Source organism: Photorhabdus stackebrandtii (assembly GCF_011189495.1).
GTDB lineage: Bacteria > Pseudomonadota > Gammaproteobacteria > Enterobacterales > Enterobacteriaceae > Photorhabdus > Photorhabdus khanii.
This window is the reverse complement of record NZ_PUJV01000015.1, coordinates 1-102,579: the sequence shown is the minus strand read 5'-3', so window position 1 is coordinate 102,579 and position 102,579 is coordinate 1. Positions and strand designations below refer to the sequence as shown.

80 protein-coding genes, 2 rRNA genes and 7 pseudogenes are annotated in these 102,579 nt (G+C 41.2%); 64 read left to right on the top strand and 25 right to left on the bottom strand.

Annotated elements, in window-relative coordinates:
- From C5470_RS13890 to C5470_RS13860, 7 genes are all read left to right on the top strand, one after another.
- Positions 1-91 (top strand): 23S ribosomal RNA (locus tag C5470_RS13890); the annotation flags it as partial.
- Between the two features lie 115 nt (positions 92-206).
- A 5S ribosomal RNA gene (gene rrf, locus C5470_RS13885) occupies positions 207-322 on the top strand.
- 1,744 nt (positions 323-2,066) lie between these two features.
- Complete coding sequence (gene metA / locus C5470_RS13880) at positions 2,067-2,996, top strand: homoserine O-acetyltransferase MetA (RefSeq protein ID WP_166290067.1); 930 nt, start codon at positions 2,067-2,069, stop codon at positions 2,994-2,996.
- Between the two features lie 292 nt (positions 2,997-3,288).
- A complete protein-coding gene (gene aceB, locus C5470_RS13875; protein WP_166290064.1) occupies positions 3,289-4,887 on the top strand; it encodes a malate synthase A in 1,599 nt (532 codons plus the stop codon).
- 62 nt (positions 4,888-4,949) lie between these two features.
- Positions 4,950-6,257, top strand: coding sequence for an isocitrate lyase (gene aceA / locus C5470_RS13870; RefSeq protein WP_166290061.1), 1,308 nt, complete (start codon positions 4,950-4,952; stop codon positions 6,255-6,257).
- 62 nt (positions 6,258-6,319) lie between these two features.
- Positions 6,320-8,092, top strand: coding sequence for a bifunctional isocitrate dehydrogenase kinase/phosphatase (gene aceK / locus C5470_RS13865; RefSeq protein ID WP_166290058.1), 1,773 nt, complete (start codon positions 6,320-6,322; stop codon positions 8,090-8,092).
- 420 nt (positions 8,093-8,512) lie between these two features.
- Positions 8,513-9,076, top strand: a complete 564-nt coding sequence (locus tag C5470_RS13860; RefSeq protein WP_166290055.1) for a hypothetical protein — start codon at positions 8,513-8,515, stop codon at positions 9,074-9,076.
- Positions 9,077-9,341: 265 nt separating this feature from the next.
- Here the strand turns inward: C5470_RS13860 and iclR are convergent, their stop codons facing one another.
- A complete protein-coding gene (iclR, locus tag C5470_RS13855; protein ID WP_166290052.1) occupies positions 9,342-10,172 on the bottom strand; it encodes a glyoxylate bypass operon transcriptional repressor IclR in 831 nt (276 codons plus the stop codon).
- 819 nt (positions 10,173-10,991) lie between these two features.
- Between iclR and C5470_RS13850 the strand changes: the two genes are divergently transcribed.
- The 6 genes from C5470_RS13850 to C5470_RS13825 all read left to right on the top strand — a co-directional run bounded on the left by C5470_RS13850 (position 10,992) and on the right by C5470_RS13825 (position 17,927).
- Complete coding sequence (locus tag C5470_RS13850; RefSeq protein WP_166290049.1) at positions 10,992-11,828, top strand: alpha/beta fold hydrolase; 837 nt, start codon at positions 10,992-10,994, stop codon at positions 11,826-11,828.
- The gene (locus tag C5470_RS13845; protein ID WP_166290046.1) at positions 11,821-12,204 is read left to right on the top strand and encodes a DUF4260 domain-containing protein; all 384 of its coding nucleotides are present in this window, start codon (positions 11,821-11,823) and stop codon (positions 12,202-12,204) included. Before C5470_RS13850 ends, C5470_RS13845 begins: the two co-directional genes overlap by 8 nt.
- Before the next feature lie 48 nt (positions 12,205-12,252).
- Entirely contained in the window at positions 12,253-13,149 is an 897-nt protein-coding gene (locus tag C5470_RS13840) for a hypothetical protein (RefSeq protein WP_166290042.1), read from the top strand.
- Between the two features lie 51 nt (positions 13,150-13,200).
- Positions 13,201-14,247: an acyl-CoA/acyl-ACP dehydrogenase gene (locus C5470_RS13835; protein ID WP_166290037.1), complete on the top strand. Its 1,047-nt coding sequence runs from the start codon at positions 13,201-13,203 to the stop codon at positions 14,245-14,247.
- Between the two features lie 91 nt (positions 14,248-14,338).
- Complete coding sequence (locus tag C5470_RS13830; protein ID WP_166290034.1) at positions 14,339-16,906, top strand: aminotransferase class III-fold pyridoxal phosphate-dependent enzyme; 2,568 nt, start codon at positions 14,339-14,341, stop codon at positions 16,904-16,906.
- A complete protein-coding gene (locus tag C5470_RS13825) occupies positions 16,890-17,927 on the top strand; it encodes a DUF2156 domain-containing protein (protein WP_166290031.1) in 1,038 nt (345 codons plus the stop codon). Before C5470_RS13830 ends, C5470_RS13825 begins: the two co-directional genes overlap by 17 nt.
- Positions 17,928-18,039: 112 nt before the next feature.
- On the opposite strand, the gene C5470_RS13820 is transcribed toward C5470_RS13825, so the two are convergent.
- Both C5470_RS13820 and lysC read right to left on the bottom strand, forming a co-directional pair.
- Positions 18,040-18,339 carry a hypothetical protein gene (locus C5470_RS13820; protein WP_023044494.1) on the bottom strand — a complete coding sequence of 100 codons (300 nt, stop codon included), beginning with the start codon at positions 18,337-18,339 and terminating at the stop codon, positions 18,040-18,042.
- A gap of 369 nt (positions 18,340-18,708) precedes the next feature.
- Positions 18,709-20,088, bottom strand: coding sequence for a lysine-sensitive aspartokinase 3 (gene lysC, locus C5470_RS13815; protein WP_166290028.1), 1,380 nt, complete (start codon positions 20,086-20,088; stop codon positions 18,709-18,711).
- Positions 20,089-20,385: 297 nt separating this feature from the next.
- On the opposite strand from lysC, the gene pgi reads away from it, so the two are divergent.
- From pgi to ubiA, 3 genes are all read left to right on the top strand, one after another.
- Entirely contained in the window at positions 20,386-22,032 is a 1,647-nt protein-coding gene (pgi, locus tag C5470_RS13810) for a glucose-6-phosphate isomerase (RefSeq protein WP_166290025.1), read from the top strand.
- A 188-nt stretch (positions 22,033-22,220) separates the two neighbouring features.
- Positions 22,221-22,727, top strand: coding sequence for a chorismate lyase (ubiC, locus tag C5470_RS13805; protein ID WP_166290022.1), 507 nt, complete (start codon positions 22,221-22,223; stop codon positions 22,725-22,727).
- A 36-nt stretch (positions 22,728-22,763) separates the two neighbouring features.
- Positions 22,764-23,618 (top strand): 4-hydroxybenzoate octaprenyltransferase, encoded by an 855-nt coding sequence (gene ubiA / locus C5470_RS13800; RefSeq protein WP_166290019.1) that lies wholly within the window; start codon positions 22,764-22,766, stop codon positions 23,616-23,618.
- A gap of 49 nt (positions 23,619-23,667) precedes the next feature.
- On the opposite strand, the gene plsB is transcribed toward ubiA, so the two are convergent.
- Complete coding sequence (plsB, locus tag C5470_RS13795) at positions 23,668-26,124, bottom strand: glycerol-3-phosphate 1-O-acyltransferase PlsB (RefSeq protein WP_166290016.1); 2,457 nt, start codon at positions 26,122-26,124, stop codon at positions 23,668-23,670.
- A gap of 129 nt (positions 26,125-26,253) precedes the next feature.
- Between plsB and C5470_RS13790 the strand changes: the two genes are divergently transcribed.
- Entirely contained in the window at positions 26,254-26,625 is a 372-nt protein-coding gene (locus C5470_RS13790; protein WP_166290013.1) for a diacylglycerol kinase, read from the top strand.
- Between the two features lie 119 nt (positions 26,626-26,744).
- Positions 26,745-27,350: a transcriptional repressor LexA gene (gene lexA / locus C5470_RS13785; protein ID WP_166290010.1), complete on the top strand. Its 606-nt coding sequence runs from the start codon at positions 26,745-26,747 to the stop codon at positions 27,348-27,350.
- A gap of 135 nt (positions 27,351-27,485) precedes the next feature.
- Here the strand turns inward: lexA and zur are convergent, their stop codons facing one another.
- On the bottom strand, positions 27,486-27,995 hold the full coding sequence (gene zur / locus C5470_RS13780; protein ID WP_166290007.1) for a zinc uptake transcriptional repressor Zur: 510 nt from the start codon (positions 27,993-27,995) through the stop codon (positions 27,486-27,488).
- Positions 27,996-28,211: 216 nt separating this feature from the next.
- On the opposite strand from zur, the gene C5470_RS13775 reads away from it, so the two are divergent.
- Positions 28,212-29,357: a DUF1266 domain-containing protein gene (locus tag C5470_RS13775; protein WP_242687994.1), complete on the top strand. Its 1,146-nt coding sequence runs from the start codon at positions 28,212-28,214 to the stop codon at positions 29,355-29,357.
- 169 nt (positions 29,358-29,526) lie between these two features.
- Here the strand turns inward: C5470_RS13775 and C5470_RS13770 are convergent, their stop codons facing one another.
- Positions 29,527-30,717, bottom strand: coding sequence for a lactate oxidase (locus C5470_RS13770; RefSeq protein ID WP_166290004.1), 1,191 nt, complete (start codon positions 30,715-30,717; stop codon positions 29,527-29,529).
- 402 nt (positions 30,718-31,119) lie between these two features.
- On the opposite strand from C5470_RS13770, the gene C5470_RS13765 reads away from it, so the two are divergent.
- Positions 31,120-32,028: a gp53-like domain-containing protein gene (locus tag C5470_RS13765; protein ID WP_166290001.1), complete on the top strand. Its 909-nt coding sequence runs from the start codon at positions 31,120-31,122 to the stop codon at positions 32,026-32,028.
- A gap of 2 nt (positions 32,029-32,030) precedes the next feature.
- Entirely contained in the window at positions 32,031-32,453 is a 423-nt protein-coding gene (locus tag C5470_RS13760) for a tail fiber assembly protein (RefSeq protein WP_152963982.1), read from the top strand.
- 100 nt (positions 32,454-32,553) lie between these two features.
- On the opposite strand, the gene C5470_RS13755 is transcribed toward C5470_RS13760, so the two are convergent.
- Positions 32,554-32,874, bottom strand: coding sequence for a helix-turn-helix domain-containing protein (locus C5470_RS13755; protein WP_422631077.1), 321 nt, complete (start codon positions 32,872-32,874; stop codon positions 32,554-32,556).
- A gap of 444 nt (positions 32,875-33,318) precedes the next feature.
- Between C5470_RS13755 and C5470_RS13750 the strand changes: the two genes are divergently transcribed.
- Genes C5470_RS13750 through C5470_RS13735 form a run of 4 tightly spaced genes read left to right on the top strand, consistent with a single transcriptional unit; the run spans position 33,319 to position 35,390 of the window.
- Complete coding sequence (locus tag C5470_RS13750) at positions 33,319-33,855, top strand: helix-turn-helix domain-containing protein (protein WP_166289998.1); 537 nt, start codon at positions 33,319-33,321, stop codon at positions 33,853-33,855.
- The gene (locus C5470_RS13745) at positions 33,830-34,162 is read left to right on the top strand and encodes a hypothetical protein (protein ID WP_166289995.1); all 333 of its coding nucleotides are present in this window, start codon (positions 33,830-33,832) and stop codon (positions 34,160-34,162) included. Before C5470_RS13750 ends, C5470_RS13745 begins: the two co-directional genes overlap by 26 nt.
- Positions 34,152-34,793: a VUT family protein gene (locus C5470_RS23720; protein WP_166289992.1), complete on the top strand. Its 642-nt coding sequence runs from the start codon at positions 34,152-34,154 to the stop codon at positions 34,791-34,793. The genes C5470_RS13745 and C5470_RS23720 overlap by 11 nt, the downstream gene beginning before the upstream one ends.
- A gap of 18 nt (positions 34,794-34,811) precedes the next feature.
- On the top strand, positions 34,812-35,390 hold the full coding sequence (locus C5470_RS13735) for a VOC family protein (protein WP_166289989.1): 579 nt from the start codon (positions 34,812-34,814) through the stop codon (positions 35,388-35,390).
- A 113-nt stretch (positions 35,391-35,503) separates the two neighbouring features.
- Here the strand turns inward: C5470_RS13735 and C5470_RS23715 are convergent.
- A pseudogene (locus C5470_RS23715) lies at positions 35,504-35,725 on the bottom strand (transposase); the annotation flags it as partial.
- A gap of 47 nt (positions 35,726-35,772) precedes the next feature.
- Between C5470_RS23715 and C5470_RS22865 the strand changes: the two are divergent.
- The 4 genes and pseudogenes from C5470_RS22865 to C5470_RS13715 all read left to right on the top strand — a co-directional run.
- A pseudogene (locus tag C5470_RS22865) lies at positions 35,773-35,859 on the top strand (NadS family protein); the annotation flags it as partial.
- 104 nt (positions 35,860-35,963) lie between these two features.
- A complete protein-coding gene (gene dusA, locus C5470_RS13725; protein ID WP_166289986.1) occupies positions 35,964-37,001 on the top strand; it encodes a tRNA dihydrouridine(20/20a) synthase DusA in 1,038 nt (345 codons plus the stop codon).
- 595 nt (positions 37,002-37,596) lie between these two features.
- On the top strand, positions 37,597-38,652 hold the full coding sequence (locus C5470_RS13720; protein WP_166289983.1) for an N-acetyltransferase: 1,056 nt from the start codon (positions 37,597-37,599) through the stop codon (positions 38,650-38,652).
- Positions 38,630-39,007, top strand: coding sequence for an ASCH domain-containing protein (locus C5470_RS13715; protein WP_036846734.1), 378 nt, complete (start codon positions 38,630-38,632; stop codon positions 39,005-39,007). Before C5470_RS13720 ends, C5470_RS13715 begins: the two co-directional genes overlap by 23 nt.
- 135 nt (positions 39,008-39,142) lie before the next feature.
- Here the strand turns inward: C5470_RS13715 and C5470_RS13710 are convergent, their stop codons facing one another.
- The gene (locus C5470_RS13710; protein ID WP_166289979.1) at positions 39,143-40,126 is read right to left on the bottom strand and encodes a quinone oxidoreductase; all 984 of its coding nucleotides are present in this window, start codon (positions 40,124-40,126) and stop codon (positions 39,143-39,145) included.
- 170 nt (positions 40,127-40,296) lie between these two features.
- On the opposite strand from C5470_RS13710, the gene dnaB reads away from it, so the two are divergent.
- From dnaB to C5470_RS13695, 3 genes are read left to right on the top strand one after another with little or no spacing between them, the layout of a single operon-like run.
- Positions 40,297-41,706, top strand: coding sequence for a replicative DNA helicase (gene dnaB / locus C5470_RS13705; protein ID WP_036838957.1), 1,410 nt, complete (start codon positions 40,297-40,299; stop codon positions 41,704-41,706).
- A gap of 38 nt (positions 41,707-41,744) precedes the next feature.
- Positions 41,745-42,824 (top strand): alanine racemase, encoded by a 1,080-nt coding sequence (gene alr / locus C5470_RS13700; RefSeq protein WP_166289976.1) that lies wholly within the window; start codon positions 41,745-41,747, stop codon positions 42,822-42,824.
- A gap of 53 nt (positions 42,825-42,877) precedes the next feature.
- Positions 42,878-44,074, top strand: coding sequence for an amino acid aminotransferase (locus C5470_RS13695; protein ID WP_166289973.1), 1,197 nt, complete (start codon positions 42,878-42,880; stop codon positions 44,072-44,074).
- A 486-nt stretch (positions 44,075-44,560) separates the two neighbouring features.
- Here C5470_RS13695 and C5470_RS13690 read toward each other — a convergent pair whose 3' ends face one another.
- Positions 44,561-45,007, bottom strand: a complete 447-nt coding sequence (locus C5470_RS13690) for a Tn3 family transposase (RefSeq protein WP_166289970.1) — start codon at positions 45,005-45,007, stop codon at positions 44,561-44,563.
- 7 nt (positions 45,008-45,014) lie between these two features.
- On the opposite strand from C5470_RS13690, the pseudogene C5470_RS13685 reads away from it, so the two are divergent.
- Positions 45,015-45,645, top strand: a pseudogene (locus tag C5470_RS13685) (IS5 family transposase).
- Positions 45,646-45,694: 49 nt separating this feature from the next.
- Here the strand turns inward: C5470_RS13685 and C5470_RS13680 are convergent.
- A pseudogene (locus C5470_RS13680) lies at positions 45,695-46,104 on the bottom strand (type II toxin-antitoxin system HicB family antitoxin).
- A 155-nt stretch (positions 46,105-46,259) separates the two neighbouring features.
- Here C5470_RS13680 and C5470_RS22860 point away from each other — a divergent pair.
- From C5470_RS22860 to C5470_RS13665, 4 genes are all read left to right on the top strand, one after another.
- Entirely contained in the window at positions 46,260-46,514 is a 255-nt protein-coding gene (locus C5470_RS22860) for a hypothetical protein (protein ID WP_242687992.1), read from the top strand.
- On the top strand, positions 46,511-47,503 hold the full coding sequence (locus C5470_RS13675) for a flagellar biosynthesis protein FlhF (protein WP_242687990.1): 993 nt from the start codon (positions 46,511-46,513) through the stop codon (positions 47,501-47,503). The genes C5470_RS22860 and C5470_RS13675 overlap by 4 nt, the downstream gene beginning before the upstream one ends.
- A gap of 674 nt (positions 47,504-48,177) precedes the next feature.
- Entirely contained in the window at positions 48,178-49,269 is a 1,092-nt protein-coding gene (locus C5470_RS13670) for a PfkB family carbohydrate kinase (protein WP_166289967.1), read from the top strand.
- On the top strand, positions 49,266-50,204 hold the full coding sequence (locus C5470_RS13665; protein WP_166289964.1) for a pseudouridine-5'-phosphate glycosidase: 939 nt from the start codon (positions 49,266-49,268) through the stop codon (positions 50,202-50,204). Before C5470_RS13670 ends, C5470_RS13665 begins: the two co-directional genes overlap by 4 nt.
- Before the next feature lie 63 nt (positions 50,205-50,267).
- Here C5470_RS13665 and uvrA read toward each other — a convergent pair whose 3' ends face one another.
- Positions 50,268-53,102 carry an excinuclease ABC subunit UvrA gene (uvrA, locus tag C5470_RS13660; RefSeq protein ID WP_166289961.1) on the bottom strand — a complete coding sequence of 945 codons (2,835 nt, stop codon included), beginning with the start codon at positions 53,100-53,102 and terminating at the stop codon, positions 50,268-50,270.
- Between the two features lie 234 nt (positions 53,103-53,336).
- Between uvrA and C5470_RS13655 the strand changes: the two genes are divergently transcribed.
- Together C5470_RS13655 and C5470_RS13650 are read left to right on the top strand one after the other, a co-directional pair.
- A complete protein-coding gene (locus C5470_RS13655) occupies positions 53,337-53,873 on the top strand; it encodes a single-stranded DNA-binding protein (RefSeq protein ID WP_166289958.1) in 537 nt (178 codons plus the stop codon).
- 673 nt (positions 53,874-54,546) lie between these two features.
- Complete coding sequence (locus tag C5470_RS13650; RefSeq protein WP_166289955.1) at positions 54,547-57,540, top strand: Eco57I restriction-modification methylase domain-containing protein; 2,994 nt, start codon at positions 54,547-54,549, stop codon at positions 57,538-57,540.
- A gap of 51 nt (positions 57,541-57,591) precedes the next feature.
- On the opposite strand, the gene C5470_RS13645 is transcribed toward C5470_RS13650, so the two are convergent.
- The 8 genes and pseudogenes from C5470_RS13645 to eptB all read right to left on the bottom strand — a co-directional run bounded on the left by C5470_RS13645 (position 57,592) and on the right by eptB (position 69,107).
- On the bottom strand, positions 57,592-59,220 hold the full coding sequence (locus tag C5470_RS13645; RefSeq protein WP_242687988.1) for an N-6 DNA methylase: 1,629 nt from the start codon (positions 59,218-59,220) through the stop codon (positions 57,592-57,594).
- On the bottom strand, positions 59,207-59,395 hold the full coding sequence (locus C5470_RS13640; protein ID WP_166289952.1) for a hypothetical protein: 189 nt from the start codon (positions 59,393-59,395) through the stop codon (positions 59,207-59,209). Before C5470_RS13640 ends, C5470_RS13645 begins: the two co-directional genes overlap by 14 nt.
- A 246-nt stretch (positions 59,396-59,641) precedes the next feature.
- Positions 59,642-60,488, bottom strand: a pseudogene (fghA, locus tag C5470_RS13635) (S-formylglutathione hydrolase).
- 118 nt (positions 60,489-60,606) lie between these two features.
- Positions 60,607-61,716, bottom strand: a complete 1,110-nt coding sequence (locus tag C5470_RS13630) for an S-(hydroxymethyl)glutathione dehydrogenase/class III alcohol dehydrogenase (RefSeq protein ID WP_166289949.1) — start codon at positions 61,714-61,716, stop codon at positions 60,607-60,609.
- A 97-nt stretch (positions 61,717-61,813) separates the two neighbouring features.
- Positions 61,814-62,146: a hypothetical protein gene (locus tag C5470_RS13625; RefSeq protein ID WP_166289946.1), complete on the bottom strand. Its 333-nt coding sequence runs from the start codon at positions 62,144-62,146 to the stop codon at positions 61,814-61,816.
- Positions 62,147-62,862: 716 nt separating this feature from the next.
- Positions 62,863-64,680, bottom strand: coding sequence for a nuclease domain-containing protein (locus tag C5470_RS13620; protein ID WP_166289943.1), 1,818 nt, complete (start codon positions 64,678-64,680; stop codon positions 62,863-62,865).
- Positions 64,677-67,202 carry a hypothetical protein gene (locus C5470_RS13615; RefSeq protein WP_166289940.1) on the bottom strand — a complete coding sequence of 842 codons (2,526 nt, stop codon included), beginning with the start codon at positions 67,200-67,202 and terminating at the stop codon, positions 64,677-64,679. Before C5470_RS13615 ends, C5470_RS13620 begins: the two co-directional genes overlap by 4 nt.
- Positions 67,203-67,442: 240 nt before the next feature.
- Positions 67,443-69,107: a kdo(2)-lipid A phosphoethanolamine 7''-transferase gene (gene eptB, locus C5470_RS13610; RefSeq protein ID WP_166289937.1), complete on the bottom strand. Its 1,665-nt coding sequence runs from the start codon at positions 69,105-69,107 to the stop codon at positions 67,443-67,445.
- Positions 69,108-69,368: 261 nt separating this feature from the next.
- On the opposite strand from eptB, the gene C5470_RS13605 reads away from it, so the two are divergent.
- From C5470_RS13605 to C5470_RS13595, 3 genes and pseudogenes are all read left to right on the top strand, one after another.
- Positions 69,369-70,121, top strand: coding sequence for a sulfite exporter TauE/SafE family protein (locus tag C5470_RS13605; RefSeq protein WP_166289934.1), 753 nt, complete (start codon positions 69,369-69,371; stop codon positions 70,119-70,121).
- A gap of 279 nt (positions 70,122-70,400) precedes the next feature.
- Positions 70,401-71,279 (top strand): PhzF family phenazine biosynthesis protein, encoded by an 879-nt coding sequence (locus C5470_RS13600; protein ID WP_166289931.1) that lies wholly within the window; start codon positions 70,401-70,403, stop codon positions 71,277-71,279.
- A gap of 117 nt (positions 71,280-71,396) precedes the next feature.
- Positions 71,397-71,700, top strand: a pseudogene (locus C5470_RS13595) (efflux transporter periplasmic adaptor subunit); the annotation flags it as partial.
- Between the two features lies 1 nt (position 71,701).
- Here the strand turns inward: C5470_RS13595 and tnpA are convergent.
- A pseudogene (gene tnpA / locus C5470_RS23710) lies at positions 71,702-71,940 on the bottom strand (IS200/IS605 family transposase); the annotation flags it as partial.
- Between the two features lie 322 nt (positions 71,941-72,262).
- On the opposite strand from tnpA, the gene C5470_RS13585 reads away from it, so the two are divergent.
- Both C5470_RS13585 and C5470_RS13580 read left to right on the top strand, forming a co-directional pair.
- Entirely contained in the window at positions 72,263-73,609 is a 1,347-nt protein-coding gene (locus tag C5470_RS13585; protein WP_166290070.1) for an NCS2 family permease, read from the top strand.
- A 271-nt stretch (positions 73,610-73,880) separates the two neighbouring features.
- A complete protein-coding gene (locus C5470_RS13580) occupies positions 73,881-75,530 on the top strand; it encodes a Na+/H+ antiporter (RefSeq protein WP_166289928.1) in 1,650 nt (549 codons plus the stop codon).
- A gap of 193 nt (positions 75,531-75,723) precedes the next feature.
- On the opposite strand, the gene metR is transcribed toward C5470_RS13580, so the two are convergent.
- Entirely contained in the window at positions 75,724-76,680 is a 957-nt protein-coding gene (metR, locus tag C5470_RS13575) for an HTH-type transcriptional regulator MetR (RefSeq protein ID WP_166289925.1), read from the bottom strand.
- 108 nt (positions 76,681-76,788) lie between these two features.
- On the opposite strand from metR, the gene metE reads away from it, so the two are divergent.
- The 13 genes from metE to hemB all read left to right on the top strand — a co-directional run bounded on the left by metE (position 76,789) and on the right by hemB (position 90,603).
- Positions 76,789-79,065 (top strand): 5-methyltetrahydropteroyltriglutamate--homocysteine S-methyltransferase, encoded by a 2,277-nt coding sequence (gene metE, locus C5470_RS13570; protein ID WP_166289922.1) that lies wholly within the window; start codon positions 76,789-76,791, stop codon positions 79,063-79,065.
- 241 nt (positions 79,066-79,306) lie between these two features.
- Positions 79,307-80,140 carry an intradiol ring-cleavage dioxygenase gene (locus tag C5470_RS13565; RefSeq protein ID WP_166289919.1) on the top strand — a complete coding sequence of 278 codons (834 nt, stop codon included), beginning with the start codon at positions 79,307-79,309 and terminating at the stop codon, positions 80,138-80,140.
- A 944-nt stretch (positions 80,141-81,084) separates the two neighbouring features.
- Positions 81,085-81,840, top strand: a complete 756-nt coding sequence (udp, locus tag C5470_RS13560) for a uridine phosphorylase (RefSeq protein WP_166289916.1) — start codon at positions 81,085-81,087, stop codon at positions 81,838-81,840.
- A 94-nt stretch (positions 81,841-81,934) separates the two neighbouring features.
- A complete protein-coding gene (locus C5470_RS13555) occupies positions 81,935-82,717 on the top strand; it encodes a tyrosine-protein phosphatase (RefSeq protein ID WP_166289913.1) in 783 nt (260 codons plus the stop codon).
- A gap of 74 nt (positions 82,718-82,791) precedes the next feature.
- Positions 82,792-83,322 carry a DedA family protein gene (locus tag C5470_RS13550; RefSeq protein WP_166289909.1) on the top strand — a complete coding sequence of 177 codons (531 nt, stop codon included), beginning with the start codon at positions 82,792-82,794 and terminating at the stop codon, positions 83,320-83,322.
- 150 nt (positions 83,323-83,472) lie between these two features.
- Positions 83,473-84,783 (top strand): DNA recombination protein RmuC, encoded by a 1,311-nt coding sequence (rmuC, locus tag C5470_RS13545; protein WP_422631078.1) that lies wholly within the window; start codon positions 83,473-83,475, stop codon positions 84,781-84,783.
- Positions 84,784-84,856: 73 nt separating this feature from the next.
- Positions 84,857-85,612: a bifunctional demethylmenaquinone methyltransferase/2-methoxy-6-polyprenyl-1,4-benzoquinol methylase UbiE gene (gene ubiE / locus C5470_RS13540; protein ID WP_166289903.1), complete on the top strand. Its 756-nt coding sequence runs from the start codon at positions 84,857-84,859 to the stop codon at positions 85,610-85,612.
- A gap of 1 nt (position 85,613) precedes the next feature.
- Positions 85,614-86,264, top strand: coding sequence for a ubiquinone biosynthesis protein UbiJ (ubiJ, locus tag C5470_RS13535; RefSeq protein ID WP_166289900.1), 651 nt, complete (start codon positions 85,614-85,616; stop codon positions 86,262-86,264).
- Positions 86,251-87,891 carry a ubiquinone biosynthesis regulatory protein kinase UbiB gene (gene ubiB, locus C5470_RS13530; RefSeq protein WP_166289897.1) on the top strand — a complete coding sequence of 547 codons (1,641 nt, stop codon included), beginning with the start codon at positions 86,251-86,253 and terminating at the stop codon, positions 87,889-87,891. Before ubiJ ends, ubiB begins: the two co-directional genes overlap by 14 nt.
- 83 nt (positions 87,892-87,974) lie before the next feature.
- Positions 87,975-88,235 carry a Sec-independent protein translocase subunit TatA gene (gene tatA, locus C5470_RS13525; RefSeq protein WP_166289895.1) on the top strand — a complete coding sequence of 87 codons (261 nt, stop codon included), beginning with the start codon at positions 87,975-87,977 and terminating at the stop codon, positions 88,233-88,235.
- A 3-nt stretch (positions 88,236-88,238) separates the two neighbouring features.
- The gene (gene tatB / locus C5470_RS13520) at positions 88,239-88,682 is read left to right on the top strand and encodes a Sec-independent protein translocase protein TatB (protein ID WP_023044656.1); all 444 of its coding nucleotides are present in this window, start codon (positions 88,239-88,241) and stop codon (positions 88,680-88,682) included.
- A gap of 21 nt (positions 88,683-88,703) precedes the next feature.
- Entirely contained in the window at positions 88,704-89,480 is a 777-nt protein-coding gene (tatC, locus tag C5470_RS13515) for a Sec-independent protein translocase subunit TatC (RefSeq protein ID WP_036846657.1), read from the top strand.
- Between the two features lie 109 nt (positions 89,481-89,589).
- On the top strand, positions 89,590-90,603 hold the full coding sequence (hemB, locus tag C5470_RS13510) for a porphobilinogen synthase (RefSeq protein ID WP_166289892.1): 1,014 nt from the start codon (positions 89,590-89,592) through the stop codon (positions 90,601-90,603).
- A gap of 49 nt (positions 90,604-90,652) precedes the next feature.
- Here hemB and rfaH read toward each other — a convergent pair whose 3' ends face one another.
- A complete protein-coding gene (gene rfaH, locus C5470_RS13505) occupies positions 90,653-91,141 on the bottom strand; it encodes a transcription/translation regulatory transformer protein RfaH (RefSeq protein ID WP_036846652.1) in 489 nt (162 codons plus the stop codon).
- A 223-nt stretch (positions 91,142-91,364) separates the two neighbouring features.
- Here rfaH and pepE point away from each other — a divergent pair, with 223 nt between their 5' ends.
- The 3 genes from pepE to fre all read left to right on the top strand — a co-directional run bounded on the left by pepE (position 91,365) and on the right by fre (position 94,419).
- A complete protein-coding gene (gene pepE / locus C5470_RS13500) occupies positions 91,365-92,090 on the top strand; it encodes a dipeptidase PepE (protein WP_166289889.1) in 726 nt (241 codons plus the stop codon).
- A 144-nt stretch (positions 92,091-92,234) separates the two neighbouring features.
- Positions 92,235-93,707 (top strand): 4-hydroxy-3-polyprenylbenzoate decarboxylase, encoded by a 1,473-nt coding sequence (gene ubiD, locus C5470_RS13495; protein WP_166289885.1) that lies wholly within the window; start codon positions 92,235-92,237, stop codon positions 93,705-93,707.
- A 10-nt stretch (positions 93,708-93,717) separates the two neighbouring features.
- Positions 93,718-94,419 carry an NAD(P)H-flavin reductase gene (gene fre / locus C5470_RS13490; protein ID WP_166289882.1) on the top strand — a complete coding sequence of 234 codons (702 nt, stop codon included), beginning with the start codon at positions 93,718-93,720 and terminating at the stop codon, positions 94,417-94,419.
- Between the two features lie 85 nt (positions 94,420-94,504).
- Here the strand turns inward: fre and fadA are convergent, their stop codons facing one another.
- The gene (gene fadA / locus C5470_RS13485) at positions 94,505-95,671 is read right to left on the bottom strand and encodes an acetyl-CoA C-acyltransferase FadA (RefSeq protein ID WP_166289879.1); all 1,167 of its coding nucleotides are present in this window, start codon (positions 95,669-95,671) and stop codon (positions 94,505-94,507) included.
- Between the two features lie 11 nt (positions 95,672-95,682).
- Entirely contained in the window at positions 95,683-97,869 is a 2,187-nt protein-coding gene (fadB, locus tag C5470_RS13480; protein ID WP_166289876.1) for a fatty acid oxidation complex subunit alpha FadB, read from the bottom strand.
- 274 nt (positions 97,870-98,143) lie between these two features.
- Between fadB and pepQ the strand changes: the two genes are divergently transcribed.
- From pepQ to hemG, 4 genes are read left to right on the top strand one after another with little or no spacing between them, the layout of a single operon-like run.
- Positions 98,144-99,478 (top strand): Xaa-Pro dipeptidase, encoded by a 1,335-nt coding sequence (pepQ, locus tag C5470_RS13475; RefSeq protein ID WP_166289873.1) that lies wholly within the window; start codon positions 98,144-98,146, stop codon positions 99,476-99,478.
- On the top strand, positions 99,478-100,089 hold the full coding sequence (locus tag C5470_RS13470; protein WP_036846631.1) for an IMPACT family protein: 612 nt from the start codon (positions 99,478-99,480) through the stop codon (positions 100,087-100,089). The genes pepQ and C5470_RS13470 overlap by 1 nt, the downstream gene beginning before the upstream one ends.
- A gap of 47 nt (positions 100,090-100,136) precedes the next feature.
- The gene (gene trkH / locus C5470_RS13465; protein WP_036846628.1) at positions 100,137-101,588 is read left to right on the top strand and encodes a Trk system potassium transporter TrkH; all 1,452 of its coding nucleotides are present in this window, start codon (positions 100,137-100,139) and stop codon (positions 101,586-101,588) included.
- A gap of 23 nt (positions 101,589-101,611) precedes the next feature.
- Positions 101,612-102,148 (top strand): menaquinone-dependent protoporphyrinogen IX dehydrogenase, encoded by a 537-nt coding sequence (hemG, locus tag C5470_RS13460; protein ID WP_036846625.1) that lies wholly within the window; start codon positions 101,612-101,614, stop codon positions 102,146-102,148.
- The last annotated feature ends 431 nt before the right edge of the window (positions 102,149-102,579 follow it).

Below are 102,579 nucleotides of genomic sequence, written 5' to 3'. Positions count from 1 at the left end.
ACGTTTAAGACGAAGACGTGGATAGGCTGGGTGTGTAAGTGCAGCGATGCATTGAGCTGACCAGTACTAATGAACCGAGCGGCTTAACCTTACAACACCGAAGGGGTTTTGGTGTGAGAGATGAGAGTATTTCAGCTTGTTTGCCAGATTGGTTCGGATGGTGGTGTGTTGAGCAGGCACATCACGGTCGGAATGAACTGAATTTGCCTGGCGGCGATAGCGCGGTGGACCCACCTGACCCCATGCCGAACTCAGCAGTGAAACGCCGTAGCGCCGATGGTAGTGTGGGGTCTCCCCATGTGAGAGTAGGGAACTGCCAGGCTTTAATTGAAGTAGAAACCCTCAGCGCCTGCTGGGGGTTTTTGCGTTTCAGGGGGATGATTTTATTAACTGATTAACTGATTAACTGATTTCATCCGATATTCATTTCCTTTTAGAAACCAAGGCGAGTCTCATATTTTTAGAATGGGTATTTTTATTTAAAAATAAATCACATTTAATTAAAAAAACATCCTGAATGACAATTTAAAGACTATTGATAAAGCTGTATTGAATGGGAAAGATTATCAGTACCTATTTATTGGTTGCTTTTTCATAAAATAGAATCCCGGCCCATCGATAAGGTTTACCAGTGATCCTGAACGGGTTTTAGGTCATCATCCTTTATTCAATCTTCATAAATCAGCAATTAAATAATCTGATAATATAAAAATACCTCTTTCTGTTTTTTCGGATAATCCCCCCCTTTTTTTCAGGGTTTAAATCCTGCTAGATTAACCGTTTTATCCATTTTTTATTGTGTTATTTTTATGGTTTTCTTCATAAATAACCATCTAGAAAGTACTTGAAAATCCACCCGTTCAGAAAATATTCTTTTGCGTACGAATTTCTTTTCAACTTGCTATTAATGGTTAATGATTTTCGATTAAAGATAATTAATGCTCCTGTTGAAAAGTTGTATTTATTGAGTTAAATCCGCCATAGATATAAAAACTTTAATGCCTCTGTATTTACGCTTTTAAATTACAGGTTCATTTCGCGGGCATCAAGACTGTAATTTAAACTGTTATTAAAAATCATTGTTTTAACTTATGGTTTTAATAGGTATAAAGTTTTAGCCGCTGTTTTTACCACTTTTAATGTCTGCTTTTTGTTAACTTTAATCATTATCGAATATCGTGTTTTACGCTTAATGAACACTAGTCATACCCGTTTTTTATCTTTATTGATCGGATAATCACCTCCTTTATTTTCAGGGCTTAAATCCTACCAAATTAACTATTTTATCCCTTTTATTATTGCGTTATTTTTAGGTTTTCTTCGTAAAATAGCCGGCGAAAAAGCACTTGAACACCTCTCTATTTGGAAAATATTCTTTTGCGTGCAGATTTCTTTTCAACTTTCTATTAATGATTTTCGATTAAACGTTATTAACTCTCCTGTTGAAAAGTTGCATTTATTGAGTTAAATCCTCCCTGGATATAAGAGTTTTAATGCCTCTGTATTCGCACTTTTAAATGCTTATGACAGAATTGGATAAATGTAAAATAAGCAAAGTATAGAATCGCTGATAAATGAATTAAACGGTTTTTAATCTGATAGAAAGAAAATGAATCAGGATATTCTCAGTTCAGCTCGTTATGATGGGAATCTTCTCATATTCATAAAGCTACCTTATCGAGCTGGTTGTTGACAGATTATAATTAGTTCGAATATCTGTTTCAGAGGAAGCTACATGTATTTCGGCACTGGAGGCAGATCTGATAGCTTAACAATAAGAATAATTTATTAATAGATCTTGTCTTTTTGTATTGATTTCTAGCGTATTTCATTCCATTTTTAAGTAAATTTGCCTTATTATCTTTTTATATAAAAATGAAATTCAAATTATTTTTTGTTTAAAATATTAAAAATTTATTAACTATTTTCATGTTAGATATCGTGGTATGAACAAAATGAAATAATTTCAGTTTACTTGTAAAGCCTCGACATTTAGCTAATATTTAGTTAGATTTAGCTATCTAGAAGTCTAAGTGTATAAATGGATAAAAAATCGAGGTTATAGCATGCCAATTTGTATACCGGATGAATTACCGGCAGTGAATTTCTTACGAGACGAAAATGTGTTCGTGATGACATCTACCCGTGCAAATATTCAAAATATACGTCCGCTAAAGGTATTGCTGCTTAACCTGATGCCAAAGAAAATTGAGACTGAAAATCAATTCTTACGGTTGCTATCTAATACGCCTTTACAGGTAGATATCCAGCTACTCAGGGTGGATAACCGGAAATGTAGGAATACGCCTGTTGAGCATTTGAATAACTTTTATTGTGATTTTGAGCAAATAAAACACCAAAATTTTGATGGCTTAATTGTCACTGGTGCTCCATTGGGGTTAGTTGAATTTGGAGATGTGGCATATTGGGGGCAGATCGAAAGAATAATTAGTTGGGCAAAGGAGCATGTAACTTCTACTCTATTTATCTGTTGGGCGGTACAAGCGGCTTTGAATATTTTGTATGGTTTGCCGAAGCTTACCAGAGAAGTAAAATTATCAGGTGTTTATTATCATACGACGCTGGAGCCTCTGGCACTATTGACTAGAGGGTTTGATGAATCTTTTTTTGCTCCTCATTCCCGCTATGCGGATTTTCCTGAGCCGGTTATTCGTGAACATACCGATCTGGATATTCTTTCCAGCTCTGAAGATGCAGGCGTGTATTTACTGGCGAGCAAAGATAAACGCATGGTGTTTGTAACGGGTCATCCTGAATATGATGCCGGAACACTGGCCGGTGAGTATTTACGTGATTTAGCGGCAGGTCTGGATCCAAAGATCCCAATAAATTATTTCCCAGATAATAATCCAGAAAGAAAACCATTGGCATCATGGCGTAGCCATGGGCATTTATTATTTTCCAACTGGCTGAATTACTATGTATATCAGATTACGCCATATGATCTTACTTACATGAATCCAACTCTGGATTAACTTTATGAATGGCTGAATCTCAGCCATTCCATCATCCTACCACCCAGATTTTTTTCTGATCTTCTGTCAAAACACCGCACTTTTTGTAGTTTATCTTATATAACAAAAGCTTAACAAAATGATTTTATAATTTATGGAATCAATTTCTCTAATTATACATGGGTAATTTGTCATTTAATTCATTGTTTTTACTTGGATAAAAATAAATTTATTTAAAAATGGAAATCGTTTTTGATTTATTTTAAATATCGATTACTCTTATTCAGGTGTGCTTTAAAATGAGGATGAGTGAATGATGCAGCAAACTTTAGCGACTGAATTATCGTTTATTAAGCAATTTGGCGCGGCAGAACAGGAGGTTTTGACGCCTGAAACGGTAAATTTTCTGGCAAATCTGGTTGTTCAGTTTACTGATACACGGAAAAAACTATTAGTGGATCGGGATATTTGGCAGCAGAAAATTGATGGTGGCGAATCGCCTGATTTCATTTCGGAAACCAGTTCCATTCGAGAAAGTAAATGGAAAATTCAAAACATTCCAGCCGATCTCCGTGATCGCAGAGTAGAAATCACTGGACCAGTAGAACGGAAAATGGTTATCAATGCCTTGAATGCGAATGTAAAAGTTTTCATGGCTGATTTCGAAGATTCCTTAGCACCGGCCTGGGATAAGGTTATTGAAGGACAAATCAATTTACGTGATGCTGTTAATGGCACAATTTCTTACGTTAATGAGCAGGGTAAGCAGTATCAGTTACGATCAGATCCGGCTGTTTTGATCGCACGGGTAAGGGGGCTTCATTTACCGGAAAAACATGTTCTCTATCAGAATGAACCCATTGCCGGCGGATTGTTTGATTTCGCGCTCTATTTTTACCATAACTATCAGCAATTGCTGGCAAAAGGGAGTGGTCCTTATTTTTATTTACCAAAAATTCAGTCTTACCACGAAGCGCAGTGGTGGAATGATGTGTTCAGTTTTACAGAGGATCGCTTTGATTTACCGAGAGGCACCATCAAAGCAACGGTATTGATTGAAACCCTGCCTGCTGTATTCCAGATGGATGAGATTCTTTACCATCTTCGTCATCATATCGTTGGTCTTAACTGTGGTCGCTGGGATTATATTTTCAGCTATATCAAGACACTGAAAAATCATGGTGATCGGGTTTTGCCTGATCGTCAATCTGTCACGATGGATCAACCTTTCCTGAGTGCTTATTCCCGTTTACTGATCAAAACCTGCCATAAACGCGGAGCATTTGCGATGGGGGGAATGGCGGCCTTTATTCCAAGTAAAGATTCTGAACACAACAAATGGGTGTTAGATAAAGTTCGGGCGGATAAAGAGTTGGAAGTGCGAAATGGTCATGATGGTACATGGGTTGCTCATCCAGGTCTTGCCGATACGGTAATGGAGATTTTCGATAAAGCATTGGGAGAACGGCAAAACCAGTTAGCTATTTCCCGCGGAGAAGATGCACCTATTACGGCTGTGCAATTGCTGGAACCTTGTCCTGGAGAGCGTACTGAGGAAGGGATGCGCGCCAATATCCGCGTAGCAGTTCAATACATTGAAGCCTGGATTTCAGGAAATGGGTGCGTGCCTATCTATGGCTTGATGGAGGATGCTGCGACAGCAGAAATTTCCCGGACATCCATTTGGCAATGGATTCATCATGAAAAATTATTATCCAATGGTAAAAAAGTGACAAAAAATTTGTTCAGGCAAATGCTGGAAGAGGAAATGGAGGTCATTAAGCAAGAAGTTGGAGAAACACGTTTCAGCCAAGGGCGATTTAACAATGCGGCCAAGTTGATGGAGCGTATTACGACTCAGAATGAGCTGATAGATTTCCTGACCTTGCCGGGATATCAATTGCTCGACTAAGCAACGAATAATAATAAATCACCATTATCCGATTAATTTAATAAAGATAGGAAGTAGACGTCATGACAATCTCCAGAACTCAACAAATCGCTCAACTGGAACAGGAATGGAAAAGCACTCGCTGGAATGGAATTATCCGCCCGTACAGTGCGGAAGATGTGGTCAAATTGCGTGGTTCGGTTAATCCCGAACATACATTGGCACAGCTTGGCGCCAAAAAATTGTGGGAACTGCTGCATGGCAAAGCAAAGAAGGGTTATGTGAACTCATTGGGTGCATTAACTGGCGGACAGGCATTACAGCAGGCAAAAGCGGGTATTGAGGCGATTTATCTTTCTGGCTGGCAGGTTGCGGCTGATGCTAACACCGCATCCAGTATGTATCCTGATCAATCCCTCTATCCTGTGGATTCGGTTCCGGCGGTAGTCAAACGTATTAACAACAGTTTCCGCCGCGCAGATCAGATTCAGTGGGCAAATAGCATTGGTACTGATAGCCAGGAATATACCGATTATTTTCTGCCAATTGTGGCAGATGCGGAAGCAGGATTTGGTGGTGTCCTGAATGCCTTTGAATTGATGAAAGCCATGATTGAGGCTGGCGCTGCGGCTGTTCACTTTGAAGATCAACTTGCCGCGGTGAAAAAATGTGGTCATATGGGCGGTAAAGTTCTGGTTCCGACACAAGAGGCGATTCAAAAATTGGTTGCTGCGCGTCTGGCAGCGGATGTTTCCGGCGTGCCGACATTGCTCATTGCCCGTACAGATGCCGATGCAGCTGATCTGCTGACTTCTGATTGTGACGCTTATGACAGTGAGTTTATTACTGGCGAACGGACTTATGAAGGATTTTTCCGTACCAGAGCAGGTATCGATCAGGCGATTAGTCGCGGTTTGGCTTATGCTCCATATGCTGATGTGGTGTGGTGTGAGACATCAACACCGGATATCGAAATGGCCCGCAGTTTTGCCGAGGCGATTCACGCCAAATATCCCGGTAAGTTATTGGCCTACAATTGTTCTCCATCGTTCAATTGGAAAAAGAATTTGGATGATAAGACTATTGCGCGTTTCCAGGCTGAATTGTCAGCAATGGGCTATAAATTCCAATTTATTACTCTGGCGGGTATCCACAGTATGTGGTTCAACATGTTCGACCTGGCGCATGCTTATGCGCAGGGCGAGGGCATGAAACATTATGTGGAGAAAGTTCAGGAAAGAGAGTTTGCATCTATTGAGCGTGGTTATACCTTCTCTTCCCATCAGCAGGAAGTGGGTACAGGCTATTTCGACAAAGTGACCACGATTATTCAGGGTGGTACATCGTCAGTGACTGCATTGACTGGTTCTACGGAAGAGCAGCAGTTCTGAGTATTGTGTTTCTTATGTTATTCAGCCTGCTTATTGCAGGCTGAATATATTGAGGGGTTGCGATGGGGATAGATTCAGCACATCTGATAGCACAAACGATTTTACAAGGATTCGATGCACAGTATGGTCGCTTTTTGGAGGTGACTTCAGGTGCACAGCAACGCTTCGAACAGGCTGACTGGCGCGCCGTTCAGCAAGCGATGAAAAAGCGTATCAATCTTTATGATCATCATGTTGGGCTGGTTGTTGAGCAGCTTAAATGTATACATGGTGCTTTCGGATATGATGAAGAGTACATTGCCGAAGTGAAGGTGGTTTATACTAGTTTATTACCGGATTATCCCCGGTTTGAAATTGCCGAAAGTTTTTTTAATTCTGTTTATTGTCGTCTGTTTGAGCATCGTAACCTGACACCGGATAAGTTATTTATTTTTACCTCCCAGCCTGCCCGCAGATTCCGGGATATTCCCCGGCCGTTATCCCGTGACTTTTTTCCTGATGGCAGTCTTGCTTCAATGTTACGGACAATGCTTAATGATCTGCCGCTTCGTTTACATTGGGAAGATCTGAAAAGGGATATTCGTTACATCACGGATTATCTGCAACGAACATTTCCAGCCGCAGAATTATTACAGGCGACGTTTCAGATAGCGAATGAACTGTTTTATCGTAACAAAGCCGCCTGGCTAGTGGGTAAAATCCGCATTGAAAATCAGGTTTATCCTTTCTTATTGCCGATCCATCATAACGAATCTGGTGGGATTTTTATTGATACCTGTCTGACCGATCAGGCTGATGCCAGCATTGTGTTCGGTTTCGCCCGCTCTTATTTTATGGTTTATGCGCCTTTGCCTGCGGCTTTGGTCGAGTGGTTGAGGGAAATTCTGCCGGCCAAATCAACCTCTGAACTTTATATGGCCATTGGCTGTCAGAAGCACGGTAAGACAGAATATTACCGGGAATATCTAGCATTTATTACCTTCTCTAAAGAGCAATTTATGATTGCTCCCGGTGTTAAAGGTATGGTGATGTTGGTGTTTACTTCCCCTTCACTTGATAGAGTATTCAAGGTTATTAAAGATAAATTTGCGCCGCAGAAAGAGGTGACGCAGGAGCGGGTGCAGGAGTGCTACCGTCTGGTCAAAGAGCATGACCGTGTGGGAAGAATGGCTGACACACAGGAATTCGAAAATTTTGTTATTGATAAGGCCCGTATCAGTCCTGAACTAATGGCAGAGTTGCAGAAAGAAATACCGGAAAAACTGGAAGATTTGGGGAATAAGATCCTTATCAAGCATCTGTATATGGAACGCCGGATGACACCGTTGAATATCTATATGGAACAGGTGAATGAACAGAAACTGAAAGATGCGATTGAAGAATACGGTAATGCGATTAAACAACTTGCTGCGGCGAACATTTTCCCTGGGGATATGTTGTTTAAAAATTTTGGTGTGACACGGCATGGGCGTGTGGTGTTCTACGATTATGATGAAATCTGTTATATGACGGAAGTTAACTTCCGCGATATACCGCTGCCGCGTTATCCAGAAGATGAATTTGCCAGTGAACCTTGGTACAGCGTAGCGCCAAATGATGTTTTTCCTGAGGAATTCCGACATTTTCTTTGTACTGACAGTCGTATTCGCCGTTATTTTGAAGAGATGCATAGTGATTTGTTCAAAGCAGATTATTGGCGAGCGCTACAGGAACGGATTAAAGGTGGTCATGTGGAAGATGTGTTTGCATATCGCCGTAAACAGCGGTTTAGCCAGCGAATTGAGAGTAATGATGCAGAAACCCGTTATGCTGTTGCCTCCAAAGATTCAGTGTGATGTTTACTCATGGCAGTTGCTATTGGCAACTGCTGTTTTCATCCGCTATTAGCCGAATCTGTGGCTCATCAGTAGTTAATATTATTATCTTCATTAAATTATTTACTTAAGTTAAATATAAATTAATTCCGATTTATTTTTCTTATTCCGGATATGAATATCCCTAAAAATAATAAATCTGAAGTTTAATGTAAAATATATTTTTTCTTAAGAAGGTATAATCGTAATGTAAATTAAAACCATATATTTTGCGATTTCTTTAAGAAATAAAAATGGACTGTTTATTTTTTGGTGTTCTATAATTTCATTGAGTTCAGAAAAAAATATTTTTGTCACAGCTAATGACTAAAAAATAATGAATATTTTTAAATCTTAATTAAAATTTTATATAATTGAATGAAATCATTTAAGGAGTTAATAATGGCTAGTGTAATTTTATATGGCGATAAAATTCATATCAAAAATAACTATAATAATGGAAATGGTGGTTATCTGGATACTAATGGTCATGCAAATATGTCGGAAGCAAAATATAACGTACTTACGGCTTCTTCACCGACACGTGGTCCGGGTACAGGTACATGGCAAATCTTATCTGCGAGCGGAAAGAACATAGGGGCAGCGGTTTATAGTGATGATACGGTGTTTCTTGTGAACCTTTACCAAAATAATGGAGGATATCTTGGCACTAATGGTTTCGCACCGTCGCCTGAGCTCTATAATGTTTACACGGCTGATAAAACAGCACGTCCGGTTGAGACCCTGACATGGTACATTTTTTCAGATACAACCAATGGATATGATGGTAAAGTTCGTGAAGGCGATATTATCCGTTTTCTGAATGGTTATTATAGTGTACGCGGGGGATTTCTCGATACTTGTTTCAATGCTACTGCTCCTGGTGCAGTATATAATGTATATACTTCACGTCTTTCTAATCGAGGCAACGGAACAGGCACTTGGAATCTATCAAAAGTGATTTAATAAGGATGGCACTCATCGATTAGTGCTTTATTAACTCATCCCCCTATATCTGTAAGGGTCTGGAAATATAATTGTCTTCGGACCCTTTATCTCATTTGTTACTGATATTATTTCTAAACTGGTTAAATAATTTCGTTATTATTCTGTTGTATTACCGATAATATTTTCAGGAATATTATAAAGTAAGTTGAATTTATTGGGCTGAAAAGACAGGGCATGAAAAAATCAATGCCCTGAGAAGGAGATGATAATTTAATAAAAAGAATTAACGAATCCCACCATATTCTTTACTGATCTCTTTTGCTGCACGGATAACTGAGGCACCAAGTTCAGTGACGCGATCATCGGTGATCCGAGATACAGGTCCGGAAATGGAAATAGCAGCGAAGGCTTGGTGATGCTCATCATAAATACAGGCGGCAATACAGCGCAGACCTAAAGCATGCTCTTCATCATCGAACGAATACCCTTGTTTACGTGCTTGTTCCAGATTTTCTTTTAAACTCGAAGGGGTTGTCTTGGTATGTTGTGTGTAAGCATGAAGCCCTTTCTTATGCAGTAATTGAACCAGTTGGTTATCTGATAGTGTTGAAAGGAATGCTTTTCCCGCCCCGGAAGCATGCATAGGCAATTTGCCACCAATAGGTGCGGACATTCTCATCAGGGCATTACACTGCACCTGATCGACAATAACCGCCTCATATTCACTGTGATCAAGAATAGCCAGATTGACGGTTTCACCGGAATCTTCCATCAGGCGGCGAAGGATAGGGTGAATAAGTGCCAATAGATTGCGGCTTTGCAAGAAACTGCTGCCGACAATAAACGTGTGTGAACCGATAACCCACAATCCTAAATCGCCAATTTGGCGGGCAAAACCGTGCTGTTGCAAAGTGGTTAGAAGGCGGTGAGTGGTGGAGTTTGGTAATCCGGCTTGCTGTGCTAAATCAGTCAGCGCGATACCACCAGGTGACTCGGAAATAGATTCCAAAAGGTTAAGTCCGCGACTTAATGACTGTACCTGCCCGTTAGCAGCAGCATTATTCGTCGTAATCTTGGTCCTTTTTGTTTTTTTACTGGTAACGGCAGTGCTCATTGAAATACCCTCTGAATGATAAGATGGAATTCATTTTCATTTCTCATTATGGACGATAAACCTAAAAAACACTCATCCGATGTGTGGAGAATGCTACCTGTCATTGAGATCTTAAAAAAACTTATCATGGAGGCTAACGTGGCTGGCTCAGTGCGACTCAAGTTATATACACTTGAACCCACTATCGTGTTCTGAATTCATCTTATTCAGGTAACAGGATGAAAGGGTAATAATAGACACTTGTAGGCGTTGGCGAACAATGTTAATAATATTTCTATGAAATTAATGTATAAATAATATATATGCATTAGCATAATAAGTGAAAATGATTTCTGAATGTATTGTTTAACTGGAACATGAATAAAGTTAATTTTTTTATGTGTTTTCTTAATTAAGATCATCTATCTTTATTATCAACTGTGTGTTTTTCTATATAGTTATATCTATCTGTAAACATTACCCATATATATTTAATATATTCAGGATCGATATTATTATTGATTGGTAATTAATTGTTATTAATATCTGCATGGTATAATTTATTTTCGAAATTAAGTTATGTGTGAGGTGTAAAATAATTCTTACAGAAAATAATTTGTAAAATAATATATGTTTCTTGATTTATCGATAGCCTGTTACTAAGAAAGTATAAGGGACTTTTTTATTGGTTAATAATAATTTGAAAACCACCAATAGCCCGGAGGGCCAGAGATAAACAAATATTTGACATTTATCGTATTAAAAACACGAATTTTTTTTCAGCTCTAATTACCGATGACAGTCACTGGAGCATGATGTAGCCAATGGGAATATGCAGATATGAAAAATAATATTGCAGGTAATAGTTTTAAAGTGGCTGGCAATTTTCTCTGTAATTATAAGGTTTATCAGGGAGATAGTCATGGCAGGGTTATTGTATTGTTACCGGCTATTGGTGTGGAAATCAGGAAGTATGAAACTCTGATACAACAACTGGTAAAAGAGAGTTTTCAGGTTGTGACTGCTGATATGCCAGGTTATGGAGACAACCAACCCAAACCCAGCAGGGAAAATGATTATAACTATTCCGATCTGCTGCGGGATTATCTTCCCGCGATGTTGGACAAGGCTATTCAATTAAATAGTAAGGAAATTCCTATTGTTTTCGGTCACAGCCTTGGGGGGCATGTTGCTACGCTTTTTGCCTGTTCAACTGACCGGCCTTTTTCTCTGTTTTGTGTAGCAACCGGGAACGTGTGGTATAAGAATTGGCAGGGAATGGGGCGGATACAGATGATAAAGGCCGCGATTGTTTTTAACATTCTGACTGCGTTATATGGTTATCTCCCTGGGAAAAAGATTGGTTTTGGTATCAGAGAAGCTAAGGGGTTAATGCGGGACTGGTCCAGAACGGTCTGTACAGGGAATTATGACCATATCAGTGCTTATAACGGTAAGAGGAATAAGCACTTATCTAAAGTGGTTTATATTTGTTTCAAAGAAGATAATTGGGCACCGTTAAAATCTACCCAGTCATTGGCAAATCTTATACCTCACGCAAAAGTTAGTGAAATAACCCTGGCTCTTAAAGGGAATCCTCATAGTGTCTGGATTAAACAGCCAGAAGACATTATTGCAATCATGAAGAGAGAAATGATGGAGAATAAAAATGATTAATACATTGAAAATTCTACGTTGGGAATTTCTGGGATTGTTTTTCATCGGTTTATTTCTAACCTGGCAGCTTGAGAGTTATATCAATTGGTGGCAATTTATTTTGTTATTTTTTCTGATTGATATTATCGGCTATTACCCCGGACGGATCTGGAGCTTGCTGAATAAAAAAGAGGTTCCGCCATCTGCTTTTTATACTGTTTATAATATTTGCCACAATTTATTCACGCTTAGCATGATTACTTTGCTCTGGCTCTGGTTATTTCAGGATAATTACAGTGTAATTGCATTATTTGTCCATATTTGCCTGGATCGAGGTGTACTGGGAAATTTCCCTAAATTATCTATTAATGTATTTAAGCAGCCAACTGTTCATTGAAATGAAGCATTACAGAGAGATAACTCTATCTAAATAGGAATTTATATCATGGGCTTAATTAAACAGGCATCGGAAATAGAAATGCAGGCAAAGGATTGGGGATTGGATGAATGGTTTACTGAACAGGTAGAGGTTGAACAAAGACAAAAAAAACATTATGCCAATGATCTTAAACTAACCTATTTGCCCGGTGATTTACGGGAATCTCTGATTAGGGAGCTCTCTTTTAAATCGATTTCAGAATATGAAGCGACTAAGGCATTGTTGTTGCTTGCAGATAAGGCACCTGACAATATCAACTTTGATTATATGTTGACCCAGATATTTGATGAAGGCAGACATGCCAAATTATTCAGGGAACACCTGGTGAGAATAGGCTTCGCGGATATCAACAATGTCGCCGGAAAAATGGAAAGCCTTTTACGGGGAAAAATGGCCCATATGCTGGAGACATTGAGAACCTATTTTGACAAGTGGGTGGTATTGAAAAATGACTACATCGCAGGTGTGCTGATCATTACTGTTGTTCTGGAAGGGGTGCTGGCGCCAACCTCAGAACTCAGTGAGATTAAATGGCGTCCTTTTGATATTACCGCTGCTGAGACTCAGGCCAGAGCTAACGCCGATGAATTAAGGCATCTGACTGTGTGTGCAAACATCGTCAAAATGGCGCTCGAAAAGGATAGCTCGTTAAAGCAGCCGGCTCTTGAGTGTATAGAAGAAGGATTGGCGTTATGGCATCAGGTCTCTGTTGATGACTTGTTTGTAGAGCGTGAAATGTTCTATCAACGGGGTATGCAGAGCAATTTGCGTTTTATTGACGGCTATGAATTGGCGCCTGGAATGCTGTTATCCGAGTCTACAGTGGAATCTCGTCTTGAGCTGTCTCATTCTTTGGTTGAGCAGATGCAACAGTCCCGCCTTGAGTATATGGGCTTAGTGTAGATATCAGGCTTATTCAGTGGGTTGTTTGAATGAGCATATGGAGAGTTGAAAATGACAGATATTGTTGAAGAATTCAGGAAAAATAGCGGGAAATATCAGCATCTGACGCCTGATAGGTTGAAGAGAGAGTTGTTGGATTCTGAGGCCGCTTCACAATGCCTACGCTTGGCAGCCCAATCCAGCATTGAGGGGCTTCATCAGGTGGGTAAGACTATTCGTGAAGTCTCTTCATGGCTTCCCTCTATCGGTATTGCCTTAACCATGCATAATCATATTGTACTGGCTTGCAGTAAGTTTCCCGATTTATTCGAAGATAACAACATATTATTGAATGAGGTGATGGCTTCAAAAGCGTTGGTTGCTTCTGCTTTTGCTGAGGGGTTGCCTGGAGCGAGTATTTTTATGCCCTCACTTAAAATGCATTCTAAAGGAGGAAAACTATTGGTTAATGGTTCGAAGAAACCCTGTTCTCTATCTTCGATTGCTGATTATTACGTATTATCGGTCTGCGACACAGATAATAACAATGAAATGAGAGTTGTGTTGGTTTCTAAATCGGCGCAGAGTATTAAGGTTATTCCTTTCTGGCGACTGGGGATTTTTACTGAAAGTGATAATCAAGAAGTCAAATTTTTGGATACTGAAGTTTCATTAGAACGTCTTTCTCATTATAAGGGGCTTGAACAGCAAGCAGTCCTTTCCTACGGTTTATCACTATTTAATTATTTTGCCGCTAATACTTACTCTGGTATTTTGGGTGGGCTCGCTCGTTTTATTCCTGAGAAAGTGGCAGAACAGCAGCCAATTAAATACACCCTGACCCAAGCTGATTACAAGATTAATGTTATTCTCGATCAGATGCTGATGATAGCTTTTTATGCTAGTCAGGATGATAACGCTGTCTATAAGATCCTCGCGTTACGTTATACCTTGGAAAATATCCTTGAAGAGACTGCCAATTTTATATTCCGATGTTGCGGTGGGATTAAGGTGATGACAACACCAGAAATTATGAGTTTCTATTCCGCTGTACAGTTATTCAAATTTCATCCTGTAGGAGAATTCCAGATGATTAACCAAATAATGCAGCCAGCTTAATGATTTTTTAGATCACCTGTTTTATAACTCAAGAATTTTCCCATGCTGTTTACAGCATGACTTTGTGCACCTAAAAAAAAGAGAGAGAACTATGTTTGTTAATCAATATCGTGAGAGTTTATTAAACTCTGTGGGACTTGAACTGGATATTAAGTCTGCTAAAAATAACCGGCTTACATTATCGGATGGCCGGGTTGTTAAAGACTTTTTGGCTCAATATGGTGCATTGCCATTTGGGCATAATCCTGATTTCGCTATCACCGAAGTCAGTAAGTTCATTGAGAATAAAGAACCCATCTTCTTTCAGCCCAATATTCACAAAAAGGTACGGTTATTGGCTGAAATGCTGGCAGAACAAATAGACAAGGAAAAATATACCCACTGTACTTTTACTAACAGTGGTGCTGAGACGGTAGAAGCGGCGATTAAGTTTGCACGTCTGGTGACCGGTAGAAAAAGTATTTTGAGTCTGAATCGCAGTTTCCACGGTAAAACCTACTCGGCATTATCTGCTACAGGCTCAAATCGGTTTAAAGCTGATTTCATTTACGATGATAAGCTATATGAACATGTTGATAGCGAAAACCTGGATGAAATAAAAAGAAAGCTGGAAAGCCGGGAATTTGCTGCATTTATCGTTGAACCGGTACAGGGAGAAGGTGGAATGAAAGTGATTCCATCGGAGACGCTCTCTAGTATTTTGCAACTGTGTAAGGCTAATGGCACCTTGTCAGTATTTGATGAAGTTCAGACTGGTATCGGTAGGCTGGGGGCATTCTGTGCCGCCACGCTCTACTCCCTGAAACCGGATGTGATCCTGTTTTCTAAGGCGTTGGGTGCGGGTATCTCGCCTATTGGTGCAATGTTGTATTCAGATGAACTTTATGTTTCCGAGTTCGACAAGAAACACAGCTCCACGTTTGCCAATAATGTTCTGGCGGCGACTATGGGGATTGCTGTTATCGAACATCTGACTAAAGATGACGGCAAGGCGTTAACGCATGTTCAGGAGGTCAGCAATTATGTTGATGAATGTCTTGAACAGTTGGCCGCTAAATACCCGACGCTTTTTTATTGGCAAGGTGCCGGCTTGATGCGGGGTCTGGAAATACAGGACAGTAAAGCGGTTTCCAACATATTTATCAATTTCAGCCAACGAAGTGGTGGTTTGGCTTACATTATTTGTAGTTTCTTATTGAAACACTATGGCATTTTCACCATGCCATTGATGTCCCGTCCTTGTTCTGTACGCTTTGAGCCGCCGCTTAACGTTGCCAAAGAAGATATTAAAGCGTTTTTCACGGCTTTTGATGAGGTTTGTAAACTGGTCCAGAATGGGCGATATGACATTCTGTTTTCACACTTGATAGACTTATCTGTTGCGGATCTCCCGCCACCGTCGGTCAGTTATCCAATTTCAAAAAACAACAATGTTGCTCAGATTAAAGCGCCTGTACCGCAATTGGTTGAGGGTAAGAAATTCGCTTTCCTGATTCATACCACTTCGGTCAGTGAGCTTGCGCATTCCTATTGTCTGTCAATAAAGGAGAATTACACACCGGAGCAACAGAAACAGCTCGGTAACTGGATCACGGAAGTTTCCGCGATTGATTTCAATCCTGATATCGCGGTTGAGTTTGGTGTCGAAAGCTCAACGGCATACGCTAACGGTATGCTTCTTTTCTCACCTATCAGTCCCGAAGATATGATGGCTTTGTCGGTGAAAGAACGGGCGGTGTTAATGAAGGAGTATTTTGATATAGCAGAGAAAAATGGTGCTGAAATAGTTGGATTAGGCGCTTATACATCGGTGATTACTGATGGGGGTAACAGCTTGGTGAATAATCGGCAGGGCCGGATAGTGACTAACGGCAATTCTCTGACGGCGATGGCGGTGGTTGAGGGTATTCGTTCAATGTTGGCTGAAAATGCGTCCCAGCAAACGTTGGCGGTAGTGGGGGCCAGAGGCTCTGTCGGCCGGCTTTCTGTCACCGGTTTAGCCCATAACTTTGGCCGGATTATCCTGGTTAGCCGCCCCAATAAAGCACGCATTTTGCTTTCTGAGCTGACCAAGGCGCTTCTCTCCACGGTGTTAAAAACTCACGATATTATCCAGCCAGATTCTGTCATGGATAAGATGAGGAAATGGCTTGTTAAACAAAATCCCGGTGTCACCGATGCCCGTGTGTTGCATCAGCAAGTTCTTGAAGTCATTGGCACCTTTGGTTTAGAAGCGATAGAGAGTTATGAACAATCTTTGAGTCAGGCTGACTTTATCGTCTCAGCAACCAGTGAAGGCAAGCCTTTCTTGAATACGAATTACTTGAAAGATTCCGCCATTGTTTTTGATGCGGCCAGACCATTCGATTTCATTCGTGACGGTAACCATCTTGTTTATGAAGGTGGTTTGGTCTATCAGCCTGAGAAAGTCACTTACAGCGATTGCAATCTGATCGATGTCCCTGCGGGGGTCAATCTGGCTTGCTTGTCAGAAACCATTGCTGTGGCGCTTGAGCAGGTGAGTGTTCATCAAAGCATCGGCAAGTCTATTGATTACAATGATGCATTAGCCATCCGGGATATCGCCAGGAAGCATGGGTTTATCCCGGTCCAGTATGCCCCGAAGAATCAAGGTGAACGTTATGAGTATGTTGCCTGATATTCCCCAGGTTATTACCACCGGGAACGCTCAGGATGTTCTTGGCAACAGTCATCTTAGAAAGGTGCTTTGCTATGCAAAGCACCCGTTGAGTAGCCTGTTGTTCAATAGTGAAACACTGTGGTTTACGAATCAGAAGGGAGCGATTGGTTTCTTCCAGGACAAAAACCTGCATATGTGTGTTGGTGGCATCTTGGCGCCTGATGAAGAACGCGCTGCACTTTTGCAGTTATTTCTCAATTTCACCAGAGAAAAACGGGCTTTCCCGGTTTTTTTGCACGGTGATGAGAGTGACTTTGTGTTGTTGAAGAATAATGGCTTTTCGGTGAACCAGCTTGGGGCCAGTTATTCACTAAGCCTTAATGGATATGACATGAAAGGCAAACGGTTTCAGCAGCTTAGAAATAAAATTAACAAATCCAGAAGGGCAGGAATTTCTGTTCGTGAGATAAGCTCGCAAGAGGAATATTATCGACTTAAACCACAGCTAGAACAGATTAATCAACTTTGGTTGAAAGAAAAACATGCGAAAGCCCTGAAAAAACTGGTGATTGACTTCAACACCGTGGAAGTGAGTTCAGGTGAGCACAGAGTCTATATTGCAACTCGGGGAGAACAGATTCAGGCATATATCGTCTATAGTTACACTTGGGGGGAGACATCGGGGTGGTTTCATAATCTATCCCGAAAGAAACCGGACATACCCGACGGCACTATGCAGTTTATTAATGAAACCGCGATTAATGACTTCCTGGGAGAGGGGACAGTTTCCTACCTTCATTTAGGTTTCACCCCATTGGTGGAGTTTGGTGAGGAGAGGAACTTCAATGATTCGGCAATCTTTCATAAAATTGCCAAATGGTTGTCATCAAAAGGCGGCATTGTTTATCCTGCCGCTTCGCAACGTCAATATAAAATGAGCTGGCGGCCGTCGTTAATTGAACCGGAATATATCGCTTTCCCCAAGGGAAAAGCCATGAAAGCATTATGGTCAACATTGCGGACGACCAATAGTATTTGATGTTGTAAGAAGTTTTCTTTTAATGTTGGGTAACAGGTGATCAATGAGGGGCTAAAAATACTAAACTGATCACCTGTCATGGCTAATAGTTATTTTTATATTAGTCTATTTTCTATGATGAAATTATTTTCACTGAGCGTATATATCTAAAATTATTTTTCTCTTCATAAGTTATTGTTACCTTATTTTTTTGCTGAAATGAAGATAGTAACGTGTTATATATTATGGATAAACCAATATTCATGTTCACGTCCAGATTCCAATCTAAATAAAATTTAGATTGTTGTCCATTATTTTGTTTAACTTTAATTTCTGTATTATTGGGATAGGGGTTTCCTGTTCCTGATTCTAACGATAATATTATTCCTGTGGAATTTTTATATGGGGGAGTTAATTCTATATTTTCTTTCATTTGTTATTCCTGTTTTTAACTTGTTTTTTATGATGTATAAGATAATTTTAATTTATCTTAGTAGGAGGAGGGTTCCAATGTTAAACATTGGAATAAGGAAGAGTTATTTTATTTTTGGAATGTAAATTTATAATAGATCAATATAAATGTAATAATAATATTATCTTGTGTTTTATTATCAGCTGTTGGGTGATAGGATAAATGGAAAAATTAACATAAAATAACCAAGTAAATCATATTTTTTCTCACTTAAAACTGACTTGAATTATTACCGACCCACTTTAGACGATATTTATTGATTTTTTAACATAATATGCCCCTCAGTCTTTTGGCTGAGAGGGATATCAAGGTCTACGAAACTATATTCACTCACTCAAATAAACACTGATGAAGTGTTTGAACAATTTGTTCTGCGTCGTTGCCTTGAACAAGCAGGCACAGATTATGGTTGCTGGCGCCGTGACTGATCATACGGAGATTGAATCTTTCCAGCGCACTAAAAACCTGTTTTCCTAATCCACTGGTTTGAGAAAGCTGATTACCAATAATCGCTATCAGCGCCAGATCTTCTTCCACGTCAACCCTGCACAACGTTGAAAGTTCAGCCATTAGTGCATTGGTCAGCAAACTGCCATTCGTGCTGGTAGAGCCGGTGGTATCGAGTGTTAATGCCACATTCACTTCAGACGTGGTGATCAAGTCCACGGAGATGTTATGACGCGACAGGATGGTAAATATTTCAGCCAAAAATCCCTGTGCGTGTAGCATTTTCAGGCTGTGCAATGTCAGTAATGTTTGTTGCCGGCGCAGAGTGATAGCACGGAACCGTGGCGGTGCTTCTGTCGTATCGCAAACCAGCGTACCGCCGGCCTGGGGATTTTTACTGGAGCCAACAAATACCGGAATACCACAGCGAATAGCCGGAAACAGTGTTGCCGGGTGCAGGATTTTAGCACCAAATGTTGCCATCTCCGCCGCTTCATCAAAGGCAATTTTATCAATTCGTTGAGCCGCAGGAGCCACCCGCGGATCTGTGGTGTAAATCCCCGGAACATCTGTCCAGATATCAACACGTTCCAGATTCAGGGCTTCCCCCAACAGTGCCGCGGTATAGTCACTGCCACCACGTCCAAGTGTAGTGGTACGGCCTTTCTCTTCACGACCAATAAAGCCTTGAGTGACAATCAGGGTATTTCTCAGATGAGGTAAGAGATGTTCAGTTGCCAGTATTCGAAGCTGTGTGTTGTTTGGTTCTGCACGACCAAAACTATCATCGGTACGCATAATTTTGCGAATATCAAACCATTCGGCATCGGTACCACGCTGGCGAAGCAACTCGGTAAACAACAGCGTGGACATCAGCTCTCCGTGGCTGACTAATTCATCTGTCAGTGCATCCGAAGTTGCCAGCGATGCTGTTTCAGAAAGTGCTTTAATATTTTCCAGCAGACGGTTGATTTCCCGACGAATAGCATCAGATATGTGCAAACGATCAGCAATCGCATATTGAATGGTGTGGATTTGTTTCAGATAGCTAGCCCGTTTATCTGCATCGCAGCCTTCCGCCAGCGCGATTAATAGGTTAGTCATACCAGCAGAAGCAGACAGTACAACGACACGAACTTCTTTATTTGCCAGTACGATATCTGCACTGCTATTCATGGCATCGAAATTTGCCACGCTGGTACCACCAAATTTTGCGACGATATACCCGCCGGTTTCCGGGAAAAGGGATGAAACAGAACTCATTGCGATAACCTTATGTTGACTGGATGGAATTTTAGAAATATCGGGTTAACCGATTTGAGTCAACGTAGTGAAGGGTTATATCAATATCTTTCATGATGATAGGATAATCATAAAAGAAATTGAGGATAGCGGAGAGAGTTGGTTGTTTTTCATGTAATCCAGCAAATAGAGCTAGAAAAACTTGATTGTTTTGACCAATATCAGTGATTAAAGGAAAGGAGGCTTTAATCACAGAATTACGGGTTACAATCTTTTTTACCTCCAATTATTTACAGTCAGTTGATAGAGAGCATCGCCATGAAAAATATCAATCCTAGTCAAACTTCAGCCTGGAAGGCATTAGAACAGCATTTTGAGCAGATAAAAGGTATTCACATACGTGAGTTGTTTGGACAGGACAAAGAGCGTTTTGCTAAGTTCTCCGTAACGTTTGATGACCAGATCCTGGTGGATTTTTCGAAAAACCGCATCACAACCGAGACATTGGAAAAGTTACAGGTGCTGGCGAAAGAGACGGATGTTGCCGGGGCTATTCGCAGCATGTTCTCCGGTGAGAAAATTAACCGTACTGAAGATCGCGCTGTACTGCATATTGCTCTGCGTAATCGCAGCAATACCCCGATTATTGTTGATGGGGAAGATGTTATGCAGCAGGTTAATGCTGTGTTGGCAAAAATGAAAAATTTCAGCCAACGCGTAATTAACGGTGAGTGGAAAGGCTATACCGGTAAGGCGATGACTGATGTTGTGAATATTGGCATCGGTGGATCAGATCTCGGCCCTTATATGGTGACTGAAGCGCTGAAGTCCTATAAAAATCATCTGAATATGCATTTTGTTTCTAATATTGATGGGACCCATATTGCGGAAACCCTGAAAGCGCTTAACCCAGAAACGACGCTGTTTCTGATTGCTTCCAAGACGTTCACTACACAGGAAACAATGACTAACGCTCACTCTGCGCGTAACTGGTTCCTGAAAACTGCCGGTAATGAAGCGCATGTTACGAAGCATTTTGCCGCGCTTTCCACCAATGAGCAGGAAGTTGAGAAATTTGGTATTGATACCCAAAATATGTTTGAGTTCTGGGATTGGGTGGGTGGTCGTTATTCATTATGGTCAGCGATTGGTTTGTCTATTGCGCTCTCTATTGGGTTTGATAATTTTGAACAACTACTTAGTGGTGCACACGCAATGGATCAGCATTTTTCCCATACCCAGTTTGAGCAGAATATCCCCGTATTACTGGCGCTGATTGGCATCTGGTACAACAATTTCTTTGGCACGGAAACTGAAGCGATTCTGCCATATGATCAATATATGCATCGTTTTGCAGCATACTTTCAGCAGGGCAATATGGAATCCAACGGTAAATATATTGATCGCAATGGTCATCCGGTGGATTACCAAACCGGTCCGATCATCTGGGGAGAGCCTGGAACTAATGGTCAGCATGCTTTTTATCAACTTATTCATCAGGGCACTAAACTGATCCCTTGCGATTTTATTGCTCCGGCGATTAGCCATAACCCATTGAGTGACCATCACAACAAATTGTTATCCAACTTCTTTGCTCAGACAGAAGCGTTGGCATTCGGTAAAACCCGTGGGCAAGTGGATGCTGAATTTGCCGCTAGTGGTAAAACTGTGCTTGAAGTCGGGCATGTTGCACCATTTAAAGTGTTTGAAGGAAACCGTCCGACGAATTCCATTTTGTTGCGTGAAATTACCCCATTCAGTTTGGGTGCGTTGATTGCCATGTATGAGCACAAAATATTTGTACAAGGGGCGATTCTCAACATTTTCACCTTTGACCAATGGGGAGTTGAGCTGGGTAAGCAACTGGCTAATCGTATTTTGCCAGAACTTGAAAAGGGTGAAGAAGTTGCCGATCATGATAGCTCGACAAATGGGTTGATTAACCGCTTTAAAGCATGGCGTTAATCACTTATTCTGAATTAGGGATTTAATTTGTATGAGCGAATTGTGTTGAACATAATTCGCTCATTTTTGGCAAGCATTATTTACAGAATTTGTCATAACTTTTTATTCTGTATACCTACAACGTGGTATTCTCTGTGCCCATCAATTGTACGACCGGATAAAAGAAATTTGTCTTAATGGAAACTCGCATGTTAACTGACTCGATCTTAACAACTGCGCCTATTCAGTGGGTTTCGGTGGATTCATCTGGCTTGCCTGATGAGATTTCAGATTGGCTGATGGAGTTGGGATCAATGACCCGCCGTTTTGAACAATACTGTGACCATGTTCATGTTGTACCATTCAGAGAGTCTTTTATCACAGTGGAAGAACTTTTCGATGAAAGTGAGCATTTGCTAACTTGTCAGAGGTACTGGCTGCGTGAGGTCGTGTTATACGGTGATAATATCCCCTGGTTATTGGGAAGAACGTTAATACCTGAAGCAACATTAACCGGTCCTGATGAAAATCTGGTTGATTTAGGAACAGTCCCGCTTGGGCGATATCTTTTTAGTAGCAATAAATTAACACGGGATTATATTCATGTAGGACAACAGGGGAAGCGTTGGGCAAGGCGATCATTGCTGAGGTTATCAAGCAAGCCATTATTATTAACGGAAATCTTCTTGCCTGAATCACCTGTATACAAAAAATAAAATTTAAACAAGGGGGAAACAGAAGTGGCGGGAAGTATGACGCAAAGTAAATGGCAGGCCTATTGCCGTTTAGTGCGTATTGACAGACCCATAGGTTCGTTATTGTTGTTATGGCCAACATTTTGGGCTTTATGGATTGCTGGGAAAGGTATTCCGGATATGCACATATTGTTGGTCTTTACTGCCGGTGTGTTTCTGATGCGTGCAGCAGGATGTGTCATTAATGATTTTGCTGACAGAAAATTTGATGGTTATGTCGAACGTACAAAAGCACGTCCCCTGCCCAGTGGTGCTATCAGTGAAAAAGAGAGTAAGATCCTGTTTGTTGTACTGGTGCTGATCTCTTTCGGGTTGGTTCTGGCGCTGAATAAGATGGCTATCTGGTTGTCAGTCGCTGGGTTAGCTTTGGCTTGGTTTTATCCCTTTGTTAAACGGTTCAGTCATCTTCCTCAGTTTGTATTGGGAGCGGCTTATGGCTGGTCTATCCCAATGGGATTCGCTGCGGTTAGTGAGTCCTTACCACTAGAATGCTGGCTATTATTCTTGGTTAATATCTTGTGGTCAGTTATTTATGATACACAGTATGCCATGGTTGATCGTAACGATGATCTGAAAATTGGTGTTAAGTCTACTGCTATTCTGTTTGGTCATTTCGATAAGCTGATTATTGGCTTGCTACAACTTGTTATGTTGCTGGTTTTGCTGTTGGTGGGTTATATGATGAATTTGGGCGGCATCTACTATTGGTCATTGTTGCTTGCCGGTGCCTTATTTATTTATCAGCAGAAATTGATTGCAGGTCGGGAAAGAGAGCTTTGTTTCCAGGCATTCCTCAATAATAACTATGTTGGTGTGGTGTTATTTTTGGGTATCTTCTTCAGTTACGTTTGATATATCTGGTGATAATGGGGAAAACCCATTATCACCAGGATGTTAAAAATTATGTTTCTTTAGTTGTCTCTTCTGTATCGTTGTGTTCAGCCGGCAAACTGACACTCTCGATAGTCAGACGGATTTCAGGTGACATCAGTTCACTCAATACCTGATACAGCTCCTGAGTATTTGCTGTAATCACATCACCACTATCACTGATATACCCTTCTTCACGCAGTGTATTTACCGATGTGGTGAATACCGCTTTGTCGAAGAATTCAGGTGCGTTAATGCCATGTAATACTGACAGACGTTGTGCCAGCCTTCTGCTCTCTTTTTCCAGCGTACCCCGGCTGATTTCCGGGTTGGCATTCAGTAAAGAGAGAGTGATGGCATAACGTTGCAGTGTTTCGCGGACACCGGCTGCCAGCAATTGCAATGGGCGAATACGCGCTGGATTCAATACCAGCATACCTTGCTCTTTGTTGCAGATAAGGTTCTGGCGAGTAAGCTCATTAACCAAGATATTAACCACTTCCCGCAGATCTGCTTTGCTGTAACGTATAAACAGTTCTGCTTTGAGTAAGGGATAAATGATTTCTACCTGGCTTAGTAATACTTCACGGCTGATACGGCGATGATCAATAACGATGCAGGCAATTAGTGATGGTAGTACCAATAAATGCTGGATATTGTTGCGGTAGTAGGTCATCAGAACTGCACGCTCACGCGGCAGGATAATGATGTCGCCCATACTGTCTTTGTCTACCTCGAACTTATCCATTTGCAGAGCGTGTTCTAACAACTCTTCTGCAGTTTTCTTTGGTACAGTAACATCGGTTGTATAAGGCGCGTTGCGCATGAGTTGTATATAACAATCCAGTTGCTCAAGCAGTTGCTCACGAGTAAGTGCTCGCTGACGTGATGACAGCAGGGCAGTTGAACACAGGTTGATTGCGTTAGCCGCCGCGGCATTGTTGATGTTCACCATAATTTTCCCGGCCAGCTTACTGACGGTTGGGTTAACCCATTCAGGACGGTGAAACTCTATTGGGTCAATAGAATCACGCCAGTCAGGAACATGGTGATTAAGATATTGGATCAACGGGATAGGTTCACCAAAGTTTACATAGCCTTGCCCCAAATTACGAAGTTTACGCAAACCGCGTATCATCTGGAAAAAGCTCTCTTTCTCTTTGGTTGCTCCCCGCAGCTCTTTGGCATAGGTGGCAACTTCCATCACATGTTCGTAACCGATATAAATTGGCACGATAGTGATTGGGCGTGATTCACCTCTCAACATTGCTTGTAACGTCATGGTCAGGGTGCCCGTTTTGGGATCAAGCAAACGACCTGTCCGGGAACGACCACCTTCCATAAAGTATTCAACAGAATAGCCGCGTGCAAATAATTCACCCAGATATTCACGGAATATCGTGGCATAGAGTTTATTGCCTTTAAAAGTGCGGCGGATGAAAAATGCACCAAGGCGGCGGAATATCGGCCCTGCCGGCCAGAAATTCAGGTTGATGCCCGCGGCGATATGGGGCGGTACCAAACCCTGATGATAAAGCACATAGGAGAGCAGCAGATAATCCATATGACTACGGTGGCAGGGTGCATAAACCAGTTCGTGACCATCCTGTGCCAGACGACGAATGCGTTCAGCATTGTGAACATTGATCCCCTGATACAGACGGTTCCATGTCCAACCAAGTACACGATCTGACAGCCGTACTGTTTCATAAGAGAAATTCGCGGCAATCTCTTCCATCATGTTAACGGCATTCTGTTGCGCTTTCTCATGGGAGATTTTCTTGTTGCGGGCCTCATCAATAACGGCTTTTTCTATTGCTTTTGAAGCCAGCAGCTTATTAAACAGCTCCTGACGAACAGGCAGACGCGGACCCACCGCCGCCAGGCGTTGGCGTGAATAGTGCATTCGTGCCACGCGAGCTAACTTATGAGCAATAGTCTTGTCTGTGCCATGCTCAGTTGCCATATAACGCAGAGATACTGTGTTTGAAAAACGCACAAAACTGTCCCGGCCCAGCCAGAGAATGGCGAAGAATTTTTGGATACCATTAAGCAGCCGCAAATGTGGGGTGTTGTGTCCTTCACGTCCGGGTGAACGACCAAACATGACAGAAACTGGCAGCATTTGAATATCCAGGTTTGGATTATTACGATGCAGATCCAGATAAGCATGGAAAATTTTTACGGATTCCTGCTTTGGCGCGCAATAGCGGAATACGCGTGGGCCATTATCGATAAATACATAGCCCGGAAGCTCAGTATCACCTATCTCCAGTGAGTTTAAAGGGTCCGGCAGATCCTGCTCAAGACATTGCTGACGTAATGTCAGTAAGTCTGCTTTGGAGTGATACGGCAAGACGTACAGAATAGGGCGTGTCGTATCGAGCCGTAATTCGGTAATGGGATCTGTAGGAATAAGTTTGCTCTTTACCAGTATTTTCAGTGGTAAATTCAATAATTTATAATATATTTTACGCCAACCTGACATAAATAACTTGAAGCCTCTTGTTAGCAACACGTCGCAAGCATATCAGAAACAAGTGTTGAGATCTGTTATGTTAAGACGATAATAAAAGTTAAAAGTGGCAAATAACCTCACATTTGGTGTGAATAACTTATGGCAAATCAATCCAAGGGACTGACCCGTATCATCAAAGCAACTGTATATTCGATGAAAGGTCTCAGGGCTGCGTGGCAAAATGAAGCGGCTTTCCGGCAGGAAATAATTGCGGCGATATTGGCGGTGATTGTTGCATTTTATCTGGATATCAGTGCAATTGAACGCATTTTGCTGATTGGTTCAGTGATGCTGGTGGTGATTGTGGAGATCCTGAACAGTGCTATTGAAGCTGTTGTTGATCGTATTGGCAGTGAATTCCATGAACTATCCGGTCGGGCGAAAGATATGGGATCGGCGGCGGTCTTTCTGACAATGATGCTGTCGTTAATTGTCTGGAGTACCATTCTCTGGCGCTATTTTGTGACCTGATTTAGTTAAATAATGAGTCATTATACTATAATGGGCTGATTTTCTGCCCTGGCAGGTTCCCAATCGCTATTTACCTGTATATACTCACAGTTTAACTGTATAAACACACAGGAGGTGAAATGAAAGCACTTACCGTAAGGCAGCAGCAGGTTTATGACTTGGTGCGTGATCACATTTCGCAAACGGGTATGCCACCAACACGTGCTGAAATTGCATCACGTCTTGGTTTTCGTTCACCTAATGCGGCTGAAGAGCATTTAAAAGCATTAGCTCGTAAAGGGGTGATAGAGATTGTTGCCGGGGCATCCAGGGGTATCCGTTTACTGCTAGAAGAATCTGGTTTACCGTTGATTGGTCGTGTAGCCGCAGGTGAACCACTGTTGGCGCAGGAGCACATTGAAAGTCGTTATCGGATTGATCCCGCACTGTTTAAGCCAAGTGCGGATTTCCTGTTGAGAGTCAGTGGTATGTCCATGAAAGATATTGGGATTATGGATGGTGATCTGTTGGCGGTGCATAAAACACAGGATGTTCGTAATGGGCAGGTTATTGTTGCCCGTATTGAAGATGAAGTGACTGTAAAACGTTTTAAACAGACTGGAAATAAAGTTGAATTGTTGGCAGAAAACCCTGAGTTTAAGCCAATCGTGGTGGATCTGCGTGAACGGAGCCTGACAATTGAAGGATTAGCCGTTGGGGTGATTCGTAATAGTGATGGATTTTGATAGTAAAATATCGAATCGTTATTTTTTGTTTTTTATCAAAGAGTTAAAATATTCCGGCAGAATCATGTTATTGGTTTATCAATATGATTATCTTGAACGTGATTCTGCTGTTTCCTGTTGCTATTTACAGGTTCTCTATTTCTTTTTTATCTCAATACTGTGGTCGTGCTGGCATTCATCCCGCTCAGTACAGGATTCAATTTCTGCACAAGAGGAACATAAACCATGTGCTTCAATGACTGTATGGCGTAAACTGAATCCGGCGGTTTTTGCTAACTGTTGAATAGCGGATTCAACGGCTCCACCATCCCGTTCTGTGACAGAACCGCAACGGTCGCAGATAAACATTGCTGAGGTGTGGCTTGGTTGTTCGATATGGTGGCACAGCACATAACTGTTGGTGGATTCTATTTTATGAATAAATCCCTGTTCCAGCAGAAATTCCAGTGCCCGATATATTGTTGGTGGTTTAGCTTGTGGTTCTGCTTCTCGCAATAAATCCAGTAAATCATAAGCACTGATTGCGCCGGGTTGCTCTGATATCAGACGCAAAACTTCAAACCGCTGCGGAGTAAAGCGAACTCCCCGTGCCAGGCAAATAGCTTCGGCTTGTTCCAGTAACTTTTTTTGGTTAATCAGTTTCATTGCGCCCCTTACAGCCAGCATGATAACAATATTAGGATGTTATCATGTTTCTGCGATAGAAAATATTCTCCAGAAAAGTTCATTGTGTTTGTCCCCTGATAGAGTTAATTTGGTTAAATTGATACTTAGCAGCAAAAATAATGTTTTCTTGAGGTTTGTGATAATACAGATAAGAATTATCATATATGGTAGATAATTTTCGGAAAGGAATCATTTATGATGAAAGAACTTTTACAAAATCAGCCTCATTATAGGCAGTTTCCTGCGAAAGGCTATCAGGTAATAAAGAATATTATCTGTGAAAAAAGAAAGTTACCTTTTCTGAGTTCATTATACGCATTGATTAATATTTTATTTTTAATTGCAGTCTGTATGGGGATTATATTATCTGTGGCAATTGTATTATTTATAATAGATAATGTATCCGTCCCTGCTACAGACTATTTACTTTTGGCACAAGTAGTCGGTGTAGCATTATTTTCAGTAATGTCACTTTCAGTTATTATTTATCGTATTGTTAAACGCCCTGAATGGGAACAACGGCGCTATTATCAACAGGCTGGTTTATCTTTTTTACCGGAAGAAAAGCGCCAGGCATTGCGGTTAAACATTGTTAGTGACTATTGGCTGGGCTTTTGGAGTGAAACTCTGGAGCATTATCCTTTACAGTCACGGGTTGTTCATGATAACTATCGTTACTGCCTGCTCCCATTATCCTCTATTCAGGAACATCAATCCCAACTATACAGTGACTGGGGAATTATTGATGAAGAAGGTTATATGAAAATGCTAACTGATTTGTGGGGTGGGGTACATTCAAAACATTTTGCTGTTGATGCTGCGCTTAGTGATGGCAAAATGTTTAAAGTTCTTGCCAAATTAGTTGAAGTAACACCTGACTCTATTCGTAAATGTTCTCAAACTGTTAATAGGCACCCACCTGCATTGGTGTGGGGATTTGATTTGTGGCTTGCAATTGTTTTAAGCCGTAATTGTTTTTGTGCTGGTTATATCAGTGAAGAAGTGGCATGGAAAAATATGCTGAAAACCGCTGATTATATTTATGAAATCTTTGGCAGCTTTGACGAATTTCATACAAACTTACGGTTGGGTAATGCCTACTGGAGTAATGATTTTGACAAGAGTAAAGAGCTGCTAGATCAGTTTAATTATTATAAATTATATTGTGACTGGCCAATTGCCAGCTTGCCGTGGCCTGAGCCAAAAGGTGTTATTATGGAATGCCAAATGATGACAGGTTTTTCTGCATTAGTAGAAGATGTTTTACGCAGTAGAATGGAAGAACAACAAAGGTATGAAATTGATCTCACGGAGCCGTCAGTATCTCGTATACTCCATTAATATTTATATGAAACATTTCCCCTTGAAGAATACCTCAGGGGGAAGGTGAGAATTCTATTTTACCGGTTAAATTATAAAAACCATCGTGGTTAACAGAATTTACCCCGCTTCCTTATAATCACCTATTTTAAATGAAACGGGGCTGATATTTACGTTATTAGTTAATGAGTTAAATTAAACTGATAAACTTTCTCTCAATATCTTTAATAGCTGCGCATCCCGCCAGCTTCATGCTAAGTTTCAGCTCATCCTTAAGCAAATTTAAAACGGAAGTCACGCCTAGTGCTCCACCCAATGCCAGTCCATATAAAATTGGTCTGCCGATAGCGACAGCTTTGGCACCTAATGCGAGAGCTTTAAACACATGAATACCGCGACGGATACCGCCATCTAAATAGACCGGAATGTGACGCCCAACGGCTTCAACAATACTTGGTAATGACTTAATTGCTGCCGGGACAGTATCTAATTGCCGGCCGCCATGGTTAGAAACTTGAATAGCTGCGGCTCCGTGGTCAACACATTCTTTAGCATTTTCGGCAGATTGAATACCTTTTACGATGACAGGGAGACCTGATTCTTTGGCGAGAAATTCCAGATCCTTAAAATCAAGATCCCGTTTAAATAGTGCTGTAATCTCTGATAATGGTGCACCGATGGTAGTGCCAGGAACATTAGGAAATGGCAGTGAACGTGGGTAGGTAAATTTATTGCGTCTATCGGTTTCCCTATTACCACTCCACTCTAAATCAACCGTAAATACGATGGCGGTCGCCCCCATCGCTTTAGCCCGGCGTATTAGCTCACGGTTCATACCCATATCTTTGGTAAAATAAATTTGGAACCATTTGGGGCCGTTACTCACTTTTGCTATTTCTTCGAAAGATGAATTAGACAGAGTTTGCGCAGTAAACAGGGTACCAGCGGCAGCAGCGCCACGCGCTGTTCCCAATTCAGCCGAGATATGAGCCAGTCCGTGTGCTGCCATCGGTGGAATGAAAATAGGTATATCCACTTTACTGCCGAGTAATTCGGTTGTTGTGTCAGGTTCTTTTATCCCCGCGAGATAGCGGGGAATAATTTGGTAATCGTCAAAGGCTCTGGTATTTTCACGTAGCGTCCATTCATCACCTGAACCGCCGCTAATATAGCCAAATTGAGGGGCAGGAATCAGTTTACGTGCTTCTTCTTCCAAATCATAAAGATTAATAATATCAAGGGCTTTTTCTTCGCTACCTGTTTTATAAGCTCCTTGCAGTTTTATGTTAGCAGTTGCAGCATTAGCTGAAGATACCGTAGATAGGATACCGGCAGCAGCAAGACTTAATCCTCCAACCATGACGTCTCTTCTTGATGGCATACAATTCTCCCTTACTTAAAGTAGGCTTATAAATATTGACAATAGAATTTGTCCACATATATAAGAATAGACAAATTCTGGATAATTCAAGCTAATAAATATTTTTAGCATGTTTTTATGAGATTACAAAACTTGTTGGACTCGGTGATTTTTTTGTGAGAGGTTCATCTAAAAATTCAAAATTTGGTTTCAGGTGCTGAACTATTACCTCAATTAACTATAAGAAAATAGTTAATCGCTAAAAGTTATAAAAAATTTTCATCGTTCTTTATCAGAAAGAGACTATTATTGAAATGCAATATCAAAATGATATTCGACGATAGGGAAGATGTTTTATTTTAATATCTATTAACTCAAAATCTTATTTAATGAAAATATCAGTTTTTTCCTTAAGGAGAAATTATGAGTAATAAAAATGAATTTAAAGCTTTTTCTGCTAGCCAAGATGCTAATGTTATTTCTCAAGGAGAATATGAAGAAAGTCGTGATCTGAACACAGGTATTCCACCCAATATTATTTCCATTGGTTTGTTAAATAAGGTCTTGCGTCAGTCATCAACGATATCATCTGTGGTAGCTGATTTTATCTCTACACAATGTAGCGATGATGTTTTGGATGATGGCGATATAGTCAAACTCACTACACAATTAAATAGAGCTTTAGAGCAGAAAATCACAACAGAAATTCCAAGTGCTTCATTAGCACAGGAAGGCATTGTTCAGCTTACAGATAGACTTGGTAATAGTAGCAGGTTGGCCGCGACACAAAAGCTTACCCAAGAATTAGCAGATTTGTTTAATGAAAAGCTTAGTAATAAAGTGCCTAATATTCGGAAAGTGAATGGTAAGGAGTTGTCTGAGGATATTCATCTGGGCGCCGTGGATATTGGTGTATATACACCAGAACAAATAGACCAAAAAATTAATATTGAAGTAGACAGGAGAATTGATATTGAATTAGACCAAAAAATTAGTATTGAAGTTGATAAAAAAATTAATGCTAAAGGTAATAAGAACACCGCCGATAAAGCTGTTAATGGTTGGTGGAAATGTGGAGACACGGGTGTAATTTATCAATGGGGACGCACTGACGTGATCCAAAGTGGTAATGTGGCTCGTATTCAGTTACCAATTAGTTTTTCCAATACGGATTATTCTGTGAATATTAATCCTATCCAGAGCAAAATAGGTTCTATGGGAGCGGTTATTGGCTACGTAAATGTGATTGATCGCTCATCTTTCGATTTATTAAACTCTTGGGTAAATGCCAGATGGAACAGCCCATTCTTTTGGATAGCGATAGGATATTAGTTATGTATTATTACAGTGCAAAAACCAATGCGTTCTATCCAATAGAGTTGAAAGAGAATTATATTGCAGCTGGTTCATTGCCGGATGATGTTATGGAAGTCAGTAGTGATATTTATTATAAATATGCCGCTAATAATGCACCAGAAGGAAAGTGCCGTATAGCGGGTAAAAATGGCTTGCCAGAATGGGGGGATATTCCTCCATCCACGGAAAGTGAATTACAGCAATATGCCCAACTCCAAAAGCAGCAATTAATGGCTGAGGCAATAAAACAAATCGCACCATTGCAAGATGCTGTTGATTTAGATATTGCTACTAAAGAAGAGAAAATGGCTTTATTGGCATGGAAAGAGTATAGAGTAATGCTTAACCGGATAGATATTTCACAGGGAAAAGATATTGATTGGCCTGAGCAACCAAGGTGATCGATAAGCGCTGAATTTCCCCAAAAAAATTGGCTGCTTGATTTTTTTGGGGATTGAGTTTTAGTTACTGATGATCTGTTATAGATCAATTTTATTCTTCTTAATCAATAATTATTTCTTCACTATAATGTAGTTTGTGGAGAGCGTTTTGATTTATTTCTTCTTTTCTCGCTATGCTTTCTTCTGAGGATGGATTATTCGCATTGTTGGTTTTCTTTTGATAACGAGAAGGCCATATTTCGGCAGGGAGTAGACCTAGTTTTGCGGCGATGATTGCTTCTCCTTTTGGCCATTGGCGATGTAGTGCATTACTAAGTGTAGATGATGCTAACCCTGCTTTACGGGAAACAGATGAAAGGGTTGTTCCTTGCTTTCTTAAAGCGGCAATAATATCAGCGGGATGCCAATCTTTTTTGTCCACGATAATTCTCCAATATTACGTTAAGTATTCGTACAGTGAGTTTACTTCTGTAGCCAGTAAAACTGGGTATTTGAGTATGATCAAGGTGATCCTAATTTAAGGTAGAGAAAATCAGAAACCACAGTTGTTTCAAATCAATGTGATCCGAAAAATATTCGATGAACATCCATAAATAATTCTTATTAAATTTGATGAATTTAATGTATCTACTCATACATGAATTTTCAACAAGTTTTTTGTTTTTGAGTGATAAATTTGTAGATAACATAGAAAAATCTATGTATAAGTTACTAAAAAATAGATAAATTTTTTATAATGTTAGTTATAATATGAAATTGTTAAATATTCACGTAATGCTGGTTATAAATATAGCCATATACAGGGAAAGGATTTATCAGGAATAAATCTATAAAAATATATAAGTCAATAGCATATTGTTAATTTATGAAGAATCTTGCAGATAGATTAAAATTCGTCCTATACAAGCTGGGTATTTCTCAAGCAGAAGCAGCGAAGCGCTGTCGTCTAGCGCAACAATCATTAAACTACATTATTAGAAATAACCTTAATGAATCAAAGCTTTCAAACAGGATTGCAGAAGGATTAAATTTGAATCCGGAATGGTTGATTAGTGGTAAAGGAAATTTTCGGGATCCGGAGATATATAGAGTCCCTTTGATCGATAACTATTTTTCTCTCGGATTATATATTAGAGGACAAGAGTTAGGTGAAGACACGCAATATTTGCTCACAACCCGTTTTCTGGGCAACAGGCCCTTTGCGAAACAAATTGAGAAGAATAAGATAGCCATTTGTTGTTCAAATGAGTTTGATATTGAACCTATATTTTTTGATGAATATTTATGTGTAACAGAAGATTGCTGCAAAGTTGTGGAGAGTAAGGATTTGTACGATCAAAAAAATATCTACATTATTTGTGAATGGAGGATTTATAATGTCGATTTTTCGCAGAGCAGTTGATTATTTTTATTATTTGAAGGATTTATTAAGAGAAGACAATCTTCATGTTAAGATTGATGGATTGAAGTTATCGTCAAGGGAAATTTTTGTTTCTTACCATATTAATAAGCATGATATAAACTCGTCAATGGATTTAGGAAGTTTTACAGAAAACTATTATAATAATTTGACGACTAGTGACAAGTTATTGATAATGAAATATATTTCTTATTATGATATTTTTCTAAAATTGTTTAATGATGGAAATTGTACCGAAAAGGATTTTTTGGATAATCTTAAAACGGAAATAAAAAAAGATGGTTTATAATGGATTTGGAAATAAAAATAGATCTGAATTTTATAATATTTTTTTTGCTTCATTATTTATTTGTTTATCGATTACTTCGCACCTGATAGCTTACAGGCTGGTAAGTTTTGGTGATTATGTAATAATCCCATCCACTTTTACCTACATGTTATGTTTCTCCATAGTTGATATTTTCTCCTGCTTTAATTCAAGAAAAACAGTCTTGCTTATCATAGCGCTGGAAGCAGTTACTAATTTAATTATGATTTTGATCACAAATATTGTAATCTCAATGCCTTATCCTGATGTTTTTAAGGAAAGTATGGCTTATTATAATACTTTCAATCCAATTTCTAATTTATTTGTTGCTAATATACTTGGCTCATTCGTAGCATTTGTTTTAAATTCTATAATATTTTCTTACTTTTATAGAAATAAGAAATTGTCTTTTATAAAGTCGTCAATATTTTCATTTGCTGTAGTTGTTGTAGTGTATACGACTATAACTGACTATTTGGCTTTTAATGAAATGTATTCTGATATAATATATAGTCTTACTTTAACCAATATGGTTACTAATTCTATTTTAATAATTTTCTATTCTCTCATTTCAAACCAAATTGTACGTTATATAAACAAAAGATTGATATAAACTAACGGAGGAAATATAATGATAAATTTCAAAGGATTAGGTCATGTTTGTATTATTGTGGATGATGTAATTGAAGCCATTGATTTTTATAAAAAATTTTTCGGTGCAATTCCAAGGCAATTTTTTCCGCATTTTAAAAATAATGGTTTTGCGAAATCAGCCGGTTTTATCGATAATCCTGAACAGGTAGATGTATCAATAGCGTTTTTAGAAATTCCTGGGACTGGTGTTTTTATCGAATTGATGGAATATCACTATCCAACTGGAAGAAAACGGGATGAAATAAAAGAGACTAATGACATCGGTGGTGTTGGGCATATTTGTCTTAGAGTGCATAATGTAGACAGTGTATTTGAGCACGTAAAGCGTTTTCCTGATGTCAGACTGATAAGTTCATCACCATTATATAAGCCGTATAAAATAGATGAAATAGTCAGTAATGAGTTTATGTTTTTTAGTGAAGAAGATGAAAAAGACAGTGCCCTGAAACAAGAAACTTGTAAGATCATAGGTAATATCAGATATTTTTATTTTATAGATAAATATAATGTTCAATGGGAATTTGAGGAAGGGCATGATGATATTGGTACTGATTGATTCTATCTAAAATACGATCAATTGAGTGTGATAATATCTTATTAACTTGGAAATACACATGTAAATATTTAATTATATTTGCATGTGTAATTAAAAAATTAAGATGGAAAGGGCATATTACCCCAGAGAGATAATGTTTTTGCCTTCATATTACTACAGGCATGGGTGATTAATGTTATTCTTTCTGCTTTCAGCTCATCGCACAAGGCCTGTGGCAAATAACCTTTATTGCCCTACAAAACTCCAGTTAATCCTTGTACCCGCGCTTTTACAGGATGACGATCATCCTTAGTTCCTGAGGTCAACTTAACCGCTAAAAGTTCACCGCAATTATTGGTAGATTCACATAATATTTGCCGATCTGTTGGCTAGTGTAGAAGAGATGTTGAAAATAGAGAAGGGTGAGCTGACGCCGAAACCGGAACATGTTCATACTTTCCCCAAGATTGATGTTAAAGCGATACGCGAATATAGTAGGCCGTAATTTATTCTTATTCTCCACCTTGGGTCTCCATATATATGGGGTGCTATCAGGGGTGCTGAGAATGCAAAAACATCTTAAAAAATTTAAAAATGCACCAAAATAAAGAAAGTAATAAAGGTATTGAAGACAGTAGGATAGGTGAGGAATTGGTTAAATATAACCCTGGCCGTTTCTCCATAGCCCCGATGCTTGACTGGACAGATCGTCATTGCCGTTATTTCCATCGTCTGCTAACTAAGCAAACGCTGTTGTATACCGAAATGGTGACAACCGGAGCAATTATTCATGGAAAAGGCGATTATCTGGCATACAGTAAAGAAGAAAACCCAATAGCATTACAACTGGGTGGAAGTGATCCACAAGCGCTGGCGCATTGTGCGCAAATTGCTCAGGAGCGTGGCTATGATGAAATTAACCTGAATGTGGGTTGTCCTTCTGATAGGGTACAAAATGGGCGTTTTGGTGCTTGCCTGATGGCGGACGCGGTATTAGTGGCAGATTGTGTCAAAGCAATGCAGGATGTAGTTAGTGTACCGGTTACGGTTAAAACCCGTATTGGTATTGATGAGCAAGACAGCTACGAATTCCTGTGTGATTTTATTGATACTGTTGTGCAACGCAGTGGCTGCAATATATTTACCATACATGCACGCAAAGCCTGGCTTTCTGGTTTAAGTCCAAAAGAAAACCGTGAGATCCCACCGTTGGATTATCCGCGAGTTTATCAATTGAAAAAAGATTTTCCTCAACTGACAATTGCTATCAATGGCGGCATTAAGTCGCTGGAAGAAGCAAAACAGCATCTGCAACACGTAGATGGGGTTATGGTCGGGCGTGAGGCGTACCAGAATCCATCTATTCTGGCACATGTTGATCACGAGTTATTTGATTCTTCAATTCCGGTAGTGAATCCCGTTGAGGTGGTTAGAACGCTTTATCCTTATATAGAGCAAGAACTTTCAAAAGGAGCCTATCTGGGGCATATCACCCGCCATATTTTAGGCATTTTTCAGGGGATTCCGGGCGCGCGTCAGTGGCGTCGTCATCTGAGTGAAAATGCCCATAAACCCGGTGCAGATATTTCCGTTGTGGAACAGGCGTTGGCAATGGTAACTGAGCGGATGTAATATCCGCTCGTTTTACCGTTAAGGATGGGATTAAAATATTTATCGATATCGCATGATTTTTTGCCGTGATTTAACTTATTTTTCGGGATTAGCTTCCCATTATTTGACAAAAATAGATATCCATATATGTTTGTCAAACATTGTGATACTGCTCGAATAAATCAATTTTTCCGTACTGGAATTTGGACAGTCTTGTTTCAGCAATAATGCTTAAGTTCTGCGATCTTTGCTGGTGGTAAGTACTTAGCAACCAGTTTGTTAGGCATTATTCAACATGGAATGCGTAAACACTGAGTCTTTTTATTTTTCTTTATCATGCTATATTGTGAAACTTAACATTGAACAAAGATTAAGATATTCAACGATTATTGATTTTTTAATGGGTATAAAATTAATATCGAATAGAAGTAAGTAATTAAAAGTAGTTTGTAATGGTATGAAATTATTCAGGATGAAGTTTGTATGCTTGGGTAACATTATTATCCAGCAAGAGAATACAGGCGTTAGGTTGTTCGAATGAAGAAGTGGGATTAGTTGAAAACTATTGTGTCGTTACATCAGAGCGAAGAACTGCCTTTATGGAGGTTTGGTGTTTATGGATAGTTTAAGATATGAGAAGTTCAGTTGTTTTAATCATAATGACGTCTTTTTCGACACATTAAAGGAAAGTTATGTCGAATTTTCAGATTGGTTAAATAAAAAGGCCTTGAGTAATGAATCAGCTTATTTATTGTATGATGATACGAATAGAATAGACGGATTTCTTTATTTAAAACCTGAAAGTAATGTTTCAGATGTCGAACCCTCTTTGCCTGGTAGCACTCATCTTAAAATAGGTACGTTTAAGTTTGAATCAAAAGGCACATTGCGTGGACAGCGTTTTATAAAGAAAGTATTCGATACAGCAATAGCGTTAGAAGTTGATAACATATATGTGACTATCTTTGAAATGCATGATTACCTGATCCGCTTATTCAAAAAATATGGTTTTTATAAGCATGGCGAAAAACATACAAATAATGGCATAGAATTTGTATATGTTAGAGATTTAACCTTAATAAATGGTGATATTCTTCTTGATTATCCATTGATAGTGAATAAAACAGAAAATAAATATTTATTATCAATATACCCAGAGTTTCATACACGCCTCTTTCCTGATTCACGCCTTTTAACTGAGCCACCTGATATTTTTCAGGATGTTTCACATGCTAATAGTATTCATAAAATATATATATGTGCAATGAAAGATGTTCTTTACATGAAGAGAGGAGATATCATTGTTATATATAGGACTGCCGATAAGCAAGGGCCAGCGCGATATAGATCAGTGATTAGCTCACTTTGTGTTGTTGAAGAAGTTCGGGTTATTGATGAATTCCAAACTTTAAAAAGTTATATTGATTATTGTGGTAGGTTTAGTGTCTTTAGTGAAAGTGAATTAACTAAAATATATAAAGAAAGACGATATCCATATATAGTGAGATTTACTTATAATGTGGCTTTGCCCAAAAGGATTATTCGTGATAGACTTATTAATGAAGTTGGTTTAAATGGTGATGATTATTGGGGAGTAATGAAATTAACCAATGATCAATTTAATGATATTATCCGACTGAGTGAAGTTAATGAAAGTTTTATTATCAATTAAGCCTGAATATGTTAATAGAATACTTGATGGTTCAAAGAGATTTGAATTCAGAAAAGGGGCTTTTAAAAATAACGAAGTTCAGTCCGTTGTTATATATGCGACTATGCCTATAGGGATGGTTGTTGGAGAGTTTGAAATTGAAGAGATCATTTCTGATTCACCTTCTGTTGTGTGGGAAATGACTCGACAATTTGCAGGTATAACAAAGGATTTTTTTGATAATTATTTTGAGGGGAGAAAAAATGCTGTCGCAATTGGCATTGGTAATGTTAAAAAGTACGATAAACCTTTGTCTTTAGATATGCTTGGTCAAGGGATAAAGGCGCCTCAATCCTATCGCTATTTATCTTCCTGAATGAGAGATACCCCAATAATTAATAGGGGTATCGTTTTATCCTCCATCTCACACTCTGTACTCAGCACTGTTATCTAATGAATGTACATATATATAGTCGTTGGCGGTTTGGTCGATAGCTCGTTCAATTTACCATTAAGGGATCAGTAAACTTGATCCCTGAGTGGCGCGACTTTCCAACGTTTGGTGTGCTCTTGTTGCTTCACTCAGTGGGAATTTCTGACTCTCTGGTACATCTACATTAATTTTGCCGCTAGCAATCAGATCGAATAGCGCTTTGCTGGCTTCCTTCAACTCTTCGCGGGTCGAAATATAGCCGGCGATAGAAGGGCGAGTAACAAACAGTGAGCCCTTTTGATTTAAAATCCCCAAATCGACACCCGTAACTGGTCCAGATGCATTGCCAAAACTGACCATCAAACCGTGGCGTTTCAGGCAATCCAATGAGTTCAGCCAGGTGGATTTACCTACGGAATCATAAACTACACCCACTTTTTCACTGTGGGTTATTTCATAAACTCGCTCAACAATATTTTCGCGGTTATAGTTAATTACCTGCCATGCACCAGCATCTTTCGCGCGTTGAGCTTTCTCATCAGAGCCAACAGTTCCGATAAGTTTTGCACCTAAGGTTTTTGCCCATTGGCAGGCAATCAGCCCAACGCCACCGGCGGCGGCATGAAACAAAAAGGGTTCACCGGGTTGAATCTTGTAGGTACGGTGCAGAAGATAGTAAACTGTCAACCCTTTCAAAAAAGAGGCGGCAGCTTGCTCAAAGGAGATGGCATCCGGCAGAACAGCGACTTTACTTTCCGGGACATTATGCACTTCACTGTAAGCGCCCAAAGTTGATTGCGCATAAACTACACGGTCACCCACTTTTATGGACGTTACAGCGGAACCCACTTTGCTCACTACGCCTGCGGCCTCAGTACCTAGACCGCTTGGCAGGTGTGCTGGTGGATAGAGCCCGCTACGGATGTAAGTATCAATATAGTTGATTCCAATAGCTCTGTTTTCTACTTGTACTTCATCTTTAGCAGGTGATGCGGGTGTGAATTCACAATATTTAAGGACTTCAGGGCCGCCGGTTGCGGAAAATTCGATATGCTTTGCCATGACTCAACCTCGTAAATGTAGGGAGAATGTTTGCACGTAGTAGTTGAACTGATTGTAAACGGGCTTTAAGGTGTCAGGAATAATTACAAACTATATCTAATTACTCAAGACACTTCATAGCGTATACTCGTGCGTCGTTACAGGTTTATCAGTGGATTATTGCGGGATTCATGGCAGGAAAAAAATCAACTCACAACAAAATGGCTGAACCAAAAGATCGCCAAATGGAGGGGCTGAAGCTTCCGCCACACTCTTTGGAAGCGGAGCAATCCGTGTTAGGTGGTTTAATGCTGGATAACGAGCGTTGGGATAATGTTTCCGAACGAGTCACCAGCAATGATTTTTTCAGCCGTCCACATCGACGTATTTTTTCTGAAATGCAGCGGTTGCTGGAGATGGGCAACCCCATCGACCTGATTACGTTATCTGAATCTCTTGAGCAGAGTGGGGATCTGAGCAATGTAGGCGGTTTTGCTTATCTGGCCGAATTATCAAAAAATACGCCAAGTGCGGCTAACATTAATGCCTATGCGGATATCGTCCGCGAACGTGCTGTTGTCCGCGATATGATTGCAGTAGCTAATGAAATTGCGGATGCGGGTTACGATCCTCAGGGAAGGAGCAGCGAAGAATTATTGGATCTGGCTGAATCGCGGGTATTCCAGATCGCAGAAAACCGTGCCAGTAAAGATGAAGGGCCGAAAGGGATAGAACGGATCCTTGAGGAGACCGTCGAGCGTATTGAGCAACTCTATCAGCGGCCTCATGATGGCGTAACGGGTGTTTCTACCGGTTATCAGGATCTGGATAAGAAAACCGCAGGGTTACAAAAATCAGATCTGATCATCGTAGCTGCTCGCCCTTCTATGGGTAAAACCACTTTTGCCATGAACCTGTGTGAAAATGCAGCCATGATGCAGGACAAACCTGTTCTGATCTTCAGTCTTGAGATGCCTGGCAACCAGATCATGATGCGTATGCTGGCATCCCTTTCACGGGTGGATCAAACCCGTATCCGTACAGGTCAACTTGATGATGAGGACTGGGCGCGGATCTCCAGTACGATGGGGATATTGCTGGAAAAACGCAATATGTATATTGATGATTCTTCCGGCCTGACGCCGACCGAAGTGCGTTCCCGTGCCCGGCGTGTTTTCCGTGAAAATGGCGGGTTGAGCCTCATTATGATCGACTACCTGCAATTAATGCGGGTTCCATCTTTATCTGATAACCGTACTTTGGAAATTGCAGAAATTTCCCGTTCACTCAAAGCGTTGGCTAAAGAACTTCAGGTGCCAGTAGTCGCACTTTCTCAGCTCAACCGTAGCCTTGAACAGAGGGCAGATAAGCGCCCGGTTAACTCTGACTTACGTGAATCCGGCTCTATTGAACAGGATGCCGACCTGATTATGTTTATCTATCGTGACGAGGTTTACCATGAGAGCAGCGATATGAAAGGTGTGGCTGAAATCATTCTTGGTAAGCAACGTAACGGTCCAATCGGTACAGTTCGCCTGACATTTAATGGTCAGTGGTCGCGGTTTGATAACTATGCCGGACCGAGTTATGACGACGAATAAGTATTAACCACCAGAGAATTAATCAATAAAGGAATAAAATGAAAGCGGCAACCGCAGTTATTGACCGCCGCGCTCTGCGACATAACCTGCAACGGGTAAGGGCTCTCGCCCCTAAAAGCAATCTTATTGCAGTTGTGAAAGCAAACGCTTATGGCCACGGTTTACTGGAGACAGCACATACGCTGGAAGACGCCGATTGTTTCGGTGTAGCGCGAATTGGTGAAGCATTGACGTTACGCCATGGTGGTATCGTCAAACCGATTCTGTTATTAGAAGGATTCTTTGATGCGGCTGACCTGCCTGTACTGGTCGCCAACCATATTGAGACGGTGGTGCACAGCGTTGAGCAATTGGAAGCACTGGAGAAGGCTGAATTATCTCATCCGATAAAAGTGTGGATGAAACTGGATAGCGGAATGCATCGTCTTGGTGTTCGGCCGGAAGATGCGGAAGCTTTCTATGAACGGTTGAGTTGTTGTCAAAATGTGCGGCAGCCAGTCAATATTGTTAGCCATTTCAGCAGGGCTGATGAACCCACCGTAGACACAACCCGCCAGCAGATAGCTTGTTTTCAGGCTTTTTGCGCTAACAAACCGGGAGAAAAGTCTATTGATGCGTCGGGGGGGATCCTGTTGTGGCCGGAAGCCCATCAGAACTGGGTGCGCCCTGGGATTATGATGTATGGTGTATCGCCATTGCCAGATAAAACGGCGGCAGATTTTAACCTGATCCCAGCGATGACACTAAAATCGAGCTTGATTGCGGTTCGTAAGCACAAAGCCGGTGAATCAGTCGGTTATGGTGGAACTTGGGTCAGTGAACAGGATACCTGGCTTGGTGTTGTAGCTATTGGTTATGGCGATGGCTATCCGCGTAGTGCTCCCTCAGGAACGCCAATATTTATTAATGGCCGTGAAGTGCCGATTGTTGGCCGTGTTTCGATGGATATGATATCTATTGATTTGGGGCCAGATACTACAGATAAAGTTGGTGATGAAGTGGTTCTCTGGGGGGATGTGCTGCCAGTGGAACGGGTTGCTGAATGCACGGGCATCATTACTTACGAGTTGATGACCAAACTCACTTCCAGAGTTGCAATGGAATATCTGGACGGATGATGCTATAGGCTATATTGTTTGTTGAATAACTGATTGACAAGGAGTATAGCCTGATGTTCCAGAATGTTGATGCTTATGCCGGTGATCCGATTCTTTCGCTGGCTGAAGAATTTAAAAAAGATCCTCGTACGGAAAAAGTTAATCTGGGCATTGGGCTGTATTACGATGAGCAGGGTGTGACTCCGCAATTGCAGGCTGTGGCTACCGCTGAAGAGCAACTTCGTGCGCTGTCACAGACTGCCTCTCTTTATCTGCCGATGGAAGGGCTGCAATCATATCGTCTTGCTGTTCAGGAACTACTATTTGGTAAAGATCATCCTATGTTGAAACAGCAGCGGGTGGCAACAATTCAAGCGTTAGGTGGTTCTGGCGGTCTGAAAATCGGCGCTGATTTTCTGCATCGGTATTTCCCTGATTCAGAAGTGTGGTGCAGTGATCCAACCTGGGAAAACCACGCGGCTATTTTTATGGGTGCTGGTGTGAAGGTGAATTACTACCCTTATTTTGATGAACAGACCAAAGGGGTAAAATTCAGTGAAATGCTGGAAACGTTCAGAAAATTGCCGGCAAAAAGCATAGTTTTGATGCATCCTTGTTGCCATAACCCAACGGGATCTGATCTGACAGATGATCAATGGGATCAGGTTGTTCAGATTGTTGAAGAAAGGGAACTTCTGCCATTTCTTGATATTGCGTATCAGGGGTTTGCGGATGGTATGGAAGCAGATGCTTATGCCATTCGCGCCATGGCGACAGCTGGTTTGCCTTTTCTGGTGAGCAACTCCTTCTCCAAGATATTTTCTATGTATGGTGAACGCGTTGGTGGCTTGTCTGTTGTTTGTGATGATGAACAGACGAAAGATCGGGTGTTTGGACAGTTGAAAGCTGGTGTACGCCGTATTTATTCCAGTCCACCGAATTTTGGTGCACAGGTTGTGGCTAAGGTTCTGACTGATCCGGCTTTAAAGACACAATGGCTGGAAGAAGTTGAACATATGCGCAGGCGTATTCTGGAAATGCGCACGGTGCTGGTGGATGCACTGAAAACCGCATTGCCAGAGAAAAATTTTGATCACTTGCTGAAACAGCGCGGCATGTTCAGTTATACCGGCTTTAGCCAGCAACAAGTGGATCGCTTGCGTGAAGAGTTTGCTGTTTATCTGGTCGGTAGTGGCCGAGTCTGCATGGCTGGGGTTAATTACCATAATGTTGAGCGTATTGCTGAAACATTTGCGGCGGTAAATAAGTAATAAATTTTAATATAAATAATCTGCTATTGATGATAATGATTGGCAGGTTTGTAAAATAGCAGTACACCCTCCTCTTTAGAAGCGCACTAGGCATGGTGCGCTTTTCTCTCTCTCTGATTTAACTTATCTAATTGAATTGTAATATCTTTTTTTCATTTTTTCGGCCTGCAATTTGAAAAGTTTAAGGTAGAACGGAATAGGATGATTATTCAGGTAATACAAGCTAGTCGGGTCACAAAAACGCCTGTATTTCAGTTAGAGGTTCTTTAACCATAGCCCCTATTTGTTCCCTCTCTCCCTCACAGCCCTTGCTACGTCTGGCTTGAGAATGAAATATCGTTTTCTGCATTCACCAATAATAATTCAATAACCTTTTGAATATTAATGCTTTTATCTTTGTTGCAAAATTCATATTTCCCCAGGAAGCTTAAATGCTGCCAAGCGACGGGAGACATTTGAGCTATCGTCTTCGCTTTCTGTTGATCTTTATTGAATGGACTCTGCATTGATGCCTAAGTCAATTTCATCTTTCCCATTTAATACTTTACCACCACTAATCTTTGCGATTGCAGATGTTAATTGATGGTAAGATTCACCGCGACAAAGGCTGGACTGCACAATTTCACGTATTTTCTTCGAGTCTATGTAATCTAATATATAATCACTCATGATGATCCGATCAAACTCTATCAATGTCCTCAATGTCGGGTTCTTTTTGTAAACTGATAATTTACGAACGATTTGACTTTGTGTTGTTTGTTTTAAGGCTAAAATCCTTAAAATATTATCCCATTCATTAATAATCAATCCAGCATCGATTTTATCACTCGGTTTTATCACATATTTAACGTATTTTTTAGATTCTTTAAATCCGACTAAGAACCTATCCCAAAAGGAATTGTCGTCTTCTATAACGGATAATTTTGAAGGCATAGAGAGTATGGCAAACAACAAATGGCGGCTCAGTGATGAACTTTGGGGAAAAATGGCGCCACTTATTCCCGAACATAAAACTCAGCATCCTCTGGGCACACATCGTAAACGTGTTGATAACCGTGCCGCTATGCGCTATGGATGCCATCTTCTTTGTGCTCAGAACGGGCTGCCAATGGAACGCCCTGAATGCAACAGGAATATGCTCGTCAAGTTCGGCTCACCGTCGTTTTCAGGAATGGCGTGACGCAGGCGTTTTTGAACGCTTCTGGCAGAACGGTTTACTGGCCTGCAAGCATCTCGCGATCATCGACTGGTCGTGGTTATCACTGGATGGTTGCATAACCAAATCCCCTTTAGCGGGGACAAAAAAACAGGTCGTCACCCCACGGACCGAGGGAAACAAGGCGTAAAACGCAGCCTTATGACAGATGCTAAAGGGTTTCCTCTTTCACTCGTTGTTGCCGCGGCAAAATACGGACTTTAAAGCTCAAAGATGGGTTGTCGAGAGGACTCATAGCTGGATGAATCGCTTTCGCCGGATACTGACCCGATGGGAAAAGAAGGTTGAAAACTATGAAGCTATGTTACATTTTGCATGCGGGATTATAGTCTGGAACCAAACCCTATTGGGATAGGCTCTTAAACCTCGCTGCGGCGAGGTTTAAGATTATTCTATCGTGATGTTTAAATGGCAATAAGTTCCAGATGTTTGCCTAAGGCATTTAACGCATTCGCTATGGTGTCAATTTTAGTGCTGTGACCTATAATGACACTATGCGTTGGATTTCTTGCGGTCGGGTGCCTAGTAATCGTGCAAGCTCCGCATTGCTTGTTTTTGTTTGAAGCATCGTATTTAACAGCAAAACTTTAGCCGCTATACTAGCCGGTACTTCGACAAAAGCTTCGCCTTCAAGCGACGGTGCTGGTATTTCGCGCCGATCTTCAAAGTAGAAATCAAACGCAGTAACCAGAGCATCCCGCGCCATAGCTAACGCTTCTTCTCGGGTATCTCCACCTGTTAAGGCTTCAGGGATATCTGGGAACATCACAGCCCAACCTGTTTCGTCATGTTCGAATTTTACTGGGTATCGCATATTTTTACTCATTGACATCCTCCCCTTCCTAAAGCATAGGTATCTACACAATTCTCGTCAGAAATGGTATTAATATTCAGTATGCTTTCAACTTTTCTATCGCCGGGCTCGATGCCCGGCTCAACCGTCGATATCAATCTTTGGTTAAACAACCTATGACTCCCGCCGCTTCCCTTGCGCCGGCGATTAAAGATATCGCCAGTGCCCAGAAGACGACCTTTGCCACCACTCAGGCCGTCTGGCGTTTTCTCAACAATGACCGTATTTCATTTAGCCAGCTTAATCAGCCGATGATTGAACTGGCCCAACAGGGCATCCTCAGCGTTCCCATGCTTATGCGTTGGTGGTTCATGACGGGTCTCGCTTACAGTTTGCCTCACATCCGCATAAAGCCCATCGTCTTCAGATGACCCATGCCCGGGATATCGGTTATGAGCTGCAAACCAGCCTGCTAGTTGATGTCGCTTCTGGTCTGCCAATCGCCCCAGTGGCACAGTCACTGACGGACAATACCGGATGTCACTCGACGCTGGATGAGAACCGGCTTCCCCAGGAAACGCATCTGGATGCGTTGACGGCCAGTATCAGCCAGATTGAAGCCCTGGAACTGGGCAAAACATTGATTCATGTGATTGACCGGGAAGGTGATTCGGTGGGCCATCTGCGTCAGCTCAGTGCGCAGGGATTTCGGGGGTTAATCCGGGGAAAAGAGGGCCATCGTGTTGAATACCAGGGCGAAACCCAAAAATTCGGTCAGGTGGCAGAAAACCTGTCTTTTCACGTCACCGGACAGGTGGATTACAAAGGCAGGAAAGCGGGCCTGGCGGTGAGTGACGCGGGAATAACGATAACGCGAGCGGCCAAACCGAAGCGTATCCATGAAGAAACCGGAAAAAGGCTAAAAGTACAGTCAGGTCCGCCGCTCCCGGTCAGGCTGAGAGTTGTCCGGCTGATGGATGAGGAAGGGCAGCGGCTGGGGCAGTGGACCCTGCTGACGAACGTGGGAGAGGAAAGGGGTCCTGATGAGGTGGAGCAATGGGATTACTGGCGGTGGAACATCGAATCGTTTTTTAAGCTGATAAAGGGGGCGGGTCATGATGTGGAGTCCTGGTTGCAACGCAGTACGGGAGCGGTGTTACGGCGGCTTTTAATGGCGAGTATGGCCTGTGTACTGGCGTGGCGCTTACAGCGAGGAAATGATGAAGAGAACGTCAGGGCAAGGCGATTATTGTGTCGTTTATCGGGACGTCAACAGAAACGGGGGCGACGAGAAAGCGCCCCGGCCATTCTGGCGGGCTTATCACTGCGGCTAAATACGTTACAGTTGTTATCGGAATACTCGGCAGAGGAACTGACCCGGCTAGCCGCTAGTGTGTTGGGTCAGTTCGATGATGTGTAGATACCTATGACCTGAAAGGAAGGGGCTTCCCGCGAAAAGCATGGTGAAGTTATGCGAGTAACCCGCCCCTTAGGGCCGGTTTGCTTACCGTTCAAGAAAACTTTCAGATGGTTAGTCCCATCTATAAATTCTGCTCCTTGAGCTTTAATCTACCGGCGAAACTCGCTTTGCTTCACTGCCTCTTCCTGTTTGTTTAACTTGAAAGCAAATATAAACATTTTTGTTTGTTCTTTATAGGATGAAGTCTAACGTGAGAATTGCTCTAATTGCAGCGTGTATAGTTTGTTCGGGGATAATTTCTGTTATGGAATATATTTTTTTAATGTGAAACAAATCAAATTTTCACGAAACGTGTTTCAAATGGTAAAAAATGATCCTGACTATTTCAAGGTATATCCAAACATTTGTTAGGTTTAGATAAGATTTTTCTTATTCCTTTGTTTTATTAAATCTATTTCTAAAGTGAGAAGCTGATTTATTACCAATATACTGGGATAAAATTTTTTCGGTAGGGTTTAACTTGATAGCGATCACATAAAATAGGATTGAAACTCAGTAACTCATTCTTACGATCGTTCTCTCAACTTCATCATAAAAATAAAAAATCCCTCTTTACTGTTTTACATTTCGCACATAAAACAAACGTATGTTTAAAAACAAACAAGTGCCCAAATATGACGAACCGGGAAAAACAAATATTGCATCTTCTGAGACGAGATCCGTTGATCCCACAGCAAGCGATTGCCGATATTTTAGGTATAAGTCGCTCAGGTGTTGCCGGTCATATTATGAATTTAATGAATAAGGGGTATATCAAGGGGAAAGGTTATATTTTATCTGATCACAATTATGTGGTAACTGTTGGATCTATTAATATGGATGTCTGTGGTTATGCATCTGCTGAATTAATTTATGAAGACTCTAATCTAGGAAAAGTAAAATGCACACCTGGAGGTGTAGGGAGAAATATTGCCCAAAATATCGCGCTATTAAGTAAAGAATGTCATCTTATTTCTGTTGTTGGTGATGATTTCTATGGTTGTACTTTATTGGATCAGACCCGGCGTGCGGGGGTTAATGTTGATCACTGCTATAAGCTTTATGGTGAGAATACCTCGACGTATATTTGTTTATTAGATAACAGTGGCGAAATGTTGGTTGCTATCAATGATATGCATATTCTGGAAAAACTGACACCATCGTTGTTGGCAAATCATTGTGATCTTATTCAACACGCCGGTGTACTGGTAGTTGACTGCAATTTATCTGAAGAGGTGTTGACTTGGTTGTTCACTAACGCCGGTATAGTACCCGTGTTTGTAGATACCGTATCTGCATTTAAAGCACCTAAAGTTAAAAGCTGGCTTTCCCATATTCACACCTTAAAACCTAACTGCTTAGAGGCGGAAATATTGAGTAGTATGAAAATCACCAAACCTACTGATGTTCCAGATGTGGCGCGGTGGTTTCACGATCAAGGTGTGCAGCGGTTGGTACTCAGCATGGGTGTAGAGGGTGTTTACTTTAGTGAAAGTAATGGTATGGCTGGCTGGTCACATCCTATTAGTGTCAAGGTGGTTAATGTAACAGGTGCCGGCGACGCCATGATGGCCGGTTTGGTGAACTGTTGGTTGGAAGATATGACGTTGGCAGAGAGCGTTCGTTTTGCTCAAGGGTGTGCTGTGCTTACATTATCTTGTGAATTTACCAATAATCCAAATCTGTCAAATGGCAGTGTCCGAAAATTGTTGGAATTACAATCATGAAAAATAACGCTATTGGAAATGAATATCTGGATGTTTCCCCAGAAGTTTCAGAGGGTTTAGCGAATCACCATCCGGTTGTGGCGTTGGAGTCCACTATTATTGCTCAAGGGATGCCTTATCCGCAAAATGTAGAAATTGCGTTACAGGTTGAACAGAAAATCAGGGAAAATGGTGCTATTCCCGCAACGATAGCCGTCATCAATGGGCGTATGAAAGCCGGTTTGTTGCATGAAGAAATAGAACTTTTAGGCAGTGAAGGCTATAAAGTCACCAAAGTCAGTCGTCGTGATTTACCATTTGTGATCGCTGCTGGAAAAAATGGTGCGACCACCGTTGCCTCTACCATGATTATTGCGGAAATGGTGGGGATTAAAATTTTCGCTACCGGTGGCATTGGTGGTGTGCATCGTGGAGCAGAGCATACTTTTGATATTTCAGCCGACTTGCAGGAATTGGCGAAAACCAGTGTTGCGGTAGTTTGTGCTGGTGCTAAATCCATTCTGGATCTTGGCCAGACAATAGAATACCTTGAAACCCACGGCGTACCATTAATTGGCTATCGGACCCACTCTTTGCCGGCGTTTTTCTGCCGTACCAGTCCATTTTCTGTCAATGTTCGCTTGGATTCCCCAGAACAGATAGCCGAGGCAATGGTGATAAAATGGGATACCGGATTACAGGGGGGATTAGTGATTGCTAACCCGATCCCTGAACAGTATGGCATGCCGGAAACGGTGATTAATGCCGCTATCGAACAGGCGGTGCGTGAATCCATTGAGCAGGGAGTGAGTGGAAAGGAATGTACGCCGTTTTTGTTGGCTCGAGTGGTTGAATTGACCGGAGGCGATAGTCTGTCTGCCAATATTCAATTGATACTTAATAACGCTGAACTGGCAGCAAAAATTGCTTGTTGTTATTGGGAAAACCGTAGGTGAAGTGAGTTTCGGAAAAGCTACTGGCCGAAAACTACGGGGCTCAACTGAGCCCCTATTGGCGAATTAGGTTTTTTTCTTCAATATCGGTTTCAGGAAACGCGCAGTATGTGATTTCTCACATTCGGATATCTCTTCTGGAGTGCCTGAGATCAGAATTTCGCCGCCACCGCTTCCTCCTTCAGGGCCGAGATCCACGATCCAGTCAGCGGTTTTAATCACATCAAGATTATGCTCAATAACCACAATGGTATTTCCTTGATCGCGTAACTGATGCAGAACTATTAATAATTGCTGAATATCAGCAAAATGCAGACCAGTTGTTGGTTCATCAAGAATATATAACGTCTGCCCGGTTCCGCGTTTGGATAGTTCTCGTGCCAGTTTTACCCGCTGCGCTTCACCACCTGATAACGTCGTTGCTGATTGCCCCAGACGGATATAAGAAAGACCGACATCTATCAGTGTTTGCAGTTTGCGGGCCAGGGCAGGAACAGCATCAAAGAATTCACGGGCTTCTTCGATAGTCATATTCAGGACTTCATTGATATTCTTGCCTTTATATTTTACTTCCAGTGTTTCGCGGTTATAACGCTTACCTTTACACTGATCGCAAGGGACATAAATATCAGGCAGAAAGTGCATTTCTACCTTAATAACGCCATCACCCTGACAAGCTTCACAGCGTCCACCTTTAACGTTAAAACTGAATCGTCCAGGGGTATAACCTCGGGCGCGGGATTCAGGTACGCCTGCAAACAACTCACGGACTGGCGTGAATACACCGGTGTAAGTTGCCGGGTTAGAGCGGGGAGTTCGGCCGATCGGACTCTGGTCAATATCAATCACTTTATCGAAATGCTCCAGTCCTTGAATATCAGTATAAGGAGCAGGATTGATATTGGTCGCGCCATTCAATTGGCGTTGTGCAATGGGGAACAGCGTATCATTGATTAGCGTCGATTTACCGGAGCCAGAGACCCCGGTAATACAAGTGAATAATCCAACCGGTAGGCTGAATGTCACATTTTTCAGGTTATTACCTTTCGCGCCAATTAGCTTCAGTACTTTTTTCGGATCAACCGGAATACGCTTCTCTGGGATGGCAATTTCCCGTTCACCACTCAGGAATTTACCTGTCAGTGAATCTTTGCTTACCATAATGTCCTTAACTGTACCTTCTGCGACGATCTCACCGCCATGCATCCCAGCACCTGGGCCGATATCAATAATATGGTCGGCAGCGCGGATTGCATCTTCATCATGCTCAACGACAATCACAGTATTCCCCAGATTGCGCAAGTGGATCAGCGTTTCCAGCAGGCGTTCATTATCCCGTTGATGTAACCCGATAGAAGGTTCATCAAGTACATACATCACGCCTACTAAACCTGCGCCAATCTGGCTGGCAAGGCGGATACGTTGAGCTTCGCCGCCGGACAATGTTTCGGCGGAACGGGAGAGCGTCAAATAATTCAGGCCAACATTAACCAGAAATTTCAGGCGGTCGCGGATCTCTTTCAGTACTTTTTCGGCAATTTGTGCGCGCTGACCACTGAGCTTGATATTTTGGAAGAAGTCCATGGCATGGCCGATGCTGAAATCTGAGATTTCCGGCAAGGTTGTATTCTCAATAAATACATAACGGGCTTCTTTGCGTAAGCGAGTTCCGCGACAGGAAATACATGAGCGGTTGCTGATATGTTTTGCCAGTTCTTCACGAACGGCAGCAGATTCTGTCTCTTTATAACGGCGTTCCATATTATGCAGTACACCCTCAAACGGGTGGTTGCGTACTGTGGTATCGCCACGGTCATTGGTGTATTTAAATTCAATGGATTGTTTACCGGAACCGTATAACACCACTTTCTGAATACTGGCGCTCAGGGAATTGAAAGGTGCTTCAATATCGAATTTATAATGGTTCGCCAGTGAACATAGCATCTGGAAATAGTAGAAATTACGGCGATCCCAGCCTCGAATTGCCCCTCCTGCCAGAGAAATATCGCCATTCTGGATGACTCTGTCGGGATCAAAAAATTGCTGAATACCTAAACCATCACAAGTCGGGCAGGCACCGGCTGGGTTGTTAAAAGAAAACAGGCGGGGTTCCAGCTCACTCATGCTATAGCCACATGCAGGACACGCGAAGTTAGCGGAAAAAATCAGTTCTTCAGCTTTATTGTCATCCATATTGGCGACAATGGCTGTGCCACCTGAAAGCTCCAGTGCTGTTTCAAAAGATTCAGCCAGGCGTTGAACCAGATCGGCGCGAACTTTAAAGCGATCAATGACCACCTCTATGGTGTGTTTCTTCTGTAATTCCAGTCTTGGCGGATCGGACAGATCACAGACTTCACCATCAATGCGTGCGCGGATATACCCTTGTGCTGCCAGATTCTCCAGCAACTTGGTGTGTTCACCTTTGCGCTCTTTGACGATTGGCGCCAGCAACATCAGGCGATTCCCTTCCGGCAATGCCAGAACATTATCTACCATCTGGCTGACAGTCTGCGCAGCGAGTGGAACATCGTGATCGGGACAACGTGGTTCACCTACACGGGCAAACAGCAAACGCAGATAATCATGAACTTCGGTAATTGTCCCCACAGTTGAACGTGGGTTATGGGAAGTGGATTTCTGCTCAATGGAAATAGCCGGGGATAGCCCTTCAATATGATCAACATCGGGTTTTTCCATCAGTGATAGAAACTGGCGCGCATAAGCTGAAAGCGATTCAACATAGCGACGTTGCCCCTCTGCATAAAGCGTATCGAATGCCAGAGAAGACTTGCCTGAGCCGGACAAACCCGTGATAACTATCAGCTTGTCTCGGGGAATTATCAAATTGATATTTTTGAGATTATGGGTGCGTGCGCCCCGAACTTCGATGTTATCCATGAACCATTTCCCAGATTATTCGTACGTGCATAACTAATAATAAGTGCGTTATTATTACACAGAGTTGACTGATTAGATATACAGTATTTAAGTGAAATAATGTAATCAGTGCGGTATAAAGTACGGTGAGCTTCGCAAAGTCTGTTCTAATGTGGCTGCGTTTCATTTTTAGCGTCGCATGTTAAACTGCATTGCTTATAATTGTAGAAATTCATTTCATCAGGAGTATTCCCAATGGCCAGCAGAGGCGTAAACAAAGTTATTTTAATCGGCAACCTGGGGCAGGACCCGGAAGTCCGCTATATGCCGAACGGTGGCGCAGTTACTAACATTACTCTGGCGACTTCTGAAAGCTGGCGCGATAAACAGACCGGTGAGATGAAAGAGAAGACTGAATGGCACCGGGTTGTTTTGTTCGGCAAACTGGCAGAAGTCGCGGGTGAATACCTACGTAAGGGTTCACAGGTTTATATTGAAGGCTCTTTGCAAACTCGTAAATGGCAGGATCAGAACGGTCAGGAGCGTTACACCACTGAAGTGGTGGTGAACATGGGTGGTACCATGCAAATGCTGGGTGGGCGTGCGAGTAACTTACAGGATAACCCATCGCAGGGTGGCAGCGGCAGTTGGGGACAGCCACAGCAGCCACAATCACAGCCACAACAATCTCAGCAGTTCAGCGGTGGTGGTGCGTCTTCCCGTCCGGCTCAGTCCTTTGCTCCACAAGGCAATGAGCCACCGATGGATTTTGATGATGATATTCCGTTCTAGATTGCGACATTTTTATTTTTAAAACAAGTGGTTATCATGTTTTGATGTGATAATCATAGGCTGTTGGAGCGCCTATTGTAAGCCTGACTTATCCTTATCCAGCAATGGGTTTGAACCTCGAAAGAGGAAGGGGAGTGCAGCATGTCAGGAAAAGGCTGGTTGCGGGAAATAACCTACTTTGCGCCAGCCATTGCAAATCCCATATGATTTAACCTGATTGGTTGAATCATAGTTCATAGTGGCTTCGGGATACCTTTGGTTCACGGTTATTCAGGGGCCATACCAATATTTATTCCAATTTCACAAAGGGATGTTGCCAGACAGGAGAACCTTTGTTTGATCTAATATGGAGAACCGTAGGCATAGAAATGTGCACGTATGGTTCGGTGGGGGAGTAATGGCTAATCCTTTCAGGGCGCACGTGCTCTACCCAACATCATGTATAAATTAAAAGTGTAAAAATAACCGCTTTTATTGGTTTGTATGAATTATAACCCAGAAAATACGCAGGGTTTTTTATTTTTACGTTTTTGAATGCTACAGAGTGTCTATTGTACAGGTGGCGATTTAAATCACTTATGAAACAAAAATCACGCGAGTTTAATTCACAAGAGCTAAATGCCACGAACCTTAGTAACTCTGAACTGGAAAACTTAACTTCTGAAATAATAAAATGACAAAAATTGAACAGCTACAACGTTTGGTTGAGCGATACAAGAGTGACTTAGATTACTATCGTTCTAGTCGCTACAATGAGACTCAATTAAGAACAGATTTTCTTGATCAGCTCTTCATGATTCTTGGATGGGATATCACAAACTCGAACGGTAAGCCAACGAATGAACGTGAAGTATTGGTTGAGGAAGGTTTAAGAGCCAGAGCAGGAGAAAACACTAAAAAGCCTGATTACACGTTTCGTCTCTTCTCAGAACGTAAATTCTTCGTCGAAGCTAAAAAACCGAGTGTTCAGGTTTCAACTGATCCAGAACCAGCAAAACAAGTTCGTCGTTACGGCTTTACAGCAAAATTAAAAATCTCAGTTTTATCAAACTTTGAATACACTGCAATCTATGATTGTTCTAACCAAGTCTCAGAAGACGATACGGTTTTTAATTCCAGAATCAAGTTATATTACTTCACTGAGCTAGTTGATAATTTTGATGAAATTCAGCAAATTATTGGTAGAGACAGCGTTTATTCTGGTCAATTCGATTCTGAATGGTCAGATATTGAAAACAAAATTTCACGTTTTAGCGTTGATGATCTATTTTTGGAACAAATTAATGATTGGCGTTTGATGCTGGCTAATGAATTCCTCACTATTAAACCTGAATTAAGTGAAGAAAAGCTAAATGATTTAACACAGAATTACATTAACAGTATAGTGTTTTTACGTGTCTGTGAAGACCGAGATTTGGAAGATTACGAGACACTTTATCATTTTGCTCACCAAAAAGATTTTCAATCTCTTATCAGCAAGTTACAATATTCTGATCGAAAATATAATTCAGGTCTATTCGCCCTTGAAAATATTGACGAATTGATTAGCAATGAAGATTCTTGTATCTGGATAATCATTGAACAGCTTTATTTCCCCCAAAGTGCGTATTCTTTCTCTGTATTTTCTTCCGATATCTTAGGGAGCATTTACGAAGTATTTTTGAGTGAGAAAATACGCATCAAGGAGCAGGGCGAAGTAGAGATTCAGCCAAAAGAAGAGCACATTGATCGAGATGTTGTTACTACTCCTAATCACATCATCAAAGATATTATTCGAAATACTGTTATTGAGTTTTGTAAAGACAAGTCTGACGAGCAGATATTAAACTCTAAATTTGCGGATATTGCTTGTGGTTCAGGTGCTTTTCTACTCGAAATATTTCAGACGATTCAAGATATTTTAATTGACTACTATATCGAACATGATCGCTCGAAATTGCAACAACTAACTGAGCACAGTTTTAAACTGAAACTCTCTGTTAAGAAAGAGATTCTAACTCGCTGCATTTACGGTATTGATAAAGACTTCAATGCTGTTAAAGCTTGTTCGTTTGGTCTACTTCTCAAACTACTCGAAGGTGAGTCAAAAGAGACTATCGATCCAGACAAGCCAATTCTACCAAAAATAGATAGCAACATTCTTTTTGGAAATAGCTTGATTGATCTATCTGACAATGTGGAAACAACAGATCTTTTAACTGTTAATCCATTCAATGTTGGTTATAGCTTTGACGTAATTGTGGGTAATCCACCCTATATGGCAACCGAACACATGAAGCAAATTACGCCAGCTGAATTACCAATCTACAAGAAGAAATACAAATCCGCTTTCAAACAGTTCGATAAGTATTTCCTCTTTGTAGAACGTTCTATGCAACTTCTGAGGGATAACGGTTATTTGGGCTATATACTGCCTTCAAAATTTACCAAAGTCGGAGCTGGCAAAAACCTCCGTAAATTACTTGCTGATAATAAATACCTTTGCAAACTAATCTCGTTTGGTTCGCATCAAGTGTTCAAAAATAAAACAACCTACACTTGCTTATTATTCTTGAAAAAATCTCAGCAAAAAGAGTTTTCTTTCTATGAAGTCAAGAATTTTAAGAAATGGCTCACTCGTGAAGATAAATTCTTGTTATCAAATATTTACGAAGTGGATAAATTGGATTCAGATACTTGGATTCTGGAAAAAGAAACCAATGAAATCTTGGAGAAGATATACAGTAAGTCCCAGCAATTAGGTGACATCTTAGGCCAGAAAGCGATTGCAAACGGTATTCAAACCAGTGCCAACGATTACTATATTCACAAAGAGATTAAGACCGAACAAGGCTATATCTACTTTGAATACGATGGTAATGAATATCATGTCGAGAAAGAATTGACTCATCCATACTTTGAAACCCAACGTTCAGGGGAAGATCATTTCTATACGTATAAAGACGTAGAGCCGAATGCTTTCGTCATTTATCCATATAAGAAAGTCGGTAACAGAGTTCAATTCATCGAATATGCGGATTTAGAGCAGAATTACCCGAAAATGTTCGAATTCTTGCAAGTGGTAAAAGATTACTTAGATAATGGTAAACGCTCTATTAAGCCTGATCCTACCACACCTAATGAATGGTATAGATATGGCCGTAGTCAAGCCCTCGAAAACTGCGATGTGCCACAAAAGATCATTGTTGGGGTTTTATCAAATGGTTATAAGTATTCAATAGACAATCACAGAACTTTTGTATCGTCAGGTGGAACCGCTGGTTACAGTATCATCAACGTTACTGAAACTTGCCCTTACTCTATTTACTATATTCAAGCGATTCTATCTTCAAGATACCTGGAGTGGTTTGCTTCGATATATGGTGAAGTGTTTAGAGGTGGTTTTGTCGCTCGTGGGACAAAAGTTCAAACACGAATGCCAATCCCAATAATCAATTTTGGCAATACAGAAGAAAAAGCGAAACATGACGCTATCGCAGATCTACAACAGAGAATGAATAAACTATATTCAGATATCTCCAAAGCAGATGCACGTTCGAAAATCGTCCTAGAAAGACAGTTCGACACAGCAAGAGAACAAATGGATAACTTTATAAAAGATTTGTTCGATCTTGGTGAACTAGACAGTAAAATCCCTTCTATCACTGACTTATATAACTCTTTGTAATTTAAATATAAAAACCAGCTCACATTAAGTGAGCTGAGCTTCTGATACATACTATTTACGTAAACGTCTATCTCTTAATTTTTTCCAAATAGACATTAGATTTTCATTATCTTCATTGGTAAAGCCTAATTTAGATAAAATCGCTTCTCCTTGCATTCGCATAGCGTCTTCAACCTTACCTTCTTTCACTAGCTGGTTCAGAGTAACCATATCGTGCTTATTATCTTCAATGACTGGTATATGAAGCTTTTCTATTTCAGAAGGAACAAGCTCTAATACCCCACCACCGTAATAACGCCCTTCTAATTCTGCTGTGATGGCCGTGAGAGGGTTTAAGAAGCTGCACACCAAGTTTTCTGCGCTTGTGAAAGTCGAAGATACACGATAAGCCGTATCTGTTGTGTATGCTCCAACTTGGTTTAAAATCAGCCGAGGAGCTTCATGACAACGTTTTAGCATACCAATTTCGGTGCTGTAAACGGATGGCACTTTATACCAAGGCTTGCGAATACGGCACTTATAACGTTCGTGATATTTCTCAGCTTCACCAAGCTCAATATAATCTTTTACCTTTGTAGGAAGCTTTTCAAACTCTTCTTCGATGTATAAAAAGTTTGTTGGAAGACTTTGATCCTGATTGCTCTGATGTTGTGCTTTATCATACAAGATACCAGGACAGTGCTGACTACGACCAAACATAGGATGAGCGTATTGCCCTAATCCATATTTATTGACCGTTTCGTTATCTACTAAGAAGAACCTGTTAGCCCCTGTTACAATACCAACATCAACCTTTGCTATATCTTTGAATTTATGCACAGATTCATGACTAATAAGCTTCTTGATAAGTGACAATTCGTTCTTTTCCAAAATTGCTTTTGTCCACTTACCTTCTACCGTTTCGCCATTGATGCCCAAGGTTCTGTTAAATAACTCATCAGGGGATTCTTCAAGAAAGTCGAAGCCGTTTACACTGACAATACCAACACCTTCTGATGACTGTTCAGGCTGCTCTTTTTTCTCAGCTAAGATAATGACAGCTCCTTGCAGAGTATTTTCAAACCAAATCTCTTTCGGATCGATTATCACGATTTTTGAACAGACTTGTCCCATATAACTACGAAGCGATTGAGCATGCATTACGTGAATAATCTCAGAAGGGATAACCATTCCCATTCGACCGCCATTTTTAAGTAAAGCGAGAGCCGATAGCAAGAAAGAAACCCAAGCATTTGTATGTTTAGTAAACTTTTGTCCTAATTGCTTAAAAACAAGTTCTGCCTGTTCCTGAAACGATTTTTCAAGAAACTGATATCTTATAAACGGAGGATTGCCGACAACAGCATCAAACAAACTATGTCCTGGATTCAGTTGATTGTTTGCCCAGACCAGAAAATCACCTTCTGCAACGATAGCATTGTCAAAGCCCAATGATTGACAACGTTTAGACGCTTTTTGAGCTTCTGTATCAAACAATTCAAAACAAGAAAGCTTAATAGTTTTATCACATTGATTGTTGTTAAGTGCTTGAATGAATACACCATCACCGCAACTTGGCTCTAAAATTGATTCAGGTAGCTTACTTAACACCCATTTAGTTACGTAATCTGCCAAGTTCTGAGGTGTGTAATAACCACCTCTTAGTTTTTGGCTTGTCTGGTCTGCTTTAAATTTCATCATTTACCTTTAAAAAGCTCTTAATCAGTTCATTTTTCTTTTCTTCTATATGTTTCTGAGCCTTATCTACAAACCAGTCTTTAAGTGTTTGTTGTTCATGAGCTAATACTGAGTAAAGGGTTTTTTTCAGCTCTGGATCGACTTCCAAAACTATGCGCCCTGATTCACCTTTCGCCATTAGATAACCTATGTGATATTTGTTATGTAACATAGGTTACAGATTTTTAGGCTAAATCGAAAGTTTCATTAGTCGAAAAATAGAGTACCTTGGAAAGAATTCTCTTTGTATCGCCTGGGGAGTTCGTTAACGTAGACACGTGTTATTTCAATCAAGCCTGAACTCATATTAAGTTGAATAAATAACCAACAGTGTATTGGTTTGGGAATCCTCTATCATAAAAATATTAATGGATTTTTATGTAATTTATTGATTATCAGAACAAGTTCCTTTCAATATTTTGGCATGATATTCGATATGCTCGCTGATAAAACTGGCGACAAAATAGTAGCTATGATCATAGCCGGTGCGCAGGTTCAGTGTAAGGATGCCCAGTGTTTTCGCACACATCTTTCAGCAGCTCAGGGCGTAGCTGTTCTTGAAGAAACGGGTCATCAGTCCCGATATCAATTAACATATGCAATGGCTCGGCGCTATTAGCCAGCAGCTCGAGTGTATCATAGACTTTCCATGTGTCAGGAGCTTCGCCCAGATAAGTGCGAAAAGCTTTTTCTCCCCAAGGAACTTGAGAGGGTGCAACAATCGGTGCAAAGGCCGATACACTGCGGTAACTATCCGGATTGCGTAGTGCGATCATCAGTGCGCCATGACCTCCCATAGAGTGACCACTAATGGCCCGGGCGGCTGTTACCGGGAAGTGTGCTTCGATCAGTGTCGGTAGCTCTGACACCACATAATCGTACATATGATAGTGCTGTACCCAAGGCTCCTGTGTTGCGTTGAGGTAAAAACCGGCGCCCTGACCCAAATCATAAGCGTTGTCATCTGCAACTTTCTCACCTCGAGGGCTGGTATCTGGGGCGACAAGGATAATGCCCTGTTCGGCAGCGTAGCGTTGAGCCCCCGCTTTAGTGATGAAATTCTGTTCATTGCATGTTAGGCCTGAAAGCCAGTACAGTACCGGTAATTTCTGATGTTCAACCTGAGGAGGAAGGTAGACAGCAAAATTCATGGTGCAGCCAAGTGCGGCTGATTCGTGCAGATAAACATCCTGCCATCCCCCAAAACAAGCGTGACGTTCAATCCTTTCCATTCTTTTTCCTCTCTGTAGAACCTGCGGGTTCACTCATTTCACGGTAAACCCGGCCATCGTTTCCTGTTTTGTTAAAAACCGTTTGTCAAAGCACGGTTTTTAACTTCCGCAAAGCAGCTTAGTAATGGATGACTGTGCGAATGGATTTTCCTTCATGCATCAGTTCGAATGCTTCATTGATGCGCTCAAGCGGCAAAGTGTGAGTCACAAAAGGCTTTAACTCAATTTTGCCTTCCATTGCCTCTTCCACCATTTTAGGCAACTGACTGCGGCCTTTAACACCACCAAAGGCGGTGCCTCGCCATGAACGGCCAGTGACCAGTTGGAATGGTCGGGTTGAGATTTCCTGTCCTGCACCTGCCACACCAATAATCACTGATTGCCCCCAGCCACGGTGTGCACTTTCGAGCGCGGCACGCATAACATTGACATTACCGATACACTCGAAAGTGTGATCCACTCCCCACTCCGTCATTTCGATGATGACCTGCTGAATAGGTTTGTCGTAATCATTCGGGTTCAGGCAGTCGGTTGCGCCGAACTGTCTGGCCAGCTCAAATTTTGCTGGATTTGTATCGATGGCGATGATCCTGCCGGCTTTTGCCTGACGGGCTCCTTGGAGCACGGCAAGGCCAATGCCGCCGAGTCCAAAGACGGCGACAGAGTCACCGGGTTGCACTTTCGCTGTATTGTGCACTGCACCAATACCGGTAGTGACACCGCAGCCCAGCAAACACACCTCTTCATGGTTTGCTTCCGGGTTGATTTTTGCCAGTGATACTTCGGCCACGACTGTGTATTCGCTGAATGTGGAGCATCCCATGTAATGGTAAATAGGCTGCCCTTTGTAGGAAAAACGGGTTGTGCCATCCGGCATTACACCTTTCCCCTGAGTTTCCCGTACGGCCACACACAGGTTGGTTTTTCCTGATTTGCAGAACAGACATTCTCCACATTCGGCGGTATAAAGAGGGATAACGTGGTCACCGGGTTTGACACTGGTGACACCTTCGCCAACTTCAACGACTATGCCTGCGCCTTCATGCCCGAATACGGCAGGAAAAACGCCCTCCGGATCATCCCCTGATAGGGTGAAAGCATCCGTATGGCACACACCAGTATGGCTGATTTTGATCAGCACTTCACCGGCCTGGGGTGGGGCAACATCGATTTCAACAATTTCGAGGGGACGGCCCGGCCCGAATGCAACTGCGGCTCGTGATTTCATACTCTCTCCTTAATGCATAGTTGCTCTGGAATTTACCTTAGGCAGGAAAAGTAACTCTTTAACTTATAAGGTCCTGCGTAAGCAGGACCTGTATGTATTACTGTATAACATCGATCAAGCCAAGATCATTATTTAATGTTGTGCCGCTGATCATATAGTTGGCAATCGCTTGACTTCCTTTTTCGTATAAAAAAACTTGATGGGCTTCATTATCACGCCCCCATACTACAAACACATGCATATAAACCGTGGCTCCATCGGGAACCCCAAGATCACCAGGATCAATAGTCTTTGTGACTCCAAGAGTAATATCATCGCTTTGTTTACTTAAAAACTTTTCACCGTTGGCATCAATATAACTAAATTGGATTCTAGCAACAAATCCACCTGAGTTTTTAAGGCTCATTTGTCCAATTTTTTGATATTCCATAATAATTTCCTCTTAAGAAAAATACTAATGATATTTAGATATTCAACTACACAAATCGTCCAAGATTTATAAATAAAAAATAAATCTTAGTAGGTGAAAAATAACATCTTAAAACAGCCAGGGCAAATAAATATTATGTGTTTTTTATGAATGACAAAATTATCCTGATAAGCATAAAGAATATGTGATTTATTTGTTTTTATATTGTTCCTATAATTATCTTGTATTGTTTTGATTGAAAATAATTTCAATTATAATGTTTTTTTGAGTATGCAAAATAAAATTGAAAGCTTAATCTGAAAATAAATATTTTCTCTCTGAATCGTTCTAAAGATAATATGGAGTACCTCGTCGTTATGTTAAGGGGAAACTATTCGACTATCTTCATTGAATCGATATTATTTTTTTGCCATTCTGATTTGTCTATTTATTCCAGACTATTTACCTTCCTTATATGAATAGATAAAATGAACGTATTAAGAATGACGATTAGTTTACATATGCAAGCAATAGATTTTATCTTAAACACAGACTGGTAGCTTATGTCTACTAAATAAGGTTTCATAATTCCGCTACACATGGTTTACTTTAACCCATTGTTATATTATAGGGTTGTTAGTAGATAAGGTGTAGCACCATTTTGGAAAGTTATTTAGGTATTAGCGCAACAGCTATAAATGCAAAAGCGTAAAATCTAGTATTGTAATTTCATGCAATCAACCTTTATTCTTATCCATAATTTCTTTAAGCGCAATAAAGTGTTTGATTAATACATTCTTTTCATTAGGTTTAATTGAAATAGCAATTGATTGTGGTAAAACTGGAAACTGACCATTGATACAATGCTGTGGAGCAACTGATCTAACAACGGTTTCTTCAGAGTTATGTGCGAAGAGAATAAAAAGCATTTTTACCGGCGACATTACTAATGCCATATTTTCATTAACTTGATGTATATTAAGTAAATACTTTCTTGTTAATTCATTAATATCATGTTCTTTTATTGTTTTTGCATCTTTATATTTTGCATCAAGTATTATAATTAATGGGTTTTTCCAACTTTTTGAGTTTACTTTCATGATAAAATCAGGGCGAAAATGGTGTTTCCCATATTTATTAGAATCAATGTTGTTACTTGTATCAACAAGATCTCCTTTTTTACTGTGGGCGCTTAAGGGGAAAATTTTTGCTTCGTAAAACAATTCAATATCATAGTTTTCATTTTTAAATAAGAAGTAATTATTAATTTCATTTGTTGGTCTTTCTATTTTTACACCACCGAAAGGTAATTCTTCCGAATGAAGTCTATAACTCTGTTCAATAAGTTGAACTTTATAACTTTCTTGAATAATCTCATGTAATAAAATCAATACGGTAGTTTCATAAATTGCTGAGAGGTTTTTTAACCCTGAAAAGAGTTCTTTGTCAATGAAAGAAGGTGTTGGTGCGTGGTGATATTGCTCAATAAGATAAAAGGTTCTTCTGTAATGGTTATGTTTAGCAACATAAGGTGTGATTTTAGGAACGATACCTATTGGCGCTGTTGAGGGTATTTTTTTATTAAACAATAATCTTGTTTTTTCTAAAGTGCTAATTAAGCTTTCAATTTTTTTGGATTTATCTTTTAAGGCTAAATATGCATATTTTGACATTGTGTGGTTAAATTGGATAAATTCGTTTTTTTCTAAAGATTGGATTTTGTCTTTAGGAGAAGTCAATGATTCTTTAAGCATCATCAGGAAGACATTAGCTTGTTTTAGAAAGGCGTGGATGACTTTGTTTTCGTAAATATCTGTATTCTCTTTGAGCGTTTCTTTAGGAAGTTCATTGAAAGAGTATCCTCTATTATTATAGAATATGTTGGCGTCCTCATTATTCGCAGGAGATAATTGGTCAAGATTGTATAATGCCCACATAATTGAATCTGGTCCGGTTGGTTGCCCTTGTTTTGATAGAATTAATTTAGGTTCTAAAGCGTGTCTATGTTCTATAATAAATAATGGCAAATGTTGTGTTAAATAGTTAACTGTTTCTTTTATTATTTCTAATTTATTGAAATTAAAAATATTATCTTCATTCGATAAGGAAAATTTCCTGCTTTTTGAAAAACAAATGGAAACAATATCCTCTAAGTTTTCGGTTAAATATTCTAGCATAATGTTTGCCAAGGCAGCATTTTCTCGTCTTGCCAGAATATCAAAGGTAACACTATATATAGGATCATATTGACCTCCTAAATAAAGAGAAGCTTGGATTTCCCCAAAGAAATTATAAAAATATCTTGAACGATGTGAGTTTAGTGGTTCTATTGATGTGTATATTTTTTCGCTATTTTCATAGTGAGAAAAAGTTAATTCCAGAGATGTATCTCCTATGATTAATATAGGCATGCCATCTTTCTCAAAATTATCCTCCGATAAAGAAACTTGAAACAGAATATGATCTAATTCTGTAATTTGATATTTGTTGTTGATTCTGAGATCAACAACTTCTCCATCAGAAATTGAATTGATAAACATTTTCCAACGGATCATATATTGGCCCCATAACAGAACATATTTTGGTTTCCTGTGCTAATAATTCTTCTCAGTAGTTTATGTGAGCGTTCCATTTCGTCAGGTAAATTATCTAACAGAGCATTTAATCGATTACCAAAATTCTGACCATAGCCATTTAAAAGAGGTAATATATGTTGAGCTACAGCGTAATCTAATGCTTTGTATTTACTTTCGATATACATCAATGGGCCAGCCACATTATGATATGAGCGAATAGCTTTTATTTTTCGATATGAAACAATCACGGGAGTTCCAAATTCTGGGTTATCATCACGTAAAGTTTCGATGATTAATTGCAAAATTCTCTCAATATCTGGTGTCATTTCTAAAGATCTTGGAAAGAAAATATCAATGAATTTATTTCCAGTAATTGGGGAGATGTTTAAATCTTTATGGGTATCTGATTTTACTGCACTCAAATCATAGTCTTGTTCAAAATCATCAAAATTAATTATAGCGGCCCGGTCTAACAATCTGGGAGTAAGGGATTGAACAGATTCGTCCTGATTGATCGTACCTAAAAAACGTAAATAGAGAGGTACCTGAAAATATTGTTCTTCTGGATTGCCAGTTAAAATTATTCGCTTAGACTCAGGATCGGCCATTTCAAGGAACGGGCTGAAATAGTGTTCCGGTTGTGAAAGGTTAAATTCATCAAGTAAAACAATAGCCGGAGCGGCTGATTCAATTTTTTCTTTCATTTCGTAATGAAGATGTCTAATTAAATCAAACAATCCAGTAGCGGAAGGTATAAATGATTGGGATAAAGCATTATAGAAACCTAATACATCTCTGGATGAAGTCCAACCTCGTGCAACAGGAATATTTAATAAGCGATTTTGTAGACCCAGGCTGGCTCCAAGTATTTTTGCCAGGGATGTTTTCCCTGTTCCCGGTAATCCGCCAAATAATGTAAACTGGCATTGTGCTATGGTTGTCAGAATATTCGCAACTGTATAATAATCTGTTTTACGGCCTTGATTATTTAAAGCATCAAGGACGCTATTGATGAGATTTTCACGGGTATCTTCATCACTTTCAGTAGCTGAAATTTTCCTTGTTATAACATTATAATCCAATGAGCTAAATACTGTTTTTGGTTTTAAACCACATAAAGCATCCACATCAGGTTTAAGTTGAACTAGCCTGCTGGTTAATATTTCATTACTTTCTCTCAGTTTTTTCGCAACATCTTCAACTTGCTCTTCCATCTGCCTTTTTCTGTCTCTATATCTGTCGCGTTGACGTTCTAAATCATCTATTTCATTTTTTAAGTCTTCGATTTTTTTAAAACGACTATGTTTTTCTTCTAAGACTTTGACTTCTGTGTCTAAAGTATCGAGTTCTTTACGTTGGGCCGAAAGTTTCTGTTCAATCTTATTTTTTTCTTCTGCTGTAATGGTGATTGTTGATATCTGACCACCATTGAATTGAAACAGCTCTCTTTCCCGAAGCATTTTGCGGATATCAGCTTCTACTTGCTCTTTTTTATTAACTAATTCATTAAATGCTTGCTGCTGATTTAATTTCTCTTCTTGTAATTTCTTTAAAAAAGATTGTTTCTCTTCCCGAAAATATTCTTCTTTATTTTCGTCGATATATTTCTTTAGAATTTCTTTTCCTTTATCAATTGAAAGAAAACTATCCATTAAGTCTTTCCTGGTGTTATCCCAACTTTCTGCCATTTCTAAGCTTTGAAATAGCCTATGAAATCTTTCAGGGAAAGTTCTGAATTCTTGTGAGGAAGTATAGCATTTACGAATTTGTGCTATTGTTCCTTTGTTGAAGCTTCTTATATCAGAATTTTGTGCAATTCTATTTCCGTAGGTTGAGATAATTTGATCATTAGTTATATAATCGATGGTATCATCTATATTTTCAAATATTCTTTTTATATTGCATAGAAAATTGGCATATGAATGGTTATTTTGTGATAAATATGCGATACATTTCTGGATGCCTATTTTTCCAATATGAAATTGCTGGATTTTATTTAAAGGAGTACTTATAGGTTTTAAGTGTAAAATATATTGGTTTGTTGCTGGGTCTATTTCATCAACATAATCGAAAGGCCCATAGAGATAGCTGTCATCTTGAATTAAGATTGTTTTTGTTAAGGGTTTTTCTGTTAAAATAATAACTGCTTCGTTAACATCAGGAAATGGAAGGTCGTAAACTTGGCAGGCTAAAAGCCCTTTTATGTCTTCGCAAAAATTTGCCCTAGTGATATATTGGCAGTTCCCCTCTTTTTTTTCAAAGTTTGTTGGGACACATGTTGCTGCAAAAAGTGAGGAACTATACTTTTCACGTAATTCGCTATACCCTGAGGTAACAAAAACTTGCTCAGTTTCACAAAATAGGCTTTCTTTATTAATTGGTACAATTTCACCATTATTCAAAATCTCAAAATACACTCTGAGTTTCCCTAGCTGGTCTTCTCTTTCGTAGGAGTATCCTTTTTCTATAGTGCATAGTACTTTTCGTTCGTTTGTTTGCATCTTGTTTCTCGTTGGCTTAAGTATATGTCTGAAAATGAATCATAACATATCGTAAAATATATTCACCTATGATTTAATTTAATCCGAATTGATTTATTGAGTTCTTAGTTTGTTGGTTGAAAATATCTAACTACAATCGATAAAATGAATGACTATATTATTCATTGAAGTGTAAAACGGAATAATTAAGCATTCATTTTATAAAAAAGTGCCAATGTATTTTAGGACTGGAAATGTTCCTTAATCACTGCACAGATTATTCTTTGTCATAATTCCACCGTCTGGTGAAGTATAGCCGAGGCAACCGAGAATGGTGTCATATAGCTCAACATGGCGATAGGTATTACCTGTTTTGGCCTGTGTTCTGAGGTTTTCAAAAGCCTGAGCATTATTTTGGGCATCCAGGAATTTATCTGATGCCCAAACTATCAATGGTACACGGAATTGTTCCGGTGGTGCTATATGACGTGGTGTGCCGTGCAGATGGGTATCATCGCTGATCGATTCGCCGTGGTCTGAGGCGTAAAATACCAGCGCTTTTTTATCCCGTACTTGGTCGATAACGTTTTTGATAAAGTAATCGGTGTATAAGATGCTGTTATCAAATGCGTTGAGGAGATGTTCTTTGCTACAGTCATCATCAACGTTCATGCATTCCGGCTGATATTTAGCAAAGCTGCGCGGATAACGTTGTGAATATAGATAGTGAGAGCCTTTAGTATGTAAAATAACCAGATGTTTGCCGTTTGGATGATGTTCTAGTGATTCTTTTAATTCATTAATTAACATCATATCGTCAACGGGTTTACCGTCGTTGCGGCTCTCAGAAGCGATCAGTTCACGGAAAGCAAAATTGTCCACGCCGGTCTTGTTATAAAACCAGACTTCACTTTGCATTGAGAAAAGTTCTGAGCTGAATCCCAATTTATGCATAACTGAGAATATGTTTTGTTCTTTCAGTGTGCGCTGGTCGTTATTTTTGGTGCCGCCTTCGCGTACAAACATACAGCGTAGGGAAAGTTTAGTGGCGGTGTCGCAGGATTCACCACGGAATGCGACTAGGTTTGGTTCTTTGCTCATAAGCGGGGTTGTATCGCGCTCATATCCCAATATTCCCATATGATCCCAACGTGCAGTTTCACCAATGATAAATATGACGTAGGTATCATTAATTCCTTGTGGAGCGACATAAGTGAACTTTTGTGTCGGATCAAACAGTTCATTCTGATTCAGATATTCGTCTGTCGCAGTAGTAATATATAACCCAAGCGCAGTCAGCCAGTTAGAAGGTAAGTAAGAGTGCGCAATCACACCGCCATAGCTTGGCATATCGACATTATTGAGCTCGTCATTAGCTTTTTGCTGAGTGTTTATCCAATTCAGCGGAGCCCATACTAGTAATGCAGCCATCAGCATGATTGTCAGTGATTTTATTCGCTGGCCGGGCACTCGCAGTTGTTCAAGTAGAGTATTGTGTAAATTACCCGACCAGATAAGCAATAATGGCAAGATACTGAGCAAAATTAGCCAGATAATAAAGTTGTAACCAACAACTTCAACGGATAAATCAATATCTGTAGTCAAAACTGAAACAATAATGCCGTAGCCAATGACGACATTAAAGAAGGTCATGTAATAGCTGGCGGCAACCGAGAATAGAACTAATAAGCTGGCAGTGATACGGTAGAACCAGCGTCCACCTAAGGAAAGAAGACGTAACAGAAAAAAGGTAAATAGAACAATGGCGAGAGCTTTAATACTGCTGGTAATCAACTTAGACGTGTGAATACCAACATGAATCTCTTTAAAATGACGATAAAAAACTGATAGATTGAGAAAAATACCGATATAAATCGCCAGTAATAGCGCTTGTATGGGATGTGATAGAGATTTTATTTTTTTCATTAGCTTAGGGAAACCTTAGTAAACTTAATTTGAAAAATGAGGAAATCCTATAGATCATTCATTACTTCATGAATATTTGTGGTTATTTACAATTCTAGCCCCTTCATTTTTTTCATCAGCTCATCATCAGCACATTTGTACATAGAGCATCTTTAATTACTGCGCTTATTTTTTGCAGATTGTCCTGACAAACGACAGTAAAAGCTATTAGTATTGAGACAATGATCACTCGGATTGATAACTATTTTCAGGAAAATATTAATGTTACATGTACTGACATGGACTGATCTGTTTATTTGTATTTTTGCTGTTTTTTTTGCTTACCTGGTTTTTGGTATGGCTGGGTTTGGTTCTGCACTTATTGCCAGCCCGATTTTGGCGCTTTATATCCCTGTAGCGAAAATTGTTCCTCTACTTGCGTTGATAGATTTAACCGCCGCAGTGATTAATGTTGTCAGAGATGGCAGAAGAGCCGAGTTTAGTGAGATCAGATTCATTGTTCCGTTAATGATTATCGGTAGTTTGATTGGTGCAGCCATTTTATTGATGACCCGGGCCGATGTTCTGGTCCTGGTGTTAGGATTATTTGTTGTTTTCTATTCACTTTATTCATTATTTTCTGGTAAAGCTTACCGTCAATTCCCGGTTAAAGCGGCGATTCCGTTTGGTTTGGGGGGAGGTATTTTCAGCGCATTATTTGGTAGTGGTGGTTTTCTTTATGCCATCTATTTGGCCGGGCGGATACCCGATAAGGAAGCTTTTCGGATGACTCAGACGACTTTAATTGGTTTCAGTACCTTGACAAGAGTGATTATTTTTGTTGTCTTGGGTATTTATCTGGATAGTTCATTCTTGTTATTAATACTGGTATTTATCCCAGCCATGTTGTTGGGAATTTATTTTGGCCGCCAGATGACACTGAAAATTTCCAGACAAACATTCCTGATGTTTATCAATATTATTGTGCTGGTTTCGGGGTTAATGCTGATATATCGTTACATATTTACCTTTTGAAATAGTAACTAATAAAAATTTATTTGTTTCATATAATATCATTAATTTGTTATTTTCGATTCATTTCTCATTTATTTTCTCTGTTTTTTGCTAGATGGATGGGCAGAAGTAAATGAATAGTCGTCGTTACAGAAATAGCCGTTTCTTCGCCATTTTTGCTATTTGCCCATGGAGACCAGCGTAAATCCGTCGCACAGACGGTTGCAGCCTGAGAAGTGGGAAGCCTCGCCGTTTACGGCGGGGAGCAGTCACTCTCTCAAATTTTAACAAGGAATATTTATGCCCGAAGTAAATTTCAGACAGATTGATGTCTTTACCTCCCAACTTTTCAAAGGCAATCCAGTGGCGGTTGTGATGGATGCGCACGAACTTTCCACTGAACAAATGCAGTCGATCGCGAACTGGATGAACCTTTCTGAAACCACGTTTGTTCTGCCTAGTGAAAATCCCCTGGCTGACTACTGCGTACGTATCTTTACTCCGAGTAGTGAGCTACCTTTCGCAGGACATCCCACAATTGGCACAGCTTACGCTCTACTAGAGGCTGGCATTATTGAGGCCCATGATGGTCGTGTTGTCCAGGAGTGTGGGGCTGGCTTGATTAACCTGACTGTCACAACGAAGCCGTCTGGTAATATTTCTGTCGCTTTTGAATTGCCTGAGCCTGTTATTACTCCTCTCTCGATAGAACAGATCGAGCGCTTGGAATGTATTCTGGGATGCCCATTTGATCGCAGTTTGACACCCGCGCTGGTTGACGTGGGGGCAAGGTGGATCGTAGCGCAAACAAGAAATATTGAAACGCTACTGCACATGCGACCGGATTACACGAAACTACAGGAGCATGATCGGGATATGAATGTCACCGGTAGCTGTATTTACGGGGTGTATCCTGACATGAAAAACATGCAGATAGAAGTCAGGTCATTTGCCCCGGCGTGCGGCGTCAATGAAGATCCGGTTTGCGGGAGTGGTAATGGAAGTGTGGCGGCATTTATACGCTATCATCGTGTCAATGTTCCGGCTGATGGAATGATATTGTCATCTCAGGGGCGGATTCTGGGGCGTGACGGTAAGCTTGAACTCCATTTTGCAGACGGGAAAATCACTGTCGGCGGTAGCGCAGTAACCTGTATCACTGGGATCATCAAGTACTGATTATTATGCCGCCGCTGTAAGGGCGGCGGCAGTTTATCCTTTCAGGAGCAGAAGCGATGTCCCAACAGAACACTGCCGTTCGCTCTACCTCACATAAAGAGAGATTTCCTGGCTATTATTTTTTCCGAGCCGGAAAAACGCTATGACGCTGCGCAGCGTAGAGCTGGCACCGGAATCGATTATGAAAGACGATTCGTTGTTTGCAAGCAGCAGTTCAGCATCTGGATCTGGTACCAGCAATGCGTCGGTGTACTACAACGCATTGCTGGACGTGCCTAATCAAAATAATAAGCTGCGTATCGCCATGACAGCACAAGTATCGCTGTTGTACAGTGAGATCGAGAATACGCTATTGATCCAGCTGCTGGTGGTGAAGACTAACCCTGGCCATAAGCAGCAGGTACAAGTGCTGGGTGAAGATTCAGACTGTTAACTAGCTTGCTGATGGCTACCTTTGGCGCGAAATTAATCAGCATGTGAATGTGAGCTCCCCGTTGAACTCCTTCAGTTCGATTTTAAACTGTCTGCATACGCCTCGCATAAGCGCTTCCAGTGTTGTGAGGTGCTCATTGCTGAATACCTGACCCCGATATTTTGTGATGAAAATAAGATGAGCGTGCATCATGAATACACAGTGCCGACCTGTTCGCATTTCATTCATAGACTAACTTTGATTTTATGATAATGCAGACCAAAACACTCTCTGTCCGGGTTAAGGACAAGCATGTGAAGCTCTTGCGCCTTAACAGGCAGATTTTTTGTGCTAAAATAATACTGTTAACTCTTGATTCCTACACCATGATCACCGGATAATCTTTCGCCTCAAATTCTCTCGTCGTTTTTTATTCTGAAAGCCAAACGATTGCTTTTATGGTTTGTTAAACCGATTGGTGCAATATTTATTATTGTTATTAAGTAAGGTAATCGTTTTCGTTTGGCAGGAAGCGGAGAAATACATGAATATAATGCAGGGGAACAACATGATGTCCGGCACTCAGGCACCAGCTAAATGCAAGCTGGATAAGTATTTTAAATTGACCGAACGAGGAACAACGGTACGCCGTGAAATTCTGGCAGGGCTCACGACGTTCCTGGCGATGGTTTACTCAGTCATCGTTGTTCCGGGTATGTTGGGGCAGGCCGGGTTTCCTCATACTGCTGTCTTTATTGCAACTTGTTTGGTTGCCGGTTTTGGTTCTTTGCTGATGGGGCTTTGGGCTAACTTGCCAATGGCAATTGGTTGTGCAATTTCATTGACTGCATTTACTGCTTTTAGTTTAGTTTTAGGGCAGCAAATAACGATTCCGGTTGCGCTCGGTGCGGTATTCCTGATGGGCTGTTTGTTTACTGTGATTTCGGTTACCGGTATTCGCTCCTGGATTTTGCGTAATATACCCATGGGGATTGCGCATGGTGCCGGGATTGGCATTGGGCTGTTTTTGTTACTGATTGCGTCAAATGGTGTTGGTCTGGTCATTAAGAACCCGTTGGAAGGTCTGCCTGTTGCTTTGGGTTCGTTCACCTCTTTTCCAGTTATGATGACTTTGTTTGGTCTGGCAGTTATTTTTGGACTGGAAAAATTGAAAGTTCCAGGTGGTGTGTTGCTGGTGATTGTGGTGATTTCTGTTATCGGGTTGATTTTTGATCCGGCGGTGAAATATCAAGGGTTCTTTAAAGTACCCAGCCTGGGAGATGACGGCCTGTCTTTGATTTTTAGTATGGATATTATGGGGGCTTTGCAGCCGATTGTATTACCCAGTGTGCTGGCATTGGTAATGACCGCCGTATTTGATGCAACCGGTACAATCCGCGCAGTGGCAGGGCAAGCGAATCTGTTGGATAAGGGCGGGCAGATTATTAATGGCGGTAAAGCGCTGACTGCCGATTCTGTCAGTAGTATTTTTGCTGGTGCTATCGGTGCCTCTCCGGCGGCAGTATATATCGAATCAGCGGCGGGTACCGCAGCAGGGGGTAAAACAGGTTTAACTGCAACGGTTGTCGGTATCCTGTTCTTGTTAATTTTGTTCCTTTCTCCACTTTCATATCTTGTACCGGCGTATGCGACTGCGCCGGCGCTGATGTATGTTGGTTTGCTGATGCTGAGTAATGTCAGAAAGCTGGACTTCGATGATTTTGTTGGAGCGATGTCTGGTATGCTCTGTGCGGTCTTTATTGTTCTGACTTGCAATATTGTTACCGGTATTATGCTGGGTTTCGGTTCTTTGGTTATTGGACGTGTCTGTTCCGGCGAATGGCGTAAGTTGAATGTCGGTACAGTAATGATCACGATCACTTTGGTAGTATTTTATGCTGGTGATTGGGCTATTTGATTGATTAAAAAGTGCGTAAGGTGTGTCTATGCTGGCGCACTTTGCCATTTCTTGCGATTACTTTTAAATTCTTAATTATTTCACCGCTATTTATCTGATTCGTTTACAATATTCCTGCAATTCTTTCGGATACAACTCAGCATGTATCTACCTTTTTCGATTGATTCAGTTATTTTAGCATTAAAATCTATTCTCACGGTTTTTGTTTTGGCGGGAAGAAAAGAGTCTCAATCTGTATATCAACGGTTCTCAGGTAAATTGTAAGGGCAACATGGAAATATTCTTTACTATTCTGATTTTGATTTTGGTGGTTTCAGTCTCTGGTGTTTTGGCTAAGGTGATTCCGTTTCGCATACCTCTGCCGTTAATGCAAATTGCAATGGGTGCATTGCTGGCCTTGCCGCATTTTGGCTTACATGTGACTTTCGATCCTGAGCTGTTTCTTGTCCTGTTAATCCCTCCTTTGTTATTTGTTGATGGTTGGAAAACGCCAACCAGAGAATTTTTCCAGTACGGAAGGGAAATTTTCATATTGATGCTGGTATTGGTGTTGGTGACTGTTATCGGTATTGGTTATCTGATTTACTGGCTGATGCCAGGCATTCCATTAATTGCTGCCTTTGCCCTTGCTGCCGTCCTATCACCAACGGATGCGGTGGCGTTATCATCCATTGTCGGAAAAGGGCGCATGCCTAAGCGTATGATGAGTGTGATGGAAGGGGAAGCGTTGATGAATGATGCTTCCGGCCTGGTAGCCTTAAAGTTCGCTGTAGCGATAGCGATGGGAACGATGGTATTTACTGTTACCGGTGCGACTATCGAATTCTTTAAAGTTGCTATCGGTGGTTTGTTATCCGGTATTGCGGTGACCTGGTTATACAGTAAATCCCTGCGTTTGATGAACCGCTGGAGCGGTGGCGATCCGGCAACCCAAATTGTTTTCATGTTGCTGCTGCCCTTTGCTTCTTATTTGATTGCCGAACATATTGGTGTTTCCGGTATCCTTGCCGCGGTTGCTGCTGGTATGACTATTAGTAAATCTGGCGTTATCCGTAACGCGCCGTTGGCGATGCGGCTGCGGGCCGATAGTGTCTGGTCAATGCTGGAATTTGTGTTTAACGGCTTGGTATTTATCATGTTGGGCCTGCAATTACCGGAGATCTGGAAAACGTCTGTTGTGCAGGCAGAGCTTGATCCAACAGTTGAAACCTGGATGCTGTTCGCCGCAGTTGCCGTGATTTATGGTGCACTTTTACTGCTGCGTTTCTGCTGGTTGTGGCTGATGAAGAATATCAGCAAAACCTTTATGAAAAAGAATCCCCTGAATTTCGCGACTTATACTACACGTGAATTATTGCTGGCATCTTTTGCTGGGGTTCGTGGTGCAATTACACTTGCTGGTGCATTGTCTGTTCCGCTGTTTCTGACGGATGGCACGCCATTCCCGGCACGTTATCAGCTTATTTTTATTGCTGCCGGGGTTATCCTGCTCTCGCTGTTAGTTGGGGTTGTCTCTTTGCCATTCTTGCTACGGGGAATTAAAGCTTCCGATAAGCAGGCAGATATCAATGAAGTGCGAATGGCGCGAGCAGCAATGGCAGAAGTGGCCATTGTCGGTATGAATAAGATGGAGGAACGCCTTTCTGCCAGCTCAGAAGAGCAATTGGATGCTGAGGTTATTACCGAAGTTGCCTCCAGGGTAATTGGTCATTTGCGTCGTCGTACTGTAGGGCAGGATGAGATAGAACATAACCTGCTAGTGGAAGATTTGGAGCGTCGTTTCCGTCTGACTGCGTTAAGAGCAGAACGCGGTGAGTTATATCATCTGCGTGCAACCAGAAAAATCAGCAATGAGACACTTCAGACTTTGTTGCATGATTTGGATCTACTGGAGGCTTTACTGGTAGGGAAAGAGCATTAATACCCTGTGATGCACGGGTTATCACGACAATCTTGTCGATTGCGCTATTCAACCTGATTGGTGAACATCTCACTTGTCAGGCTGTAGCCTGTTTACTTGTGTTTACCCGTATCTGGCTAATAGTGTTGGTTTTCCCACCGGAGCCTTGGCAATGATGAATAGTATGCTGGTTCCGGTGGGATGGCTGATAAATTTACCATTGGAGGAGGTTTGTTTGTTGCGTTGTTATGGATTCACCAATGCTTGATCTTGAAATTCCCTTTACGAATGGCAGATTATCCATCGCGTGCTGGCGTGCGGAATGGATAAATGCGTCAATCTCCGGCTGGCGTTGTTCACCTTCACGGACAGCAGCATACAGCCTGCTCCATAAACCTTCTCCCAGCGTTTTCGTTACCACTAATCCTTGCCGTTCAAATGTTTCAACAACCCAGTGTGGCAGAGCTGCGATCCCCATACGGGCAGCTACCATTTGAATCAGTAACAACGTGTTATCCACATTTTTCAGTGTGGGGATGACGCCGGCGGGCTGCAAAAAACGCCGCCAGATATCAAATCGTTGGCGCTGAACGGGATAGATCATCAATGTCTCATCAATTAAATCCTTTGGCTGAATGTGCAGCTTATTTGCCAGAGGGTGATCCGGGGCGACAATCAATTTGACTTCATAATCAAATAACGGCGTGTAGTGCAGATAGCTATCAGGAAGAATATCTGATGTCAGAACGACATCCAATTCCCGTTGCAGTAGTGCAGGTTGTGGATCAAAAGTGACGCCGGATTTGAAATCCACATTAACCTGCGGCCAGGTTTCACGGAAATGTTTGAGTGCGGGGGTCAGCCATTGAATACAACTATGGCATTCAATAGCGATACGCAGATTGGTCTGGCCCGGTTCCTTGCATTCGCGCAGTGCGTTTTGGACCAGCGGGAGCACTTGCTCGGCCAACCGTAATAAAACTTCACCCTGTGGTGTAAAACGAAGCGGTTGACTTTTACGGATAAACAATCGGAAGCCAAGGCGGTGTTCAAGATCGCTGAATTGATGAGACAAAGCGGATTGTGTCTGATGCAGGTGGTTGGCTGCTGCTGCTAATGAACCACAATGACTCAATGATTGTAATGTTTTTAAATGTTTTATTTCGATCATGAGAAACCTTCAGGATGATTATGAATAAATTGCGCTTGTGGTTTATACCTTACCTGTTGATTATGGATGTGTAAACATCTAGACGGCTAAAAATGACGGGATAATGAAATGACGATTATGAATCACACACTTGGCTTTCCACGTATCGGTTTGAAAAGAGAATTAAAAAAAGCTCAGGAAAATTATTGGGCAGGGAAAATTTCTCAACAAGAATTATTGGAAACTGGCCGTGAGTTACGTGCCCGTCACTGGGAACAACAGAAGCAGGCTGGTGTTGATTTAGTGCCGGTTGGTGATTTCGCCTGGTATGATCATGTTCTGACCACCAGTTTATTGCTGGGTAATGTACCGCCGCGTCATCAGAATGCAGATGGCGCTATTGATCTGGATACACTATTCCGCATTGCCCGTGGTCGTGCACCGACTGGTGAGCCTGCCGCCGCCGCAGAAATGACTAAATGGTTTAATACTAACTACCATTATATTGTGCCGGAATTTCAGCAAGGCCAGGAATTTAAACTGAGTTGGACTCAGTTACTGGAAGAAGTGGATGAGGCTTTGGCTCTGGGTCATAAAGTGAAACCCGTTTTACTGGGACCGGTGACTTACCTATGGTTGGGTAAAGTGAAAGGTCAAGTGTTTGATCGCCTCTCTTTACTGAAAGATATTCTTCCTGTTTATCAGCAAGTGTTAACTGAGTTGGCTAGACGTGGTATTGAATGGGTTCAGATTGATGAACCTGCACTGGTACTGGAATTGCCAGAGGAGTGGCTGGCAGCTTATCCGGTTGCTTATCATGCACTTCAAGGGCAGGTTAAATTATTGCTGACCACCTACTTTGATAGCGTTGGTCACAATCTGGAAACGATTAAGTCTCTGCCTGTACAAGGGCTGCATGTGGATCTGGTTGCTGGTCAAGATGATATTGCGCAATTGCATGAGTTACTACCAAAAGAGTGGTTACTGTCCCTTGGTGTAATTAATGGTCGTAACGTGTGGCGTGCTGATTTAACCGCTAAATATCAGTTGATTAAACCACTGGTAGAAAGCCGTACACTGTGGATTGGTTCATCTTGTTCTCTTCTGCACAGCCCTATCGATCTGAGTGATGAAACAGCTCTTGATGCAGAGGTGAAAAGCTGGTTTGCGTTCGCATTGCAGAAATGTGAGGAATTGGCTCTGCTGGCTGCGGCGTTGGATCAGCCAGAAGGCAGTAAACAAGCGGAGTTGGATGCTTACAGTGCACCGATCCGTGCTCGCCGTGAATCTAAACGGGTGAATAATCAGACTGTTACTCATCGCCTTGCCACTATTGAGCCACAGGACAGTGAGCGTAATCAGCCCTATCCACAGCGTGCGGAAATACAGCGTCAGCGCTATAACTTGCCATTGTGGCCAACAACAACGATTGGATCATTCCCGCAAACAACAGAAATCCGCGGTTTGCGTCTGGATTTCAAAAAAGGTCGGGTAGATGGTGCCAGCTATCGCATCAATATTTGTGAACATATCAAGCAGGCAATCAACGAACAGGAACGTTTAGGATTGGATGTCTTGGTTCATGGTGAAGCTGAACGTAACGACATGGTGGAATACTTCGGTGAACACTTTGACGGTTTTGCCTTTACGCAAAATGGCTGGGTTCAGAGCTATGGCTCCCGTTGTGTTAAGCCACCGGTGATTATTGGTGATGTCAGCCGCCCTGAAGCTATCACTGTAGAGTGGGCTAAATATGCTCAATCGCTGACGGATAAACCTGTCAAAGGGATGTTAACTGGGCCGGTGACTATTCTCTGCTGGTCATTCCCAAGGGAAGATGTTAGCCGTGAGACTATTGCTAAACAGATTGCATTGGCGCTGCGTGACGAAGTGGACGATTTGCAGAAAGCCGGCATTGGCATCATCCAGATTGATGAGCCAGCATTGCGTGAAGGTTTACCACTGCGCCGCGAAGAGTGGCAGGCATATCTTGATTGGGCTGTAGATGCATTTAAATTGAGCGCTGCAATTGCCGAAGATGACACACAGATTCACACTCATATGTGTTATTGCGAGTTTAATGACATCATGCCTTCCATTGCGGCATTGGATGCGGACGTGATTACCATCGAAACTTCCCGTTCAGATATGGAGTTGCTGGATTCATTCGAAAACTTCTCTTATCCAAATGAGATCGGGCCAGGTGTTTATGATATTCATTCACCTAACGTACCCAGTGTTGAATGGATTGAAGCATTGTTATGCAAAGCGGCTGATCGTATTCCGGTTGAACGCTTGTGGGTTAATCCGGATTGTGGCCTGAAAACCCGTGGTTGGACTGAAACCCGTCAGTCACTGGCAAATATGGTACAGGCGGCGAAACGTCTCCGCGAATCAGTAAAATAACTCAATCTAGTAATTTGCCCATCACCTTGATTGGTGGTGGGCTTTTTCATAAATAACCTTTTTCTTAGGGGATATTTGTTGCTTAATGAGGGCTCCTCTGTAATCAAACTGTTTGTGACTTATATATATATTCCATATTGATATTGGAAAAAATACGTTTTATCAACAAAATACCCGCGACGTAATAAAATTGAATCTGGAAGCATTGTAATAGAAACTAAATAATTAAAGAGAGGATTATATGGATATTAATAATTTGCAAGGTAAGAAAAGTAGCTCTCGAAGAGATTTTCTAAAAAGTAGTGCTGCTATCACGGCGACGGCTGCACTTGCTCCAATTGGCTTGGCCCGTGCGGAAGGAAAATTATTGTCACAGAATGGAATAGGTGTGTGTACCCTTGCCCCAGAGCAGATATCAGGGCCATATTTTCGAAATAGTAAAATTGTAAGGAGGGATATTACTGACTCAGAAGCAGGAATACCTTTTTTACTAAAAGTAACTATTATGGATGAGAAAACATGTAAACCTGTTGATAAATTATTTGTTGATATTTGGCACTGTAATAGTCGGGGAAAATATTCTGGTTGGAGTTATATAAGTCCTGATATACCACCTGAAGCCGGTGAAATATCTGGTATCAACAGAACTGATGATAAAGTTTTTCTAAGAGGAGCTCAACAATCGGATAAAAATGGGGTGGTCAATTTTACCACGATTTACCCAGGATTTTATGTTGGTAGAGCAACTCATATTCATATTGCGATTAGACAGATCAGCAAAGATATAAATGAAGAAGAACATTTTGCTTTTGTTGGTCAAATGTATTTTCCTGAAGAAATTAATACAGAGGTTTATAAATATGATCTGTATTCAAAACGGAGAGTAATCAGAACTAAAAATCATGAAGATAATTATTTTAAAAATATGAATGGTCATCTTTCAGAAATAAAAGTAACAAAAATAGACAATTCTGATATTAATCGTGGGGTGCTGGGGGAAATAATTCTGTCAGTAAATTTAGAAAATATATCTAATTTCATAAGTAAAGATGATTTATATTCCCATACGGTATGACCGATTTTGTTGAATAAATTAAACTTCAATATAATAACAGTCGAAATTATAAAATAACCTATTTAAATGGTATATTGATTTATAATTTTAAAAAAAAGTATCAGGTGTTTGATAGTTACATACGGACATTGTGCAGGCACAGAGAAGATTGTCTTTTCAATATTATCCAGTAGATCGTATTTCTCTGTGCCTGTCATTTTCGTGGAGAGTTTTTAACTGTGCGAGAAGAACATTAAAATTGTTTTCTGTCTTGCCATAGATAGTACTCCTGTATGGTGGAAAGGTTATAATATGTTTAAACAATATGCATCCTATTAAAGGATGATATTTATATTTGGCAATTTTTTATTTTTTGGAATTGATGGTTCTTGGGATATATTTTTCTTTATGACTGGATTGATATTTACTGCTATCGATTTTTTGGATAGACAGTTTCGATGAGATAATCATTTGTTTTTCATTTTGGCGATTGATAAATCAAGTTAGCTATTTGGATATATTCTGTTCTAAATAACTTTCCAAAATGGTGCTACACCTTATCTACCAACAATCCTATGTATAACAATGAGTTGAAGAAAACCATGTGTAGCGGAATTATGAAACCTTATTTAGATGTTGTTTAAAGTATAAATAAAATTGAATAATTGGTTGCTTGTTCCATATATGAGTGTATTCAGTTTAGCTTATGGCAGGAAGAAAATGCTTGGTTCTTTATTTTTGAGTTTGTGATTGTTATTTGTGCATATGTTAATTTTTTTCTTTATAGTAGCTCGATCATTTTTACTCATTTTATGACTATTTTGTGATTTACATCGCAAAATAATGTACGTTTTTCTTTTTTATCTTACTTCAGAGTGATATTTATCACTAAAAGATGTCTAAATGCTCAATACAGTAGATTTCAACTAATTTCGTTATAAATTCTTCCCTCTGAGGAGTCTGATATGTCCGATGTATTTCATTTGGGTTTGACTAAAAGCGACCTGCAAGGTGCAACTTTAGCTATTGTTCCAGGCGATCCGAAACGCGTGGAAAAAATTGCAAGATTGATGGATAACCCAGTTTATCTTGCTTCTTTGCGTGAGTTCACGTCATGGCGTGCAGAAATTGATGGTAAAGCGGTTATTATATGCTCCACGGGTATTGGTGGCCCATCAACTTCCATTGCTGTTGAAGAATTAGCGCAATTGGGGGTGCGTACTTTTTTGCGTATTGGGACAACAGGCGCAATTCAGGAAAATATCAATGTTGGTGATGTGCTAGTAACCACGGCGGCTGTCCGTTTGGATGGCGCCAGCTTGCATTTTGCTCCGATGGAATTTCCGGCTGTTGCTGATTTTGACTGTACGACTGTACTGTATGAAGCTGCAAAAGATTCCGGTGCAACGACACATGTGGGTATAACGGCCTCTTCCGATACTTTCTATCCTGGTCAGGAACGTTACGATACCTATTCTGGCCGTGTTGTGAGCCGTTTTAAAGGCTCAATGGCTGAATGGCAGGCGATGGGCGTCATGAACTATGAAATGGAATCTGCGACTTTGTTGACTATGTGTGCAAGCCAAGGGCTGCGTGCAGGTATGGTTGCCGGTGTTATTGTCAACCGTACTCAGCAGGAAATTCCTGATGTTGAGTTACTTAAGAAAACAGAAAGTAACGCATTGGGGATCGTAGTCGAAGCTGCTCGTCGTTTGTTGTAAATAATACTTTTTGGGCCGGAGTGTTCCGGCTCACTCTTCTTTATAAATAGAAATCTGTTAATGTTTTAACATTTACAACTAATTAAGAGTCATCATGATTACTACATCTTTATTACACCCATCAGTGCTTCCCCTTCATGGCGGGATTAATTTTCGTGATTTAGGTGGTAAAACGGTAGCCAGTGGTGGGAAAATTAAGTCAGGTTTACTTTTTCGCTCTGGTGCTTTGGATCGTTTAACAGAAAAAGACCAATCTTTCCTGACAAATAAAAACCTCTTTCAAATCATAGATTATCGTGACATAGGTGAAATAGAAGATAAGCCTGATCAGGTATGGAATGGGGCTAATTATCATCATGCTCCTGCCAATCCATTATCCAAGGAAGTGAATGCGAATCTGGAAAAATTGACATCAGAGATGTTGGAACAATTTGATCCGCAGTCATTTATGTTCCGTCTTTATAAATTACTGCCTTTGAAAAATGAGGCCTATAAGATATTAGTTAAGTTGCTGCAACAGCCGGAAAAGGGCGGGATAGTACAACATTGTGCGGTAGGTAAAGACAGAACGGGTGTGGGTTCTGCACTGGTGTTGTTTGCTCTTGGGGCCGATTTAGATACGGTAATGGAAGATTATTTGGTGACGAACGCCACGCTGGCACCTTACCGTGAATATTTGTTAAATGAACACGCGAAAACCATGAGTGATGATATGGTTGAGAAATTCGCTTATGTCTATTCCGTCAGAGAAGAATTTTTAATGGCGGCACTAAACAGTATTAACCAGAATTATGGCAGTGTAGATGTATGGCTGGAGAAAGATCTTGGCCTTGATTTTTCTGCCCGTCAGAAATTACAAGGTTATTTCCTTGAATAAGAAGTTGGTTTAATTCTGGTTAATACAACGGTGGTTAAATTGAATGTGGTATTAATTAATACAGGAATTTGAATTTGAGCCTTCATGAAATAGTTGAGTTGGTAATCGCTTTTGTTAAAGTACACGATACCTGGATCATGCCGATTGTTTTCTTACTTGCTTTTGGTGAATCTTTGGCTTTTTTCTCCTTGTTATTGCCTGCAACGATCATATTACTTGGATTAGGTGCATTAATAGGTGAAAGTGGCCTTAATTTCTGGCCAATTTGGTTGGCAGCAGCAGCAGGGGCCTTTTTTGGCGATTGGGTATCCTATATCGCCGGTGCGTATTTTAAAGCTGATGTTGGTAAAATCTGGCCGATTTCCCGTAAACCACAATTGCTGACACGAGCGCATAATTTTTTTGAGCGTTGGGGTATTTGGAGCATTTTCCTTGGTCGGTTTTTTGGGCCATTCCGGGCAATTGTGCCATTGGTGGCAGGTATTTGTACCATGCCGTTGCGTTATTTCCAGGTAGCTAACATTTGTTCCGCGCTTATCTGGTCTTTTGGGGTATTAGCTCCGGGCGCTTTTGGTTTGCAATGGTTAGCTCAATGGATAAGTTAATTGAGAGTAGCTTCGCAGGTTGAGACACTTGTGTAAATCAATCTGGACATCTATACAGTATTAATTTAACTTAACTGGCCGAAGAATGTAACAGAGGAAATACAGGTGGATATCCAGTTGTTATATACATTGATTGGCGTTTTTGGTGGCCTGTTGAGCGGTGGGGCGCTCGTCTGGCTCTCCATTCATCAACGTATTCAGCAGCAAGAACTGGAGCTACGGGAACTGAGCAGTCAGCTTGCAGTTGCCAATGAAAAACTTGAGCAGTCTGTTTACTGGCGGGTTGAATGTGAACAATTGAACCAAGAATTACGGGCTCAGAGAGAAGTCAATAACGTGCAAGAATCTGAGTTGCGGGAAGTGACTACACGTCTGGAAGAGAGCCGTCTTGCTGCCGAAGAGAAACAGCGGTTATTGATCAATAGTGAACTACGCCTGAATACCCAATTTGAAAACCTGGCTAACCGTATTTTTGAACAAACGGGTCGTCGTACTGATGAACAAAATCGCCAGAGCCTGAATAGTCTTTTGGCTCCATTTCGTGAACAACTTGATGGTTTTCGCCGCCAGGTGCAGGAGAGTTTTGGTCAGGAAGCCCGTGAACGGCATACTCTTGCACATGAAATTCGTAACTTGCAGCAACTGAATGTTCAAATGGCGAAAGAAGCAGTCAATCTGACCAATGCACTTAAAGGTGACAACAAAATTCAGGGAGATTGGGGGGAAGTGGTGCTGGCGCGTATTCTGGAAGCTTCTGGTTTACGGGAAGGACATGAATTTCGCACTCAGGTGAATATCAAGGCAGAGGGTAACAGCCGTTTCCAACCCGATGTTATTGTTCATTTGCCACAAGGGAAAGATGTGGTAATTGATGCCAAAATGTCACTGGTTGCTTATGAGCGTTATTTTAATAGTGAAGATCAGCACCAGCGGGAATTAGCCCTTCAGGAGCATATCAGTTCAATTAAAGGTCATATCCGTGGCTTAAGCCGCAAAGATTACCAGCAGTTGCCCGGGTTGAAATCGCTGGATTATGTATTGATGTTTATTCCGGTTGAACCTGCTTATTTGGTTGCGCTCAACAGGGCGCCTGAGCTGCTTGATGAGGCATTTAAACACAATATTATGCTGGTTAGTCCATCAACATTGTTAGTTGCTGTGCGTACTATCAATAACTTGTGGCGCTATGAATATCAAAGCCAGAATACGCGTTTAATCGCAGATAAAGCATCCCGTATGTACGATAAGATGCGTTTGTTTGTTGATGATATGCAAGGCTTAGGGCAAAGCTTGGATAAAGCTCAGTTTAATTATCGGTTGGCAATGAACAAGCTTACTGAGGGGCGCGGTAATCTGATAAGCCAGGCTGAGGGGTTTCGTAAGTTAGGGGTTGAGGTGAAACGTTCTATTGATCCCGAATTGGCTAATAAGGCCAACCAACCATCCTGTGCTAATGATTAACGTCAGGATAGGGTTTTATCTGAAAGGCTGATACACTTTTTATAACAGTTTGAATAAAAAACGGGCAAATAACATGGTAGACCAAACGAAACAAACCACACATTTTGGTTTCCGCACCGTAGCCAAAGATGAAAAAGAGGGTATGGTAGCTGAAGTATTTCATTCCGTTGCGGCAAAATACGATTTAATGAATGATTTGATGTCGTTTGGTATCCATCGTATTTGGAAGCGTGTGGCTATTAATGCCAGTGGTGTTCGCCGGGGCCAGAGAATACTTGATTTAGCTGGCGGTACCGGAGATCTGGCAGCTAAGTTTTCCCGTATAGTTGGTGAAAAGGGGGAAGTTGTTCTTGCTGATATCAATGAGTCTATGTTGAAGGTTGGGCGTGAGAAATTACGTGATACCGGTATTGTTGGTAATGTCAGCTATGTGCAGGCTAATGCGGAAGCGTTGCCTTTCCCTGATAACTATTTTAATTGCATCACTATCTCTTTCGGCTTGCGTAATGTAACTGAAAAAGAAAAAGCCCTGCGTTCTATGTTTCGGGTTTTGAAACCGGGTGGGCGTTTATTGGTACTTGAATTCTCTAAACCGTTGCTCGAACCATTAAGCAAAGCTTATGATGCATACTCTTTCCATGTACTGCCAAAAATTGGTCAGGTTTTTGTGCAGGATGCTGACAGTTATCGTTACCTGGCGGAATCCATCCGTATGCATCCTGATCAGGAAACACTTAAGACCATGATGGAAAATGCTGGTTTTGAACAGGTGACTTATACCAATATGACCGGCGGTATTGTTGCACTACACAGAGGTTTTAAATTCTGAGATGGAAAGACCATCACTGAGTACAGCTATTAATTCCACACTTATGCCGGTTTTAACCGCAGTGATGGAAAGATCGTTGAACCACCTGTTGTACCGAGAACCTGTATTAAGACCTGCCCGTATGCGGCTGGTGGGCAAAGTTTTGTCGATTGAACTGGAAGAAATGAATACACCACTCACATTGGTATTCAGTGAAAAACAAGTGGATGTATTAAGTCAATGGGCTGAAGTGGCCGATTGTACCGTTAAAACTAACTTTGCTGCTTTGCTTAAGTTACGGGATCGCCAACAAATTTCCAGGTTGCTCAATAGTGGTGAAATGGTTATTGAAGGGGATATGCAGGTTGTTCAGCAATGGTCTGCTTTGTTGGATATGGTCGAATGGGATTTGGCCCATTATCTTTCCCCTTATTTCGGGGATATCGCTGCTGAAGGTATCAGCCAGGCCATTAAAAAAGGATTTCAGTTTGTTTCCGGTTCAATAGAATGCCAGAAAAATTATTTGGTGGAAACATTAACGGAGGAATGGAAACTGGCGCCAAATGCGCTTGAAGTGGCTTATTTCAGTGAGGAAGTCAGCGTGTTGACCAAAGATATCAATCAAATAGAACAACGATTGGCAGTATTAGAGGAAAAATATGACTCCAGGTGAATTAAGGCGCCTTTATTTGATCATTCGGGTTTTTCTTTCTTACGGATTGGATGAGCTGATTCCTCGAATTCGCTTGACCTGGCCTCTTCGTTTTGGACGTCATTTGTTGTTTTGGATCCCGAATAGGCATAAAGATAAATCGCTTGGGGAGAGGCTGCGACTTGCTTTACAGGAGTTAGGGCCTGTCTGGATTAAGTTTGGACAGATGCTTTCAACACGGCGTGATCTTTTTCCTCCGGCAATAGCTGATCAACTGGCATTGTTGCAAGACCGGGTTGCCTCTTTCGACGGTGCTCTGGCTCGTCAATATATTGAAGCTTCTTTAGGGGGGCCGCTGGAAACTTGGTTTGATGATTTTGAACCTATAGCTTTGGCCTCTGCTTCAATTGCGCAGGTACATACTGCCCGGTTAAAAGAGAATGGGCAGAAAATTGTTATCAAAGTCATTCGTCCTGATATTCTGCCAATTATCAAAGCGGACATCCGGTTAATGTACCGTCTGGCTCATTGGGTACCGATGTTGTTGCCTGATGGACGTCGTTTACGCCCTCGTGAAGTGGTGCGGGAATACGAAAAAACGTTGATTGATGAGCTGAATTTACTGCGTGAAGCCGCTAATGCAATTCAACTTCGGCGTAATTTCGAAAATAGCTCAATGCTTTATGTACCAGAAATTTATGCTGATTATTGCCGTGAAAATGTTTTGGTGATGGAACGGGTTTATGGTATCCCGGTTTCTGATATTGAAGCTCTGGAAGCGCAAAATACCAATATGAAATTGCTGGCTGAACGGGGAGTTCAGGTCTTTTTTACTCAGGTCTTTCGTGACAGTTTTTTCCATGCGGATATGCATCCGGGAAATATTTTTATCAGTTATGAACATCCTGAAGATCCGTTTTATATTGGTATTGATTACGGTATTGTTGGTTCGCTTAATAAAGATGATAAACGTTATCTGGCAGAAAATTTTATCGCTTTCTTTAATCGTGATTACCGGAAAGTTGCTGAACTTCATGTGGATTCAGGTTGGGTTCCCAGTGATACGAATGTTGAAGACTTTGAATTTGCAATCCGTACAGTCTGTGAGCCAATATTTGAGAAGCCACTGGCGGAAATTTCGTTTGGTCATGTTCTTCTGAATCTATTTAATACTGCCCGCCGTTTTAATATGGCAGTGCAGCCTCAATTAGTGCTTCTGCAAAAGACGCTTTTGTATGTAGAAGGGCTAGGACGACAGCTCTATCCGCAGCTTGATTTGTGGAAAACCGCAAAACCATTTCTGGAGGAGTGGTTACATAGCCAGGTTGGATTGCCGGCTGTTATCCGGGCGCTGAAAGAAAAAGTGCCTTATTGGGTAGAAAAGTTGCCGGAATTACCTGAATTAGTGTATGACAGTCTTCAACAGCATAAATATTTGCAAGCCAACATTGAGAAGCTATCAGATCAGTTAAAAGGGCAGCAGATAAAACAGCGACAGTCGCAGTATTTGTTCGGTGTTGGTGCGACATTGTTTCTTTGTGGGAGTTTGTTTTTGTTGTCTGGATTAGTCAATATTCCTTGGTTGTTTATGGGCGCGGGTGCCGTTTCATGGTTGTTTGGCTGGTGTCAGTTAAGTAAAACAAAGTAAAGTTTGTCTTCGGTATTTTCGAATAGATAGTTCGTCGTATAATGAGCTATTAATGATAATCCTTGTTAAAGAGGTAAACCAGAATGGGCGGTATAAGTATTTGGCAATTACTCATCATTGCTGTCATCGTAGTGCTGTTATTCGGCACAAACAAACTCCGTACTCTGGGGTCTGATCTGGGAGCATCTATTAAAGGTTTTAAAAAAGCGATAGGGGATGATAATCCGCCTCAGCAAGCTCAGAAAACCAGTAATGATGCTGATTTTGAGACTAAAAACATTACGGAAAAACAATCCGTAGCTCAATCTGAAGCATCTGAGAGCAAAAACAAAGAGCAGGTGTAAACCGTGTTTGACATTGGTTTTAGTGAACTGCTGTTGGTTATGGTCATTGGCTTGGTGGTTCTGGGGCCAGAACGGCTACCTGTGGCAGTTAAAACGGTTGCCGGTTGGATTAGAGCATTACGCTCTTTAGCGGCTAACGTCCAAAATGAGCTTGCTCAGGAGCTGAAATTGCAAGAGCTCCAGGAAAGCCTGAAAAAAGTCGAAGAAGAGGCGGGGTTACAGAATTTGTCCCCGGAATTGAAAGCTTCGATGGATGAGCTAAAAGAAGCGGCTGAGTCTTTGAAAAAGGCATACCAAAATGAGCCTGATGCAGGGAATATGAAAGCATCAGAAACAGATGAGGTGGCTCAAAAGCCAGCAGCGTCTCAGATTGTGGCTTCGCCCATATCATCTTCTCCGGTGGATGATAAAGCGGTTTCTGAAACGAAGAAAAAAACTTCTGATTAAGTTAATGGTGAACACAAAAACATGGCTGTTGATGATACTCAACCACTTATCAGTCACCTTATTGAACTGCGTAAGCGAATTCTAAACAGTTTACTTACTGTATTAGTGGTTTTTTTAGCGTTGGTCTATTTTTCTAACGATATCTATCAGATGATCTCTGCGCCTTTGATTAAGCAATTACCTCAAGGTGCCAGTATGATAGCGACGGATGTTGCCTCTCCCTTTTTTACACCAATAAAGCTGACCATTATGGTGTCTATCTTCGTATCTGCACCTATGGTTCTCTATCAGGTATGGGCATTTATTGCCCCCGCGTTATATAAGCATGAACGTCGTTTGATGATCCCTCTGCTCGTTTCCAGTAGCCTGTTGTTCTATTTGGGGATGGCATTTGCTTACTTTGTTGTGTTTCCGATTGCTTTTGGATTCTTTGCTAAGACAGCTCCTGTAGGGGTTCTGATTGCAACGGATATTAGTAATTATTTGAGCTTTGTCATGGCACTATTTATGGCCTTTGGTGTCTCTTTTGAAGTACCGGTTGCCATTATTTTATTGTGCTGGAGTGGGGTAGTTACACCCGAATCCCTGAAGAAAAAACGGCCGTATATTTTGGTAGGTGCTTTTGTTGTTGGCATGTTATTAACGCCGCCGGATGTTTTCTCACAAACCTTACTCGCTATTCCTATGTATCTACTGTTTGAATTGGGGATTTTGCTTTCCCGTTTCTACACCGGACAGCGCAAACTGGGAGATCGTTCAGAAGAAGAGCAAACATCAGAAGCAAATACGGAAAGGTGATAATAGTAATCTTAACATGTTGTTCTGTAGTGCTAAGATAATTAACTCAAAGCGATAGCATATTAATTAACCCAGCGTCTATGCGCTGGGTTTGAGTTAGGAGAGCTATATGAGCTATGCATTTCCAGGAACTTTCCCTGGTCGCCGTATGCGCCGAGTGCGCCGTCATGATTTTTCCCGTCGTTTGGTTGCTGAAAATCAATTAACTGTTAATGACTTAATCTATCCGGTGTTTGTCATGGAAGGCACTAACCGTCGTCAAGAAGTACCTTCTATGCCAGGAGTGTATCGTCTGACAATGGATCTTTTGCTGAAAGAAGCTGAAGAGATTGCCCGACTGGGTATTCCTGTTTTGTCTCTGTTCCCTGTTATTGAAGCAGATAAAAAATCTTTGGATGCGAAAGAAGCTTATAGCCCTGATGGGTTGGTTCAACGTACGGTTCGTGCGTTGAAAAATGCTGTTCCTGAATTGGGATTGCTGACTGATGTGGCATTAGATCCATTTACTACACATGGTCAGGATGGGATCATCGATCAAGATGGTTATGTGATTAACGATGTAACCAAAGAAATTTTGGTCAAACAGGCTCTGTCGCATGCAGAGGCTGGGGCTGAGATTGTCGCACCGAGCGATATGATGGATGGACGTATTGGTGCAATCCGCGAGTTGTTTGAAGCGGAAGGCCATGTCAATACTCAGATTATGGCCTATTCTGCTAAGTATGCTTCGGGTTATTACGGTCCGTTTCGTGATGCTATTGGTTCAAGTAGTCATCTGAAAGGTGGTAATAAAAAAACCTATCAGATGGACCCGGCTAACAGTGATGAAGCATTGCAGGAGATTGCACAGGATTTGCAGGAAGGTGCCGATACTGTAATGGTCAAACCGGGTATGCCTTACCTGGATGTGATCCGCCGGGTAAAAGACACCTTTGGTGTGCCGACCTTTGCTTATCAAGTATCTGGCGAATATGCTATGCACATGGCTGCGATTCAGAATGGTTGGTTGCAGGAACAGGTCATTATGGAGTCCTTGCTATGCTTCAAGCGTGCAGGAGCAGATGGTGTACTGACATATTTTGCAAAACAGGTTGCTCAACAGTTATATGAGCAGAGGTTTTAATATTTGATTAAAAACGGGTGAATGTGAATTCTGCCCGTTTTTTGTCTGATTAAAGCTTCACAAACTGTTTGTTATCAAGCGCTTTAGGTAATTGTTTATTCAGAATATTCAGTAATAGAATAGAGCGGGTTTCTCCATCTGGCTCATTGTAGATAGCCTGCAATCCTTCAAATATCCCTTCAGTAATTAATACCGTATCACCGGTCACAGGTGTATCTGGTGATACATATTCTTGCTCTGTTGCAGACATGATTTCATTAATAAGAGCGTCCGGTACGATAGCTGGGCGTATACCAAAACGAACAAAATGGCTAACGCCACGTGTTGAATGGATAGTCGTGGTATGAATAACTTCTGGGTCAAACTGAACAAATAGGTAATTAGGAAAAAGGGGTTCTGTATTCACAGTACGTTTACCGCGAGTTATTTTTTCAATTTTTGCGGTAGGAGTCAGGCAGGCAACATCCTGTCGTTCCAGATTTTCTATTGCTCGTGAAATTTGCCCACGCTTACAGTAGATGAGGTACCAGTTTTCCATGTTTATTTAACCTTGATCCAATGACTATTAAGCATAGCAAAATAGGAAAGGGCATTACAGGAATTATCTCAGTGATAATTGTTTGATGATAGATATTTATTGTTATGAGTAGATACTGCGTTTCTTAGTAAAAAAGCTGTGAGTAATATCATGGTAAGCCATAGGTAAAGCGATCAATATAATGCTGGTGATTCTGTCTGCAATTAATATAAGGAAAAGAAAGATGGAAGTATTTCTGCTGAGTAATGGCAAACTTTCAGGTAATCCGGATTGGTTGAGTTATGCCAAGGAGCGGTTAGATGTAATGATTGAGAAACGCGCTATTTGCTCTGCGGTGTTGATTGCATACGCGGTTATTCAAGGTGATCATGAGCAGCGAGCTAAAGAGCTTGGAGAAGCTTTAGGAATAAGGGTAACAAATATTGAACGTTTTAACTCTCCTGTTCAGGCGATTGAGAATGCAGAATGTATTTTGGTTAGTGGAGGAAATACTTGGTTACTGAATCAGCTATTACATGAAAACGGTTTGATTGTACCCATCCAGCGCGCAGTGCGTGAACGTAATATTCCGTATATTGGTTGGAGTGCCGGTTGCAATGTGGCGACGCCAAGTATTCGTACTACTAATGATATGCCTGTTCGTAACACTGTTGTCATGCCGTCCATCGGATTGTTCCCCATACAAATTAACCCTCATTACATTGATAGCCGTATTAGTGGTCATATGGGGGAGACTCGTGATGAACGTTTGGCTGAATTCTGTGCAATGAACCCAGAAGAGATAGTGATTGCATTACGTGAAGGTAGTGGTTTGCATATTGATGGCGAAGAACTGCGTTATTTTAGTGGTAAGAATGAAGGGTTTAAAATATTCCAACACAATAAATTTTTCCCTGAGCAATTTGATACCAAAGTATTAGCTAATTGGGTCCCATTGCGTTGTATTTGACTTTGAGGTCGCAAGGTTGAATTAAACCCATTGCTTTTTAGTAAGTTATTGGTTTAATTTGTAGTCTTGCAATAAAAACATAAAAAAGCTGAGTGGGATAGCTTATAATGTCTTCCCCCTTAAAAACCGGCATGAATGGATAGTATGAAATACCGTGACTTAAGAGATTTTCTGACCTTGTTGGAACAGAAAGGTGAATTGAAACGTATCAGTCTCGAAGTTGATCCTTATTTAGAGATGACTGAAATTGCGGATCGTACCCTTCGCGCTGGTGGTCCTGCCTTACTGTTTGAAAATCCCAAAGGTTATTCAATGCCTGTATTGTGTAATTTGTTTGGTACCACTGAGCGTGTTGCTATGGGGATGGGGCAGAAAGATGTTAAGGCTTTGCACGATGTCGGTAAGTTACTGGCTTTTTTGAAAGAGCCTGATCCTCCGAAAGGTTTTCGAGACTTGGTGGAGAAGCTGCCGAAATTTAAGCAAGTTCTTAATATGCCGACCAAACGGCTTAATAGTGCGCCTTGTCAGGAACAAGTTTGGGTTGGTGATGATGTAGATTTAACCCGTCTTCCTATAATGCACTGTTGGCCAGAAGACGCTGCTCCGCTGATTACTTGGGGGCTGACAGTAACCCGTGGTCCGAATAAAGAGCGGCAAAATCTTGGTATTTATCGCCAACAAGTGCTGGGTAAAAATAAACTCATTATGCGCTGGTTATCTCATCGTGGTGGAGCCCTTGATTTTCAGGAATGGTGTCAGGCACATCCAGGAAAACGCTTCCCGGTAGCTGTTGCGTTAGGTGCCGATCCCGCAACAATATTAGGTGCTGTGACGCCAGTTCCTGACACGTTATCGGAATATGCATTTGCTGGGTTATTAAGAGGATATAAAACAGAAGTTGTGAAATGTCTTTCAAATAACCTGGAAGTACCAGCAAGTGCTGAGATCATATTAGAAGGATATATTGAGCCTGGCGAATTAGCTCCAGAAGGGCCATATGGTGACCATACAGGCTATTATAATGAAATCGATATGTTCCCAGTGTTCACTGTGACGCATATTACTCAGCGCCATGATGCTATTTATCATTCGACTTATACTGGTCGCCCGCCAGATGAACCTGCTGTGCTAGGGGTTGCATTGAATGAGGTGTTAGTACCGATTTTACAAAAGCAGTTTCCTGAAATTGTCGATTTTTATCTGCCGCCGGAAGGTTGCTCCTATCGTCTTGCCATCGTGACTATGAAGAAACAGTATGCAGGTCATGCCAAGCGGGTCATGATGGGAGTCTGGTCGTATCTGCGGCAATTTATGTATACAAAATTTGTTATTGTTTGTGATGATGATATTAATGCCAGAAATTGGAACGATGTCATTTGGGCAATAACTACACGAATGGATCCGGCAAGAGATACAGTATTAATGGAGAGTACTCCAATTGATTATCTCGATTTTGCATCACCAGTCTCAGGATTAGGGTCAAAGATGGGAATGGATGCAACGAATAAATGGCCGGGGGAAACGCAGAGGGAATGGGGACGCCCTATTGTGATGAGTGAAGAAGTGCGTACCCACGTCAACAAGATTTGGGATGAATTAGATATTTTAGGACCATAAGAGGGAACGCATGACAACACTGAGCTGTAAAGTAACCTCTGTAGAGGCTATTACGGAGACGGTTTATCGGGTACGGTTACTTCCGGATTCTCCGTTCTCATTCCGCGCCGGTCAGTATCTGATGGTGGTGATGGATCCGAGAGATAAACGTCCGTTTTCAATGGCATCAACGCCTTCAGAAAAGAAGTTTATTGAACTGCATATTGGTGCTTCTGAGCTGAATTTATATGCGATGGCTGTGATGGATAGAATTTTGGATCAGAAAGTGGTCAATGTTGATATCCCTCATGGTAAGGCTTGGTTCCGGCAGAGCAGCACTAATCCACTGTTATTGATTGCGGGAGGGACGGGTTTTTCTTATACCCGTTCTATATTGCTGACAGCGTTAGAAGAACAACCTGAGCGCCAGATCTCTATTTATTGGGGTGGCAGAGAATCACAACATTTATATGATCTTGCTGAATTACAATTACTTACAGAGCGTTACCCTAATCTGGTGGTTGTTCCGGTTGTTGAACAGTCGGAGAATGGTTGGTGTGGACGTACCGGAACAGTGCTCAAAGCGGTATTAGAGGATTTTGGCAGTTTAGCCAATCATGATATCTATATTGCAGGGCGATTTGAAATGGCAAAAATTGCTCGTGAGCGCTTTTGCAGTGAACGTGATGCTTCTGCTGACAACATGTATGGTGATGCTTTCGAATTCATTTAAAATAATAATAATAAAAAACCCGCCCCTGACAGGCGGGAATTACGGCAACAACGACTCAGTTATAATATTTTCTACAGATAAGTTCTTAATCCATTCTTTCTATAATAGTGGCAATACCTTGGCCTAAACCGATACACATGGTTGCCAGCCCAAACTGCACATCCCGGCGCTCCATTAGATTCAACAATGTTGTTGTAATGCGAGTACCTGAACAGCCTAATGGGTGCCCGAGAGCGATTGCTCCACCATTAAGGTTCACTTTGTCATCCATGCGATCCAGCAAATTCAGACCTTTCATGCAGGCAAGTGATTGAGCGGCAAATGCTTCGTTTAGTTCAATTACACCAATATCATCCAGTTCCATACCTGCTTTTTTGAGAGCCTTCTGTGTAGCAGGGACAGGGCCATATCCCATAATGGAAGGATCACAGCCAACAACTGCCATTGAACGGATACGGGCGCGAGGTTTTAGCCCCAGATTTTTAGCATAGCTTTCACTGGTTACCAGCATTGCCGATGCACCATCAGATAAAGCAGATGAGCTGCCTGCTGTAACCGATCCTGTTACCGGATCGAAGACAGGACGCAGTGCTGCCAGATCTTTCAGATTAGTATCTGGGCGGATAACTTCATCGTAATCAAACAACTTCAGTGTGCCATCGGCATCGTGACCATAAATTGGTGATATCTCATTGGAGAATGCACCTGATTGCGTTGCTTGTGTTGCACATTGGTGAGAACGAAGTGCAAATTCGTCCTGCATTTCACGGCTGATATGGTGAATCTTTGCCAGCATTTCGGCGGTTAAGCCCATAACCCCTGCTGCTTTGGCGACACTCAGGCTCATTTTAGGATGGAAATCCACACCATGAGTCATCGGAACATGACCCATATGCTCTACACCACCAATTAGCGTAACACGAGCTTCCCCGGTCATAATCATGCGGGCGCCATCATGCAGTGCCTGCATTGATGAACCGCATAGCCGGTTAACGGTTACGGCAGGTACAGAGTGAGGGATATCAGCCAGCAATGCAGCATTACGGGCAATGTTGAATCCTTGCTCCAGAGTTTGTTGAACACAGCCCCAGTAAATATCATCTATAGCGTGTTTCTGTACTGCCGGATTACGTTTAAATATCTCTTTCATCAGGTGAGCGGAGAGATCTTCAGCCCGGACCTGACGGAATGCACCACCTTTTGAGCGCCCCATTGGGGTGCGGATGCCATCAATAATGACTACATTTTCCATGTTTCCATACCTCACGCTGTTGTTCCGGTGCTGACAGCAATCGTTGCTGCTGTAGGGTAGTAACTTTCATTACGTTCAGCTTTGGCTTTCAAACCAGGTGGTACCTGATAAAGAGCACCGAGGTGAGCATAACTTTCAGCCATTTTAACGTAATTTGCTGTTCCCATTGTTTCCAGGTAACGGAAAACACCACCGCGGAATGGAGGGAAACCAATACCATAAATCAGAGCCATATCAGCTTCTGCCGGGCTGGCAATGACACCTTCTTCCAAACAACGGACAACTTCGTTGATCATTGGAATCATAGTACGGGCAATGATCTCTTCACCGGAGAAATTACTCTTCGGCTGGCAGATGGTTGCCAATAGTTGATCTGTTTGCTCGTCCTGTTCTTTCTTTGGTTTGCCTTTCTTATCTTGTGTGTACTTATAGAAACCGATACCGTTTTTCTGCCCGTAGCGTTGATTTTCATATAGAACATCAATAGCGTCTTTGTAATCACGCTGCATACGATCCGGGAACCCTTGAGCCATAACTGACTGAGAATGATATGCAGTATCAAGACCAATGACATCAATAAGATAAGCAGGACCCATTGGCCAGCCAAATTCCTTCTCCATAATTTTGTCTATCTGGCGGAAATCACCACCGTCACGCAACAACATACCGAAGCCAAGGAGATAAGGGAGTAGCACTCGGTTTACAAAGAATCCCGGACAGTCGTTAACGACAATAGGTGTTTTACCTATTTTGCTGGCGTAAGCAACTACAGTTGAAATTGTCTTTTCAGAGGTTTTTTCACCGCGGATCACTTCAACCAGTGGCATACGATGTACTGGGTTAAAGAAATGCATACCACAGAAGTTTTCCGGGCGTTTTAGCGACTTAGCTAGTTCTGAAATTGGAATTGTTGAAGTGTTGGATGCCAGAACACAATCTTCATTAACCAGAGTTTCAGTTTCTGATAGTACAGCCGCTTTGATCTTAGGATTCTCTACTACTGCTTCAACCACTATTTGAGCCTGTTCGATGCCGGCATAATTTAATGTAGGTTGAATAGAAGAGAGGGTTTTCGCCATTTTTATGGCATCCAAACGGCCGCGTTCAAACTGTTTGTTCAGAAGTTTCGCCGCTTCATTCATTCCTAATTCAAGGGCATTCTGACTGATGTCTTTCATCATGACAGGAACACCTTTACGGGCAGATTGATAGGCGATACCGCCACCCATAATCCCTGCGCCCAGAACTGCGGCATACTCAGGTGTTGTGACTTCTTTCAGATGTTTTTTCGCCAGTCCTTTTATGTACTGGTCATTAAGAAAAATACCAACTAAAGCACGGGCAACATTTGTCTGTGCCAGAGGGATAAAGTTGGCGGCTTCCACTTTCAGTGCTTCATCACGGCCAAGTGTAGCGGCTTTTTCTATGGATTTAACTGCGGTAATAGGCGCTGGGTAATGAGGACCAGCAACTTTCATTACCATACCTTTTGCCACGCTAAAACTCATGCCACGTTCAACTTCATTGAGTTTCAAAGGCTCTAACTTTGGTTGGCGTGCTGCTTTCCAGTCAAGTTTCCCTGCAATAGCCTGTTCCAGCATTGATATTGCAGAATTAATCAGTTTTTCACCAGGGACAACGGCATCAATCAGGCCGTTTTTCAATGCTTCTTCTGCACCAATGTCTTTACCCGCGGCAATAATATCCAGTGCGTTATCAGTCCCGATTAGACGTGGAAGGCGAACTGAGCCGCCAAAACCAGGCATAATACCAAGCTTGGTTTCTGGCAGCCCAATGCGCACATCGGGGGAGGCTATACGGAAATCTGTAGACAGAACACATTCACAACCGCCACCAAGGGCATAACCATTTATCGCTGAAATGGTTGGTACGGGTAAATCTTCTATCCGGTTGAAAATGCTATTTGCGAAATCAAGCCACTCTTGCAATTTTTCTACAGGTGCATCGAATAAAGAGAGAAATTCAGTAATATCTGCACCAACAATAAATGCAGCTTTATCAGAGCGTAATAAAACGCCTTTTAATTCAGTTTGTTGTTCCAGATTGGCGACAGCCTTATCCAGAGATGCAACAGTTTTGGTATCCAGTTTATTAATAGCGGCAGGGGCATTGAAAACCAGTTCAGCAATGCCATCTTTCAGCCAGCTTACTTGAATTGTTTCACTTTGATAGAGCATGTCGTTCTCCTAAATGAGCGCATACCATCTGGTATGACCAGATAGGCTTGATTGTGGTTATTATGTTAAGTAAATGCAAATGAGTGATTAGTTTTTTGCAAGGGTGATCACAAGTGAGATTTGTATCTCATTAACAATAGTTGTTTTTATATTTTTATAAATAAGGAGTTAGCGGGATCTGATAAATTGGGATGATTTTCGCGTGATACCTGCAAATATCAATGATTGTGATAAGCTAATGGTTCAGCCATAAAATAAAAAAAGGTCAATTGAAATGGAAAAGTTGGCATCTCTGTATCACGAACATATCTCTACATTGCAACAACGTACGCGCGAAGTACTGGCCCGTAATCAATTGGATGCTCTGCTTATTCACTCTGGTGAATTACAGCGTATTTTTCTGGATGACAGAGACTATCCTTTTAAAGTTAGCGCTCACTTCAAAGCTTGGGTACCCGTAACTAAAGTACCTAATTGTTGGTTATGGGTAGATGGTATTAATAAGCCTAAATTATGGTTTTATTCACCGATAGATTATTGGCACAGCGTAGAACCGTTGCCAACCAGCTACTGGACTAAAGAAGTTGAGATGATTCATCTGGCAAATACCGGAGATATCAATTCAGAGTTAAGTAATTATGTGAAACAGAATGTTGCTTATATTGGTTGTTCACAACCAAGAGCAAAAGAACTTGGTTTTTCTGAACATAATATCAATCCGAAAGCTGTTCTGGATTATTTGCATTTCTATCGTTCATATAAAACAGATTATGAACTGGTCTGTATGCGTGAAGCGCAAAAAACGGCTGTTGTCGGGCATCTGGCAGCTCATGAAGCATTTCAGGCTGGAATGAGTGAATTTGATATTAATATATCTTATCTGATGGCAACAGGCCATCGTGATACAGATGTGCCTTATGACAATATTATTGCTATAAATGAAAATGCGGCTGTTTTGCATTACACCGTATTACAGCACAATGCACCTTCGGAAATGCGTAGTTTCCTGATTGATGCTGGTGCTGAATATAATGGCTACGCAGCAGATATCACCCGTACTTATTCAGCAAAAAGTAATAACGAATTTGCTGCTCTGATTAAAGATATGAATGCGGAACAAAAAGCGCTAATCAGTACGATTAAAGCAGGAGTTTGCTACACTGAATATCATATTCAGATGCATCATAGGATTTCTAAATTGTTGAAAAAACACGGCATTGTTAAAGGTGTTAGTGAAGAAGCCATCGTTGAAAAAGGGCTAACAACACCATTCTTTCCACATGGTATTGGTCATCCTCTTGGATTGCAGGTCCATGATGCGGCAGGGTTTATGCAGGATGATACCGGTACACATTTAGCAGCTCCGGCTATATATCCATATCTGCGTTGTACCCGTATTCTGGAACCCCGTATGGTGCTAACTATCGAGCCTGGCCTTTATTTTATTGAGTCGTTGCTTGCACCTTGGCGTGAAAGTGAGTTCAGTAAGCATTTTGACTGGAATAAAATTGGGATGTTTAAACCGTTCGGCGGTATTCGTATTGAAGACAACATTGTTATCCATGAAAATAAGGTGGAAAATATGACTAGGGATTTGCAACTACCATAATGAAGCCTTATTTGATACCCGCAGCTCCAGTGAGTTTGACTGAGGAGATTAAAAAAAGTCGCTTTATTACCCTGCTGGAGCATACCTGTGGAGTAGATGAAGCTAAGGTATTTATCCAGCAAATCAAAGCTCAGTACCCTGATGCCCGGCATCATTGCTGGGCATTTGTTGCTGGTGCTCCGGATGATTCACAACAATTGGGTTTTTCTGATGATGGAGAGCCTTCAGGGACCGCAGGTAAGCCGATGCTATCTCAGCTTATGGGAAATAATATCGGTGAAATAACCGCAGTTGTTGTTCGTTATTTTGGCGGAATAAAATTAGGTACCGGTGGATTAGTAAGGGCATATGGAAATAGTGTCCAACAGGCGCTGAAATTATTGGAAACAAAATATATGGTTCCACAGAAAATTTGCTCCTTGCAGTGTGAATATGCCCATATCTCTATGATTGAACAGTTATTACAGAAATCAGAGGGGCAGATTATTGCCAGTGAATATGCAGAGAGTGTTACTTTGCGAATTTCACTTCCTGCTACCTTGGTGGGTGAAGTCGGTGATAAATTACGTGATCTGAGTCGTGGTGTACTGTATTTAACACCTGATCTGTAAATATTCTCTGTTAACTGTGTTAACTGGATTTCTAAGGAACCAGCTGAATGCATTTTCGTGCCATAACCCGTATTGTTGGGCTGCTTGTCATTCTTTTCTCTGTCACCATGATTATTCCAGGGTTGGTAGCACTAATCTATCGTGATGGCGCTGGGCGTGCATTTAGTCAGACATTTATTTTTGCTTTAGTTATTGGTTTGATGCTTTGGATGCCAAACCGGGAGCAAAAACATGAATTAAAGCCTCGGGAAGGGTTTCTTATCGTTGTTTTGTTTTGGACGGTACTTGGTAGTGTTGGGGCTTTACCTTTCATCTTTTCTGAGCAGCCAAATCTTTCTATTACAGATGCATTCTTTGAATCTTTCTCTGGTTTAACAACAACGGGTGCTACAACACTTATTGGGCTTGACACCTTGCCTAAAGCAATTCTCTTCTATCGGCAGATGTTGCAATGGTTGGGGGGGATGGGGATTATTGTGCTGGCTGTTGCAATACTGCCTCTGCTTGGGGTCGGAGGGATGCAGCTTTATCGGGCTGAAATGCCAGGGCCTTTGAAAGATAATAAAATGCGTCCACGAATTGCTGAGACAGCGAAAACTTTGTGGTTGATTTATGTGTTACTGACAATTGCCTGTGCTCTGGCGTTATGGGCGGCTGGTATGTCAGTTTTTGATGCTATTTCCCACAGCTTTTCAACCATTGCAATTGGTGGATTTTCTACTCATGATGCCAGTATCGGTTATTTTAATAGCCCTGTGATAAATACTATCATTGCGGTTTTTCTGCTGATTTCTGGTTGTAATTTTGGTCTGCATTTCGCGGTGTTAACGGGGCGCAGTCTGACAGTGTACTGGCGAGACCCTGAATTCCGTATGTTCATCTTTATTCAATTAGCACTGGTGATTATCTGTACTTTTATCTTATGGCACTATGCTGTTTATAAATCGGGAATGGAGACACTGAATCAAGCTTTTTTCCAGGTTGTTTCAATGGCGACAACGGCTGGGTTTAGTACAGATAGCTTTGCCCGTTGGCCGTCATTTTTGCCAATACTGCTGTTGTGTTCTGCTTTTATCGGTGGCTGTGCGGGTTCGACCGGGGGGGGACTGAAAGTCATTCGTATCTTATTGCTATTCCTCCAAGGTTCCCGTGAGTTGAAGCGGTTGGTTCATCCGAATGCGGTTTATACCCTAAAATTAGGGCGAAGAGCATTACCTGAACGTATTATTGAAGCTGTCTGGGGATTCTTCTCTGCTTATGCTTTGGTATTTATCATCAGTTTGTTATTACTTATCGCTACTGGCGTAGATGAACTTTCTGCTTTTTCTGCGATAGCCGCTACACTGAATAATCTAGGGCCTGGGTTGGGGGTTGTTGCTGATAATTTCACTGCAATGAATCCTGCGGCTAAATGGATATTAGTTATAACAATGTTGTTTGGTCGCTTGGAAGTATTTACTTTGTTAGTTTTATTTACACCGACCTTCTGGCGTGAATAATCTATTGAAAGAAGGATATCGCTATGAACTGTTTATTGCTTTACTCCAGCCGGGATGGGCAGACTAAGAAAATTATTACCCGCATTGCTGAGAATCTACGCAGAGCAGGGCAGATATGTGATCTCAGAGATTTAGCAACCGCAGAAACAATCGATTTGAAATCTTATGACAAAGTTATGATTGGAGCTTCAATCAGATATGGTCATTTTAGTTTAGCATTGAAAAAATTTGCTGTTCGTCATCAACAACAACTGAATAAAATGCCAACTGCATTTTTTGGCGTGAATCTGACGGCAAGGAAACCAGAGAAGCGTACACCTGAAACGAATGTGTATGTTCGTAAATTTTTGCTTAATACCCCTTGGCAGCCAGATCTGTGTGGTGTTTTTGCTGGTGCGTTACTTTATCCTCGTTATCGCTGGTTTGATCGTGTAATGGTTAAACTGATCATGAGGATGACAGGTGGAGAAACTGATATAACCAAAGAGATTGAATACACTGACTGGCAGCAAGTCGATCATTTTGCTGATGATTTCCTTGAAATAGCGAGTGAAAAATAACTGATTTGTTCTTTTTTTCAGTTTTTGGTTGAAAAAAGCCGCGAACGGAAGTTTTTTTTTAATAAACGCTTGCCAGCGCCAAAGAACTCCCTATAATGCGCCACCACTGACCGACACAACGCTGACAAAACGTGTGAGGTCAGGCAGAGCAACGTGAATCAGCGCTTGACTCTGCGGGCGAAAAGCGTAGTATACGCAGCCCGGCTGAACCAGAATATTAATTTTTAGTTCAGCCTGCTCTTTAACAATTAATCAGACAATCTGTGTGGGCACTCACAAGACCGTATCACAAAAAAAATACACTAAGTCTTGAAGAGTGAACAACAGTTGATTCATGACGAATGAACAGTAAAATTCTTTGAGCATCAAGCTTTTAATAGAAGAGTTTGATCATGGCTCAGATTGAACGCTGGCGGCAGGCCTAACACATG

Excerpts from the sequence above, each read along its gene's own strand:
- metA (WP_166290067.1), top strand. The coding sequence starts at position 2,067 with ATGCCAATTTGTATACCGGATGAATTACCGGCAGTGAATTTCTTACGA.
- aceB (WP_166290064.1), top strand. The coding sequence starts at position 3,289 with ATGATGCAGCAAACTTTAGCGACTGAATTATCGTTTATTAAGCAATTT.
- aceA (WP_166290061.1), top strand. The coding sequence starts at position 4,950 with ATGACAATCTCCAGAACTCAACAAATCGCTCAACTGGAACAGGAATGG.
- aceK (WP_166290058.1), top strand. The coding sequence starts at position 6,320 with ATGGGGATAGATTCAGCACATCTGATAGCACAAACGATTTTACAAGGA.
- C5470_RS13860 (WP_166290055.1), top strand. The coding sequence starts at position 8,513 with ATGGCTAGTGTAATTTTATATGGCGATAAAATTCATATCAAAAATAAC.
- iclR (WP_166290052.1), bottom strand. The coding sequence starts at position 10,172 with ATGAGCACTGCCGTTACCAGTAAAAAAACAAAAAGGACCAAGATTACG.
- C5470_RS13850 (WP_166290049.1), top strand. The coding sequence starts at position 10,992 with ATGAAAAATAATATTGCAGGTAATAGTTTTAAAGTGGCTGGCAATTTT.
- C5470_RS13845 (WP_166290046.1), top strand. The coding sequence starts at position 11,821 with ATGATTAATACATTGAAAATTCTACGTTGGGAATTTCTGGGATTGTTT.
- C5470_RS13840 (WP_166290042.1), top strand. The coding sequence starts at position 12,253 with ATGGGCTTAATTAAACAGGCATCGGAAATAGAAATGCAGGCAAAGGAT.
- C5470_RS13835 (WP_166290037.1), top strand. The coding sequence starts at position 13,201 with ATGACAGATATTGTTGAAGAATTCAGGAAAAATAGCGGGAAATATCAG.
- C5470_RS13830 (WP_166290034.1), top strand. The coding sequence starts at position 14,339 with ATGTTTGTTAATCAATATCGTGAGAGTTTATTAAACTCTGTGGGACTT.
- C5470_RS13825 (WP_166290031.1), top strand. The coding sequence starts at position 16,890 with ATGAGTATGTTGCCTGATATTCCCCAGGTTATTACCACCGGGAACGCT.
- C5470_RS13820 (WP_023044494.1), bottom strand. The coding sequence starts at position 18,339 with ATGAAAGAAAATATAGAATTAACTCCCCCATATAAAAATTCCACAGGA.
- lysC (WP_166290028.1), bottom strand. The coding sequence starts at position 20,088 with ATGAGTTCTGTTTCATCCCTTTTCCCGGAAACCGGCGGGTATATCGTC.
- pgi (WP_166290025.1), top strand. The coding sequence starts at position 20,386 with ATGAAAAATATCAATCCTAGTCAAACTTCAGCCTGGAAGGCATTAGAA.
- ubiC (WP_166290022.1), top strand. The coding sequence starts at position 22,221 with ATGTTAACTGACTCGATCTTAACAACTGCGCCTATTCAGTGGGTTTCG.
- ubiA (WP_166290019.1), top strand. The coding sequence starts at position 22,764 with ATGACGCAAAGTAAATGGCAGGCCTATTGCCGTTTAGTGCGTATTGAC.
- plsB (WP_166290016.1), bottom strand. The coding sequence starts at position 26,124 with ATGTCAGGTTGGCGTAAAATATATTATAAATTATTGAATTTACCACTG.
- C5470_RS13790 (WP_166290013.1), top strand. The coding sequence starts at position 26,254 with ATGGCAAATCAATCCAAGGGACTGACCCGTATCATCAAAGCAACTGTA.
- lexA (WP_166290010.1), top strand. The coding sequence starts at position 26,745 with ATGAAAGCACTTACCGTAAGGCAGCAGCAGGTTTATGACTTGGTGCGT.
- zur (WP_166290007.1), bottom strand. The coding sequence starts at position 27,995 with ATGAAACTGATTAACCAAAAAAAGTTACTGGAACAAGCCGAAGCTATT.
- C5470_RS13775 (WP_242687994.1), top strand. The coding sequence starts at position 28,212 with ATGATGAAAGAACTTTTACAAAATCAGCCTCATTATAGGCAGTTTCCT.
- C5470_RS13770 (WP_166290004.1), bottom strand. The coding sequence starts at position 30,717 with ATGCCATCAAGAAGAGACGTCATGGTTGGAGGATTAAGTCTTGCTGCT.
- C5470_RS13765 (WP_166290001.1), top strand. The coding sequence starts at position 31,120 with ATGAGTAATAAAAATGAATTTAAAGCTTTTTCTGCTAGCCAAGATGCT.
- C5470_RS13760 (WP_152963982.1), top strand. The coding sequence starts at position 32,031 with ATGTATTATTACAGTGCAAAAACCAATGCGTTCTATCCAATAGAGTTG.
- C5470_RS13750 (WP_166289998.1), top strand. The coding sequence starts at position 33,319 with ATGAAGAATCTTGCAGATAGATTAAAATTCGTCCTATACAAGCTGGGT.
- C5470_RS13745 (WP_166289995.1), top strand. The coding sequence starts at position 33,830 with ATGTCGATTTTTCGCAGAGCAGTTGATTATTTTTATTATTTGAAGGAT.
- C5470_RS23720 (WP_166289992.1), top strand. The coding sequence starts at position 34,152 with ATGGTTTATAATGGATTTGGAAATAAAAATAGATCTGAATTTTATAAT.
- C5470_RS13735 (WP_166289989.1), top strand. The coding sequence starts at position 34,812 with ATGATAAATTTCAAAGGATTAGGTCATGTTTGTATTATTGTGGATGAT.
- dusA (WP_166289986.1), top strand. The coding sequence starts at position 35,964 with ATGCACCAAAATAAAGAAAGTAATAAAGGTATTGAAGACAGTAGGATA.
- C5470_RS13720 (WP_166289983.1), top strand. The coding sequence starts at position 37,597 with ATGGATAGTTTAAGATATGAGAAGTTCAGTTGTTTTAATCATAATGAC.
- C5470_RS13715 (WP_036846734.1), top strand. The coding sequence starts at position 38,630 with ATGAAAGTTTTATTATCAATTAAGCCTGAATATGTTAATAGAATACTT.
- C5470_RS13710 (WP_166289979.1), bottom strand. The coding sequence starts at position 40,126 with ATGGCAAAGCATATCGAATTTTCCGCAACCGGCGGCCCTGAAGTCCTT.
- dnaB (WP_036838957.1), top strand. The coding sequence starts at position 40,297 with ATGGCAGGAAAAAAATCAACTCACAACAAAATGGCTGAACCAAAAGAT.
- alr (WP_166289976.1), top strand. The coding sequence starts at position 41,745 with ATGAAAGCGGCAACCGCAGTTATTGACCGCCGCGCTCTGCGACATAAC.
- C5470_RS13695 (WP_166289973.1), top strand. The coding sequence starts at position 42,878 with ATGTTCCAGAATGTTGATGCTTATGCCGGTGATCCGATTCTTTCGCTG.
- C5470_RS13690 (WP_166289970.1), bottom strand. The coding sequence starts at position 45,007 with ATGCCTTCAAAATTATCCGTTATAGAAGACGACAATTCCTTTTGGGAT.
- C5470_RS22860 (WP_242687992.1), top strand. The coding sequence starts at position 46,260 with ATGACTCCCGCCGCTTCCCTTGCGCCGGCGATTAAAGATATCGCCAGT.
- C5470_RS13675 (WP_242687990.1), top strand. The coding sequence starts at position 46,511 with ATGACCCATGCCCGGGATATCGGTTATGAGCTGCAAACCAGCCTGCTA.
- C5470_RS13670 (WP_166289967.1), top strand. The coding sequence starts at position 48,178 with ATGACGAACCGGGAAAAACAAATATTGCATCTTCTGAGACGAGATCCG.
- C5470_RS13665 (WP_166289964.1), top strand. The coding sequence starts at position 49,266 with ATGAAAAATAACGCTATTGGAAATGAATATCTGGATGTTTCCCCAGAA.
- uvrA (WP_166289961.1), bottom strand. The coding sequence starts at position 53,102 with ATGGATAACATCGAAGTTCGGGGCGCACGCACCCATAATCTCAAAAAT.
- C5470_RS13655 (WP_166289958.1), top strand. The coding sequence starts at position 53,337 with ATGGCCAGCAGAGGCGTAAACAAAGTTATTTTAATCGGCAACCTGGGG.
- C5470_RS13650 (WP_166289955.1), top strand. The coding sequence starts at position 54,547 with ATGACAAAAATTGAACAGCTACAACGTTTGGTTGAGCGATACAAGAGT.
- C5470_RS13645 (WP_242687988.1), bottom strand. The coding sequence starts at position 59,220 with ATGATGAAATTTAAAGCAGACCAGACAAGCCAAAAACTAAGAGGTGGT.
- C5470_RS13640 (WP_166289952.1), bottom strand. The coding sequence starts at position 59,395 with ATGGCGAAAGGTGAATCAGGGCGCATAGTTTTGGAAGTCGATCCAGAG.
- C5470_RS13630 (WP_166289949.1), bottom strand. The coding sequence starts at position 61,716 with ATGAAATCACGAGCCGCAGTTGCATTCGGGCCGGGCCGTCCCCTCGAA.
- C5470_RS13625 (WP_166289946.1), bottom strand. The coding sequence starts at position 62,146 with ATGGAATATCAAAAAATTGGACAAATGAGCCTTAAAAACTCAGGTGGA.
- C5470_RS13620 (WP_166289943.1), bottom strand. The coding sequence starts at position 64,680 with ATGATCCGTTGGAAAATGTTTATCAATTCAATTTCTGATGGAGAAGTT.
- C5470_RS13615 (WP_166289940.1), bottom strand. The coding sequence starts at position 67,202 with ATGCAAACAAACGAACGAAAAGTACTATGCACTATAGAAAAAGGATAC.
- eptB (WP_166289937.1), bottom strand. The coding sequence starts at position 69,107 with ATGAAAAAAATAAAATCTCTATCACATCCCATACAAGCGCTATTACTG.
- C5470_RS13605 (WP_166289934.1), top strand. The coding sequence starts at position 69,369 with ATGTTACATGTACTGACATGGACTGATCTGTTTATTTGTATTTTTGCT.
- C5470_RS13600 (WP_166289931.1), top strand. The coding sequence starts at position 70,401 with ATGCCCGAAGTAAATTTCAGACAGATTGATGTCTTTACCTCCCAACTT.
- C5470_RS13585 (WP_166290070.1), top strand. The coding sequence starts at position 72,263 with ATGTCCGGCACTCAGGCACCAGCTAAATGCAAGCTGGATAAGTATTTT.
- C5470_RS13580 (WP_166289928.1), top strand. The coding sequence starts at position 73,881 with ATGGAAATATTCTTTACTATTCTGATTTTGATTTTGGTGGTTTCAGTC.
- metR (WP_166289925.1), bottom strand. The coding sequence starts at position 76,680 with ATGATCGAAATAAAACATTTAAAAACATTACAATCATTGAGTCATTGT.
- metE (WP_166289922.1), top strand. The coding sequence starts at position 76,789 with ATGACGATTATGAATCACACACTTGGCTTTCCACGTATCGGTTTGAAA.
- C5470_RS13565 (WP_166289919.1), top strand. The coding sequence starts at position 79,307 with ATGGATATTAATAATTTGCAAGGTAAGAAAAGTAGCTCTCGAAGAGAT.
- udp (WP_166289916.1), top strand. The coding sequence starts at position 81,085 with ATGTCCGATGTATTTCATTTGGGTTTGACTAAAAGCGACCTGCAAGGT.
- C5470_RS13555 (WP_166289913.1), top strand. The coding sequence starts at position 81,935 with ATGATTACTACATCTTTATTACACCCATCAGTGCTTCCCCTTCATGGC.
- ubiE (WP_166289903.1), top strand. The coding sequence starts at position 84,857 with ATGGTAGACCAAACGAAACAAACCACACATTTTGGTTTCCGCACCGTA.
- ubiJ (WP_166289900.1), top strand. The coding sequence starts at position 85,614 with ATGGAAAGACCATCACTGAGTACAGCTATTAATTCCACACTTATGCCG.
- ubiB (WP_166289897.1), top strand. The coding sequence starts at position 86,251 with ATGACTCCAGGTGAATTAAGGCGCCTTTATTTGATCATTCGGGTTTTT.
- tatA (WP_166289895.1), top strand. The coding sequence starts at position 87,975 with ATGGGCGGTATAAGTATTTGGCAATTACTCATCATTGCTGTCATCGTA.
- tatC (WP_036846657.1), top strand. The coding sequence starts at position 88,704 with ATGGCTGTTGATGATACTCAACCACTTATCAGTCACCTTATTGAACTG.
- hemB (WP_166289892.1), top strand. The coding sequence starts at position 89,590 with ATGAGCTATGCATTTCCAGGAACTTTCCCTGGTCGCCGTATGCGCCGA.
- rfaH (WP_036846652.1), bottom strand. The coding sequence starts at position 91,141 with ATGGAAAACTGGTACCTCATCTACTGTAAGCGTGGGCAAATTTCACGA.
- pepE (WP_166289889.1), top strand. The coding sequence starts at position 91,365 with ATGGAAGTATTTCTGCTGAGTAATGGCAAACTTTCAGGTAATCCGGAT.
- ubiD (WP_166289885.1), top strand. The coding sequence starts at position 92,235 with ATGAAATACCGTGACTTAAGAGATTTTCTGACCTTGTTGGAACAGAAA.
- fre (WP_166289882.1), top strand. The coding sequence starts at position 93,718 with ATGACAACACTGAGCTGTAAAGTAACCTCTGTAGAGGCTATTACGGAG.
- fadA (WP_166289879.1), bottom strand. The coding sequence starts at position 95,671 with ATGGAAAATGTAGTCATTATTGATGGCATCCGCACCCCAATGGGGCGC.
- fadB (WP_166289876.1), bottom strand. The coding sequence starts at position 97,869 with ATGCTCTATCAAAGTGAAACAATTCAAGTAAGCTGGCTGAAAGATGGC.
- pepQ (WP_166289873.1), top strand. The coding sequence starts at position 98,144 with ATGGAAAAGTTGGCATCTCTGTATCACGAACATATCTCTACATTGCAA.
- C5470_RS13470 (WP_036846631.1), top strand. The coding sequence starts at position 99,478 with ATGAAGCCTTATTTGATACCCGCAGCTCCAGTGAGTTTGACTGAGGAG.
- trkH (WP_036846628.1), top strand. The coding sequence starts at position 100,137 with ATGCATTTTCGTGCCATAACCCGTATTGTTGGGCTGCTTGTCATTCTT.
- hemG (WP_036846625.1), top strand. The coding sequence starts at position 101,612 with ATGAACTGTTTATTGCTTTACTCCAGCCGGGATGGGCAGACTAAGAAA.